Annotated in this window: 118 protein-coding genes and 1 tRNA gene (2 of these 119 only partly in view); 71 read left to right on the forward strand and 48 right to left on the reverse strand. The window is 66.5% G+C overall.

Annotated elements, in window-relative coordinates:
• Positions 1-484, forward strand: partial view of a dienelactone hydrolase family protein gene (locus tag NWF24_RS00730; RefSeq protein ID WP_258352507.1) — the 3' portion only. Its footprint begins 200 nt before the window's first position; the window shows 484 of its 684 coding nt (coding positions 201-684); the start codon falls outside the window, past its left edge; it ends in the stop codon at positions 482-484.
• Positions 485-536: 52 nt separating this feature from the next.
• Here NWF24_RS00730 and NWF24_RS00735 read toward each other — a convergent pair whose 3' ends face one another.
• Complete coding sequence (locus NWF24_RS00735) at positions 537-1,451, reverse strand: LysR family transcriptional regulator (RefSeq protein WP_258352508.1); 915 nt, start codon at positions 1,449-1,451, stop codon at positions 537-539.
• A 133-nt stretch (positions 1,452-1,584) separates the two neighbouring features.
• On the opposite strand from NWF24_RS00735, the gene NWF24_RS00740 reads away from it, so the two are divergent.
• Complete coding sequence (locus NWF24_RS00740; RefSeq protein ID WP_258352509.1) at positions 1,585-1,911, forward strand: alpha/beta hydrolase; 327 nt, start codon at positions 1,585-1,587, stop codon at positions 1,909-1,911.
• Between the two features lie 219 nt (positions 1,912-2,130).
• Positions 2,131-2,499: a DUF4148 domain-containing protein gene (locus tag NWF24_RS00745; protein WP_093058720.1), complete on the forward strand. Its 369-nt coding sequence runs from the start codon at positions 2,131-2,133 to the stop codon at positions 2,497-2,499.
• Positions 2,500-2,582: 83 nt separating this feature from the next.
• Here the strand turns inward: NWF24_RS00745 and NWF24_RS00750 are convergent, their stop codons facing one another.
• A complete protein-coding gene (locus tag NWF24_RS00750; RefSeq protein ID WP_258352510.1) occupies positions 2,583-3,734 on the reverse strand; it encodes a magnesium transporter CorA family protein in 1,152 nt (383 codons plus the stop codon).
• 17 nt (positions 3,735-3,751) lie between these two features.
• Positions 3,752-4,765, reverse strand: coding sequence for a porphobilinogen synthase (gene hemB / locus NWF24_RS00755; RefSeq protein WP_258352511.1), 1,014 nt, complete (start codon positions 4,763-4,765; stop codon positions 3,752-3,754).
• Positions 4,766-5,105: 340 nt separating this feature from the next.
• Between hemB and NWF24_RS00760 the strand changes: the two genes are divergently transcribed.
• From NWF24_RS00760 to NWF24_RS00870, 23 genes are all read left to right on the forward strand, one after another.
• Positions 5,106-5,534: a CopD family protein gene (locus tag NWF24_RS00760; RefSeq protein ID WP_056522085.1), complete on the forward strand. Its 429-nt coding sequence runs from the start codon at positions 5,106-5,108 to the stop codon at positions 5,532-5,534.
• A 14-nt stretch (positions 5,535-5,548) separates the two neighbouring features.
• Entirely contained in the window at positions 5,549-6,730 is a 1,182-nt protein-coding gene (locus NWF24_RS00765; RefSeq protein ID WP_258352512.1) for a VanZ family protein, read from the forward strand.
• On the forward strand, positions 6,730-7,083 hold the full coding sequence (locus tag NWF24_RS00770) for a (2Fe-2S) ferredoxin domain-containing protein (RefSeq protein ID WP_258352513.1): 354 nt from the start codon (positions 6,730-6,732) through the stop codon (positions 7,081-7,083). Before NWF24_RS00765 ends, NWF24_RS00770 begins: the two co-directional genes overlap by 1 nt.
• Before the next feature lie 36 nt (positions 7,084-7,119).
• Complete coding sequence (locus NWF24_RS00775) at positions 7,120-7,752, forward strand: alpha/beta hydrolase (protein ID WP_258352515.1); 633 nt, start codon at positions 7,120-7,122, stop codon at positions 7,750-7,752.
• A gap of 40 nt (positions 7,753-7,792) precedes the next feature.
• The gene (locus NWF24_RS00780) at positions 7,793-8,962 is read left to right on the forward strand and encodes a D-alanyl-D-alanine carboxypeptidase family protein (RefSeq protein WP_258352516.1); all 1,170 of its coding nucleotides are present in this window, start codon (positions 7,793-7,795) and stop codon (positions 8,960-8,962) included.
• Positions 8,963-9,166: 204 nt separating this feature from the next.
• On the forward strand, positions 9,167-9,544 hold the full coding sequence (rpsL, locus tag NWF24_RS00785; protein WP_013543948.1) for a 30S ribosomal protein S12: 378 nt from the start codon (positions 9,167-9,169) through the stop codon (positions 9,542-9,544).
• A 150-nt stretch (positions 9,545-9,694) separates the two neighbouring features.
• Positions 9,695-10,168 carry a 30S ribosomal protein S7 gene (gene rpsG, locus NWF24_RS00790; RefSeq protein ID WP_013543947.1) on the forward strand — a complete coding sequence of 158 codons (474 nt, stop codon included), beginning with the start codon at positions 9,695-9,697 and terminating at the stop codon, positions 10,166-10,168.
• Positions 10,169-10,264: 96 nt separating this feature from the next.
• The gene (gene fusA, locus NWF24_RS00795; protein WP_258352518.1) at positions 10,265-12,364 is read left to right on the forward strand and encodes an elongation factor G; all 2,100 of its coding nucleotides are present in this window, start codon (positions 10,265-10,267) and stop codon (positions 12,362-12,364) included.
• 119 nt (positions 12,365-12,483) lie between these two features.
• Positions 12,484-13,677: an elongation factor Tu gene (gene tuf / locus NWF24_RS00800; RefSeq protein ID WP_093060175.1), complete on the forward strand. Its 1,194-nt coding sequence runs from the start codon at positions 12,484-12,486 to the stop codon at positions 13,675-13,677.
• A 21-nt stretch (positions 13,678-13,698) separates the two neighbouring features.
• The gene (gene rpsJ, locus NWF24_RS00805; RefSeq protein WP_007838118.1) at positions 13,699-14,013 is read left to right on the forward strand and encodes a 30S ribosomal protein S10; all 315 of its coding nucleotides are present in this window, start codon (positions 13,699-13,701) and stop codon (positions 14,011-14,013) included.
• A gap of 393 nt (positions 14,014-14,406) precedes the next feature.
• Positions 14,407-15,789 carry a hypothetical protein gene (locus NWF24_RS00810; protein ID WP_258352519.1) on the forward strand — a complete coding sequence of 461 codons (1,383 nt, stop codon included), beginning with the start codon at positions 14,407-14,409 and terminating at the stop codon, positions 15,787-15,789.
• A 17-nt stretch (positions 15,790-15,806) separates the two neighbouring features.
• Positions 15,807-16,355, forward strand: coding sequence for a hypothetical protein (locus NWF24_RS00815; protein WP_258352520.1), 549 nt, complete (start codon positions 15,807-15,809; stop codon positions 16,353-16,355).
• Between the two features lie 237 nt (positions 16,356-16,592).
• A complete protein-coding gene (gene rplC / locus NWF24_RS00820) occupies positions 16,593-17,273 on the forward strand; it encodes a 50S ribosomal protein L3 (RefSeq protein WP_093057774.1) in 681 nt (226 codons plus the stop codon).
• Positions 17,273-17,893: a 50S ribosomal protein L4 gene (gene rplD, locus NWF24_RS00825; protein ID WP_019657681.1), complete on the forward strand. Its 621-nt coding sequence runs from the start codon at positions 17,273-17,275 to the stop codon at positions 17,891-17,893. Before rplC ends, rplD begins: the two co-directional genes overlap by 1 nt.
• On the forward strand, positions 17,890-18,225 hold the full coding sequence (gene rplW / locus NWF24_RS00830; protein ID WP_093057773.1) for a 50S ribosomal protein L23: 336 nt from the start codon (positions 17,890-17,892) through the stop codon (positions 18,223-18,225). Before rplD ends, rplW begins: the two co-directional genes overlap by 4 nt.
• Before the next feature lie 2 nt (positions 18,226-18,227).
• Positions 18,228-19,052 carry a 50S ribosomal protein L2 gene (gene rplB / locus NWF24_RS00835; protein ID WP_093057772.1) on the forward strand — a complete coding sequence of 275 codons (825 nt, stop codon included), beginning with the start codon at positions 18,228-18,230 and terminating at the stop codon, positions 19,050-19,052.
• A 10-nt stretch (positions 19,053-19,062) separates the two neighbouring features.
• The gene (gene rpsS, locus NWF24_RS00840) at positions 19,063-19,341 is read left to right on the forward strand and encodes a 30S ribosomal protein S19 (RefSeq protein WP_007838132.1); all 279 of its coding nucleotides are present in this window, start codon (positions 19,063-19,065) and stop codon (positions 19,339-19,341) included.
• A 9-nt stretch (positions 19,342-19,350) separates the two neighbouring features.
• Positions 19,351-19,683, forward strand: a complete 333-nt coding sequence (gene rplV / locus NWF24_RS00845; protein ID WP_007838134.1) for a 50S ribosomal protein L22 — start codon at positions 19,351-19,353, stop codon at positions 19,681-19,683.
• Between the two features lie 17 nt (positions 19,684-19,700).
• A complete protein-coding gene (rpsC, locus tag NWF24_RS00850) occupies positions 19,701-20,615 on the forward strand; it encodes a 30S ribosomal protein S3 (protein WP_093057771.1) in 915 nt (304 codons plus the stop codon).
• A gap of 52 nt (positions 20,616-20,667) precedes the next feature.
• Positions 20,668-21,084 (forward strand): 50S ribosomal protein L16, encoded by a 417-nt coding sequence (gene rplP, locus NWF24_RS00855; protein ID WP_007838137.1) that lies wholly within the window; start codon positions 20,668-20,670, stop codon positions 21,082-21,084.
• A gap of 55 nt (positions 21,085-21,139) precedes the next feature.
• A complete protein-coding gene (gene rpmC, locus NWF24_RS00860; protein ID WP_258355404.1) occupies positions 21,140-21,349 on the forward strand; it encodes a 50S ribosomal protein L29 in 210 nt (69 codons plus the stop codon).
• Between the two features lie 9 nt (positions 21,350-21,358).
• On the forward strand, positions 21,359-21,628 hold the full coding sequence (gene rpsQ, locus NWF24_RS00865) for a 30S ribosomal protein S17 (RefSeq protein ID WP_015867662.1): 270 nt from the start codon (positions 21,359-21,361) through the stop codon (positions 21,626-21,628).
• Between the two features lie 76 nt (positions 21,629-21,704).
• Positions 21,705-22,211, forward strand: a complete 507-nt coding sequence (locus tag NWF24_RS00870; RefSeq protein ID WP_093079077.1) for a peroxiredoxin — start codon at positions 21,705-21,707, stop codon at positions 22,209-22,211.
• Between the two features lie 16 nt (positions 22,212-22,227).
• Here the strand turns inward: NWF24_RS00870 and NWF24_RS00875 are convergent, their stop codons facing one another.
• Positions 22,228-22,815, reverse strand: a complete 588-nt coding sequence (locus NWF24_RS00875) for a GNAT family N-acetyltransferase (RefSeq protein ID WP_258352521.1) — start codon at positions 22,813-22,815, stop codon at positions 22,228-22,230.
• Positions 22,812-23,522, reverse strand: coding sequence for a cytochrome b/b6 domain-containing protein (locus NWF24_RS00880; RefSeq protein ID WP_258352522.1), 711 nt, complete (start codon positions 23,520-23,522; stop codon positions 22,812-22,814). Before NWF24_RS00880 ends, NWF24_RS00875 begins: the two co-directional genes overlap by 4 nt.
• A gap of 162 nt (positions 23,523-23,684) precedes the next feature.
• Between NWF24_RS00880 and NWF24_RS00885 the strand changes: the two genes are divergently transcribed.
• The gene (locus tag NWF24_RS00885) at positions 23,685-24,131 is read left to right on the forward strand and encodes a c-type cytochrome (protein ID WP_258352523.1); all 447 of its coding nucleotides are present in this window, start codon (positions 23,685-23,687) and stop codon (positions 24,129-24,131) included.
• Between the two features lie 72 nt (positions 24,132-24,203).
• Here NWF24_RS00885 and NWF24_RS00890 read toward each other — a convergent pair whose 3' ends face one another.
• A complete protein-coding gene (locus tag NWF24_RS00890; protein WP_093057766.1) occupies positions 24,204-24,701 on the reverse strand; it encodes a TlpA disulfide reductase family protein in 498 nt (165 codons plus the stop codon).
• Between the two features lie 100 nt (positions 24,702-24,801).
• Between NWF24_RS00890 and NWF24_RS00895 the strand changes: the two genes are divergently transcribed.
• The 11 genes from NWF24_RS00895 to NWF24_RS00945 all read left to right on the forward strand — a co-directional run bounded on the left by NWF24_RS00895 (position 24,802) and on the right by NWF24_RS00945 (position 33,268).
• The gene (locus NWF24_RS00895; protein ID WP_258352524.1) at positions 24,802-25,344 is read left to right on the forward strand and encodes a hypothetical protein; all 543 of its coding nucleotides are present in this window, start codon (positions 24,802-24,804) and stop codon (positions 25,342-25,344) included.
• 134 nt (positions 25,345-25,478) lie between these two features.
• Positions 25,479-25,934, forward strand: coding sequence for a PTS sugar transporter subunit IIA (locus NWF24_RS00900; RefSeq protein ID WP_093057764.1), 456 nt, complete (start codon positions 25,479-25,481; stop codon positions 25,932-25,934).
• The gene (locus NWF24_RS00905; RefSeq protein WP_258352525.1) at positions 25,903-26,172 is read left to right on the forward strand and encodes an HPr family phosphocarrier protein; all 270 of its coding nucleotides are present in this window, start codon (positions 25,903-25,905) and stop codon (positions 26,170-26,172) included. Before NWF24_RS00900 ends, NWF24_RS00905 begins: the two co-directional genes overlap by 32 nt.
• A gap of 10 nt (positions 26,173-26,182) precedes the next feature.
• Positions 26,183-27,985, forward strand: a complete 1,803-nt coding sequence (gene ptsP / locus NWF24_RS00910; RefSeq protein WP_258352527.1) for a phosphoenolpyruvate--protein phosphotransferase — start codon at positions 26,183-26,185, stop codon at positions 27,983-27,985.
• Positions 27,986-28,118: 133 nt separating this feature from the next.
• Positions 28,119-28,493, forward strand: coding sequence for a DUF4148 domain-containing protein (locus tag NWF24_RS00915; RefSeq protein WP_258352528.1), 375 nt, complete (start codon positions 28,119-28,121; stop codon positions 28,491-28,493).
• A 132-nt stretch (positions 28,494-28,625) separates the two neighbouring features.
• A complete protein-coding gene (locus NWF24_RS00920) occupies positions 28,626-29,093 on the forward strand; it encodes a Spy/CpxP family protein refolding chaperone (RefSeq protein ID WP_258352537.1) in 468 nt (155 codons plus the stop codon).
• Positions 29,086-29,583 carry a DUF4260 domain-containing protein gene (locus tag NWF24_RS00925; RefSeq protein WP_258352540.1) on the forward strand — a complete coding sequence of 166 codons (498 nt, stop codon included), beginning with the start codon at positions 29,086-29,088 and terminating at the stop codon, positions 29,581-29,583. Before NWF24_RS00920 ends, NWF24_RS00925 begins: the two co-directional genes overlap by 8 nt.
• Positions 29,577-29,966, forward strand: a complete 390-nt coding sequence (locus NWF24_RS00930; protein WP_258352541.1) for a hypothetical protein — start codon at positions 29,577-29,579, stop codon at positions 29,964-29,966. Before NWF24_RS00925 ends, NWF24_RS00930 begins: the two co-directional genes overlap by 7 nt.
• Before the next feature lie 50 nt (positions 29,967-30,016).
• On the forward strand, positions 30,017-30,712 hold the full coding sequence (locus NWF24_RS00935) for a response regulator transcription factor (protein ID WP_258352543.1): 696 nt from the start codon (positions 30,017-30,019) through the stop codon (positions 30,710-30,712).
• A gap of 26 nt (positions 30,713-30,738) precedes the next feature.
• Positions 30,739-32,121: a HAMP domain-containing sensor histidine kinase gene (locus NWF24_RS00940; protein ID WP_258352544.1), complete on the forward strand. Its 1,383-nt coding sequence runs from the start codon at positions 30,739-30,741 to the stop codon at positions 32,119-32,121.
• Between the two features lie 103 nt (positions 32,122-32,224).
• On the forward strand, positions 32,225-33,268 hold the full coding sequence (locus NWF24_RS00945) for an NADP-dependent oxidoreductase (RefSeq protein WP_258352545.1): 1,044 nt from the start codon (positions 32,225-32,227) through the stop codon (positions 33,266-33,268).
• Between the two features lie 22 nt (positions 33,269-33,290).
• Here NWF24_RS00945 and NWF24_RS00950 read toward each other — a convergent pair whose 3' ends face one another.
• The 10 genes from NWF24_RS00950 to NWF24_RS00995 form a co-directional block, all read right to left on the reverse strand.
• The gene (locus NWF24_RS00950; protein ID WP_258352550.1) at positions 33,291-33,608 is read right to left on the reverse strand and encodes a hypothetical protein; all 318 of its coding nucleotides are present in this window, start codon (positions 33,606-33,608) and stop codon (positions 33,291-33,293) included.
• 86 nt (positions 33,609-33,694) lie between these two features.
• Positions 33,695-34,543, reverse strand: a complete 849-nt coding sequence (locus NWF24_RS00955; RefSeq protein WP_258352555.1) for a DMT family transporter — start codon at positions 34,541-34,543, stop codon at positions 33,695-33,697.
• A gap of 84 nt (positions 34,544-34,627) precedes the next feature.
• Entirely contained in the window at positions 34,628-35,335 is a 708-nt protein-coding gene (locus tag NWF24_RS00960; protein ID WP_258352566.1) for a helix-turn-helix transcriptional regulator, read from the reverse strand.
• 50 nt (positions 35,336-35,385) lie between these two features.
• Complete coding sequence (locus NWF24_RS00965) at positions 35,386-35,937, reverse strand: hypothetical protein (RefSeq protein WP_258352568.1); 552 nt, start codon at positions 35,935-35,937, stop codon at positions 35,386-35,388.
• 42 nt (positions 35,938-35,979) lie between these two features.
• Positions 35,980-37,137 carry an SLC13 family permease gene (locus NWF24_RS00970; RefSeq protein ID WP_258352570.1) on the reverse strand — a complete coding sequence of 386 codons (1,158 nt, stop codon included), beginning with the start codon at positions 37,135-37,137 and terminating at the stop codon, positions 35,980-35,982.
• Entirely contained in the window at positions 37,134-38,399 is a 1,266-nt protein-coding gene (locus tag NWF24_RS00975; RefSeq protein ID WP_258352572.1) for an MFS transporter, read from the reverse strand. Before NWF24_RS00975 ends, NWF24_RS00970 begins: the two co-directional genes overlap by 4 nt.
• 19 nt (positions 38,400-38,418) lie before the next feature.
• Positions 38,419-39,216: a hypothetical protein gene (locus NWF24_RS00980; RefSeq protein WP_258352574.1), complete on the reverse strand. Its 798-nt coding sequence runs from the start codon at positions 39,214-39,216 to the stop codon at positions 38,419-38,421.
• Between the two features lie 151 nt (positions 39,217-39,367).
• Entirely contained in the window at positions 39,368-40,738 is a 1,371-nt protein-coding gene (locus tag NWF24_RS00985) for a sigma-54-dependent transcriptional regulator (protein WP_258352576.1), read from the reverse strand.
• Complete coding sequence (locus NWF24_RS00990; protein WP_258352577.1) at positions 40,723-42,183, reverse strand: sensor histidine kinase; 1,461 nt, start codon at positions 42,181-42,183, stop codon at positions 40,723-40,725. Before NWF24_RS00990 ends, NWF24_RS00985 begins: the two co-directional genes overlap by 16 nt.
• A gap of 37 nt (positions 42,184-42,220) precedes the next feature.
• Complete coding sequence (locus tag NWF24_RS00995) at positions 42,221-43,753, reverse strand: class I adenylate-forming enzyme family protein (RefSeq protein ID WP_258352578.1); 1,533 nt, start codon at positions 43,751-43,753, stop codon at positions 42,221-42,223.
• A 179-nt stretch (positions 43,754-43,932) separates the two neighbouring features.
• On the opposite strand from NWF24_RS00995, the gene NWF24_RS01000 reads away from it, so the two are divergent.
• On the forward strand, positions 43,933-44,430 hold the full coding sequence (locus NWF24_RS01000; RefSeq protein ID WP_258352582.1) for a hypothetical protein: 498 nt from the start codon (positions 43,933-43,935) through the stop codon (positions 44,428-44,430).
• 15 nt (positions 44,431-44,445) lie between these two features.
• Here the strand turns inward: NWF24_RS01000 and NWF24_RS01005 are convergent, their stop codons facing one another.
• The 3 genes from NWF24_RS01005 to NWF24_RS01015 are packed head-to-tail and all read right to left on the reverse strand — an operon-like array spanning position 44,446 to position 50,235.
• Positions 44,446-45,888, reverse strand: a complete 1,443-nt coding sequence (locus NWF24_RS01005) for an efflux transporter outer membrane subunit (RefSeq protein ID WP_258352584.1) — start codon at positions 45,886-45,888, stop codon at positions 44,446-44,448.
• A 5-nt stretch (positions 45,889-45,893) separates the two neighbouring features.
• The gene (locus tag NWF24_RS01010) at positions 45,894-49,031 is read right to left on the reverse strand and encodes an efflux RND transporter permease subunit (RefSeq protein WP_258352586.1); all 3,138 of its coding nucleotides are present in this window, start codon (positions 49,029-49,031) and stop codon (positions 45,894-45,896) included.
• Between the two features lie 13 nt (positions 49,032-49,044).
• The gene (locus tag NWF24_RS01015) at positions 49,045-50,235 is read right to left on the reverse strand and encodes an efflux RND transporter periplasmic adaptor subunit (protein ID WP_258352587.1); all 1,191 of its coding nucleotides are present in this window, start codon (positions 50,233-50,235) and stop codon (positions 49,045-49,047) included.
• Positions 50,236-50,370: 135 nt separating this feature from the next.
• Between NWF24_RS01015 and baeS the strand changes: the two genes are divergently transcribed.
• The gene (baeS, locus tag NWF24_RS01020) at positions 50,371-51,756 is read left to right on the forward strand and encodes a sensor histidine kinase efflux regulator BaeS (RefSeq protein ID WP_258352589.1); all 1,386 of its coding nucleotides are present in this window, start codon (positions 50,371-50,373) and stop codon (positions 51,754-51,756) included.
• A gap of 11 nt (positions 51,757-51,767) precedes the next feature.
• Positions 51,768-52,454, forward strand: coding sequence for a response regulator (locus NWF24_RS01025; protein WP_258352590.1), 687 nt, complete (start codon positions 51,768-51,770; stop codon positions 52,452-52,454).
• Between the two features lie 18 nt (positions 52,455-52,472).
• Here the strand turns inward: NWF24_RS01025 and NWF24_RS01030 are convergent, their stop codons facing one another.
• From NWF24_RS01030 to NWF24_RS01065, 8 genes are read right to left on the reverse strand one after another with little or no spacing between them, the layout of a single operon-like run.
• Complete coding sequence (locus NWF24_RS01030; protein WP_258352592.1) at positions 52,473-53,609, reverse strand: DegT/DnrJ/EryC1/StrS family aminotransferase; 1,137 nt, start codon at positions 53,607-53,609, stop codon at positions 52,473-52,475.
• Entirely contained in the window at positions 53,606-54,574 is a 969-nt protein-coding gene (locus tag NWF24_RS01035; RefSeq protein ID WP_258352595.1) for a Gfo/Idh/MocA family protein, read from the reverse strand. Before NWF24_RS01035 ends, NWF24_RS01030 begins: the two co-directional genes overlap by 4 nt.
• A gap of 19 nt (positions 54,575-54,593) precedes the next feature.
• Positions 54,594-55,370 carry a hypothetical protein gene (locus NWF24_RS01040; RefSeq protein ID WP_258352597.1) on the reverse strand — a complete coding sequence of 259 codons (777 nt, stop codon included), beginning with the start codon at positions 55,368-55,370 and terminating at the stop codon, positions 54,594-54,596.
• Positions 55,367-56,779, reverse strand: a complete 1,413-nt coding sequence (locus NWF24_RS01045; protein WP_258352602.1) for a glycosyltransferase family 4 protein — start codon at positions 56,777-56,779, stop codon at positions 55,367-55,369. Before NWF24_RS01045 ends, NWF24_RS01040 begins: the two co-directional genes overlap by 4 nt.
• Positions 56,776-57,777: a lipoyl synthase gene (lipA, locus tag NWF24_RS01050; RefSeq protein ID WP_258352603.1), complete on the reverse strand. Its 1,002-nt coding sequence runs from the start codon at positions 57,775-57,777 to the stop codon at positions 56,776-56,778. Before lipA ends, NWF24_RS01045 begins: the two co-directional genes overlap by 4 nt.
• Before the next feature lie 7 nt (positions 57,778-57,784).
• Positions 57,785-58,480 carry a lipoyl(octanoyl) transferase LipB gene (gene lipB / locus NWF24_RS01055; protein WP_258352604.1) on the reverse strand — a complete coding sequence of 232 codons (696 nt, stop codon included), beginning with the start codon at positions 58,478-58,480 and terminating at the stop codon, positions 57,785-57,787.
• Positions 58,481-58,511: 31 nt separating this feature from the next.
• Positions 58,512-58,820 carry a YbeD family protein gene (locus NWF24_RS01060; protein WP_258352607.1) on the reverse strand — a complete coding sequence of 103 codons (309 nt, stop codon included), beginning with the start codon at positions 58,818-58,820 and terminating at the stop codon, positions 58,512-58,514.
• Entirely contained in the window at positions 58,817-59,710 is an 894-nt protein-coding gene (locus tag NWF24_RS01065; protein WP_258352608.1) for a D-amino acid aminotransferase, read from the reverse strand. Before NWF24_RS01065 ends, NWF24_RS01060 begins: the two co-directional genes overlap by 4 nt.
• 158 nt (positions 59,711-59,868) lie before the next feature.
• Between NWF24_RS01065 and NWF24_RS01070 the strand changes: the two genes are divergently transcribed.
• The 20 genes from NWF24_RS01070 to NWF24_RS01165 all read left to right on the forward strand — a co-directional run bounded on the left by NWF24_RS01070 (position 59,869) and on the right by NWF24_RS01165 (position 80,536).
• Entirely contained in the window at positions 59,869-60,354 is a 486-nt protein-coding gene (locus tag NWF24_RS01070) for an ATP synthase subunit I (RefSeq protein WP_093057738.1), read from the forward strand.
• Between the two features lie 4 nt (positions 60,355-60,358).
• On the forward strand, positions 60,359-61,228 hold the full coding sequence (gene atpB, locus NWF24_RS01075; protein ID WP_258352609.1) for a F0F1 ATP synthase subunit A: 870 nt from the start codon (positions 60,359-60,361) through the stop codon (positions 61,226-61,228).
• A gap of 60 nt (positions 61,229-61,288) precedes the next feature.
• On the forward strand, positions 61,289-61,552 hold the full coding sequence (atpE, locus tag NWF24_RS01080) for a F0F1 ATP synthase subunit C (RefSeq protein ID WP_093443444.1): 264 nt from the start codon (positions 61,289-61,291) through the stop codon (positions 61,550-61,552).
• An 88-nt stretch (positions 61,553-61,640) separates the two neighbouring features.
• Positions 61,641-62,111, forward strand: coding sequence for a F0F1 ATP synthase subunit B (locus NWF24_RS01085; protein ID WP_093057736.1), 471 nt, complete (start codon positions 61,641-61,643; stop codon positions 62,109-62,111).
• Between the two features lie 8 nt (positions 62,112-62,119).
• Positions 62,120-62,650 carry a F0F1 ATP synthase subunit delta gene (locus NWF24_RS01090; RefSeq protein ID WP_258352615.1) on the forward strand — a complete coding sequence of 177 codons (531 nt, stop codon included), beginning with the start codon at positions 62,120-62,122 and terminating at the stop codon, positions 62,648-62,650.
• Between the two features lie 48 nt (positions 62,651-62,698).
• Positions 62,699-64,252 carry a F0F1 ATP synthase subunit alpha gene (gene atpA / locus NWF24_RS01095; RefSeq protein ID WP_093057734.1) on the forward strand — a complete coding sequence of 518 codons (1,554 nt, stop codon included), beginning with the start codon at positions 62,699-62,701 and terminating at the stop codon, positions 64,250-64,252.
• 33 nt (positions 64,253-64,285) lie between these two features.
• On the forward strand, positions 64,286-65,161 hold the full coding sequence (atpG, locus tag NWF24_RS01100) for a F0F1 ATP synthase subunit gamma (protein WP_093057733.1): 876 nt from the start codon (positions 64,286-64,288) through the stop codon (positions 65,159-65,161).
• Positions 65,162-65,251: 90 nt separating this feature from the next.
• Positions 65,252-65,638 (forward strand): hypothetical protein, encoded by a 387-nt coding sequence (locus tag NWF24_RS01105; protein WP_093057732.1) that lies wholly within the window; start codon positions 65,252-65,254, stop codon positions 65,636-65,638.
• A 137-nt stretch (positions 65,639-65,775) separates the two neighbouring features.
• A complete protein-coding gene (gene atpD / locus NWF24_RS01110) occupies positions 65,776-67,176 on the forward strand; it encodes a F0F1 ATP synthase subunit beta (RefSeq protein WP_258352619.1) in 1,401 nt (466 codons plus the stop codon).
• A gap of 18 nt (positions 67,177-67,194) precedes the next feature.
• Positions 67,195-67,614, forward strand: a complete 420-nt coding sequence (locus NWF24_RS01115; RefSeq protein ID WP_093057730.1) for a F0F1 ATP synthase subunit epsilon — start codon at positions 67,195-67,197, stop codon at positions 67,612-67,614.
• A 230-nt stretch (positions 67,615-67,844) separates the two neighbouring features.
• Positions 67,845-69,014, forward strand: a complete 1,170-nt coding sequence (locus NWF24_RS01120) for an ROK family protein (protein WP_258355405.1) — start codon at positions 67,845-67,847, stop codon at positions 69,012-69,014.
• On the forward strand, positions 69,011-70,549 hold the full coding sequence (locus NWF24_RS01125) for a sugar ABC transporter ATP-binding protein (RefSeq protein ID WP_258352623.1): 1,539 nt from the start codon (positions 69,011-69,013) through the stop codon (positions 70,547-70,549). The genes NWF24_RS01120 and NWF24_RS01125 overlap by 4 nt, the downstream gene beginning before the upstream one ends.
• Positions 70,512-71,543: an ABC transporter permease gene (locus NWF24_RS01130; RefSeq protein WP_258352628.1), complete on the forward strand. Its 1,032-nt coding sequence runs from the start codon at positions 70,512-70,514 to the stop codon at positions 71,541-71,543. The genes NWF24_RS01125 and NWF24_RS01130 overlap by 38 nt, the downstream gene beginning before the upstream one ends.
• A gap of 43 nt (positions 71,544-71,586) precedes the next feature.
• Positions 71,587-72,549 (forward strand): substrate-binding domain-containing protein, encoded by a 963-nt coding sequence (locus NWF24_RS01135; RefSeq protein ID WP_258352630.1) that lies wholly within the window; start codon positions 71,587-71,589, stop codon positions 72,547-72,549.
• 156 nt (positions 72,550-72,705) lie between these two features.
• A complete protein-coding gene (locus tag NWF24_RS01140; RefSeq protein ID WP_258352633.1) occupies positions 72,706-73,869 on the forward strand; it encodes a Gfo/Idh/MocA family protein in 1,164 nt (387 codons plus the stop codon).
• A gap of 25 nt (positions 73,870-73,894) precedes the next feature.
• On the forward strand, positions 73,895-74,602 hold the full coding sequence (locus NWF24_RS01145; RefSeq protein ID WP_258352634.1) for a phosphatase PAP2 family protein: 708 nt from the start codon (positions 73,895-73,897) through the stop codon (positions 74,600-74,602).
• A gap of 77 nt (positions 74,603-74,679) precedes the next feature.
• Entirely contained in the window at positions 74,680-75,207 is a 528-nt protein-coding gene (locus tag NWF24_RS01150; RefSeq protein WP_258352637.1) for a DUF3617 domain-containing protein, read from the forward strand.
• Positions 75,208-75,246: 39 nt separating this feature from the next.
• A complete protein-coding gene (locus NWF24_RS01155; RefSeq protein ID WP_258352638.1) occupies positions 75,247-76,275 on the forward strand; it encodes a ligase-associated DNA damage response exonuclease in 1,029 nt (342 codons plus the stop codon).
• The gene (locus tag NWF24_RS01160; protein WP_258352639.1) at positions 76,272-77,927 is read left to right on the forward strand and encodes an ATP-dependent DNA ligase; all 1,656 of its coding nucleotides are present in this window, start codon (positions 76,272-76,274) and stop codon (positions 77,925-77,927) included. The genes NWF24_RS01155 and NWF24_RS01160 overlap by 4 nt, the downstream gene beginning before the upstream one ends.
• A complete protein-coding gene (locus NWF24_RS01165; RefSeq protein WP_258352640.1) occupies positions 77,924-80,536 on the forward strand; it encodes a ligase-associated DNA damage response DEXH box helicase in 2,613 nt (870 codons plus the stop codon). The genes NWF24_RS01160 and NWF24_RS01165 overlap by 4 nt, the downstream gene beginning before the upstream one ends.
• Positions 80,537-80,541: 5 nt before the next feature.
• Here the strand turns inward: NWF24_RS01165 and trxC are convergent, their stop codons facing one another.
• Entirely contained in the window at positions 80,542-80,991 is a 450-nt protein-coding gene (gene trxC, locus NWF24_RS01170) for a thioredoxin TrxC (RefSeq protein ID WP_258352641.1), read from the reverse strand.
• A gap of 77 nt (positions 80,992-81,068) precedes the next feature.
• Here trxC and pdeM point away from each other — a divergent pair, with 77 nt between their 5' ends.
• Positions 81,069-81,749 carry a ligase-associated DNA damage response endonuclease PdeM gene (gene pdeM, locus NWF24_RS01175; RefSeq protein WP_258352642.1) on the forward strand — a complete coding sequence of 227 codons (681 nt, stop codon included), beginning with the start codon at positions 81,069-81,071 and terminating at the stop codon, positions 81,747-81,749.
• Here pdeM and NWF24_RS01180 read toward each other — a convergent pair.
• From NWF24_RS01180 to NWF24_RS01190, 3 genes are read right to left on the reverse strand one after another with little or no spacing between them, the layout of a single operon-like run.
• A complete protein-coding gene (locus NWF24_RS01180; protein WP_258352643.1) occupies positions 81,746-82,285 on the reverse strand; it encodes a TPM domain-containing protein in 540 nt (179 codons plus the stop codon). The genes pdeM and NWF24_RS01180 overlap by 4 nt on opposite strands.
• Positions 82,286-82,290: 5 nt before the next feature.
• Complete coding sequence (locus tag NWF24_RS01185) at positions 82,291-83,193, reverse strand: TPM domain-containing protein (protein ID WP_258352644.1); 903 nt, start codon at positions 83,191-83,193, stop codon at positions 82,291-82,293.
• 10 nt (positions 83,194-83,203) lie between these two features.
• Positions 83,204-83,803, reverse strand: a complete 600-nt coding sequence (locus tag NWF24_RS01190) for a LemA family protein (RefSeq protein ID WP_198788361.1) — start codon at positions 83,801-83,803, stop codon at positions 83,204-83,206.
• Between the two features lie 46 nt (positions 83,804-83,849).
• Between NWF24_RS01190 and NWF24_RS01195 the strand changes: the two genes are divergently transcribed.
• A complete protein-coding gene (locus tag NWF24_RS01195; protein WP_093057717.1) occupies positions 83,850-84,608 on the forward strand; it encodes a hypothetical protein in 759 nt (252 codons plus the stop codon).
• 1 nt (position 84,609) lies between these two features.
• On the opposite strand, the gene NWF24_RS01200 is transcribed toward NWF24_RS01195, so the two are convergent.
• The 7 genes from NWF24_RS01200 to NWF24_RS01230 form a co-directional block, all read right to left on the reverse strand.
• On the reverse strand, positions 84,610-85,284 hold the full coding sequence (locus NWF24_RS01200; RefSeq protein WP_258352645.1) for a cysteine hydrolase family protein: 675 nt from the start codon (positions 85,282-85,284) through the stop codon (positions 84,610-84,612).
• On the reverse strand, positions 85,281-86,213 hold the full coding sequence (locus NWF24_RS01205) for an ABC transporter permease (protein WP_258352646.1): 933 nt from the start codon (positions 86,211-86,213) through the stop codon (positions 85,281-85,283). Before NWF24_RS01205 ends, NWF24_RS01200 begins: the two co-directional genes overlap by 4 nt.
• Positions 86,210-87,331, reverse strand: a complete 1,122-nt coding sequence (locus NWF24_RS01210; protein ID WP_375338496.1) for an ABC transporter permease — start codon at positions 87,329-87,331, stop codon at positions 86,210-86,212. Before NWF24_RS01210 ends, NWF24_RS01205 begins: the two co-directional genes overlap by 4 nt.
• A gap of 19 nt (positions 87,332-87,350) precedes the next feature.
• On the reverse strand, positions 87,351-88,880 hold the full coding sequence (locus NWF24_RS01215) for an ABC transporter ATP-binding protein (protein WP_258352648.1): 1,530 nt from the start codon (positions 88,878-88,880) through the stop codon (positions 87,351-87,353).
• Positions 88,881-88,884: 4 nt separating this feature from the next.
• Positions 88,885-89,961 (reverse strand): BMP family ABC transporter substrate-binding protein, encoded by a 1,077-nt coding sequence (locus NWF24_RS01220; protein WP_258352649.1) that lies wholly within the window; start codon positions 89,959-89,961, stop codon positions 88,885-88,887.
• Between the two features lie 66 nt (positions 89,962-90,027).
• Positions 90,028-90,414, reverse strand: a complete 387-nt coding sequence (locus tag NWF24_RS01225) for a VOC family protein (RefSeq protein WP_258352650.1) — start codon at positions 90,412-90,414, stop codon at positions 90,028-90,030.
• Between the two features lie 308 nt (positions 90,415-90,722).
• A complete protein-coding gene (locus NWF24_RS01230) occupies positions 90,723-91,724 on the reverse strand; it encodes an isopenicillin N synthase family dioxygenase (protein WP_258352651.1) in 1,002 nt (333 codons plus the stop codon).
• 206 nt (positions 91,725-91,930) lie between these two features.
• Between NWF24_RS01230 and rutR the strand changes: the two genes are divergently transcribed.
• Positions 91,931-92,638 carry an HTH-type transcriptional regulator RutR gene (rutR, locus tag NWF24_RS01235; RefSeq protein WP_093057710.1) on the forward strand — a complete coding sequence of 236 codons (708 nt, stop codon included), beginning with the start codon at positions 91,931-91,933 and terminating at the stop codon, positions 92,636-92,638.
• A gap of 130 nt (positions 92,639-92,768) precedes the next feature.
• On the opposite strand, the gene rutF is transcribed toward rutR, so the two are convergent.
• Genes rutF through rutA form a run of 6 tightly spaced genes read right to left on the reverse strand, consistent with a single transcriptional unit; the run spans position 92,769 to position 97,079 of the window.
• The gene (rutF, locus tag NWF24_RS01240; RefSeq protein WP_258352652.1) at positions 92,769-93,326 is read right to left on the reverse strand and encodes an NADH-dependent FMN reductase RutF; all 558 of its coding nucleotides are present in this window, start codon (positions 93,324-93,326) and stop codon (positions 92,769-92,771) included.
• Between the two features lie 12 nt (positions 93,327-93,338).
• Complete coding sequence (locus NWF24_RS01245; protein ID WP_258352653.1) at positions 93,339-93,938, reverse strand: malonic semialdehyde reductase; 600 nt, start codon at positions 93,936-93,938, stop codon at positions 93,339-93,341.
• Positions 93,935-94,741 (reverse strand): pyrimidine utilization protein D, encoded by an 807-nt coding sequence (gene rutD / locus NWF24_RS01250; protein ID WP_258352654.1) that lies wholly within the window; start codon positions 94,739-94,741, stop codon positions 93,935-93,937. Before rutD ends, NWF24_RS01245 begins: the two co-directional genes overlap by 4 nt.
• Before the next feature lie 5 nt (positions 94,742-94,746).
• Positions 94,747-95,139, reverse strand: a complete 393-nt coding sequence (gene rutC / locus NWF24_RS01255) for a pyrimidine utilization protein C (protein ID WP_258352655.1) — start codon at positions 95,137-95,139, stop codon at positions 94,747-94,749.
• A gap of 22 nt (positions 95,140-95,161) precedes the next feature.
• The gene (gene rutB / locus NWF24_RS01260; RefSeq protein WP_258352656.1) at positions 95,162-95,953 is read right to left on the reverse strand and encodes a pyrimidine utilization protein B; all 792 of its coding nucleotides are present in this window, start codon (positions 95,951-95,953) and stop codon (positions 95,162-95,164) included.
• A gap of 13 nt (positions 95,954-95,966) precedes the next feature.
• Positions 95,967-97,079, reverse strand: coding sequence for a pyrimidine utilization protein A (rutA, locus tag NWF24_RS01265; protein ID WP_258352657.1), 1,113 nt, complete (start codon positions 97,077-97,079; stop codon positions 95,967-95,969).
• 217 nt (positions 97,080-97,296) lie between these two features.
• Between rutA and NWF24_RS01270 the strand changes: the two genes are divergently transcribed.
• Genes NWF24_RS01270 through NWF24_RS01280 form a run of 3 tightly spaced genes read left to right on the forward strand, consistent with a single transcriptional unit; the run spans position 97,297 to position 99,390 of the window.
• Entirely contained in the window at positions 97,297-97,749 is a 453-nt protein-coding gene (locus NWF24_RS01270) for a YybH family protein (RefSeq protein ID WP_093057704.1), read from the forward strand.
• A 50-nt stretch (positions 97,750-97,799) separates the two neighbouring features.
• Positions 97,800-98,822, forward strand: a complete 1,023-nt coding sequence (locus tag NWF24_RS01275) for a YheT family hydrolase (protein ID WP_258355406.1) — start codon at positions 97,800-97,802, stop codon at positions 98,820-98,822.
• Positions 98,823-98,826: 4 nt separating this feature from the next.
• On the forward strand, positions 98,827-99,390 hold the full coding sequence (locus NWF24_RS01280) for a DUF2946 family protein (protein WP_258352658.1): 564 nt from the start codon (positions 98,827-98,829) through the stop codon (positions 99,388-99,390).
• A 47-nt stretch (positions 99,391-99,437) separates the two neighbouring features.
• On the opposite strand, the gene NWF24_RS01285 is transcribed toward NWF24_RS01280, so the two are convergent.
• From NWF24_RS01285 to NWF24_RS01300, 4 genes are all read right to left on the reverse strand, one after another.
• Positions 99,438-100,049, reverse strand: coding sequence for a c-type cytochrome (locus NWF24_RS01285; protein WP_258352659.1), 612 nt, complete (start codon positions 100,047-100,049; stop codon positions 99,438-99,440).
• Between the two features lie 116 nt (positions 100,050-100,165).
• The gene (locus NWF24_RS01290) at positions 100,166-101,587 is read right to left on the reverse strand and encodes an efflux transporter outer membrane subunit (RefSeq protein ID WP_258352660.1); all 1,422 of its coding nucleotides are present in this window, start codon (positions 101,585-101,587) and stop codon (positions 100,166-100,168) included.
• Complete coding sequence (locus NWF24_RS01295; protein ID WP_093079004.1) at positions 101,580-104,741, reverse strand: efflux RND transporter permease subunit; 3,162 nt, start codon at positions 104,739-104,741, stop codon at positions 101,580-101,582. The genes NWF24_RS01290 and NWF24_RS01295 overlap by 8 nt, the downstream gene beginning before the upstream one ends.
• Before the next feature lie 18 nt (positions 104,742-104,759).
• Positions 104,760-106,043, reverse strand: a complete 1,284-nt coding sequence (locus NWF24_RS01300; protein ID WP_258352661.1) for an efflux RND transporter periplasmic adaptor subunit — start codon at positions 106,041-106,043, stop codon at positions 104,760-104,762.
• Between the two features lie 177 nt (positions 106,044-106,220).
• Here NWF24_RS01300 and NWF24_RS01305 point away from each other — a divergent pair, with 177 nt between their 5' ends.
• The 4 genes from NWF24_RS01305 to NWF24_RS01320 form a co-directional block, all read left to right on the forward strand.
• The gene (locus NWF24_RS01305) at positions 106,221-106,892 is read left to right on the forward strand and encodes a TetR family transcriptional regulator (protein WP_258352662.1); all 672 of its coding nucleotides are present in this window, start codon (positions 106,221-106,223) and stop codon (positions 106,890-106,892) included.
• Positions 106,893-106,935: 43 nt separating this feature from the next.
• Positions 106,936-107,010 (forward strand) — tRNA-Arg (locus NWF24_RS01310).
• 67 nt (positions 107,011-107,077) lie between these two features.
• A complete protein-coding gene (locus NWF24_RS01315; RefSeq protein ID WP_258352663.1) occupies positions 107,078-107,938 on the forward strand; it encodes an inositol monophosphatase family protein in 861 nt (286 codons plus the stop codon).
• Positions 107,939-108,177: 239 nt separating this feature from the next.
• On the forward strand, positions 108,178-110,248 hold the 5' portion of the coding sequence (locus NWF24_RS01320) for a type VI secretion system Vgr family protein (protein WP_258352664.1). Its footprint extends 707 nt past the window's final position; the window shows 2,071 of its 2,778 coding nt (coding positions 1-2,071); it begins with the start codon at positions 108,178-108,180; its stop codon lies beyond the right edge, outside the window.

The following is a 110,248-nucleotide window of genomic DNA, read 5'->3' on the forward strand; positions in this document are numbered from 1 at the left end:
ACCGGACGTGGAGATGGGCTACTCGGAAGACGACATGAAGAACGGCTTCGGCCTGAAGACCGCTGTCGAGGCGCTGCCGGCGCCGGGCGTGCTGCAGGACATCGAGGCGTCGATCGCCTACGCGTCGAAGGCCGGCAAGGTCGGCATCGTCGGCTACTGCTGGGGCGGCTTGCTGGTGTGGCGCTCGGCGGCGCTGCTGCCGGGCCTGGCTGCTGCCGCGCCTTACTACGGCGGTGGCATGACCTCGCCGGAAGAAACGGCGCGTCAGCCCAAGGTGCCGGTGCTCGCGCACTTCGGCAACCAGGATCACTGGATTCCGCTGGACACCATCGAGTCGTTCAAGAAGGCGCATCCGGAGGTGGAAGTGCATGTGTATCCGGTTGGCCACGGTTTCAACTGCGACCAGCGCGGCTCGTACAACGCCGACGCGGCCAAGCTGGCGCGCGAACGCACGCTGGCGTTCTTCGCCAAGCATCTCGCCTGAGCCTGCGTTCGTCCTCCAATGAAAAAACCCGGCAGCACCGGGTTTTTTCATTTCATGAATGGCTCGGCTTGCGTGCCGTGGCGCCCGGGCCGACTCGGGTCTGAAGGAAGTCGAGCAGCGCGCGCAATGCAGCGCTGTTGTGGCGCCGTTGCAGGTAGGCGGCCGAAAACCACACGTCCTTGCGCGCGTAATCCTGCAGCACGGGCACCAGCTCGCCGTGGTCGAGGTGCGATTGCACGAGGATCGACGGCAGGTAGATCACGCCAAAGCCATGCATGGCCACGCGGATCAGCGGTGCGCCTTCGGTACAGTCCATGCGGCTTTTCACCGGTACGTCGATCGGCGTGCCGTTGTCGTCGAAGCGCCACGCCGGCTGCTGGCCCTGCGCCGAGAACGTGAGCGCGTCGTGGCCCGACAGGTCGCGCGGATGCTCGGGCTTGCCGTGCTTCTTCCAGTAGACCGGCGAGGCGCAGACCACCATGTTCATGAGCCGCAGCTTGCGCACGATCAGGTTCGCGTCCTCGATGGGGCCGCTGCGCAGTTCGACGTCGATGCCTTCCTCGGCGAGGTCGACGGCGCGGTTGGTCAGCTGCAGGCTGATGGTCACGTCGGGGTAGTAGCGCATGAAGTCGGCCAGCAGGTTCGGAAACTCGCCGCTGCCCATGCCGTGCGGGGCAGAGATGCGCAGCCGCCCGCCGGGTTGGCTGGCGCGGTCCTGCAGCTCGGACTGGGTGAGCTCGACCATCTCGAGCATCGGCGTGCTGCGCTCCAGCAGGAGCTGGCCGGCGTCGGTGAGGCTCACGGAACGGGTGGAGCGGTTGAGAAGACGCACGCCGAAGCGGGTTTCCAGCTCGGCCACATACTTGCTGACGGTGGCCTTCGACATGTCGAGCCTCTTGGCTGCCTGGGAAAAGCTGCCGTGCGAGGCGACTTCCCGGAAGGTTCTGATCAGATCGAGACTGTCCATGTGAATGAGTCCATTGTTTCCGTTTTGGGAACGCGATGGTTCGATTCTCCCGGGTTTTTCCTAGCTGGCTTGGGCGACACTTCGGTTACACGCCGACGTCGCCAGCCTGGCTGGGCCGTTGGAAGGAACTGAAATGAAGATCCCGAACATCATTGCCGCTGCCGTCCTGTTGTTGCTCGCCGCCTCCGGCGTGCAGGCACAGGGCTTCGAGCCGGTGCAGCCGCTCAAGACCGTCACCAGCCGCAGCGATGTGGTGGCCGGTGCCGATGCTGCGGCGCGCGGTGGCAATGTCTATGGCGACGTGGTAGCGGCGCCCCTGATCTCGCGGCCGAGTTCGCTGGATCGGGCGTCGGTCCGCGCCGAGGCCGTGGCTGCCGCTCACGCGCCGAACCAGAACCTGGACCGCCGTGCCTTCGTCAACAGCGAAGTGCCGCCGCAGTTCCAAGCCTCGCGGCGATAAGCCGGAAGCCTCCTCCTGCAAGGCCGGGCCGGTGCGAACCGGGCCCGGCTTTTTTCTGCTGGCATGCCTTGATGTCGGCATTGTTTCAATAGAGGAAACACGGTGTCTCTGAACAGAGTGTTTTGGCATGGCAGTTCGCCCGGAAACTCGCCGCACAGGCAAGCGAACCAGCAAGCCTGGTGGACGAACCATCCAACGAACATCCTAGGAGAACTGAATATGAAGACCTCGCAAATCCTCGCCGCTGCCGCCCTGACCCTGCTGGCCGCCGTTGGCGCTCAAGCTGAAACGTACCAAGGCGTGAACACCGCCGTCTCGACCAAGAGCCGTGATGAAGTCAACGCCGAAGCCGTGCGCGCCGCATCGGCTCCGAACCAGAACGTGACCCGCGGTTCGCGCGGCCCGGAAACGGTCGCCGTGTCGAAGGACCGCGCAATCGTCCAAGCCGAAGCCGTTCGCACCTCCTACGCTCCCGACCAGAACGTGACTGGCGGCTCGCGCGTCAACAGCCGCGTCATCTCGACCATGCAAAACCCGATGGACGCTCGCGTTCAGGCCGAGCAAGGTTCGGGCGCTGTCGCCAAGTAATTGAAGCGGTCCCTTGGGGCCGTCGAAATGCAAAAGGGCCACGCGAAAGCGTGGCCCTTTTTCTTTGGTTGGCGATTCCGGAATCAGCGCGTACGCGCGAGATAGCGCTTGCGCCAGAAGATCAGCACCAGCGCCACCGCGATGACCAGCATCGACGTCATCGCGATCCAGAAGCCGTCGGCCTTGTGCACCAGCGGTATGAATTCGAAGTTCATGCCGAAGATGCCCGCGATGAGGTTCAGCGGCAGGAACACGGCGGTGAGCACCGTCAGCACCCGCATGATGTCGTTGGCGCGGTGGCCCTGGACGCTGAAGTGCATCTGCACGGCAGTCTCGGCGTTCTGCTCCAGCCGGTGCACGTGGTGCACCACGCGCTCGATGTGCTCGAGCACGTCGCGGCTGCGGATCATGATGAGTTCGCGCTCACGCAGCTCCGTCTCGCCCTTGGGCACGGGGAGCGTCTCGAGCGAGTCGATCCAGTCCTGCATGGCGGCGCGCTGGTCTTCGCAGATCTCGTCCAGGTGGTGCAGCGACTGGCGCGCCTCCATCAGCGCGCCCCAGTTCGTAAAGCGGCTGCGCGGGTCGATCAGTTCGGTCTGCCAGTGGTCGAGCTGCTTGGTGAGTTCGCGCCGCAGGTCGAGGTAACCGTCGACGATCTGGTTGATCACGCGCAGCATCAGGTCCGAAGGGCTGGTCGGCAGGCGGGCCGAGGTGGCGCGCACGTCGAGCGCAGGGGCGCCGCGGTCGTCGGGCGAGGCGGCCGCCAGCAGGCGCGTGGCGAAGGCGTCGCGCACCGCGCCGTCTTCCGGGTGCACCGATAGCAGCACGCGGTCGAACACCGCGAAGCCCACCGGGCGGGTGTCGACGCGGCGCAGCACGGGCGGGCCGCTGCGGGGCAAGGGCGGGGCCTCACTGCCATTGCCCTTGCCGTTGCCCAGCGCCGCCTGGCCTTGTCCGTTGGCCAGCCGCCGGAACACCAGCACGTCGTACTGCGAGGTGTAGTCGTAGTGGGAGGGCAACTGGTCGTTGAGCAGGTCGGCCACGTGCAGGTCGACCAGTTGCGTGAGGCACAGCGTCTGCAGGATCTGCTGCACCTCGGCCAGCGAGGCCCGGAATTCCTCCCGCGTGAGGGAGATCCAGAGGTAGCCGCCGGTGCCGCACGCGCCCGGTACGGTCAGCGGTGCCAGCGCGGCGTGCTCGCTGACCTGCGAGCGGGTGATTTCGAAGATGCGCATGCCGTGCTGGGGCGCCGTTACTTCTGCAGCAGGCGCGCGGCGTCGAGCGCGAAATAGGTCAGCACGCCATCGGCGCCGGCGCGCTTGAAGGCCAGCAGGCTTTCGAGCACCACGGCGTCGTGGTCGAGCCAGCCGTTCTGGGCGGCCGCCTTGAGCATCGCGTACTCGCCGCTCACCTGGTAGGCGAAGGTCGGCACATGGAACTGGTCTTTCACGCGGCGAACGATGTCGAGGTAGGGCATGCCGGGCTTCACCATGACCATGTCGGCGCCTTCGGCGATGTCGATGGCGACTTCGCGCAGGGCCTCGTCGCTGTTGCCGGGATCCATCTGGTAGACCTTCTTGTTGCTCTTGCCGAGCGTGGCAGCCGAGCCCACGGCGTCCCGGAAGGGGCCGTAGAAGGCGCTGGCGTACTTGGCGCTGTAGGCCATGATGCGTGTGTGAATGTCGCCGCGGGCTTCGAGCGCGGTGCGGATGGCGCCGATGCGGCCGTCCATCATGTCGCTTGGCGCCACAATGTCCACGCCGGCCTGCGATTGTGTGAGCGCCTGCTTCACCAGTACTTCGACGGTCGCGTCGTTGAGGATGTAGCCGGTGTCGTCGAGCAGGCCGTCCTGGCCGTGGCTGGTGTAGGGGTCGAGGGCAACGTCGGTCATCACGCCCAGTTCGGGGAAGCGCGCCTTGAGGGCGGCCACCACGCGGGGAATCAGCCCGTCGGGGTTGAAGGCTTCGCGGCCATCGGGCGTCTTGAGGCTGGCGTCGATCACCGGGAACAGCGCCATCACCGGGATGCCGGCCGCCACGCACTGCTCGGCCACGGGCAGCAGCTGGTCGAGGCTCAGGCGGTCCACGCCAGGCATCGAGGGGACGGCATCGCGACGTTTCTCGCCTTCCTGCACGAACACCGGATAGATCAGGTCGTTGACCGTCAGCGCGTGTTCTCGAACCAGATTACGGGTGAAAGCGTCGCGGCGCAGGCGCCGCGGCCGCCCGGCGGGGAACATGGCCAGGGGGGAAGAAGATGACGTCATATATACAAAATTGTGCCTGAAGCGATCTTTCACAGACTTTCTCTCCGAGTGTCCAGTTGTCTGACAACTACGGAAATTCGTAGAACCAAGGTACTCAAATTTTTGCTTCAAATGTCAAAGAAAGTGCCTCAGTCGCTTGAAACCTTGTTTCGTCTTTGTTAAATTCTGAAGCGGGCGGCTTGCCGCTCCCCGCTTTTCCTCCCTGAGCGGGTGCCTTGATGTGTGACAGCAAAAGGGCTTCCCAGCCCGACGTGAAGACGTCGGGCTTTTTTTTGCCCGTCGTACGGGGGCATCGCCGCAAAAGAGAGGTCTGCAAGAGGGGCGCCCCTAAACTGCCGCCATGCTCTGGGTCAAATCTCTTCACATCGTCTTCATTGCAAGCTGGTTCGCGGGGTTGTTCTACCTGCCCCGGATCTTCGTCAATCTGGCGATGGTGCCGCCCGAGTCGGTGGCCGAGCGGGAGCGGCTGCTGTTGATGGCGCGCAAGCTCATGCGATTCACGACTTTCCTGGCGGTTCCCGCGCTCGGCTTCGGCCTGTGGCTCTGGCTGGGCTACGGCATCGGGCGCGGCCCGGGTAATGGGTGGATGCACGCCAAGCTGGCGCTGGTGCTGGTGGCCATCGGCTACCACCACGGCTGCGGCGTGCTGCTGCGCCGCTTCGTGGCGGGCGAGAACCGGCGCAACGACCGCTGGTTCCGCTGGTTCAACGAGCTGCCGGTGCTGCTGCTGCTGGGCATCGTGATCCTGGTGGTCGTCAAGCCGTTCTGAGCCCGGTGCACACGGTGGAGAGGCCGCACAAGTCCGCCGCGCTCCCCCTGGCGCTCGCATACGCGGCGCTGATCGTCTACGCCAGTCTGTATCCGTTCGCCGACTGGCGCGACCAGGGGATCGCGCCGTGGGCCTATCTGTGGGCGCCCTGGCCCAAGTACTGGACGGGCTTCGACTTCGCCGTCAACGTGGTGGGCTACGTGCCCTTCGGCTTCCTGTGCGCCCTGGCGGTGTTGCGCACGCGCCGGGCCACCAGCGTCTGGCACGCAGTACTGCGCGCCACCGTGGCGGGGGCGGCGATCTCGTTCGCCATGGAGACGCTGCAGAGCTACCTGCCCGCGCGCATTCCTTCCAACGTAGACCTGGGGTTCAACACGACAGGCGCCGTCCTCGGCGCTGTGCTGGCGGCCGGACTGGAACGGCTGGGAGCGGTTGCGCACTGGAGCCGCGCGCGTTCGCAGTGGTTTACCGAGGACTCGCGCGGCGCGCTGGTGCTGCTCGCGCTGTGGCCTTTTGCGCTGCTGTTCCCGGCGGCCGTCACCTTCGGGCTGGGGCAGGTGTTCGAGCGGCTCGAAGTGGCGATCTCCGAGTGGCTGCTCGACACACCCTTCATCGATTGGCTGCCGCTGCGGCAGTTCGAGCTCGAGCCGCTGGTGCCGGCGGTGGAACTGCTGTGCGTGATGCTCGGCGCGCTGGTGCCGTGCCTGCTGGGCTATCTGGTGGCGCGCTCCGTGGTCCAGCGCGCGGTGCTGCTGCCGCTGACGCTGCTGGCCGGCATCGCGGCCTCGGCGCTGTCGGCGGCATTGAGCTATGGGCCCGAGCACGCATGGGCGTGGCTGGGCCTGCCTGTGCAGGTCGGCATGGCCGCGGCGTTCTTTGCTGGCGTGCTGTTGCTGTTCGCGCCGCGCCGCTTGTGTGCGGCGCTGCTGCTGGTGGGGCTCGTGCTGCAGCTGAGCCTGCTGAACCAGGCGCCCGAGAGCGCGTACTTCGCGCAGACGCTGGCCACCTGGGAGCAGGGGCGCTTCATCCGCTTCCACGGGCTGGCGCAGTGGCTGGGCTGGACCTGGCCCTTCGCGGTACTGGCATACGTGGTGGTCACCCTGTCGCGCCGGGGGGGCGGCCCAACGCCGTCGCGACGGTCTGAACGTTTGAAGGTATCGACACGAGGCCAAGGGGCGGTCACTAAAATCTGCTGATGCCCAGCTCCTCCCCCGCCGCGCCGTCCGGCTATTACGGCCGCCACATCTTCTTTTGCCTCAACGAGCGCAAGAACGGCGAAGACTCCTGCTCCAAGCACAACGCACAGGAGGGCTTCGACCGCTGCAAGGCGAAGGTCAAGGAAGAAGGGCTATCCGGGCCCGGCAAGGTGCGCGTCAACAAGGCCGGCTGCCTCGACCGCTGCGCGGGTGGGCCGGTGGCTGTGGTGTACCCCGAGGCCGTCTGGTACACCTTCGTTGACGGCGATGACATCGACGAGATCGTCGAGTCGCACCTGAAGAACGGCCAGGTCGTCGAGCGGCTGCTGCTGCCTCCCGATGTCGGACGCTGAACTTTTCCGCCGACCCTCCGCTCGTACCTTGCGCCAATGAATTCCCAGACCGAAAAGATCAGCCTCCAGGGCGCCGCCGGCGCAATCGAGGTTCAACGCGACCAGCCTGCCGGCACCCCGCGCGGCATCGCGGTAATCGCCCATCCGCATCCGCTGTTCGGCGGCACGATGGACAACAAGGTGGTGCAGACGCTGGCGCGCGCATTCGTCGCCAGCGGGTGGACCACGGTGCGCTTCAACTTCCGCGGCGTGGGCGCCAGTGAAGGCGTTCACGACGAAGGGCGCGGCGAGCTGGAAGACATGCTCAATGTCGTCGGCCAGCTCGCGCCCGAGGGGCCGCTGGCGATTGCCGGATTTTCATTCGGCGCGTTCGTTGCGACCGGTGCCGCCGCAAAGCTCTGGACCGAACGCGACATCCGCCAGATCGTGCTGGTGGGCACGGCCGCCGCGCGCAACACCGTGGCCACGCTGCCGGCCGAGGCGCACGAGCGCATGCTGGTGGTTCATGGCGAAGCCGACGACACCGTGGCGCTGTCCGCCGTGATGGACTGGGCGCGGCCGCAGTCACTTCCTGTCACAGTCGTCCCCGGGGGCGGCCACTTCTTTCACGGACAATTGCCGCTGCTCAAAAGTCTCGTGGTCCGCCATCTGCGCGCGGACGTCGCATGAAAGCCTCGCAGGCTTGTTTTCGTCTCTTTCCAAACTCCCCATGAATCGTTTTCTTGGCGCGCTCCGCGCGCTGGTCTTTACCGCCGTCGCATCCGTCAGCCTGATTGCCGCCGCCCAGGTGCCGGCACCGCCTGAAATTGCCGCGCGCAGCTACCTGCTGCTCGACGTGACCGCGAACCAGATCCTGGCCCAGAAGGACATCGACAGCCCGGTCGAGCCGGCTTCGCTCACCAAGCTGATGTCCGCTTACCTGGTGTTCGATGCGCTGCGCGCCAAGAAGATCACGCTGACCCAGACGCTGCCGGTCAGCCCGCGCGCCTGGAAAATGCCCGGTTCGCGCATGTTCATCGACCCCAAGATGCAGGTGCCGGTGGAAGACCTGATCAAGGGCCTGATCGTGCAGTCGGGCAACGACGCCACGGTGGCGCTGGCCGAGGGTGTTGGCGGCACGGTGGAGCACTTCGTCGAGATGATGAATGCCCAGGCCAAGGCGCTGGGCATGAAGAACACGAGCTACAAGAACCCCGAAGGCCTGACGGCGCCCGGCCACACCACCACGGCCCGCGACCTGAGCATCCTGGCGACCCGCCTGGTGCGCGACTTCCCCGAGGAAGCCAAGTACTACGCAATCAAGAAGTACCGCTACCCGGGCACCCCGTCGACCAACGACACCAACCGCAATCTGCTGCTGTTCCGCGACCCGACCGTCGACGGCCTGAAGACCGGGCATACCGAGGCGGCCGGCTACTGCATGATCGCCACCGCCAAGCGCGATTTCCCCAACCTGACCGGCGGCCGCCGCCTGCTGTCGATCGTGCTGGGAACCACGGGCGAGACCGTGCGAGCCAACGAGTCGCAGAAGCTGCTGAACTGGGGTTACACGGCCTACGACGCCGTTCGCCTGTTCGACGCCGGCCAGCCAGCCGCTACCCCGGCCGTCTGGAAGGGCAAGGCGAACACGCTGAAACTGGGCCGTCCGGAGGCGATCGTGGTCGCGGTGCCGGCCGGCACCGCCAGCAAGATCAAGACCCAGGTGTCGCGCCCCGATCCGCTGGTGGCGCCGTTCACCAAGTACCAGGCCGTCGGCTCGCTCAAGGTCACCCTGGACGACCAGCCGGTCGCCGACGTGCCCCTGGTCGCCCTGGAAGCCGTCGAGCAGGCAGGGATATTCGGCCGCGCCTGGGATGCCGTGCGGCTCTGGATCAAGTAAGTCGGAGGAGTGACAAGGTCGCCAGCGGTCTTCCGCTGCCGCTGACCTTGCCGTTTCAGACTCGTTTGCTATACTCGTGGGCTTTTCGGAAATTTCCGAAGGGTTTCACGTTTTCGTTATTCCCGGCTTCCTTGCCTTGCGTCACGTCAAGGACCAAGGGCGGTTTTGCAACCAGGGCCGGGTTGTTTTGGGACTAATTCATTCATGCCAACCATCAATCAACTGGTGCGTCAGGGTCGAACGGTCGAAAAGATCAATTCGAAGAGCCCTGCCATGCAGAACTCGCCGCAACGTCGCGGTGTCTGCACCCGCGTCTACACCACGACGCCCAAGAAGCCCAACTCGGCGCTTCGTAAAGTTGCCAAGGTCCGTCTGACCAATGGCTTCGAAGTCATCTCCTACATCGGCGGCGAAGGCCACAACCTGCAGGAACACAGCGTCGTGCTGGTTCGCGGCGGTCGTGTCAAGGACTTGCCCGGTGTGCGTTACCACATCGTGCGCGGTTCGCTCGACTTGCAAGGCGTGAAAGACCGCAAGCAGTCGCGTTCCAAGTACGGCGCGAAGCGTCCCAAGAAGGCTTAAGCCTTCCTGTCGTCAAAAAACAAACGGTGTTCGGTTGCCTTGGCGGGCACATCGAACGAAGTGACCCACTGTCGGGTCGAGTAAGTGAGAGTCCTGACTGGCTCTCGCGGTGCCGGAAGCGGTGCCAACTGAAGCAAAGAGGTTAGAAAAATGCCACGTCGTCGCGAAGTCCCCAAACGTGAAATCCTGCCGGATCCCAAGTACGGCAATGTCGAGCTGTCCAAATTCATGAACGTGATCATGGAAGGCGGCAAGAAGGCGATCGCCGAGCGCATCATTTACGGTGCTCTCGACTTCATCGAAAAGAAGAACCCGGACAAGGATCCTCTCGAAGCATTCACCGTTGCCATCAACAACGTGAAGCCGATGGTCGAAGTGAAGTCGCGCCGCGTTGGCGGTGCGAACTATCAAGTGCCGGTCGAAGTCCGTCCTGTCCGTCGCCTCGCCCTGTCGATGCGCTGGATCAAGGAAGCTGCCCGCAAGCGCGGTGAAAAGTCGATGGCCCTGCGTCTGGCCAACGAACTGATGGAAGCCACGGAAGGCCGTGGCGGCGCCATGAAGAAGCGCGACGAAGTGCACCGCATGGCAGAAGCCAACCGGGCGTTCAGCCACTTCCGCTTCTAAAAATCAAACTTCGCTTGGGCGTTGGGTGCTGAGTGTCGGGCGTTGTGCCCGTGCTCGGGGCCCAGCGCTCAACGCATTTCAACCCGAAAGTAAATCATGTCCCGCAAGACCCCCATCGAGCGCTACCGCAACATCGGCATCTCCGCGCACATCGACGCTGGCAAGACCACGACGACCGAACGTATCCTGTTCTACACCGGTGTGAACCACAAGATCGGTGAAGTGCACGACGGCGCCGCCACGATGGACTGGATGGAGCAAGAGCAAGAGCGTGGCATCACGATCACGTCCGCTGCCACCACCTGCTTCTGGAAGGGCATGGCCGGCAAGTTCGACGAACACCGCATCAACATCATCGACACCCCTGGCCACGTGGACTTCACCATTGAAGTCGAGCGCTCGATGCGCGTGCTGGACGGCGCTGTCATGGTGTACGACGCCGTCGGCGGCGTGCAGCCCCAGTCGGAAACCGTCTGGCGCCAGGCCAACAAGTACAAGGTGCCCCGTCTCGCGTTCGTCAACAAGATGGACCGCACCGGCGCCGACTTCCTGCGCGTGCGCCAGATGATGGTGGACCGCCTGAAGGCCAACCCCGTCGTGATCCAGATCCCGATCGGTGCCGAAGAGCACTTCCAGGGCATCGTCGACCTCGTGAAGATGAAGGCGATCATCTGGGACGAAGACAAGGGCGTGACGTTCCAGTACGGCGAGATTCCCGCCAACCTGACCGACGTCTGCAACGAATACCGCGAAAAGCTCGTCGAAGCGGCTGCCGAAGCCAGCGAAGAGCTGATGAACAAGTACCTCGAAGGCGGCGAGCTGAGCGAGGAAGAAATCAAGAAGGCCATTCGCCAGCGCACCATCGCCGGCGAAATCCAGCCGATGCTGTGCGGCTCGGCCTTCAAGAACAAGGGCGTGCAAGCCATGCTCGACGCCGTCGTCGAATACATGCCCGCGCCGACCGACATTCCCCCGGTCAACGGCCTGGACGAAGACGAGGCGCCTGTCATCCGCAAGGCTGACGACAACGAGAAGTTCTCGGCCCTGGCATTCAAGCTGATGACCGACCCGTTCGTGGGCCAGTTGACCTTCGTGCGCGTCTACTCCGGCGTGCTGACCAAGGGCGACAGCGTCTACAACCCGGTTCGCGGCAAGAAGGAACGTATCGGCCGTATCGTGCAGATGCACGCCAACAACCGCGAAGAAGTCAACGAAATCCGCGCCGGCGACATCGCTGCCTGCGTGGGCCTGAAGGAAGTCACCACGGGCGAAACCCTGTGCGACCCGACGGCGATCGTGACGCTCGAGCGCATGGTGTTCCCGGAATCGGTGATCTCGCAGGCCGTCGAGCCGAAGACCAAGGCCGACCAGGAAAAGATGGGCATCGCCCTGCAACGCCTGGCTCAGGAAGACCCCTCGTTCCGCGTCAAGACCGACGAAGAATCGGGCCAGACCATCATCGCCGGCATGGGCGAGCTCCACCTTGAAATCATCGTGGACCGCATGAAGCGCGAATTCGGCGTGGAAGCCAACGTGGGCAAGCCGCAAGTGGCTTACCGCGAAACGATCCGCAAGACCGTCGAAGACGCCGAAGGCAAGTTCGTTCGCCAGTCGGGCGGCAAGGGCCAGTACGGTCACGTCATCCTGAAGCTCGAGCCGCAAGAGGCTGGCAAGGGCTTCGAATTCGTCGACGCCATCAAGGGCGGTGTGGTTCCTCGCGAATACATTCCCGCGGTGGAAAAGGGCGTTGTGGAAGCGCTGACGCAAGGCGTGCTGGCGGGCTACCCCGTCGTGGACGTCAAGGTCACGCTGCACTTCGGCTCGTACCACGACGTGGACTCGAACGAAATGGCGTTCAAGATGGCCGCAATCTTCGGCTTCAAGGAAGGCGCCCGCAAGGCCAGCCCCGTGATCCTCGAGCCGATGATGGCCGTGGAAGTCGAAACGCCTGAAGACTACGCCGGCAACGTGATGGGCGACCTGTCGTCCCGCCGCGGCATGGTGCAGGGCATGGACGACATGGTCGGTGGCGGCAAGGCCATCAAGGCTGAAGTGCCGCTGTCGGAAATGTTCGGCTACTCGACCACGCTGCGCTCGATGTCGCAAGGCCGCGCGACGTACACGATGGAGTTCAAGCACTACGCTGAAGCCCCCCGTAACGTCGCCGAAGCCATCGTGGCCGCTCGCGCCAAGTAAGTATTCAATTTCGAATCTGTCTGCGACCGTGTGCCCCTCGCTGCCCGTGGCGAGGGAACCAGCAATGCGGTGCAGACATAAAACCCAATCACGGGCACTGCTCTTTCAAGGATTGAAAAATGGCAAAAGGTAAATTCACCCGCACCAAGCCGCACGTGAACGTGGGCACGATCGGTCACGTTGACCACGGCAAGACGACGCTGACGGCTGCGATCGCAACGGTTCTGTCGGCCAAGTTCGGCGGCGAAGCCAAGGCCTACGACCAGATCGACGCTGCGCCTGAAGAAAAGGCCCGCGGCATCACGATCAACACCGCGCACGTCGAGTACGAAACGGCCAATCGCCACTACGCACACGTCGACTGCCCCGGCCACGCCGACTACGTGAAGAACATGATCACCGGCGCCGCTCAAATGGACGGCGCCATTTTGGTGTGCTCGGCCGCTGACGGCCCGATGCCCCAGACCCGTGAACACATCCTGCTGGCTCGCCAGGTGGGCGTGGGCTACATCATCGTGTTCCTGAACAAGTGCGACATGGTCGACGACAAGGAACTGCTTGAACTGGTCGAAATGGAAGTTCGCGAACTCCTCGACAAGTACGAGTTCCCCGGCGACGACACCCCGATCATCCACGGCTCGGCCAAGCTCGCCCTGGAAGGCGACAAGGGCGAACTGGGTGAAGGCGCCATCATGAAGCTGGCCGAAGCCCTGGACACGTACATCCCGACGCCCGAGCGCGCCGTGGACGGCACGTTCCTGATGCCCGTGGAAGACGTGTTCTCGATCTCGGGTCGCGGCACCGTGGTGACCGGCGCTGTCGAGCGCGGCGTGATCAAGGTTGGTGAAGAAATCGAAATCGTGGGCATCCGCCCGACGGTCAAGACCACCTGCACCGGCGTGGAAATGTTCCGCAAGCTGCTGGACCAGGGTCAGGCTGGCGACAACGTCGGCGTGCTGCTGCGCGGCACGAAGCGCGAAGAAGTCGAGCGCGGCCAAGTGCTGTGCAAGCCCGGCTCGATCAAGCCGCACACGCACTTCACCGCCGAGGTGTACGTTCTGTCGAAGGACGAAGGCGGCCGTCACACGCCGTTCTTCAACAACTACCGTCCGCAGTTCTACTTCCGCACGACGGACGTGACCGGCGCGATCGAGCTGCCCAAGGACAAGGAAATGGTCATGCCTGGCGACAACGTCAGCATCACCGTCAAGCTGATCAACCCGATCGCGATGGAAGAAGGCCTGCGCTTCGCCATCCGTGAAGGCGGCCGTACCGTGGGTTCGGGCGTCGTGGCCAAGATCCTCGATATCTAAGCCGGACGCAAAGGAATCACCATGGCTACCAAGCAAAAAATCCGCATCCGCCTGAAGGCATTCGACTACAAGCTGATCGACCAGTCGGCAGCCGAAATCGTCGACACCGCCAAGCGCACCGGCGCGATCGTCAAGGGCCCCGTGCCCCTGCCGACCCGCATGAAGCGTTTCGACATCCTGCGTTCGCCGCACGTCAACAAGACGTCGCGCGACCAGCTGGAAATCCGCACGCACCAGCGCCTGATGGACATCGTCGACCCGACCGACAAGACCGTGGACGCGCTGATGAAGCTCGACCTGCCGGCCGGCGTGGACGTCGAGATCAAGCTGCAGTAATCCGTTCGACCTCGCGTCGCGGTTATTTGTGAAGCCCGCCTGCAGAAATGCAGGCGGGCTTTGTGCTTTATGTCACGCAGATGTGGCATCCTCGCCGGACGACAGCCTCCCTCCATCGAGGCGTCGGACAGCTGAAACGAGGGCAGCACAGCTATGAGACAAAGTATCTCTTTTGCGTCGGGTTTGATGGCTTGCATTGCGGCGGTGTTGTTGACCGCATGTGGCGGCGGTGGGGGAGGTGGCGGTGGTGGCATTCCCCTGTTGCCTGTGGCCTCGTCGACAACGGGAAATGGCGATGGTGGTTCTTCTCTGCCGGTATTCCCGGCGGGGACGGTGGCTGTACTGAGCGGGACTGCCAGTTATGAGTCGGTGCCAAATCCCAGCGGCCGCTTGGTGTATGCCGACACCGCTATCAAGCCAGTGCGCAGGGCTTATGTCGAAGTGCTCGATGCCACCAGTGGCACCCAGTTGGCCATCACCTCCACTGACGACAACGGCGCTTATTCGGCGAGTGTTCCGATGAACACGAGTGTCATCGTCCGGGTGCGTGCCCAGCTCCTCCGCACCGGTGTGCTTCCGAGTTGGGACGTCACCGTGCGCGACAACACCCAGTCGAGCGCGATCTACTCCATGCAGTCGTCGGTGTTCTCCACCGGCGTCGCGGCGCTCACGCGTGACCTGCGCGCTGGCAGCGGGTGGGGCGGGTCGAGCTACACCAGCCAGCGCGTGTCCGGGCCATTCGCTGTGATGGACACGATCTACACCGCGATGCAGAAGGTGCTGTCGGTGGCTCCGGCGACGGCGTTTCCGTCGCTGAAGGTGTTCTGGAGTGTCAACAACACGAACTCCGGCGGCAGCATCGCGCTGGGCCAGATCGGCACTACGTTCTTCATCGGCAGGAGTTCGGGTGCCGAGATCTACGTGCTTGGCAAGGAAGATGTGGACACCGACGAATTCGACGCGCCGGTGATCGCGCACGAATGGGGCCACTATTACCAGGCCTCCTTCAGCCGCGACGATTCGCCGGGCGGCGCGCATTCCACGAGCGAACTCATCGACCGCCGGCTCGCCTTCTCCGAAGGATGGGGTAACGGCTGGTCGGGCATCGCGCTGGGTCGTAGCAACTATGTCGATTCGGGTGGACCCGGCCAGGCCCAGGGCGGCAGCCTCGATCTCACGCAGGGGCCGGCGACCAACCGAGGGTGGTTCCGTGAATCCTCGATCCAGTCGATCTTCTGGAACCTGAACCAGCAGGTCGGTTTCAAGCCGATCCACGACACGATGACGGGGGCGCCGTTCAGGAGCGGCGCGCCGGTCACCTCAATCCATCCGTTCGCCGTGGCATTCAACGCGACAGCGCAGGGCAGTGCATCCACGCTGGCCTCGCTGCTCGCAGGGCAGAGCATCACGGTCAATGATGCCTACGGCGCGGGGGAGGGCAATGATGGCGGCGTGTCGATCGCGCTGCCGATGTACAAGCAGGCGGTGGTCGGTACGGCCACTTCGGCCTGTGTGACGAACGCTGCGGATCCTCAGCGTGACGGAAACAAGCTCGGAAGCTTCGCGTACCTGCGTTTCACGGCGCCCGCCAACCGTGGCTACCAGTTCACGATCTCCCCACCGGGGGGCGCTAATCCCAACTACGCAATCTATCGAGGTGGCGTGGTGAGCCGAAATACCAGTTCGGTCAACCTGTCGGCTGGCGACTATGTGCTGGTTGTCAACGATCTCAACAACTCCGCCGCCAGCACCTGCTTCGGCGTGATCATTCAGTAGCAGCGAGGAAGGCCGCCATGAACCTCCGTTCCAACTCGACGATTGCCGCCATGGCATGCCTGGCGCTAGCTGCCGCGTCGGCGCCAGTCTTCGCAGATGGCGTGCCGGCGCCCCGCACCGCAAAGCACTCCGCTTCGTCCCGCAATGCTGCGCCCATGACGGTCGCGGCGCGCAAGCCCAACGATTCAGGCGTCGTGATCCAGTTCAGGGTGGAGGGTACGGCCCAGGTCGGCCGGCCGGTTTCTGTCGTTCTGCAGTTCGACGGCGTGAGCGATCCGGCAGGTGCCACCGCACGCCTGACGACCGATGCCGGCCTGACCCTGACCACAAGCAGCAGCCTGGCCCTTCCCGCCGGCCAGCGTACGACCGCCACCGCCACGGTGACGAGCGACCGCGAAGGTCTCGCCTATCTGAACGTCTTTGTTACGCAGAACGGCGCCATGAGCATCGTCGCCATCCCCGTGCAGACCGGCTCGGCCGCCCCGGCCATGAAGGCTGCAGGCGAGATGAAGTCGTCCGCGGAAGGCGAAAAAATCATCTCGCTGCCGGCCAAAGAGCCGAAATAAGCCGCGAAAGACCCCGGAAACGGGGCTTCGGCGCCCTCAAAACGGCCACAACTGCAGTGCTTGCGCGGAGCCCGCATCGCGGGCTATAATCGCTGGCTCTGCCCTTGCTGCGTCCGCATGGGTGTCGTTCTGGCAGAGATTTATCAACCTTCTTGCGCTGTTCGGGGAAGCCCGGCAAACGCTGTCGCCAATTGAAGTGGCAGCGGCGTAGGGAGTTTCCATTTTTGGAGAAAACAAATGAGTCTGAGCAACTCCCTCGGGTTGCTGGGCCGCAAGGTGGGGATGATGCGTCTCTTCACCGATGACGGGGACGCAGTTCCTGTCACGGTGGTGGATGTGTCCAACAACCGTGTGACCCAGATCAAGTCCCAAGAGACCGATGGCTACGTCGCCCTGCAGGTGACGTTCGGTTCGCGCAAAGCATCGCGCGTGACCAAGCCCGAAGCCGGCCACCTCGCCAAGGCGGGTGTCGAAGCAGGCGAAATCATCCAGGAATTCCGCGTTACCGCCGATACCGCTGGTCAGCACAAGGCTGGCGGCGTGATCGCAGTGACGAGCGTCTTCTCCGTGGGCCAGAAGGTGGACGTGCAAGGCACTTCCATCGGCAAGGGCTACGCTGGCACGATCAAGCGTCACAACATGAGCTCGCAACGCGCGTCGCACGGTAACAGCCGTTCGCACAACGTTCCCGGCTCGATCGGTATGGCACAAGACCCCGGTCGCGTGTTCCCCGGCAAGCGCATGACGGGCCACCTCGGCGACGTCACCCGCACGACGCAAAACCTCGACGTGTTCCGCATCGACGAAGCACGTCAACTGCTGCTCATCAAGGGCGCGATTCCGGGTTCGAAGGGTGGCTTCGTCACCGTGCGTCCCGCCGTCAAGGCCAAGCCGCAAGCGGCCCAAGGAGCGAAGTAATGGAACTCGAACTCCTGAACGAACAAGGCCAGGCCGCGTCGAAGTACGACGCCCCCGAGACCGTGTTCGGCCGTGACTACAACGAAGACCTGGTTCACCAGATCGTCGTTGCATTCCAGGCCAACGCACGCCAAGGCACGCGCGCCCAGAAGGACCGCGAACAGGTCAAGCACTCGACCAAGAAGCCTTTCAAGCAAAAGGGAACGGGCCGCGCCCGTGCCGGTATGACGTCCTCGCCGCTGTGGCGCGGGGGTGGCCGGATTTTCCCGAACATGCCTGACGAAAACTTCTCGCAGAAGATCAACAAGAAGATGTATCGCGCCGGCATGGCGTCCATCTTCTCGCAGCTGGCTCGCGAAGGCCGTCTGGCCGTGGTCGATTCGATCAAGGTCGACTCGCCCAAGACCAAGCCGCTGGCAGCCCGTTTCAAGGCGATGAATCTCGAGTCCGTGCTCGTGATCGCCGAAGAAGTCGACGAAAACCTGTACCTTGCCTCGCGCAATCTGGTCAACGTTCTCGTGGTCGAACCCCGCTACGCCGATCCGGTGTCGCTGGTTCACTACAAGAAGGTGCTGGTCACCAAGGGTGCCGTCGACAAGCTCAAGGAGATGTTCGCATGAGCCGCGTGAACCCTACCGCCGCTGAACGTACGTTCGAAGAAGGCCGCCTGATGGCGGTGCTGGTCGCCCCGATCGTGTCCGAAAAGGCCACGATGGTCGGCGAGAAGTCGAACGCTGTCACTTTCAAGGTGCTGCAAGACGCCACCAAGCCCGAGATCAAGGCCGCTGTCGAACTGATGTTCAAGGTCGAAGTCCAGGGCGTGTCGGTGCTCAACACCAAGGGCAAGACCAAGCGCTTTGGCAAGTCCATCGGCCGCCGCGACAACGTTCGCAAGGCCTATGTGACGCTGAAGGCCGGTCAAGAGCTCAACCTCGTCGGGGAAGGCGCTTAATCATGGCCGTCATCAAGATGAAACCCACTTCGCCGGGCCAACGCGGCGCGGTGAAGATCTCGCGTGACCACCTGTTCAAGGGTGCTCCTCACGCGGCCCTGCTGGAACCCCAGTTCCAGAAGGCCGGCCGTAACAACAACGGTCACATCACGATCCGTCACCGTGGCGGTGGTTCCAAGCACCACTACCGTGTTGTCGACTTCGTGCGCAACAAGGACGGCATCCCGGCCAAGGTCGAACGCATCGAGTACGACCCGAACCGCACCGCCCACATCGCTCTGGTCTGCTACGCCGACGGCGAGCGCCGCTACATCATCGCTCCGCGCGGTCTTGAAGCTGGTGCAACGCTGCTGTCGGGCGCCGAAGCCCCGATCCGCGCCGGCAACACCCTGCCGATCCGCAACATCCCGGTCGGCTCGACGATCCACTGCATCGAACTGCAACCCGGCAAGGGCGCGCAGATCGCACGTTCGGCCGGTACGTCGGCTACGCTGCTGGCCCGTGAAGGCGTTTACGCTCAGGTCCGCATGCGTTCGGGCGAAGTCCGCCGCATTCACATCGAATGCCGCGCGACCATCGGCGAAGTGGCCAACGAAGAGCACAGCCTGCGCCAACTCGGCAAGGCAGGCGCCAAGCGCTGGAAGGGCATTCGCCCGACCGTTCGCGGCGTCGTGATGAACCCGGTCGACCACCCGCACGGTGGCGGCGAAGGCAAGACTGGCGAAGGCCGCCATCCTGTCGACCCATGGGGCAATCTGACCAAGGGCTATCGCACCCGTAACAACAAGCGCACGCAGGTCTTCATCGTGTCGCGTCGCAAGAAGTAAGGGATAGCCAATGACTCGCTCTCTCAAAAAGGGTCCTTTCGTCGACCACCACCTCGTGGCCAAGGCCGACAAGGCCGTGACGACCAAGGACAAGAAGCCGATCAAGACCTGGTCGCGCCGCTCGATGGTCCTGCCCGAATTCATCGGTCTGACCATCGCTGTGCACAACGGCAAGCAACACGTGCCCGTGTACATCACCGACCAGATGGTCGGCCACAAGCTCGGCGAATTTGCGCTCACGCGCACGTTCAAGGGGCACCCCGCGGACAAAAAAGTCCAGAAGAAGTAAGGAACGACCATGTCTGAAACACGTGCAGTCCTCCGCGGTGTCCGCCTGTCGGTCGACAAGGGCCGTCTGGTCGCGGATCTCATCCGCGGCAAGAAGGTCGATCAAGCGCTCAACGTTCTGCAGTTCACGCAGAAAAAGGCCGCTGTGATCATCAAGAAGGTGCTGGAGTCGGCTATCGCCAACGCCGAGCACAACGACGGTGCCGACATCGACGAGCTGAAGGTCAAGACCATCTACGTCGAGCAAGGTGCAACGCTCAAGCGCTTCACGGCGCGGGCCAAGGGTCGCGGCAATCGCATCAGCAAGCCCACGTGCCATGTGTACGTGACGGTTGGCAACTAAGAAGGCCTGGAAGAAATATGGGACAGAAAATCCACCCAACCGGGTTCCGCCTTGCGGTCACCCGTAACTGGTCCAGCCGTTGGTACGCAAGCGACCGCGATTTCGCGGGCATGCTGGCCGAAGACATCAAGGTTCGCGAATACCTGAAGAAGAAGCTGAAGAACGCTTCGGTGTCGCGCGTCATGATCGAGCGTCCCGCCAAGAACGCACGCATCACGATCTACTCGGCACGTCCGGGCGTCGTGATCGGCAAGAAGGGCGAAGACATCGAGAACCTCAAGCGCGAACTGGGCAAGCAGCTCGGCGTGCCGGTTGCGGTCAACATCGAAGAAGTGCGCAAGCCCGAAATCGATGCGCAGCTGATCGCCGACAGCATCACGCAGCAGCTCGAAAAGCGGATCATGTTCCGCCGCGCCATGAAGCGCGCCATGCAAAACGCCATGCGTCTGGGTGCCCTGGGCATCAAGATCATGTCGGCTGGCCGCCTGAACGGCATCGAAATCGCACGTACCGAGTGGTACCGCGAAGGCCGCGTGCCGCTTCACACCCTGCGCGCCGACATCGACTACGGCACCTCGGAAGCCAAGACCACCTACGGCGTCATCGGCGTCAAGGTCTGGGTCTACAAGGGCGACACGCTGGGTCGTAACGACCTGCCGGCCGTCGAAACGCCGCGTCCTGAAGAAGAACGTCGTCCGCGCGGTCCGCGCCGTGATGGCCGCCCTGGTGGCGACCGTCCGGGTAGCGACCGTCGTGGTCCCGGCCCGCGTGCCGGTGCCCGTGGCCCGATCGGTGGCAACACCGCCCCGGCCGATGGCAGCGACAAGCCCGCAGAAGCAACCGGCGGTGCCGGTGCAGACTCGAAACCCGCCGTTAAGCGCGTCCGCAAAGCCGCGCCCGCTGCAGCAGCGGACGGTGCCAAGACCGAGTAATCGGTCGCTCCCGGGCACGCAAGTGCCTGGGGCCCTCACGGAGTAACAAAACATGCTGCAACCTGCACGCAGAAAGTTCCGCAAGGAACAAAAGGGCCGCAACACCGGCATCGCAACCACGGGTAACTCGGTTGCGTTCGGTGATTTCGGTCTCAAATGCACCGACCGCGGCCGCCTCACGGCGCGCCAGATCGAAGCCGCTCGTCGCGCGATTTCGCGTCACGTGAAGCGCGGTGGCCGTATCTGGATCCGCGTGTTCCCGGACAAGCCAATCTCTACCAAGCCCGCTGAAGTGCGGATGGGTAACGGTAAGGGCAACCCCGAGTACTACGTCGCTGAAATCCAGCCTGGCAAGATCGTGTTCGAGATCGTCGGCGTGCCCGAAGAGCTCGCCCGCGAAGCGTTCCGCCTGGCCGCCGCCAAGCTTCCGCTGCGTACGACGTTCGTCGCTCGCCAGCTCGGCGCCTGAGAGGAGAACATCCATGGCAACACGTAAGAAAAAAGAAACCGCGGCTCCGGCCAAGGTGACGAAGGCTGCAACCCTGCGCACGAAGGACGTCGTGGGCCTGCAAGCCGAAATCAAGGATCTGCAGAAGGCCCATTTCGGCCTGCGCATGCAGAAAGCCACGCAACAGCTGTCGAACACCTCGACGCTGCGCGTGACGCGTCGCGACATCGCACGCGCCAAGACCATTCTTGCTCAGAAGCAGCAAGAAACCCCCGCCGCCAAGTAAGGAGTGAACATGACGGAAGCTAAAAAATCCCTCAAGCGCACCTTGATCGGCAAGGTGGTCAGCGACAAGCGTGCAAAGACCGTGACCGTGCTGGTCGAGCGCCGTGTGAAGCACGAGCTCTACGGCAAGATCGTGGCCAAGACGAGCAAGTACCACGCCCATGACGAAAAGGGCGAGTACAAGCTGGGCGACACCATCGAGATCACGGAAAGCCGTCCGATCTCGAAGACCAAGAACTGGGTCGTGACCCGTCTGGTCGAGAAGGCCGTTCTGGTCTGATCATCCCCGGCTCGATACAGCCCATCTGGAAACGGCCCACAATGTGGGCCGTTTTTCTTTTTCAGGAGCACATTCAATGATCAAAGTCGGCGACACCCTTCCTTCGGCCACCCTGCAGGAATATTCCGAGGTCGAAGGCGAAGGCTGCAGCATCGGCCCGAACGCTGTGGACGTGAGCAAGGCTTCGGCGGGCAAGACCATCGCGCTGTTCGCGCTGCCCGGTGCCTTCACGCCCACCTGCTCGGCCAAGCATGTGCCGGGCTACGTGCAGCATTTCGACGACTTCAAGGCCGCCGGCGTGGACGAGATCTGGTGCGTGAGCGTGAACGACGCCTTCGTGATGGGCGCTTGGGCGCGCGACCAGAAGACCGGCGCCAAGGTGCGCATGCTGGCCGACGGCAGCGCCGACTTTGCCAAGGCCACCGGCCTCACGCTCGATTTGACCGGCCGTGGCATGGGCCTGCGCAGTAACCGCTATTCGATGCTCGTGAAGGACGGCAAGGTCGCGACGCTGAACGTCGAGGCGCCGGGCAAGTTCGAAGTCAGCGACGCCGATACGCTGCTGGCCCAGGCCCGCGGCTGATCGGCTACCCCGGTCATCAGAGATCCACTTTGAGGTAGTGGGCCCCGGCGACGGGGTTGTGATAGTAGGGCGGCACCTCCGCGAAGCCCAGGTCTTCGTAGAGAGCCCGCGCCGACTCCATGTCGTCGAGCGTGTCGAGCAGCACGCAACCGTATCCCGCGCTGCGTGCGGCATCGATGATCGCCTCGGCCAGCTGACGGCCCAGGCCAAGGCCGCGAAAGCCGGGGCGTACGTACAGGCGCTTCATTTCCGCAGCGTTCACGTAGTCCGCGCTGTCGAGCGGGCGCAGCGCGCAGCACCCCGCCACATGCGCCAGCGTGCCGTCGGCGCGCTGCAGCGTCGGCGCCTGGCGCCCGGCGTCTTCCGAGACATTGACCGGATCGACCAGCGCGAGCAACAGCGTGCCGCGTGGCTCGGCGTACTCGCCCGGCAGCTGGGCCAGCTCGCTGTCGAAATCCTGAAAGTCCAGATCGATGCCCAGCGAACCCGCGTAGTCGCTGAAGATCGCGCGCGCGGCCTCGATCTCGTGCGCTTCTTCGGGAGTGAGCAGCACGACGGCCGGCATCGCCGACAGCGGCAGGGGGCGTGACACGGAAAAGCTCATACGCGCAACGAAGAAACCCAGTAAGCCACGCCCGCGCACAGCGCGAACAACACCAGCGCAAGCCAGCGCGAGGCCGCATCGTCGCGGCTCGGCGCCACTTGGCCGCTCTCGGCGGAAACCAGCTTGTCGCCAGTCACCATCGGCCGCACCAGGCGATGCCGCTTGACGAGCACGTAGAACAGCACCGCCAGCACATGCAGGCTCACGAGCGCGATCACGGCCCACTTGCCCTGCGCCTTGTGCCAACTCGTGGCCAGGCTTACGACCTCGCCCGAGACAAAACGAGTGAGCGGCCCGGACGCCGAGATCTCGTCATCTGCCATTAGCCCGGTAGCGACCTGCAACGCCAGGATCGCCAGCACCGCGAACACCGACAGCGCACCCAACGGCGTGTGCCCGATCAAGTGGTCCGGATGCGCCCGTCCGCGCAGGTAGGCCACGACCGACCCCGGCCCGTAGACGAAGGCCGCAAAGCGCGACCAGCGACCGCCCACAAAACCCCAGAGCAACCGGAACAGCAGCAGCGAAAGCACCGTGTACCCAAGGCGGAAGTGCCATTCCATGACACCGCCCAAGCCGGTGCCGATCATGCCGATGACGGCGATGGCCAGCGCCCAGTGAAAAAGGCGCGTCGGCAGGTCCCAGACCCGTGTGCGGGCACCGGAGCCGGAGGCCACGCGAAAGGCGGCCACGGAGGAGTCGGTCATCGGAGAAGGCGCCAAGGGGGCGCAATGCTGCGGAAGGCGCAGATTAGCAAAGTCCGGGCCCCAGTCTGCTTCGGGTTGTTGCTATGCGCCGGATACGGCCCGCCCCTACACTCGCCGGCAGTGCCGCATTCGACGGCGCTTTCCCCACAACGAGGACCCACGATGACCAGACTAGCTTCGTTCGCCCTTGCAGCCGCCTGCGCTGCCATGTCCCTCCCCGCAGCGGCCCAGTTTGCCAAGCCCGAGGACTCCATCAAGTACCGCCAGAGCGCGCTGTTCGTGATGAGCCAGCATTTCGCTCGCCTCGGCGCCATGGCCAACGGCCGTGCGCCCTACGATGCAAGCGCCGCCGCGGCCAATGCCGAAGTGGTCGCCGACATGGCGAAACTGCCCTGGGCGGGCTTCGGCGCCGGCACCGAGGGCGGCAAGGCCAAGCCTGACGTCTGGAAGGAAGACGCCAAGTTCAAGGAGCGCCAGCAGAAGCTGATGGAAGAGACCGGCAAGCTGGTGACCGCCGCCAAGGCTGGCAACCTCGACGCGCTCAAGGCCCAGTTCGGCCCGACCGCCGCGAGCTGCAAGGCCTGCCACGACAGCTTCCGTAACCAGTAACCGGCTAACCGGCATCTCGCAAAAACAAAAGGCGCTCTTTCGGGAGCGCCTTTTCGTTGGGATGACCGGAGATCAGGCTTCGGCCAGCAGCTTTTCGATCAATTTGTGCAGTTCGGCGAAGTCCGGTTCGCCCACATAGCGCTTCACGATCTCGCCGCGCTTGTTGACCAGGTAGGTGGTCGGCGTGAGCTTCACGTCGCCCCAGGCCTGCGCCACGCTGCCGGTGTTGTCGATCGCCACCTTGAAAGGCAGCTTGCGCGTCTGGGCGAAATTGACGACGTAGCTCGGCGGGTCGTAGCTCATGGCCACGGCCAGGGTGTCGTAGCCCTGTGCCTTGTATTTGTCGTAGGTGGCGATGACCTTGGGCATCTCGCCGACGCAGGTCACGCAGCTCGTGGCCCAGAAGTTGACCAGGGTGACCTTGCCCTTCAGGTCCGCCGTGCTCTTTTGCGTGCCGTCGAGCAGCACGAAGGTCGAGGCCGGCGCGGCGGTGGCGCCTGAGCCGAGGTACACGCCCACGCCGGTGGCCAATGCGATGACGACGGCGGCAGCGGCGATGTATTTTTTCATGGCTTCAAGCAAGAGAAGGGCGGCGCGATTTTAGTTCCGCGTGCCGGATCGTGCTGGCGGCGTTCCGGCGGCCCTCGCGCGGTTCGATAATCGCTGCCCCATGCCGTCGTCGCCCGCTTTCTCTTCTTCCTGGCTTGCGCTGACCGCGGCAGCCCTGCTCGCAGCCTGCAGCCCCACTTTCAACTGGCGCGAAGTACAGGTCGCCGAATCGGGCCTGATCGCGCTGCTGCCCTGCAAGCCCGACCGCGCAAACCGCGCCCTGCCATTGGGCGCCGAATCGGTGCAGGTCGACATGGCGGGCTGCGAAGCCGGCGGCGCGACCTTCGCCATCGCGCACGCCTCCGCCAAAGGCCCCGAACAGGCCGAGGCCTGGCTCAACGCATGGCACGCTGCCACGCGCGGCCAGCTGGGAGAAGCGCAGATGACGGAAGGCCCCGCCAGCGTGCAGCGCGCGACCGCCACGCCCGCCCCGCTGCGGCTCGACGCCCAGCCAAAGCAGCAGGGCGCCGCGCCGGTACAGGTGCTCTGGTTCGCCCAGTCGCAAAAAGACGGCAGCGTTGCGCTCTACCAGGCCACCGTACTGGGCAGGCCTTCCTCGGCCGAAGCGCCAAAGACGTTCTTCGAGGGCCTGCGGCTCCCATGAGCGACGGTCGCGTTTGCTATCGTTTTGATAGTGCCTCCCGCGGCGCTGTCTGTTTTTCGGGGCTGCTGCGTTATGTCATATATCTACTTCCCTTGGGCGCCCCCGCATAATCGACGAGTCGTCCTCCGTCCCGCATGAACAGCATCCTCATCATCGCCCACTCACCGTTCGCACATGCGCTGCGGCAGTGCGCGCTGCATGTGTTTCCCGATTGCGAGCAGGCCATCGTCGCGCTCGACGTGCTGCCCAACGTGTCGCCCGAAGAAACGCTGGCGGCCGCGCGCATCACGCTTGCGCAGCAGCTGCACACGCCGCGCTCGCAGGTGCTGGTGCTGGCAGACGTGTTCGGCGCCACGCCCTGCAATGTGGCGCAGAAGCTGGTGGACGGCGTCCGGTCGCGGCTGGTGGCGGGGGTCAATCTTCCGATGCTGCTGCGCGCCGTCACCTACCGGCATGAGCCTCTGGAGACGCTGGTGCAGCGCGCCCTTGCGGGCGGCACCGCGGGCGTCATGCAGGTGGCGGTGGCGGCTCCCCAGAATCAGGCGAAAAGAAAGCACAGTGATCAAGAAATCCGTGACCATCAGCAATAAGCTGGGCCTGCACGCACGCGCATCGGCCAAGCTGACCAAGCTCGCAGGCAGCTTTCCCTGCGAGGTGTGGCTCTCCCGCGGCGACCGCCGCATCAATGCCAAGAGCATCATGGGCGTGATGATGCTGGCCGCCGGCATCGGCTCGACCGTCGAGCTCGAAACCAATGGCCAGCAGGAAGAAGAAGCGATGAACGCCATCGTCCAGCTCATGGACGACAAGTTCGGCGAAGGCGAGTAAGGACCGTCCCATGACCTTCGCAGTCCACGGCCTCCCTGTCGCCCGTGGCATTGCCATCGGGCGCGCTGTGATGGTGGTGTCGAGCCGCATCGACGTGGCCCACTACTTCATCAAGCCGGAAGAAATCGAGACCGAGATCGACCGCGTGCGCACCGCGCGCAATGCAGTGGCCGAAGAGCTCGCAAAGCTGCAGGCCAACGTCGCGCTGATGGGCCCCAACGACGCGCCGCACGAACTCGCGGCGCTGCTCGAGGTGCACCAGATGCTGCTGCAGGACGAGGCCTTGAGCGGCGGCGTCAAGCACTGGATCAGCGAGCGGCTCTACAACGCCGAATGGGCGCTGACCACGCAACTTGAAATCATCGCGCGCCAGTTCGACGAGATGGAGGACGAGTACCTGCGCGAGCGTAAGGCCGACCTCGAACAGGTGGTCGAGCGCCTGCTGCATCGCATGAAGGGCACGGCCGCCGTGCTGGCGCCGAGCCCGCCGCGTCGCAAGCGCGCCGCCGCCACGGACGACGACAACGACGACCCCACCGCGGGCGACGGCATCGACGTGCCGCTGGTGCTCATCGCGCACGACCTCTCGCCGGCCGACATGCTGCAGTTCAAGAAGAGCGTGTTCGCCGGCTTCGTCACCGACGTGGGCGGGCGCACTTCGCACACTGCCATCGTCGCGCGCAGCATGGACATTCCGGCCGTGGTCGGCGCGCGCACCGCGAGCCAGCTGGTGCGCCAGGACGACTGGGTCATCATCGACGGCGACGCCGGCGTGGTGATCGTCGACCCGTCGCCGATCATCCTGGCCGAGTACGGCTTCAAACAGCGCCAGGGCGATCTCGAACGCGGCCGGCTCGCGCGGCTGCGCCACAAGCCGGCCATCACTCTCGACGGCCAGCGCATCGAGCTGCTCGCCAACATCGAGATGCCCGAAGACACCGTGGGCGCCGTCAAGGCCGGTGCGGTGGGCGTGGGCCTGTTCCGCAGCGAATTCCTCTTCATGGGCCGCGAGTCGACCACGCGCCAGACCCGCCTGCCCGACGAAGAAGAGCAGTACCAGGCGTACAAGCGCGCGGTCGAGGGCATGCAGGGCATGCCCGTCACCATCCGCACCATCGACGTGGGGGCAGACAAGCCGCTCGACAGCAAGTCGGCCAACAAGCAGGAGCACCTGAACCCCGCGCTCGGCCTGCGCGCCATCCGCTGGAGCCTGGCCGATCCGGCGATGTTCCTCACACAGCTGCGCGCCATCCTGCGCGCGGCGGCGCACGGCGAGATTCATCTGCTGATCCCCATGCTCGCGCACGCGAGCGAGATTCGCCAGACGCTGTCGCTGATCGATTTCGCGCGCACCGAGCTCGACAACCGCGGCGCGGTGCACGGCCCGGTGAAGCTCGGCGCCATGATCGAGATTCCCGCGGCTGCGCTCACGCTGCGCATCTTCCTGAAGCATTTCGACTTTCTGTCGATCGGCACCAACGACCTGATTCAGTACACGCTGGCCATCGACCGCGCCGACGAGTCGGTGGCGCATCTCTACGACCCCGCGCACCCGGCGGTGCTGCGTCTCGTGGCCGACACCATTGCCGAGTGCCGCCGCCAGGGCAAGGGCGTGGCCGTGTGCGGCGAGATGGCGGGCGACGTGGCCTTCACGCGCCTGCTGCTGGGCCTGGGCCTGCGCAGCTTCTCGATGCACCCCTCGCGCATTCTTGCCGTCAAGCAGGAAGTGCTGCGCGCCGACACCAGCAAGCTCGAGGCATGGGCCAAGAGCGTGCTCGAGTCCGACGACCCCGCTGCCATGATGGCGGGTTGAGCGTACTTTTCACCCACCCTCGCGGGTGGGTGAAAAGAAACGATACACGCCGAAACTGCGGCGAAAGGACTTGCGGGAACCCCGCAAGCACGATCAGGCCTTCTCTTCCAACCCCGAAAGAAAGGCCTGCATCATGAAATCTCTCCCCCTGACCCAGATCATTGCCGTCGGCTCCTTCGCCATGCTCGCCGCAGCCGGCGCCAAGGCTGAAAGCTACGAGGGCGTGCAGCCCGCCGTGTCGGCCAAGAGCCGCGCCGACGTCAGCGCCGAAGCCGTGAACACCGCATCGGCACCCAACCAGAACGTGGTGCGCGGTTCGCGCGGCGCCGAGACCATGGCCGTGTCGACCGAGCGCGGCCGCATCGTCGCCGAAGCCGTGCGCGCCACCGCTGCGCCCGACCAGAACGTGTCGGCCAGCTCGCGCGTGAACAGCCAGGTCATCTCGACGATGCAGAACCCCGTCGACGCGCGCGCCTCGGCTGCCAACGCCAAGAGCAGCCGCCTGTAAGCAAACAGCCCCCGGCTTGCCGCCTCGCGCGTCGCAATAAAACGAAACACGCCGCAACCGCAGCGAGAGGACTTGGCCCGGTGCAAATCGCACCATGGAGCTTCCTCCTCACAGACAACACAAGGAATCACCATGAAATACTGGATCAAACGAACTCTCTTCGGTTTTGCGGGCGCCGCAATGGTTGCCGGCAGCATCGCCGGCTGTGCTGGTCAACGGCACGGCTGGGGCGGCGGCGACAGCGCCGAGTTCCGCGCGAAGATGATCGAGCGCGTGGGCAGCAAGCTCGAGCTCGACGCCACCCAGAAGCAGAAGCTCACCGTACTGGCCGAGAAGCTGCAGGCGCAGCGCGAAGCCATGCGCGGCGCCGGCGGCTCGGGCGATCCGCGCTCGCAGTTCAAGGCGCTGTTCGCGGGCAACAAGCTCGACCAGGCCGGCGCCACGCGCCTGGTCGAAGAGAAGACCGCCGCCGTGCGCAATGGCAGCCCCGAGATCATTGCCGCCGCTGCCGACTTCTACGACAACCTGAATGCCGCGCAGCAGCAGAAGGTGCGCGACTTCATGGACCGAGGTGGCCGCCGCTGGAGCCATCGTGGATAGGCTCCACTCACCCCCAGGCTTCGCGCACTTCGTGTCGCTTCGCCTTCCCCCTCTCCGGGGGCGACAGCTGTGGACCGGCGAAGCCGGCTCCACCGTATCTCCCGAACAGGCAGCGGTAGCCGGCGGGGTGCGCGCGCTGCTGCGGGTCGAAGGCGCCGTGGTGCTCGGCGTGGCACTCGCTGCTTACGCCCAGTTCGGCTTGGGCTGGGGCGTGTTCGCGCTCTGGCTGCTCGCGCCCGATCTCTCGCTGCTGGGCTACCTCGCGGGGCCGCGAGTGGGCGCGGCGCTCTACAACGCGGCGCACTCGTACATCGGACCGGTGCTGCTGCTGGCGCTCGGCGTGCTTGCGGCCATGCCGTGGGCGGTGGCCGGCAGCCTGATCTGGCTGGTCCACATCGGCTTCGACCGCGCACTCGGCTACGGGCTCAAGTACGCGGCGGGCTTTGCCGCCACGCACCTGGGCCGCATCGGGAAGGCCGATCCATGGTGAGCGCACGCGGCATGGTCCCCGTCATGCGCCCGCAGGCCGCGCGCGCATGGATGCTGGCCGAGGCGCTCGCGCTCGGCCTCGCATCGATGGTGCACGCCGGCCGCATCGTGCCGGGCTATGCGCATGGGCACGCCCGCATCGCTGAAGCGGTGATCGCCACCGTGCTGGTGCTCGCCACGGTCGAAACCTGGCTGCGCCCAGAGGATGCGCGCCGCGCCGCCATCTTCGGCCAGGGCTTCGCGCTGCTGGGCACGCTGGTCGGGCTCGGCACCATCGTGGCGGGCATCGGTCCGCGCACCGTGCCCGACGTGGTCTACCACGCGCTTTTGCTCTCACTCCTCGTGACGGGCCTGACCTGGGCGGTGCGATGCCGGCAGGTTTGATGGTCAGCGAGGTCATCCGCCATTTCCTTGCCAGGAGGCACAATCCCGCCATGCCGCGCATCCTGCTGATCGACGACGACGAACACCTCGCCGCGCCGCTGACCACCTACTTCGCACGCTTCGGCTGCACGCTCGAGAGCGCAGTGCGCCCGAGCGAAGGCCTCGCCAAGCTGCGCGCCGGCACCTACGACGCGGCCATCCTCGACGTCATGCTGCCCGAGATGGACGGCTTCGCGCTGTGCCGCGAGATCCGCAAGGAAAGCGACATTCCCATCGTCATGCTCACCGCCCGCGGCGAGGTTATGGACCGCGTGGTCGGCCTTGAACTCGGCGCCGACGACTACGTGCCCAAGCCCTTCGAGCCGCGCGAGCTGGTGGCGCGCGTGCAGACCATCCTGCGCCGCCAGCGCAGCGTGCCGCAGGCGGTGGCCAACGGCACGCAGCACCGCGTGTTCGATGGCCTGTCGATCGACCTCGACCGGCGCCAGGTGCTGCGCCACGGCGAGCGCGTGGAGCTCACGGGCACCGAGTTCGAACTGCTGGCGCTGCTGGCCGCCGAACCCGGCAAGGTGTTCAGCCGCGACGACATCCTCAACCGCCTGCGCGGTCACGAGGCCGAGCTCTACACCCGCGCGGTCGACATCGTGGTGAGTCGCCTGCGCAAGAAGCTCGAGCCGCTGGACTGCATCAAGACGCTGCGCAACGCCGGCTACGCATTGGCCGTCGCACGCAGCGAGCCTGCATGAGTTTCGGCCGTCGGGAATCCCGCAGGATGAGGTGGCGCGGCGAGGAGTGCCGCGACGAGCAATCGCGCGAAGACTGGCACGCGAAGTGGCATGCGCGCTGGAACGAAAAAGTGCAAGGCAAGCGCCGCTGGCGCCGCTCCCTGCGCGTGCGGCTGGTGCTGATGTTCGTGGTGCTGGCCATGGTGATGGCGGCGGTGTTCATGGGCGGCATGAAGAAGGCTTTCTCCACCGGCTGGGCCGAAGCCGCCAAGCCGATGCTGACGGACTACGCCGACCGCCTGGTCTCGGAGATCGGCACGCCGCCCGACGTGGCGCGCGCACAGGCGCTGGTGGCACGGCTGCCCATCACCATCCGCATCGTCGGCCCCAAGGTCAACTGGGATTCCAACCCCGGTGGAGCGAACAGCCCCGGCGGTTGGATGCACGACCGCGAAGACGTGTTCGGGGGTGACAAGTGGTTCATCCGCCCCACCGCAGACGGCCACCGCGTGATCTTCGGCTGGGCGCCCAAGCTCTGGCAGCTGGCGCCGCGTGCCACCGGTTGGGCCACGCTCGGCGTGCTGCTGTCGTGCGTGCTGCTGGGCTATGCCTACGTGAGCCGGTTGCTGCGGCCGCTGATCGACATTCGCGAAGGCGCGCAGCGCTTCGGCCGTGGCGAGTTCACGCAGCCCATTCCGGTGCGCCGCAACGACGACCTCGGCGATCTCGCCGAACGCATCAACACCATGGCCGACGACATCCAGGCCATGCTCGACGCCAAGCGCGGGCTGCTGCTGGCCTTGAGCCATGAACTGCGCTCGCCGCTCACGCGCGCCCGGCTCAATGCCGAGCTGCTGCCGATCACGCCCGAAGGCCAGGCCGAGCGCGAGGCGCTGCTGCGCGACCTCAACGAGATGCGCGACCTCATCAGCGACCTGCTCGAAAGCGAACGCCTGGCCAGTCCGCACGTGGCGCTGCAGCGCGAGCCGGTCGACCTGGCGGCGCTGATCCGCGAGATCGTGGCCGAGATGCCCGATGCGCAGCACGTGCATCTCGACCTGGCCGAAGGCCTGCCGCCGCATGCCGTCGACCGCATGCGCATCCGCCTGCTGGTGCGCAACCTGCTGGACAACGCGCTGCGCTACAGCGCCGACGCACCGCGGCCGCCCTGCGTGTCGCTGCGTGCGGTGCTCGACGGCAGGAAGCAGGGCATCGAGATCGAGGTGCGCGACCATGGCCCCGGCGTGGACGACGAGCAGCTCGAGCGGCTGACTGAGCCCTTCTACCGCACCGACGGCGCACGGGCGCGCGCCACCGGCGGTGTCGGCCTCGGCATGTACCTGTGCCGGCTGATCGCCGAGGCGCACGGCGGCGAGCTGACGGTGCGCAACGCCGGGCCGGGGCTGCAGATCATCGTCAGACTGGCCTAGAACGTCCGGCGGGCGCTGTCACCTGCGCTACCAGCCCGCCTGCAGGCCACGGCTACGATGCGCCTCCGTGCCAGCGTCCGGCATTCAAGGTCAAGGAGACACCATGAGCAGCTCACTCACCAACCACCAGGTTCGCCTCGCCAAACGCCCCGAGGGCACGGCCACCCGCGAGAACTGGAAATTCACCACCGAACCCGTCGGCGAGCCGGCCGAGGGCGGCGTGCTGGTCAAGACGCTGTCGCTGTCGCTCGACCCCGCCATGCGCGGCTGGCTCAACGACGCCAAGAGCTACATCCCGCCCGTGGGCATCGACGAAGTGATGCGCGCCGGCGGTGTCGGCCGCGTCATCGCCTCGAAGAACCCGCAGTTCGCGGTGGGCGACACCGTCTACGGCACGCTGGGCGTGCAGGAATACATCCTGATCCCCGAAGACCAGATCAAGCGCAACGGCCTGGTCAAGATCGACCTGCGCGTGGGCACCATTACCCAGTGGCTCAACGTGCTGGGCATGCCCGGCATGACCGGCTACTTCGGCCTGATGGACGTGGGCATGCCCAAGGCGGGCGAAACGGTGGTGGTTTCCGGCGCGGCCGGCGCCGTGGGCCAGACCGTGGGTCAGCTGGCCAAGATCAAGGGCTGCCGCGTGGTCGGCATTGCCGGCGGCGCCGCCAAATGCGACTGGGTGGTGAAGGAGCTGGGTTTCGACGCCTGCATCGACTACAAGGCCGGCGCCGGCGCGGTGCGCGAAGGCCTCAAGACCCACTGCCCGAAGGGCGTGGACATCTACTTCGACAACGTCGGCGGCGAGATCCTCGACATGGTGCTGGCGCGGCTCGCGCGCAAGGCCCGCATCATCATCTGCGGCGCCATCAGCCAGTACAACAACGCCAACAGCATGCCCGCGGCCGGCCCCAAGAACTACCTGAGCCTGCTGGTGAACCGCGCGCGCATGGAAGGCATCGTGGTGTTCGACTACGCCGACCGCTATCACATCGCCATCGCCGAGATGGCCGGCTACCTGAAAGACGGGCGCATGAAGAGCAAGGAAGACATCGTGCAGGGCCTGGACACCTTCCCCGAGTCGCTCAACAAGCTCTTTGCCGGAGAAAACTTCGGCAAGCTGGTGCTGCAGGTGGCGGAAGCCTGAAAAAGAAGAAAAAGGCGCTTCTTCAGCTTTCGTCGGGCCGCATGGGAATGTCGCCCATCGCGTCGTCCTCGCGCAGGCCCCGCGCGGCCTTCAGCAGCTCGATCGACAGGCCGTCGCCATGGCCCGCGAAGCCCCTGGCGATGCCTTCGAGCACCGTCGACAGGCCGGTGTCGCCGTCGCCGCGGGCGTCCATGCTGATGTTCAGCACCCGGGCCGCCATCTGGCGGTAGGTGACGGCGCCCGCGCCCTCCAGCGCGGCCACCAGATCGAGGTACAGCGCCAGGTTCAGGTCGAACACCAGCTTGGGCGTGATCTCGAAATCCCTGTTCTTGTCGTCCATGTGGGTTGGCTCCTTTTTTCCTGAGCCTCCACTCTAGCCAGAAAAGAAGACGCCGAGCCGTCGGATACAGCCTGATTCAGCGCGAATCAACGGGCGCGTGTGCCCATGACTGCCGCCGAGACGATGAGCCAGGCCGCGATGGCGATGGTCCAGGTCAGCGGCCGGCCGGTGACGAGCAGCAGCAGCGCGGTCGAGCCCAGCGGCGTGAGGTAGCTCAGGATGCCGATCTGCCGCGCGTCGCCGCGCTTGAGTGCGATGTCCCACACGAAGAAAGCCGCGCCCAGCGGGCCGAGGCCGCAGAGCACGAGCAGCAGCCAGTCCCGGCCCGACAGCGCCACCGAAGGTTCGAGCACGGCATGGCAGGCCAGCGAGAGCACACCAGAGACCAGCCCGAACAGGCCGATGGCCGAGGTCGGGAAGGCCGCCACGCGCTTCGTCCAGAGCGAGTAGCTCGCCCAGACGAAGGCCGAGCCCAACGCCGGTATGAAGCCCCAGTACTCCTGCGCCCCCGTTGCCGCCGCGCCGCCGCCGCGCGCGCCGAGGATCGCGATCGCCGCGCCCGCGAACCCCAGCAGGGCAGCCACCACGTGCAGCGGCCGCAGCGACATGCCCGGCAGCAGCACCGGCGCCAGCACCACCATCAGCAGCGGCCACAGGTAGTTGACGAGGTTGGCCTCGACCGGCGGCGCGTGCCGCAGCGCGATGAACAGCAGGAAATGAAAGCCGAACAGCCCGTAGATGCCCAGCGCCAGCGTGCGCGGCGGCACCCGCCAGGCCGAGCGGTCGCGCAGCACCAGCGGCCAGCTCGGCACGCTGCCGACGATCAGTGCGAGGCCGGTCAAGAGAAATGGCGGCAGGTGCGATAGCGCGGTGCCGAGCGAGGCGAGCGTGGCCCAGAGCGCGATGGCCAGCAGGGCGTAGACGGTGGACGACATGGGCGGCAAGGCTAAGCGACGCGGTCGTCGCGCAATGACGGTCCGTCGTCGCGCAACGACGGTTTTGCGCCGGGGAAGGCGCAGTCAGCGGCGCAGCGCGGCGGTGAGTGCGGAGTGCGATCGGTAGCCCGTGCGCCGCGCCGTCTCAGCGACGCTCATGCCGCCCAGCCGCAGCTCACGCGCATGCGCCAGCCGCAGCGAGCGCAGCCAGTGCATCGCGCTCACGCCCTGTTCGTCGCGGCAGCGCTGCGCGAACTGGCTCGGGCTCAGGCAGGCGACATCGGCCAGGTCGGCCACGCTCAAAGGTTCATGCCAGCGGGCTCGGGCCCAGTCGGCGAGCAGGGTCCAGTCGATGCGTCGGCGGCGCGAATCGGCAGATGCCGGTGCGGGGCTCCAGGCCTCCAGCAGCAGCGCGGGGCCGTGCTGCAAGGCCAGGGCCGAGGCCTGCGGTTGCTTCATGCATTGCGCCAGGTAGCGCGCCAGCGTGTGCAGTTGCGGTGCGTCGGGCGGTGCGCGCTCGGCGCAGCGGGCCCATGCCGGCTGCGTGGTGTCGAGCACCAGGCACAGGCTGCCGTGCTTGCGCGCGCTGAAGTCGTGCCGGTCGCCCGGGGCGACCACCTGCGCCTCGCCCACACCGATGCCGGCGCCCCGGCCTTCGACCTCGATTTCCAGCACGCCGTCGAGGCCGATCAGCACCTGGAAGTGGTCGTGCGCGTGGCTGCCGTGCGAGTGGCCGTAGTCGCGCAGGGCGAGTTCATGGTGGGGCAGCGGGGAGGAACCGAGGACAGGCATGGGCTGTCATGGATTGTCCACGCAGCGCCTCGGCAATGCCACAAGCAGCATCAGCCTCCGTCGGCGTCCTGCAGCGCCTGCCCGTTGACCCGCACCGCTTCGACCAAGCGCCCCTGGCCCGTCGCCAGCGGCTGTGAGCGGCCCTCGGCCCGCACCTTGTCGCCGACCTTCAGGGCCAGCCGCGCGAGGCCGTCGGGCTTTGTGTGGACGAAGTCGCCAGTGTCCAGCACCACGCCGTTGGCCTGTCCGTGGCGCGCGTAGTTGAAGCGAACTACCGTGCCGTCGATGCGTTCACCGGCGTCCACCTGCCGCGGCGCCTTGCCGTCGACCGAGGCCAGCCGCTCGAAGCGGTAGACCGTGTGTTCGGTTTCGCCTTTGGGCGAGGGGTCTTGTTCGATGCCCTCGATCACCAGCGCCTGGCCGGCCTGCAGGCCGGCAAACGCGGGCGCGGCGCATTCGTCGTGGCGATCGAACACGAACTGCGTGGGCACGCCGTCGGTGTCGATTAGCACGCCTTCGATGCGGCCCTTGGGGCTGTAGACCAGGTGCTGGAAACGGCCTTCGACCGACCAGACGTCGAGGGTGTCATGAGGATGTGGCATGGGATGTCCTTTGTCAGTATGTTTGTGAAGCAGAAAGCGCAATCAACCGAGCCGCAGCAGCACTGCGGATGCCGCGCACACGATCAGGAAGGGAATGCCGATGCGATGGAACTCGCGCAACCCGTGCGGCACCTTGGCCAGCCGCAGCGCGATGAGGTTGGCCAGCGAGCCCAGCACGCAGCCGAAGCCGCCCACGCTCACCCCTGCCGCCAGCGCGGGCAGGTCGTGCACGTAGCGGTCCAGCAGGATGGTGGCCGGCACGTTGCTGATGAACTGAGAGGTGACGATGGCCGCGAGGTACGCGCGCCAGCCCTCGGCAATCGGCCACTGGCCCACCAGCGTAGCCACGGCCGGCAGTTCGGCCAGCTGGCGCAGGTCGACGAACATCAGCGCGATGATCGCCAGCAGTGCCCAGTCGACACCCAGCAGCACGCGGCGCTGGAACAGCAGATAGGCGACGAACACCACCACCAGGCCAGCCAGCAGCCAGTGCCGATCGAGCGCGACGACGAAACCCACGAACAGCACGCCCGACAGCGCCAGCAGCCTCGGCTGCACCGGTGCAGCCTCGGCGGCCGGCTTGAGCGCGATGGCCGTGCGCGGCACCAGCAGCCACACGGCCACGAACAGCCAGAACAGCATGACGAGCACGGTGGGCGCCATCATGAGCATGAAGCCACCGAAGCTCTCCCCGGTGCGGTGCCACAGGTACAGGTTCTGTGGATTGCCGATGGGCGTGAGCGCGGAGCCCGCGTTCACCGCCAGTGCCTGGAGCACCACCAGCCGCGCCAGCGGCAGGTGCGCCTGCGTGGCCAGCACGCGCGTGAGAGGTACCAGCAGGAACAGGCTCACGTCGTTGGTGACCAGTGCCGACAGCACGGCGGCCGTGGCGGTGAGCAGCAGCGCCAGTTGGCGCAGATTGGTGGTGCGCGCCAGCAGCCGCTGGGCGGCCGACTGCAGCATGCCGCTCTTTTCCACGCCCTGCGTGATGGCGAGCAGCCCGGCCAGGGCCCCCACAGTCTGCCAGTCGATCAGCTTGAGCCAGTCCATCGGCGCGCGCGGGCGCACAAAGGCGAACAGCACCGCCACCGCCACCAGCACCCAGAGCAGGCCGTTTCCGCCGCCTTCGTGGGTTGCGGGAGCGTCGGCCCCGGAAGCGGCGGACGAAGAGGACAGGGTGGACACGGTGTCTTTGGTCATGGAGCGGCGGTGGTCAGTGCGGAGGCGGCCGGCGCGTTCGCCATCGAACGGCGCCGGTCGCGAGTTTCCGGCATTGCGAGCGCAAAGAGCGTCAGCGCAGCGGCCGCGATGCCCGCCAGCATCACGAAGGCCGTGCCATAGCCGGCCAGGTGCGCGACCGTGCCCGCCACCAGATTGCTGAGCGCTGCGCCCAGCCCCACGCAGGCTGCGCCGATGCCCAGCGCGAAGTTGAAGTGCCCGCTGCCGCGCGTGATGTCGCCGATCATCAAGGTCAGCATCACGCCGAAGATGCCCGCGCCGATGCCGTCCAGCACCTGCAGCGACAGCAGTGCGGCCGGGCTGTCGGCCAGCAGGTACAGCAGCCCCCGCACCGGCAGCACCGCGAAGCCGGCCAGGAAGATGGGCTTGCGCGCCAGTCGCGGCGCCCAGCGCCCGACCGCCAGGGCAATCGGAATGGTGACCAGCTGCGTGACGATCACGCCGCCCGACAGCCACAGCGTGGCCGAGGTGCCGGCCCGCGTGCCGACCTTCTGCGCCACCAGCGTGAGCATGGCGGCGTTGGCCAGGTGGAACAGAAAGGCGCAGACCAGCAGCACGATGAAACGGCGGTCGTACCAGCGTGCGGTGGAACGCGGCGCGTCGGCTTCGTGATCGGCATCGGCATCGGCGCCGCGCGCCAGTCGTGGATCGACGTCGCGCTTGCGGATCAGCATGGCCGCCGCGATGGTCGGCAGCGCCATCGCCACCGCGTAGAAGAACATGGCATGCGGCCCGAACGCGTGGCCCACCCAGCCGGTGCCCAGCGCCCACAGCACCGTGCCCGCCGCAGTGATCGCGGCGTTGCGGCCGACGCGCGCATCCAGCCCGGCGCGGCCCACCATGCCCAGGCTGACGGCCGCGATGGCCGGCGCCACCAGCGTGCCCGCAGCGCCGATGAGCGACTGGCCCGCCAGGATCACACCGTAGCCCGGCCAGTTCGCCATGACCACGAGGCACGCAGCAATAAGTGCGATGGCCCCGGCGATCCAGCGCGGCTTGTGCCGCGCGCTGTCGATCAGCGCGCCGGCCGGCGCCTGCACCAGCAGCCCCACCAGCGCCGAGACGAACATCACGGTGCCGATGCGCTGCGGGTCCCAGGCCAGCGTGCCGGCCATGAAGACGATCAGGAACGGACCGACACCGCCCTGGATGTCGGGCGCGAAGAAGGCCAGTGCGTCGAGTGCGCGCAGGCTGCGGCGCGAAGGTGCGGCGGAGGAGGTCATGGCAGGCTGGGCTGGAAGATCAGGACGCCGGCATCGGGGTCGGTGGCGCCATCAGCGGTGCGTATGGCGCGGGGCCGGCGCCCCTCGGGCCGCGGGGACCGCCGGGGCCTCGGTGTGCAGGCTCCAGCCCCGGGCCCCCGAACACCTCGCGCACCGTGTCCGCGGTCGGACCCATGCTGGTGGCCTCCAGCGCCGTGCCCTGTGCGCCGCGCGTGCCCCAGCCGCGCGCATGGAACTGGGCGCCGGGCTGCAGCTGCGCGCCGTACATCGCGCCGATGTGCGGCGGAAAGCGCACGGTGGTCTTGTCCGCGAGAAGCACGCCGTGCACGTCGCCACGGTCGGTGTACAGCAGGCGATCGATGCGCCCGCCCGCCGACAGGGCAACGAGCGCGCCCGGCTCGCGCGGCGGCGGGGCCATGCCGGGCACCGGCGGCTCGTCGGTCACGCTGCGGCCGTTGGCGGCGAGCGACTGCATGCGCACCACCGGTACGCCAGGCGCGCGCCAGCCGCTGACCTGCACCGTATCGCCGGGCCTGAGTATCTGCATCACTGCAGCCGAGAGGTGCGGCGGAAATGCGACCTGCGTGCCGTCGGCCAGCAGCAGCCCGTCGGCCTCGCCGTTCGGGTTGAGCAGCCATTGCTGCACGCGGCCGCTGGCGACCGTGCCCGCTGTCGGCACGGCGTGTGGCAGTGGCGCGGTGGCGCCGGGCCGCTGCGGGGGGAGCGGTCCGCCCGATGGTGGGGGCGGCATCTGGGCGAAGGCGGCGCTGCCGGCCAGCAGGCAGGCGGCGGCGATGAAGGTGATACGGGGTGTCATGGTCAGCTCCTTGTGTGGATGGATGCCCAAGGACATCTCACACAACGTGCCAGCGCATGAATCCTTTTAAATCAACAACTTGCGTGTGTTTGGCAGCTTGCCATCGCATGATCCGGAGACACCGGGTGTCCGGTTTGCGGACACCTGCGGCTCATTCGAGCCCGTACTGCGCCAGCTTTCGATACAGCAGCTGCCGGTGAATGCCCAGCCGGCGCGCCGTTTCGGCGCGGTTGCCCTGCGTCTGCGCGAGCGCGTTGGCTATCAGCAGGCGCTCGAGCCTTTCGACGGCGGCGGGCAGCTCGCCCTCGAGCCAGTCGGCAGGCAGCGTGTCGGGGGCTGCGCCGCGCGGCGAGGCACCGAGCGCGATGGCCAGGTCCGCGCCGCCGATCACGCGGTGCCGCACCAGCGCGTGGCAGCGCTCCATCACGTTGCGCAGTTCGCGCACGTTGCCCGGCCACGGGTGGCTCAGCAGTCGCTGCGCCGCCTCGGCCGACAGCGCCTTGGGCGCGTCCGGCGAATGGGACGCATCGGACATCGCCGCGCGGCTCAGGAAGTGCTCCGCCAGCGGAATGATGTCCGCCAGACGCTCGCGCAGCGGCGGCATGCGGATCGACAGTACGTCGAGCCGGTACAGCAGGTCTTCCCGGAAGCGCCCCTCGCGCACGGCGGCGGCCAGGTCGCGGTGGGTCGCGGCGACCACGCGCACGTCGACCTTCACCGTCTTGTGGCTGCCCAGCGGCGTGACTTCGCCCTCCTGCAGCGCGCGCAATATCTTGGCCTGCACGTCCAGCGCCATGTCGCCGATCTCGTCGAGCAGCAGCACGCCGCCGTCGGCCGCGCGAAAGCAGCCGGGCCGCTCGCCGGTGGCACCGGTGAAGGCGCCGCGCACGTGGCCGAAGAGCTCGCTTTCGAGCAACTCCTTCGGAATGGCCGAGCAGTTGACGGCCACGAAGGGGCGTTCGGCGCGGGCCGAGTAGCGGTGCAAGGCGCGCGCCACCATTTCCTTGCCGGTGCCCGTCTCGCCGAGCACCAGCACCGGCATCGCGTTGGCCGCGGCCAGGCCGATGCGCTTGTGCACCTCGCGCATCGCCTGGCTCGGACCGATCAGGTCGCCGTCGTCGTCGTCCCCGGTGTTGCTGGCGGACGGCGAGGCCGCCGTCTGCCGCTGCAGCGCGCGTTCCAGCACCTCGCGCACCGCCTCGCGGCTGATCGGCTTGGCCAGGTGGTCGAAGGCGCCCAGCCGCATCGCCTCGATGGTGTTGCCCGCGCTCGAGAACGCGGTGAGCACGATCACCGGCGGCAGCCGCGCCATGCGCGCCTGCAGGGCCGCAAGCGTTTGCAGGCCGTCCATGCCGGGCATGCGGTGGTCGAGGAACACGGCATCGAAGCGCTCGCGCGACAGCGTCTCGATGGCCTCGTTGCCGCTGGCGACGGCGACCGTCTCGTGGCCCAGGCCCTGCAGCGTCTCGGCCAGCGTGTCGCGAAAGGCGTTGTCGTCGTCGACGATCAGGAGGTGCGCCATGGAAGTTCCAGTTCGAAGCGGGTGCCCGGTGTCAGCGGCACGTGATGCAAGTCACCGCCATGCGCCAGCGCCACTTCGCGTGCCAGCGCCAGTCCCAGCCCGGTGCCGTCGGCGCGGCCGGTGGCGAAGGGCTCGAACAGGCTGGCCTGCAGCGATTCGGGCACGCCGGGGCCGTCGTCGTCCACGCGGATGGCCAGCGTGCGCGCATCGGGCTGAAGGGCCGAGAGCACGACGTGGCCGCCGCGCGGCGCGTGGCGCACCGCGTTGTCGAGCAGGTTGTCGACCGCGCGCGCCAGATGCACCGGGTCGAACACGGCCTGCGCAGGTCCGTCATGCCGCAACGCTACCTGCACGCTTGCCGCACCGGACTTGTTGGCGACGGCCGCGACGCGCTCTTCGAGCCAGCGATGCAAGTCGACCTGCAGCGGTGCCAGCGTCACCGGCTGCACGAGCGCAAGAAGGCTCTGCACCAGCCCATCGAGCCGGTCGATCTGCCCGACGATCACGCGCAGTGCCTCGCCCTGCTTCTCGGGTGTGGCGGCCAGTGCGTTCTCGGCCTTCAGCCGCATGGTGGCGATGGGGTTGCGGATCTCGTGCGCGATGCCGCCCGTCATGCGGCCCAGCGCGGCCAGGCGCTGGTCGCGGCTGCGCTGCTGGGCGGCCACGCGCAGGTGGGCGCGGGCCTCCTCGAAGCGCAGGCGGTAGTGGTTGAAGCCGTCGACGATGCGGTCGAGCTCGCGCACGCCGGTGCGCGGCAGCTCCGGCATGGCGCCGCCGACGGCATCGGCCTGCGCCAGCCGGTTTTCCAGGCGCTGCACGTGGCGCAGCCCGCGCAGCAGGATGAAGCCCAGCCACAGGCCCGAAGCCAGCACCAGCAGCAGCAACACGCCCAGCCCGGTGCGCAGGCTGTCCTGCGCAGCCAGCGCACCGCCGTTGGTACGGGTCATGGTCCAGGCCGCCAGGTCGTTGCCCGGCGCCGCCAGCGGGCAGGCCGCGACGATCAGCGCCTCGCGGCTGCCGCGCACCACGTCGGTCTGCGGCTGTTGCGTGCGGGCCGCGAGCTGCGCCATTTCGGCGATCAGCGGCTGCTCGGCGGCAGGCACGTCGCGCTTCACGCCGCTGCCTTCGTAGGTTGGGTAGGCGTAGGCCAGCTGGCCGCCGCCGGCCTGCCACACGCCGCCTTCGACGTGCGGCGCCTCGACCAGCACCAGCTGCAGCAGCACCTGCAGCAGGTCGACCTGGGGTTGTGCGGGGGCGGGCGCGGTGGCCGACCTGGCATAGCGCGCGGCGATGGCCCGGCACGACTGCTCGGTGGCCGTGCGCCCCGCCGCCACCTGCGCGCCCGCACTGCTGCGGTACAGCGTGAGCATCACCACCGCCAGCGCGGCGCACATGCCGAACAACAGCACCCAGAAGAACAGCAACTGACCGCGCAGGGATTTCATCTGCCGCGATCCTGCTCCGCCTTCGGGCCGCGGCGCATCAGCCGTGGTCACGTTCGCGCAGTTCGCGCTTGAGCACCTTGCCGATGGCGCTGCGCGGCAGCTCGTCGATGAAGCTCAGCCGCGCCAGGCGCTGCGTCTTGCCGAGCTGCGCGTTGGTCCATTGCAGCAGCGCGTCTTCGCTCGTGGCGTCGCCCTCGCGGCGCACCACGAAGGCCACAGGCGTCTCGCCCCATTGCTCCGACGGCACGCCGACCACCGCCACGTCGGCCACCGCCGCATGGCCGCGCAGCACGGTCTCGAGGTCGCTCGGGTAGATGTTGAAGCCGCCGCTGATGATCATGTCCTTCTTGCGGTCGAACAGCGTGAGGAAGCCGTCGGCGTCGAAGCGGCCCACGTCGCCGGTGCGGATGAAGCGCTTGCCGGTGGCGTCGAACCACTCGGCCTCGCGCGTCTTCTCGGGCTGGCGGTGGTAGCCGGTCATCATGCCGCCCGAGTGGCCCACCACCTCGCCGGCCACCTCGGTGTTGCCGCGCGGCAGCTCGTTGCCTTCCTCGTCGATCAGGCGGATGTCGCTGCCCTCGGCGGGCTGGCCCACCGTGTGCAGCTTGGTCGGGTGCAGGTGAGCTTCCAGGATGCAGGTGCCGCCGCCCTCGGTCATCCCGTAGAACTCGATCAGCCCGCCGGGCCAGCGCTTGAGCACGTCGCCCTTGAGCGCGGCGTTGAAGGGCGCGCTGGTGCTGAACTTGAACTTGTAGGAAGACAGGTCGTGCTCGTCGAATCGCGGGTGCGCCATCAGCCGCTGGTACTGCACCGGCACGAGCATGGTGTGCGTCACGCGGCGCTGCTCGGCCAGCTGCAGGTAGCCGAGCGCGTCGAACTTGGGCATCAGCACCACGCAGCCGCCGAAGGCCAGGGTGGGGAAGAACACCACCAGCGTGGTGTTGGAGTAGAGCGGCGTCGACAGCAGCGTGACGGTGTCGGTGCTGTATTCGTACCTGGCGCCGCGCTGCACATGGGACCAGCGCATGCCGTGGCCCTGCACGATGCCCTTGGGCTCGCCCGTGGTGCCAGACGAATAGATGATGTTGAAGGCCCACGCCGGCTGCACCTCGACGGCCTCGGGCTGCGAACCGGCCGGTGCCAGCCAGCCTTCGATGTCGCGGCCGACCTGCGAGCCGTCGAGCGCGACGCGTGCAATGCCACCGTCCTTCGCGGGGCCGATCACCTCGGCGGCCGAGGCGTCGCTGAACAGGATGCGCGCGTCGGCGTCCTCGATCATGCGGGCCAGGCTGGCGGGCGTGGAGCCAGGCGCCAACGGGGCCACCGCGACGCCCGCGCGCAGCGCGCCCAGGAACACGGCCGCGTAGTTCACCGACGACGAGGCGCAGATGGCGATGGCGTCGCCCGCCTTGAGCCCGTCGCGCTGCAGGCTTGCCGCGACGCGGTCCATCAGCGCGTCGAGCGCGCGGTAGTCCAGCGTGCGGCCGGCATCCGCCAGCGCGGCGTGGTCGGGTGTGTGTTGTGCGTGGAGGCGAACCAGGTCGGCAATGGCGCCGAAACTGCGTTCCATAGAGGCTTGAACAGCGGGGTGCATGGGAGAGTCAGTCCTTCATCTTGGCCAGCCGGCAGGATAGCGGACCCGTCGCGCATGGCCAGCGCCTGGGCGACGCCTGCCGGTGCAGGACACAGCGCCGTCAGTTGCCGATCAGGAAGGCGGGGCCACGATGCCCGACCATCAAGGAGCTCACCATGGGATTACTCGACATCCTCCAGCAGGCCATCGGCAACAACAGCAACAACGCCGAGGCCCACATCGACCAGGTCGCGCAGCACGCCTCTCCCGGCGAGCTTGGCGCGGGGCTCGCCGCGGCCATGCGCTCGGACCAGACGCCGCCTTTCGGCGACATGGTCGGCAAGCTGTTCGGCCAGTCGTCGCCCGCGCAGCAGGCCGGTGTGCTCAACCAGATCCTGGCCACGCTGGGCCCGGCGGCAGCCTCGGCACTGGCCGGCGGCGTGCTCGGGCGCGTGCTGCAGCCGGGGCAGACGCAGGTCACGCCCGACCAGGCCTCGCAGTTGTCGCCCGCGCAGGTGACCGAGATCGCCACGCATGCCGAGCAGCAGCATGCGGGCGTCATCGACGAGGTGAGCCAGTTCTACGCGCAGCACTCGGGGCTGATCAAGACACTGGGCGGCGCGGCCATTGCCATCGCGCTGGCGAAGATGAAAGAGAACGCCACGCGCGGCTGACGGACTCCGGGGCGGTCAGCGTGCCGACGCTGTGGTCTCGGCCCGCACCGTGTCCCCACCGCCTATCACCTTGTAGAGCGTGATGCGGTTGCTCTGCTCCGACAGGCGCAGCGTGATCAGCGTCTGCTGCGCTGTGTACAGCGAGCGCTGCGCGTCCAGCACTTCGAGAAAGCTGTAGCTGCCGCTGCGGTAGAGCGCGTTCGACAGCGTGTAGCTCTTCTGCGTGGCATCGACCAGCGACTGCTGCGCCGCGATCTGCTCGCCGATCGAGCCGCGCGTGGCCAGCGCGTCGGCCACTTCCTTGAACGCGGTCTGCACGGTCTTCTCGTAGGTGGCGAGGTCGATCTCGCGCTGCGCCTTTGCCGAGTCGAGGCTGGCGCGGTTGCTGCCGGCGTTGAAGATCGGCAGGCTGACCGACGGCGCGAAGCTCCAGGTGCTGTTGCCGCCCTTGAACAAGCCCGACAGCGCCGTGCTCGACGAGCCTGAGCTCGCGGTCAGCGAGATGCTCGGAAAGAAGGCCGCGCGCGCCGCGCCGATGTCGGCGTTCGAGCCCTGCAGCGTGTGCTCGGCGGCCAGCACATCGGGCCGCTGCTGTAGCAGCGTCGAAGGCAGCCCCGCGGGCACGTCGACCAGTGCGCTGGCCGTAGCCATGCCAGCGGCCGGCAGCAGGTCGTCGGGCACGGTGGTGCCGGCCAGCAGGTCCAGCGCGTTGCGGTCGAGCGCCACCTGCGCGGTGTAGCTGGCCACGTCCACACGCGCGGAATCCACCGTCGTCTGCGCCTGGGCCAGCGACAGCGCCGAGCTGGCGCCCAGTTCATGCATGCGGCCGGTCAGCGCATAGGTGCGCTGCTGGCTGGCCAGCGTGTCCTGCGCGAGCTTCAGCCGTTCGTTGTCTGCGGCCAGCGTGAGCCAGGCCGAGGCGACTTCCGCCACCAGGCTGATCTGCGTGCTGCGGGTCGTGGCCTCGGTCGACAGGTAGCTCTGCAGCGCCGCCTCGTTGAGGTTGCGCACGCGGCCGAACAGGTCGAGCTCGTAGCTGCTGAAGCCCAGCGACGCGCTGTAGGTCGAGCCGATGGACGATTCGCCGCTGCTGCTCGTTGCCGCCGAGGTGCGCGCGCGCGTGGCACCTGCCGTGGCCGAGACGCTGGGGAACAGCTCGGCGCGCTGCACGCCGTACTGCGCGCGCGCCTTCTCGATGTTCTGCACCGCCACGCGCAGGTCGCGGTTGTTGGCCAGCGCGAGCGCAATGGTGCGGCGCAGCCGGTCGTCGGTGATGAAGCTCTGCCAGCCGGTGGTGGCGGAGACGGTCGCGTCCTTGGCCTCCTTCGCACCCGTGGAGGCCGGCCAGGTGGCGGGCACCGGCGCTTCTGGCCGCGAGTACACGGGCGCGAGGTTGACGCAGCCGGCCAGCAGCGCGGCTGCAACGAGTGCGGAGAGTCTGAAATGAATTCGGGTCATGGCGTTCATGCCTCAGGCAGCGCGGTCAGCGTGGATGCCGCCGCGGGTTTTTTCTTTTGCGCGAAGAAGCGCCGGATCACGACGAAGAACAGCGGCACGAAGAAGATGCCCAGCGCGGTGGCGGTCGCGATGCCGCCCAGCACGCCCACGCCGATGGCGCGGCGGCTGCCCGAGCCCGCGCCGGTGCTCAGCGCCAGCGGCAGCACGCCGAACATGAAGGCCAGCGAGGTCATGAGAATGGGCCGCAGCCGCAGGCGCACCGCCTGCAGCGTGGCCTCGACCAGCGCAACGCCTTCGTCCTGAAGCTGTTTGGCGAATTCCACGATCAGGATCGCGTTCTTCGCCGACAGGCCCACCGTAGCAAGCAGCCCCACCTGGAAGTACACGTCGTTCGACAGCCCCGCCAGCTTCGTCGCCAGCACCGCGCCCAGAACGCCCAGCGGCACCACCAGCATCACCGAGAACGGCACCGACCAGCTTTCGTACAGCGCGGCCAGGCACAGGAACACGAACAGGATCGACACCGCGTAGAGCAGCGGCGCCTGCGAGCCCGACAGGCGTTCCTGATACGAGCTGCCGGCCCATTCATAGCCGATGCCCTGCGGCAGCTGCTTCATGATGTTTTCCACCGCATCCATCGCCGCGCCCGAGCTCACGCCCGCGGCTGGGTCGCCGATCAGCTCGAACGACGACATGCCGTTGTAGCGCGACAGCTGCGGCGAGCCGTACGTCCAGCGGCTGCTGGCGAAGGCCGAGAACGGCACCATCTCGCTGCTGGCGTTGCGCACGTACCAGCTGTTCACGCTGTCGGGCTGCATGCGGAAGGGTGCGTCGGCCTGCACGTAGACCTTCTTCACGCGGCCGTTGTTGATGAAGTCGTTCACGTAGCTGCCGCCCATGGCGCTGGACAGCGTGTCGTTGATGTCCGAGGTCGACAGGCCCAGCGCAGAAGCCTTGCGGTCGTCGATGTCGATGGCGAACTGCGGCGTGTCGTCCAGGTTGTTGCTGCGCACCTGGCTCAGCGCCGGGTCTTTCTTGGCCAGGGCCAGGAATTGCTCGCGCGCCTGCGCCAGCGCCTCGTGGCCGATGCCGCCCAGGTCCTGCAGCTGCACGTCGAAGCCCGCGTTCGAGCCCAGGCCGCGCACGGCCGGCGGCAGCATGACGAACACGTTGGCGTTGCTGGTGCGCGCGGCCATCTCCATCGTGAAGCGGCGCGACAGCGATGCGGCGTCCTGCGCCTTGCCGCCGCGCTCGCTCCAGTCCTTCAGCGTGATGAAGGCATTGCCGGTGGCCTGGTCGCCGCTCAGGCCGGTCAGCGTGATGAAGTGGGCAACCTCTTTCTGCGAGGACAGGTATTGCTCGAAGCTCTTCATGGTCTGCTGCAGCTGTTCGTCGGTGGCGCTGGCGGGCAGCTTCACCTGGGCCATCAGCGTGCCCTGGTCTTCGTCGGGCAGGAACGAGGTGGGCAGGCGCATGAAGGTCACGGCCAGCACGCCCACCAGCAGCGCGTACACCAGCAGGCTGCGCTTGCCGCGCCGCAGCAGGCCGCCGACGCCCGAGCGGTAGCGGTCTGCATTGCGCTCGAAGTTGCGGTTGAACCAGCCGAAGAAGCCGCGTTTCTCGTGATGCTGGCCGGCCTCCACGGGCTTGAGCAGCGTGGCGCACAGCGCCGGCGACAGCGTGAGCGCCACCAGCACCGACAGCAGCATGGCCGCGACGATGGTCACCGAGAACTGGCGATAGATCACGCCCGTCGAGCCGCCGAAGAAAGCCATGGGAATGAACACCGCCGACAGCACCAGCGCGATGCCCACCAGCGCGCCGGTGATCTCGCGCATCGACTTGCGCGTGGCTTCCTTCGGCGAGAGCCCTTCCTCGGTCATGAGCCGCTCGACGTTCTCCACCACCACGATGGCGTCGTCCACCAGCAGGCCGATGGCCAGCACCATGCCGAACATGGTCAGCGTGTTGATCGAGTAGCCCAGCAGCGCCAGCACGCCGAAGGTGCCCAGCAGCACCACCGGTACCGCAATGGCGGGCACCAGCGTGGCGCGCAGGTTCTGCAAAAAGAGATACATGATCAGCACGACCAGCACCATCGCCTCGCCCAGCGTCTTGGCCACTTCCTCGATGGAGATGCGAACGAAGGGCGTGGTGTCGTAGCCGACCACGGCCTTCATCTGGTTGGGGAAGAAGGGCGACAGTTCCGCGAGCTTGGCCTTCACCGCGTTCGACACCGTGAGCGCATTGGCGCCGGTGGCCAGCTTCACGCCCATGCCGCCCGACGGCTTGCCGTCGAAGCGCGAGCTGACGGTGTAGCTCTCGCTGCCGAGCTCGATGCGCGCGACGTCGCCCAGCCGCACGATCGCGCCGCTGCTGCTGTCCGACTTGACGATCACCTCGCGGAACTGGTCGACGGTGCGCAGCTTGCTGCGCGCGGTGATGGTCGCGGTAAGCCGCTGACCCGCGGCCGCCGGCAGCGCGCCGAGCTGGCCGGCCGAGACCTCGGTGTTCTGGCTGGTGAGCGCGCTGGTCACGTCCGAGGGCATCAGCGAATACTTCTGCAGCTTGGCGGGGTCGAGCCAGATGCGCATGGCATAGCCCGAGCCCAGCGTCTGCACGTCGCCCACGCCGTCGATGCGGCTGAGCACGTCGAGCAGGCTGCTGGAGATGTAGTCGCCGATGTCGGTGGCCGAGGCGCTGCCGTCCTGCGAGACCAGCGAGACGATCATCAGGAAGTCGGTGCCCGACTTGGTGACCGTCACGCCCTGGCTCTGCACCGACTGCGGCAGTTGCGACTCGGCCTGCTGCAGCTTGTTCTGCACCTGCATCTGCGCCACGTCGGCGTTGGTGCCGGCTTCGAAGGTGAGCTCGATGCGCGCGGTGCCCGACGAGGTGCTGCTCGACGACATCGAGACGAGCCGGTCGAGGCCCTTCATCTTCTGCTCGATCACCTGCGTGACCGAGTCCTCGATGGTCTTGGCCGATGCGCCCGGGTAGGTCGCGTTGATGGAGACCTTGGTGGGTGCGATGTTGGGGTACTGCTCCAGCGAAAGCGTGGCGATGGACAGCCCGCCGGCAAGCATGATGACGATGGCGATGACCCACGCGAAGATGGGCCGGTCGATGAAGAAGCGTGCCATGTGCGTTGCTTCCTCAGCGGCTGGTGCCGACGCTTGCCGCGCTGGCCACCGTTGCGGTGGTATCGGCGGTCACGGGTTTCACTGTGTCGCCCACTTTGACTTTGAGCGAGCCCTCGACGATCACGCGCTCGCCCGCCTTCAGCCCGTCGGTCACTTGCCAGCGATTGCCGACCGCGCGCGACACCTTCAGCGCGCGCTTCTCGACCTTGTTGTCGGCAGTGACCACCAGCGCCGATGCATCGCCGCTGGCCGTGCGCGTCACGCCCTGCTGCGGCACCAGCAGCGCCCGTTCGGCCACGCCCTCTTCGAGCACGGCGCGCACGTACATGCCGGGCAGCAGCGTGCGCTCGGGGTTCGGCACCAGGATGCGCAGCGTGACCGCGCCCGTGCCTTCGCTGACGGTGACGCTCGCGAACTGCAGGCGCCCGGTATGGGCGTAGACCGTGCCGTCTTCCAGCAGCAGCTTCACCGAGGCTTCGCTCTTGTCGCCGCTGCTCTTGAGCGTGCCGGCCGCCAGTTCGCGCTGCAGCCGCAGCAGCTCGGTGGTCGATTGCGTCACGTCGACATGGATCGGGTCGAGCTGCTGCACCGTGGTGAGTGCGGTGGTCTGGCTGGCCGTGACCAGCGCGCCCGGCGTGACCGTCGAGGCTTCGATGCGCCCTGCGATCGGCGCGGTGATGCGCGTGAAGCCGAGGTTGATGCGCGCCGTGTCGAGCGAGGCGCGGGCCACGCCGAGCTCGGCTTCAGCTTGCTGCAGCGTGGCCTGGCTGTCTTCGCTGGTCTGCCTGCTCACGGCTTCGATCTTCGCGAGCTCGGCATTGCGGCGCGCGGTGACCTTCGCGGAGTTGACCGTGGCCTCGGCCTTGGCGACGCTTGCCTGCGCGCTGGCGTAGGACGCCTTGTAGCTGGCAGGATCGAGCTGGTAGAGCACCTGCCCGGCCTTGACCAGCGCGCCCTCTTCGAACAGGCGCTGCTGCACGATGCCGCCGACCTGCGGGCGGATCTCGGCGCTCAGGCGGGCGCGGGTGCGGCCCGACAGCTCGGTGGTGATCGGCTGGTTCTCGGGCTGGATGGTGACCACGCCGACTTGCGCGGCGGGGAGCTGGGGCGGTGCGGAAGAAGAGCCGGAGCATCCCGCGATCGCGCCCAGCAGGCCGATGGCCAGGGCGCACGCGAGGCCGGTGCGGATGAAGCGGGAAGACATGTTCAGGATTCCAATCAGGTTGGAATCCATGGTCTTCAGTGAATGTGGAGCGAATGTGGAGGTCCCTGCGGCATGCACGGCCATGGGTACGGAGTACACCGCGCGGGCCTCATCTGGCTTATCTTGTGGCCCTTCATGAAGATCAGCATCACCACCAAGCTCTTTCTTGCCGTGCTGGCCACCGCCGTGCTGGCCGTGGTCGCGATGGGCGCCGCCTCGCGCTGGAACTTCGAGCGCGGCTTTGTCGGCTACCTCAACGAGCAGGGCGTAGAGCGGCTCGACGCCGTGCTACCGAATGCCGTTGCGGCCTACCGGCAGAACGGCAGCTGGGACTTCCTGCGAGACGACCCGCGCCCGTGGTTCGAGATCATGCGGCCCGCGCCTTCCGCCACGGGCGAGCGCTTCGAGCCGGGGCGCACCCCGGCGCTGGTGTCCGACCTGACGGGCGCCGTGCTGCGCATCGCGCTGCTCGATACGGACAGGCGGGTGATCGTGGGCTTCAGGGAGATTCGCAAGGGTGCCATCGAACGCGCCGTGGTGGTCGACGGCAAGACCGTGGGCTGGGTCGCCATGATGCCGTTCCAGAGCGTGAGCGAGGCCGGCGACCAGCGCTTCCAGAAAAACCAGCTGCGCGCGAGCTGGATCATCGGCAGCCTGTGCGTGCTGCTGGCCGCGGGCATCGCGTGGTGGATCGCGCGGGTGCTGCTCGCGCCCGTCAAGCGCGTGGCGGCGGCCACGCATCGGCTGACATCGGGCGACTACGCGAGCCGCGTGGCAGTGGCATCGCACGATGAGGTGGGACAACTGGCGCGCGACTTCAATTCGCTGGCCTTCACCTTGCAGCGCAACGAGCGGATGCGCCGCGAGTTCATGGCCGACGTGTCGCACGAGCTGCGCACGCCGCTGGGCGTGCTGCACGGCGAGCTGGAGGCGATGGAAGACGGCGTGCGCCGCCTCGACGCGCAGGCCGTGCGCTCGCTGCAGCACGAGGTGGGCATGCTCAACAAGCTGGTGACCGACCTGTACGACCTGTCGATGGCCGACGTGGGTGCGCTCGCGTACCGCAAGGCCGACATCAACCTGCGCGAGCTGCTGGAGCTGAGCGTGGATTCGTTCCGCGAAAGGCTGGCTTCGGCTGGCCTGCGGCTGGAGCTGGTGCTGCCCGCGCAGCCGCTGATGATGTTTGCCGACGAACGGCGCATGCAGCAGCTGTTCAGCAACCTCGTGCTGAATAGCTGCCGCTACACCGACGCGGGCGGCGTGCTGCGTATCGAGGCGCGCGAGGACGGCAACGAGATCGCGATCGATCTCATGGATTCGGCGCCTGGCGTCGACGCGACGCTGCTGCCGCGCCTGTTCGAGCGCTTTTTCCGCGGCGAGGCTTCACGCAATCGCGCCAGCGGCGGCGCGGGGCTTGGCCTGGCCATCTGCCGCAGCATCGTGGAAGCGCATGGCGGCACCATCGAGGCCAAGGCTTCGCCGCTGGGCGGGCTGTGGATTGCGGTGCGGCTACCGCAATGAACGACACGACCATGGCAACTGCTTCTTCACCCGCACACATCCTGATCGTCGAGGACGAGCCGCGCATGGCGGCGCTGCTCGCCGACTACCTCCAGGCCTCGGGCTACACCTCGCAATGGATCGCCAACGGGCTGGAGGTTGTGCCCTCCGTGAAGACCCGCCGGCCCGACCTTGTGCTGCTCGACCTGATGCTGCCCGGCCAGGACGGCATGAGCGTGTGCCGCGAACTGCGGTTGTTCAGCGAGGTGCCCGTCATCATGCTCACGGCGCGCGTCGAGGAGGCCGACCGCCTGATGGGCCTCGAGATCGGCGCTGACGACTACATCTGCAAGACGCCCTTCAGCCCGCGCGAGGTGGTGGCGCGCGTGAAGGCGCTGCTGCGCCGCAGCGGCTATGCGTCGCGCGAGGCATCGCCCCTGCAGATCGACGAGCAGACGTACAAGGCGACGCTGCACGGCACCCCGCTGGGGCTGACGCCCATCGAGTTTCGCCTGCTGAAGGCGCTGGCCGATGCACGCGGCCGCGTGCTGTCGCGCGACAAGCTGCTCGACCATGTGCATGCAGACCAGCGCGCAGTGACCGATCGGGCGGTCGACAGCCATGTGAAGAACCTGCGCCGCAAGCTCGACGCGGCGAGCCAGGGGCAGGAGTTGATACGGTCGATCTACGGGGTGGGGTACCGGCTCGACCTGCCTTGATCGCCGCGCTCGCCCGTATCAAGCGCCAGTCGCAGCAGCTTGCCGCACGGCACCGATGATGTACTCGATTTCCTCGTCGTCGAGCATCGGGTAGAGCGGCAACGCGAGCGAACAGCCGGCCAGCGTCTCGCTGTGCGGCAGGGCGCCGTTGCCGTGCCAGGGCTGGAGTGCCTCGTGCCGGTGCAGCGGCTGCTCGTAGTAGATGCGGGTGGCGATGCCGGATGTGGCCAGTCGGGCCGCAAAGGTTTCGCGTTCGCGCGGGCCGGGCAGCCGGATGACGAAGTAGTTCCACGCGTGGCCGGGCGAGTCTGGCGGCAAGCGAATCGGCAAGTCCGCCCAGGCCGACAGGTAGCGTGCGGCGATGGCGCGCCGTCGCGCGATGTGGGCCGGGAAATCGTCCAGGGCGGCATTGAGCAGGCAGGCTTGCAGTTCGTCCATGCGGCTGTTGTGCCCGAGGCAGTGGTGCTGGCCGTCGTGGTAGCCATGGTTGCGCAACAGCCGGGCCTTGCCGGCGTGGAGCGGGTCCCTGAAGGCCAGCGCACCGGCGTCGCCGGCAGCACCGAGGGTCTTGGTCGGATAGAAGCTCATCGCCGCGGCGTCGCCCCATGTGCCGGCGTTGCCCGCCGCGGTGCCGTCACTGGCCCGGGCGCCGAGGCACTGGGCCACGTCCTCGACCAGCAGCAGTTTTTCGTCGCGGCAATATGCGGCCAGCTCGGGCAGGCCGCTCGGGTCGCCAAAGAGGCCGACCGCGAGGATCGCGCGGGTCCGGGGCGTGCGGGCGTTGCGGAAATGCGCGAGCGTTGGCAGGAAGTCGTCTGGCGCGCTGTCGACGAAGACCGGCCGCGCGCCGGCGCCGAGCACTGCTTCCGCGCACGCGACGAAGGTGTAGGTCGGCATCAGGACCTCGTCGAGCGCATCTCCTCCACCCGCGCTTCCGATGCCGAGGCTCTTGAAGGCCAGCAGCAGTGCTTCGGAGCCCGACCCCACGGCCACGGTCTCGCGGCCGTGCAGCAGGGTCGACAGCCGAGCCTCCAGAGCCTGGACCTGCGGGCCGAGGATGTACGTGCCGCTGCGCAGCACGGCGGCGAGGGCCTGGGCCAGGCGCGTCGCCATCGGTTCGGCGGAAGCCGCCGGCCGGAACAGCGGGATCTTCATGCGTGCAGTATCTGGCAGGCCCGGGTGACGGCCACAAGGCCGTCGGCACCCGACGCGACGCGGCTGGCCTGGCCCAGGATGGCGCGCCGGAAGCCCTGGTACTGCCGTGCCAGGGCATCGTCGCCGGTCGCCGTCGCTGTCGAACCGCGCAGATCCAGCAGCTGCTCACGGTGGCCGTCGCACACGTGCAACCGGGCGCTGGCCGGCATGCTGCCGTAGCCGCTCTCGAATTCGGCGACCAGTTCGCCCAGCCGCACGCGGGCGCGGACGCCTTGTTCGCCGATGTGCCGCGCGAGCACTTCCAGTGGTGCTTCCACGGGAATCGCGCACAGCCAGGCGAACAGGTCGATGTCGTGCACCATCAGGTCGAGCACGCTGTCCCTGGCCGTGGCCGTGCGGGTCGAATAGCGGCGAAACCGCATGAAGGGACGCCGGCCCTGCTGGCCCTGGCCGTGGCTCGCCGCCGCGTTCCGAAGCCGGTCGAGCATGGCTTCGTCGAACACCGGGTTGAAGCGCTCGATGTGCCCGGTGCTCAGGGTGACGCCGCATTGCCGCGCGGTGTGGATCATCAGGGCGCCTTCGTGCCGGTCGATGCAAAGCGGCTTCTCGACCAGCACGTGGCAGCCGCGCCGCATCAATGCCATCGCGACTTCGGCGTGCGCGTCGTCGCTGGTGGCGACTGTGACCGACGCAATGCCCGGCGGCAGATCGTCCAGGCTTGGCAAAAGCGGCAGCGCCGCGAGTTCGCTGGCAGCGCGGGCCGACGACGAGCAATCCACCAGGGCACGCAGATGGAAGCCGCTCAGGGCGAGGAGCTTTCGGGCGTGGACGCAGCCGAAGCGGCCGAGGCCCACGACTGCATGGGCCAGCGGAGCGTCGAACGGGGGCGGAGCCGTGGAGGTGGCTATGGGGTCGGCGACGATGGCCGTGCTGTCGTCGTCGATGGCAGGCGTCGTGAAGGACATCGCGGCGTCGATGACTGTGTCAGCGCATGGCGTCGCGCAGCCGGTCGGCCACGGCTTGCAGATGGGCGCCACGGATCACGTGCTTGTACACGCCGGCCGCGACGCGCTCTTCGCCGATGATTTCGAAAGAGGGCTTGGTTGCGGGCGCTTCCGCCAGTTCGTAGCGCGTGGGCTGTGCGGCGAAGAGGCATTCGCGCCCATAGGCCTGGGCGCCGAACTCAGCGATGAAGCCCGCCAGCTCCCGCTCCAGCTGGCCGCCGAAGCTGCGCGCATAGCCGTGCATGTCGTCAAGCTTGGCTTGCAGCTCGTGCTCGTCGAGCTGCACCATGACATGGTGCTCGGAAGCCAGCCGCGCCAGCGGGCTGGGATGGCCCACGGTGGGATAGCCGAGCGAGACGACCTCGCGGCCGCGCGCTGCGGCGTGCGCGGCGACCTGGTTGGCCAGCAGGCGACACAGGTCGTGCGAAGGGTTGTAGTCCTCCGCTTCGTCGGCGACGATGCAGTCGATGCCTTGTTCGACGACATGCGTGGTCAAGGCACTGACCCACTGTGTGAACAGGCGCGTGTCGCCTTCGAGCAGTGCCCGGTAGATGTCGGCATCGGCGACCGGTTGCACAACCGTTGGAATCCAGTTGGCACCAGCTTGCGCCAGGTTGTCGATCGTCGGCTCGAGCCGAGGCACACCGGTCGATCCAGCGCCGTTGGTCAGCACCACGAAGTCCGGCCGCTCGTTGCGCAGCCATTTCCAGAGCAGCAGTTCGTGCCCCGAATGAGCGGCGATCACCAGCGGCTTCATGCGCTTGGGCCGCCCGGTCGGACGAGGGTCGAAATACGGCGCAGCGGACCGGTCACGCGCCATGAGTGACTGGCATAGACCTCGCGCAGTTGGGCCTGGAGCAGGGCGAGTTCGGCGCGCGCCTGGCGAGCCTGCTGCTCGGCTTCGGCCAGCCGTGCATTCCAGTCGGCGTTCGATTGCGTGGCCTGCGCGGCCTGCGCGGCGGCATGGTCCGCCTGCCGCTGTGTCTCGGCTTGCAGCGCGTCGATCCGGGCTTGATATATGCGCTGATGGTCGTTGAAGGATTGCTGCAGCCCCGCGATGTGCTGATGCAAGGACGCAATATTCAGATGCGCCGCCGAAGGGCTGCCGCGCCGGATCCAGTCCTGCATGTAGCGGGACATCTCGTCCGCCCGCCGGCTCGCGGGCACCTCGACCACCGGATGCTGCAGGACCATGCGCTGCACGCAACTCTCGAGCGCACCGAGCGTGGCGTCGAGGCTGCCATGCGCGCGCATCCATTCGCCGGCCTTGCCTGCATCGTCGGCGTCATAGCGGTCGAGTTCGGCGCCCACGCTCTCCCGAGTGATCGGCCGGATCAGCAATGCCCGGCCGAAATTCCAGCGTCGTGCGTGGGCCACGGTCTGCGCCGTCACCATCTCGCCCATGCCCCAGACCGGATCGAGCACCACCACCGAGTTGCCAGTGCACAGCGCCTCGGTGGCGCAGCGGCCCTTGCCGAAGACGATGTCGTAGCGGCCAAGTGCCTCGGCCGGGTCGGGCAGGTGGTTGCCCGTGCCGCTGCCGATCACGTCCAGCGACAGTCCGCGCTGCACGCAGGCGGCGCGGATCTCCTCGAGTTGCGCGTCGTGCGAGGCGTAGTTGCTGAAGACCAGCGCGGTGCGGGGCCGCGCCGGCAGCTCGCCGCGCCGGGGAAAGCGCGAAAGGTCGATACCGTTCTGGATCAGCTCGATGCGTTCGCGCGCGATGCCGAACTCGTGCACCAGGCGCTGCGCGCAGTTCTCGTCGACGGCCACATGGCATACGACCTGTGCGAACTGCGCCGGGCGCCCGTGATCGTCGCTGCGGTCATGGCATATCGTGAGGACCGGCACGTCGTGGAAATGCAGCAGCGCGCGAACCGTCTCGTGGTGCGTGTTGCCGACGATCACGTCCGGTCGCGCAGCCATGTCGGCCAGGTCGGTAACGCAGGCGATGGAGGCGAAGCGCAATTCGTTCGCCATGTCGCCGAAGGCCGTCGCGAAGATGGTGACGGCATGCCCGCGGCGGCGCAGCCACATTGCCAGGTCGCGCGTGAACATTTCGGCGCCTGTGCGATGCAGCAGGTAGCACATCGCCAGCAGGATGTGCAGGGGCCTGCCGGACGGCGGCGCGTCCACAGCAGGGGCCGTCGCCGTGTCGTTGTTCAATCGAGCGACGGCGCGCCGGCCAGAACGTGTCCTGCCTGCTGGTCTGCGTGATAGCTGGACCGCACCATCGCACCCACCGCCGCATGGCTGAAGCCCATCTTGTAGGCCTCTTCCTCGAACATCTTGAAAGTGTCGGGGTGCACGTAGCGGCGCACCGGCAGGTGCGAGCCCGACGGCGACAGGTACTGGCCGATGGTCAGCATGTCGATGTCGTGGGCGCGCATGTCACGCATGACCTGCAGGATTTCTTCGTCGGTCTCGCCCAGGCCGACCATGATGCCGCTCTTGGTCGGCACATTGGGGTGCAGCGCCTTGAACTTCTTCAGCAGGTTCAGGCTGAACTGGTAGTCGCTGCCGGGGCGCGCTTCCTTGTAGAGGCGCGGCGCGGTTTCGAGGTTGTGGTTCATCACGTCCGGCGGGGCGGCCTTGAGGATTTCAAGGGCGCGGTCGTCGCGGCCGCGGAAGTCGGGCACCAGGATCTCGATCTGCGTCATCGGCGAGAGCTCGCGGATGTTCCTGATGCAGTCGACGAAGTGCTGGCTGCCGCCGTCGCGCAGGTCGTCGCGGTCGACGCTGGTGATCACCACGTACTTCAGGCGCAGCTTGGCGATGGTCTTGGCGAGGTTGAGCGGCTCGTCCTTGTCCAGCGGGTCGGGGCGGCCGTGGCCCACGTCGCAGAACGGGCAGCGGCGCGTGCACTTGTCGCCCATGATCATGAAGGTGGCCGTGCCGTTGCCGAAGCATTCGCCGATGTTCGGGCACGAAGCCTCTTCGCAGACGGTGTGCAGGTTGCTCTCGCGCAGGATCTGCTTGATTTCGTAGAAGCGCGTGGTGGGGCTGCCGGCCTTGACGCGGATCCACTCGGGCTTCTTGAGCACTTCGCCGGTCTGCACCACCTTGACGGGAATGCGCGAGAGCTTGGCCGCCGCTTTCTGCTTGGCCAGGGGGTTGTAGGTTTCGGCGCTCTGGGCGTCGCGGACGACTTCTGTGGTGCTCATTGGTATGTCAAGGCGCCAGGTAGGCGGTGAGCTTCTGGCTCAGCACCGTGGCGGCTTCTTCCCATGTGGTTTGGATGCCGATTGTAGAAAGGTCGACCGTTTGCAGCCCTGCATAGCCGCAAGGGTTGATGCGGGAGAAGGGTTCGAGGTCCATCTGCACGTTGAGCGCCACACCGTGATAAGTGGCATGGCGGCTCACCTTGATGCCCAGCGCGGCGATCTTGCCGAGGCCGCGGAACGGGTCGGCGGCGGGCATTGGGCCGGTCAGCGCGGCGTGCGAGAACGGGTCGTCCTGGCGCACGTAGATGCCCGGCGCGCCGGGCACGCGGTGGCCGGTCACGCCGAAGTGGGCGAGCGTGCGCAGCACCGATTCCTCGATGCGGTAGACGTATTCCTTGACGAAGTAGCCCGCCCGGCGCAGATCGATCAGCGGGTATGCCACCACTTGGCCGGGGCCATGGAAGGTGACCTGGCCGCCGCGGTCGGTCTGCACGACCGGGATGGCGCCGGGGTTCAGGATGTGGTCCTGCTTGCCCGCGATGCCTTGCGTGAACACCGGGGCGTGCTCGCAAATCCATAGCGCATCGGGCGTGTCGGGCGTGCGTTCCATCGTGAACTGTTTCATCGCCGCGAAGGTATCGGCGTAGTCGACGCGGCCCAGCGGGTGCAGCTCGATGGCGGGAACGGTGGCGGTGTCTGTCATGGCGTGGTCCGCCGCGCGGGCCGCTTATGGGTCAAAGCACGACCTTGACCATCGGGTGCGCGGACAGCGCGCGATACAGGTCGTCGAGTTGCTCGCGGCTGGTGGCCGTGACGGTGATGGTCACGCCGAGGTAGTTGCCGGCCTTGCTGTCGCGCAGCTCGATGGTGGTGGCGTCGAAGGTCGGGTCGAATTGCTCGGCGATCTGCGTGACGGCATGCACGAAGCCGTCGACCTTGGCGCCCATCACCTTGATCGGAAACTGCGAGGGGTACTCGATCAGCGATTCCTTGCGCGGGTCGGGGATTGCGTTGGTGTCGGTGGTGGTCGTGTTGTCGGTCATGCCAGGGCTCCGTGCTTCTGTGCGTTGTGTTGCTTGGCCTGCTGGTAGGCCGCATACAAGCTCTTGTAAATGGGGCCGGGGAGGCCGTTGCCAATAGCCTGCCCGTCGAGCGTGACGACGGGTAGCAGCTCCTTGCTGGCCGAGGAGATCAGCAACTCGTCGGCGGCGAACACCTCGTCGCGCGAGATGGGGCGCAGCGCAAAGGGAATGCCGAGCGCCTTGCACAGGCGCTCGAACAAGCTGTAGCGGATGCCGGTCAGCACGAGGTTGTTCTTGGGCGGGCCCATCAGCTTGCCGTCCTTCACGATCCACACGTTGCTCGACGAGGCCTCGCTGAGCCATTCGTCGCGGAACATGATGGTCTCGGCCGCGCCGGCCTCCACGCTGATCTGCCGCGCGAGCACGGCGCCCAGCAGGCTGGTGCTCTTGATGTGGGCCTTCTGCCAGCGGAAGTCGGCCGCGGTGACGCAGGCCACGCCCTTGGCGCGGATGGCGTCGGAGATGGGGGGCAGCGGGTTCACCATCACGAACACCGTCGGGCGCAGGCCGCGCACCATTGCGTGGTCGCGCGGAGCCACGCCGCGCGTCACCTGAAAGTACACTGACTGGGGTTCGTCGCCGCCGGGCTCGACCAGGCGCATCACGATCTCGCGCCATTGCTCGAGCGAAAGCGGGTTTTCTATCTGCAACTCGGCGAGCGAGCGGTCGAGGCGGGCCATGTGCTCCTCGAAGCAGAAGGGCTGGCCGAAGTAGACGGGGACGTATTCGTAGATGCCGTCGCCGAAAATGAAGCCACGGTCGAGGACGCTGATCTTCGCGTCGCGCAGGGCGGTGTACTCGCCGTCGAGGTAACAAAGCGTGGCGGGCAGGGCGTCGGTGATAGGGTGCATGAAGGAATTATGGTTGTGTGCGCCGCGTCGGGTTCGCGTCAGGGAATGCAGCGTCGATTTGCATGCGCGACAGCGCGGGGTGGCGGGACCGGCTGGGTTTTTACTTATAATCAATGGCTTTGTAGAAATTCTGGGTCGTCATCCGGGCTTCATTCGAAATGAAAACAATCGCCCGTCAAGACTCGGAGGTCGCTGAAGACCTCGATGCAGAATTCAAGCCGTTGACCGCCGATGAGGCGCGTGAACTGCGAGCAAAGAACCCTTCGGTCTCCCCATGGCGGGTGATCGCGGGTCAGTTGGTTGTCGGTCTGGTGGTGGCTCTGGCCGCCTGGGGACTGACGGGGAGGCAAAATCTGGGTTGGTCCGCCGCTTACGGTGCGATCGCGGTGGTTGTTCCATCAGCGGTTTTCGCGCGCGGGCTGACCGGTCGGTTTTCTTCCTTGAATCCGGGCACTGCGGTGTTCGGATTCTTCCTGTGGGAAATGGTCAAGATGGCCTTGTCCGTGGCGATGCTGATCGCCGCGCCAAGGCTGATAACGGCGCTGAGCTGGCCAGCAATGCTGATCGGCCTGGTGGTGACAATGAAGGCGGCCTGGTTGGCGGTGATGTTCTCGCCCCGGCGCCGGCAACAGAGAGACGAGTAACGGAATGGCTGCTGAAAACGCTGCGGAACATGGTCAGACCGCGGGTGAATACATCGTTCACCACTTGACGCACCTGCAAAGCTCCAAGCCCGGAGGTGTTGCTGACTTCTCGGTTTTCAATTTCGACTCGCTCTTTTTCTCGATCACGCTCGGCATCCTGGGTTGCTGGCTGCTCTGGCTGGCTGCCCGCAAGGCCACTTCGGGTGTTCCCGGCCGTTTTCAAGCGGCTGTCGAACTGCTCGTCGAAATGGTCGACCAGCAGGCCAAGGGCATCGTCCACAACGCCACGAGCCGCAAGTTCGTCGCGCCGCTGGCCCTCACGATCTTCGTGTGGATCTTCCTGCTGAACGCAATGGACCTGTTCCCGGTCGATTTGTTCCCGGCAATTTGGGCCAAGATCTTCCACATCGCCGGCGAAGACCCGCACCACGCCTACCTGCGTGTCGTGCCCACCGCCGACCTCTCGGTGACCATGGGCATGTCGGTGGCCGTGCTGCTGATCTGTATCTACTACAACATCAAGATCAAGGGCGCCGGCGGCTGGATCCACGAGCTGTTCACCGCACCCTTCGGCAACCACTGGGCGCTGTACCCCTTCAACTTCGCCATGCAGATGATCGAGTTCGTCGCCAAGACGGTCTCGCACGGCATGCGGTTGTTCGGCAACATGTACGCCGGTGAACTGATCTTCCTGCTGATCGCCCTGATGGGTGGTGCCTGGTCCATGTCGGCCACCGGCATCGGCCTGGCCATCGGCCACATCATCGCGGGCACGGCCTGGGCCATCTTCCACATCCTGATCATCACGCTGCAAGCCTTCGTGTTCATGATGCTGACGCTGGTCTACATCGGCCAGGCTCACGAGCACCACTGATCATCCGTTTTCGTTTTTGTTTTTTGTTTTCTCTTCAACCAAAGTCCTCTAGGAGTCATCATGGAAGTTATTAGCTTTGTTGCACTGGCCGCCGGCCTGATCATCGGTCTGGGCGCTGTGGGCGCATGTATCGGCATCGGCATCATGGGCAGCAAGTACCTCGAGTCGGCCGCACGTCAGCCTGAACTCATGGGTGAACTTCAAACCAAGATGTTCCTGCTGGCTGGTCTGATCGACGCCGCTTTCATTATCGGCACCGGTATCGCTCTGTGGTTCGCAACGGCCAACCCGTTCCTGGCCCAGATCGCTCTCCTGCCGAAGTAAGTCTTTCTCGTCGGACCTGCGTCGTCGTTCCCTAGTCCTCTGGCGTCTAGCGAATGGCTTCGATTCAATCCCAAAGAGAGGGTGAAAAGTGAGCATTACCGGTACCCTGATCGTTCAGATGATCGTGTTCCTGATCCTGGTCGGGTTCACGATGAAGTACGTGTGGCCGCCGATCGCGAAAGCGCTGGACGACCGCGCTGCGAAGATCGCCGAAGGCCTCGCTGCCGCCGACAAGGCCAAGTCCGAGCTGTCCGCCGCCAACAAGCGCGTGGAAGCCGAACTGGGTCAGGCACGCAACGAGTCCGCACAACGTCTTGCCGACGCCGAACGTCGCGCCCAGGCCATCGTTGAAGAGGCCAAGGCCCGCGCGACCGAGGAAGGCAACAAGATCGTTGCAGCCGCACGCGTCGAAGCCGACCAGCAGGCACTGAAGGCCCGTGAAGCACTGCGCGAGCAGGTTGCCGCACTGGCCGTCAAGGGCGCAGAGCAGATTCTGCGCAAGGAAGTGAATGCAGGCGTTCACGCCGATTTGCTCGCCCGTCTGCAGACCGAACTCTGATAGAAGCCATGGCAGAACTCGCCACCATTGCACGCCCCTACGCCGAGGCGCTCTTCAAGGCGTCGTCGTCCGACGTCGCCGGTACCAGCGCCTGGCTCGAAAAGATTGCCGCCATCGCGGCCAATCCGGAGCTCCAGCAGTTCGCCGACAACCCGAAGGCCACGGCCGAACAGGTGATCGGCGTGGTCGCCGGTGCATTCGGTGCACCGTTGGCCGCTCCTGCCCAGAACTTCCTGGGTGCGCTCCTCGAGAACGGGCGCTTTTCGGTGCTGCCGGAAATTGCGAAGCAGTTCCGGGCACTGGCCAACGCGAAGAGCGGTTCGTCCGACGCCGTGGTCTACAGCGCCTTCCCGATCGACGGCCCGGCGCTGGCCAATGTGTCGGCCGCGCTCGAAAAGCGTTTCGGTCGCAAGCTCCAGGTCACGGTCCAGCAAGAGCCGGAACTGATCGGCGGCATTCGTGTGGTGGTCGGCGACGAGGTGCTCGACACCTCCGTCAAAGCGCGCCTTGAACAAATGAAAGTTGCGCTGGCAGCCTGACGGTTTCCAGCCCTCTACTTGTAGCCTCAAAGAAAGAAGGAAAGAGTCATGCAACTCAATCCCGCAGAAATTTCCGAACTGATCAAGAGCCGCATCGAGGGCCTCGGGGTCAGCGCCAACATCCGTAACGAAGGCACCGTGGTGTCGGTGACGGACGGCATCGTGCGCGTGCACGGCCTGTCCGACGCGATGCAGGGCGAAATGCTCGAATTCCCGCCCACGGCAGACGGCACGCCGTCGTTCGGCCTGGCGCTGAACCTCGAACGCGACTCGGTCGGCGCCGTGATTCTGGGCGAGTACGAGCACATCTCCGAAGGCGACACCGTCAAGTGCACGGGCCGCATTCTGGAAGTGCCCGTGGGCCCCGAGCTCATCGGCCGCGTGGTGAACGCACTGGGCCAGCCGATCGACGGCAAGGGTCCGATCAACGCCAAGATGACCGACGTGATCGAAAAGGTCGCACCGGGCGTGATCGCCCGCAAGTCGGTCGACCAGCCGATGCAGACCGGCCTGAAGTCCATCGACTCGATGGTGCCCGTCGGCCGTGGCCAGCGCGAGCTGATCATCGGCGACCGCCAGACCGGCAAGACGGCAGTGGCCATCGACGCGATCATCAACCAGAAGGGTCAGAACATGACCTGCGTCTACGTTGCGATCGGCCAGAAGGCTTCGTCGATCAAGAACGTGGTGCGCGCACTGGAACAAGCCGGTGCCATGGACTACACCATCGTGGTTGCGGCTTCCGCTTCGGAATCGGCTGCCATGCAATACGTGTCGGCCTACTCGGGTTGCACGATGGGCGAGTACTTCCGCGACCGCGGCGAAGACGCCCTGATCGTCTATGACGACCTGTCCAAGCAGGCCGTTGCCTACCGCCAGGTCTCGCTGCTGCTGCGCCGCCCGCCGGGCCGCGAAGCCTACCCCGGCGACGTGTTCTATCTCCACAGCCGTCTGCTCGAGCGCGCAGCCCGCGTGAACGCCGACTACGTCGAAGCCTTCACCAAGGGTGAGGTCAAGGGCAAGACCGGTTCGCTGACCGCACTGCCGATCATCGAAACGCAAGCCGGCGACGTGTCCGCTTTCGTGCCGACCAACGTGATCTCGATCACCGACGGCCAGATCTTCCTGGAAACCAACCTGTTCAACGCAGGTATCCGCCCCGCCATCAACGCCGGTATCTCGGTGTCGCGCGTGGGTTCGTCGGCTCAGACGAAGATCATCAAGGGCCTGTCCGGCGGTATCCGTACCGACCTGGCGCAGTACCGAGAGCTGGCTGCGTTCGCGCAGTTCGCTTCCGACCTGGACGAAGCCACCCGCAAGCAGCTCGACCGCGGTGCCCGCGTGACCGAACTGCTGAAGCAGGCACAGTACAGCCCGCTGCCGATCTCGCTGATGGGCGCGTCGCTGTTCGCCGTGAACAAGGGCTTCATGGACGACCTCGAAATCAAGAAGGTGCTGCCGTTCGAACATGGCCTGCACCAGTTCCTGAAGTCCAGCCACGCCCCGTTGCTCGACAAGATCGAGAAGGCCAAGGCGCTTGACAAGGAAGCGGAAGCCGAATTGCTGGCAGCCGTCACCGCGTTCAAGAAGTCGTTCGCCTGATCGACCCCTTGATCGACGCAAGAAGGAGCTCTCATGGCAGCTGGTAAGGAAATCCGCGGCAAGATCAAATCGGTGGAAAACACCAAGAAGATCACCAAGGCCATGGAAATGGTCTCGGTTTCCAAGATGCGCAAGGCGCAGGAACGCATGCGCGCCGCTCGCCCCTACAGCGAAAAGATCCGCAACATCGCAGCCAACCTCGGCAAGGCGAACCCGGAGTACACCCACGCGTTCATGAAGACGACCGATGCCAAGGGCGTCGGCTTCATCATCGTGACCAGCGACAAGGGCCTGTGCGGCGGCTTGAACACCAACTTGCTGCGCGCCGTCACCGGCAAGCTGCGCGAAGCGCAGGCAGCGGGCAACGTGGTCGAGTCGGTCGCCATCGGCAACAAGGGCCTGGGTTTCCTGAATCGCATCGGCGCCCGCGTGGTGGCCCATGTGACGCAGCTGGGCGACACGCCGCATCTGGACAAGCTCATCGGGCCGGTCAAGACGCTGCTGGACGCCTATGCCGAAGGCAAGCTGTCGGCGGTGTACCTGTGCTACACGAAGTTCATCAACACCATCAAGCAAGAGCCGATGGTGGAGCAACTGCTGCCGCTGAAGGCCGAGACGCTGCAAACCGAGTCGGGTCATCATTCGTGGGACTACATCTACGAACCCGACGCGCAAAGCGTGATCGACGAGCTGCTGGTGCGCTACGTGGAATCGCTGGTGTACCAGGCCGTGGCCGAAAACATGGCGTCCGAACACTCGGCGCGCATGGTGGCCATGAAGGCTGCGACCGACAACGCGGGCAACGTGATCAGCGAACTGAAGCTGGTCTACAACAAGACCCGTCAGGCAGGCATCACCAAAGAGCTGTCCGAAATCGTGTCCGGCGCGGCCGCGGCCGCAGGCGTTTGATTGAGGCAATGCAACAGGCCGCGTTGCTGATCGGATGCGCTCTGCGCGCCCGGTAACCCAAGGCCTTTATTTAAGGGGACTCTGCGCAAAATGAAGAAGATTCTTGCTCTGGTGGCGATTGCTGCCGCTCTGACTGCCTGCTCCAAGAAGGAAGAGGCGCCCGCGCCTGCACCGGCTCCCGCTGCTGCACCCGCCGCGCCCGCTCCGGCTCCTGCGCCCGCAGCAGCACCGGCAGCTCCCGCTGCAGCCCCGACGGCATCGGCCGCCGACCTGCCGCAGGAGTGCAACGACTACCTGGCCAAGGTGCAGACCTGCGTTGGTTCGCAAAGCGGCGCCGCTGCTGACGCGATGAAGGCCAGCCTCGACCAGACGAAGGCCACCTGGGCTTCAATGGGTGCCGACAAGGCTGCGTTGGGTCAGGCCTGCAAGGCTGCTTCGGACGCCTTCGCTGCGCAAGCGACGGCCATGAAGTGCTGATGAACTGACGAGAAGAAGTAGAGATTCAAGGGTGCCGGCCCGTCCGGCATTCTTGCAAAAGCGGCCCGTTTTGGCACCAGGACGCTTCTGCAAGAACCTGTCGCAAATTTATTGAGATCCATCCAGAAGGAAACGCCATGGCTGAAGGAAAAATTGTCCAATGTATCGGCGCCGTGGTCGACGTGGAGTTCCCGCGTGACCAGATGCCCAAGGTGTACGACGCCTTGAAATTCGAAGGCGGCGGGCTGACCCTCGAAGTTCAGCAGTTGCTCGGCGACGGCGTGGTGCGCACCATTGCGCTGGGCTCGTCCGACGGCCTGCGCCGCGGCCTGATCGTGACCAACACCGGCGCGCCCATCACCGTGCCGGTCGGCAAGGCCACGCTCGGCCGCATCATGGACGTGCTCGGCCGTCCGATCGACGAGCGCGGCGACGTGGGCCAGGAGCTCACCGCTTCCATCCACCGCAAGGCTCCCGCGTACGACGAACTGTCGCCTTCGCAAGACCTGCTGGAAACCGGCATCAAGGTGATCGACCTGGTGTGCCCGTTCGCCAAGGGCGGCAAGGTGGGCCTGTTCGGCGGCGCCGGCGTGGGCAAGACCGTGAACATGATGGAACTCATCAACAACATCGCCAAGGCTCACTCGGGTCTGTCGGTGTTCGCCGGTGTGGGTGAACGTACCCGCGAAGGCAACGACTTCTATCACGAGATGGCCGACTCCGGCGTCGTGAACCTCGAGAAGCTCGAGGACTCGAAGGTGGCCATGGTCTACGGCCAGATGAACGAACCTCCGGGCAACCGTCTGCGCGTGGCGCTGACCGGCCTGACCATCGCCGAGTCGTTCCGCGACGAAGGCCGTGACGTTCTGTTCTTCGTGGACAACATCTACCGCTACACGCTGGCCGGTACCGAAGTGTCGGCTCTGCTGGGCCGCATGCCTTCCGCCGTGGGCTACCAGCCGACGCTGGCAGAAGAAATGGGCCGCCTGCAAGAGCGGATCACGTCGACCAAGGTCGGCTCGATCACCTCGATCCAGGCTGTGTACGTCCCTGCCGACGACTTGACCGACCCGTCGCCCGCTACCACCTTCGCCCACTTGGACTCGACCGTGGTGCTGTCGCGTGACATCGCCTCGCTCGGTATCTACCCCGCCGTTGACCCGCTGGATTCGACCTCGCGCCAGCTCGACCCGAACGTGGTCGGCGAAGAGCACTACAACGTGGCCCGCGCCGTGCAAGGCACGCTGCAGCGCTACAAGGAACTGCGCGACATCATCGCCATTCTGGGCATGGACGAACTGGCTCCCGACGACAAGCTGGCCGTGGCCCGCGCCCGGAAGATCCAGCGTTTCCTGTCGCAGCCGTTCCACGTGGCCGAAGTGTTCACGGGCTCGCCCGGCAAGTACGTGCCGCTGGCTGAAACCATCCGTGGTTTCAAGATGATCGTGAACGGCGAAGCCGACCACCTGCCGGAACAAGCGTTCTACATGGTGGGCAGCATCGACGAAGCGTTCGAAAAAGCCAAGAAGGTCGCGTAAGGCGGCATAGGAACTCAGATGGCAAACACCATTCACGTCGACGTGGTCAGCGCGGAAGAGTCGATCTTCTCGGGCGAAGCCAGGTTCGTCGCGCTGCCCGGTGAAGCCGGTGAGCTCGGCATCTATCCGCGCCACACTCCGCTGATCACGCGCATCCGCCCTGGTGCAGTGCGCATCGAAACGGCCGACGGCAAGGAAGAGTTCGTCTTCGTGGCCGGCGGCATTCTCGAAGTGCAGCCCAACGCCGTTACCGTGCTGTCCGACACCGCGATCCGCGGCAAGGACCTCGATGACGAGAAGGCCAACCAGGCCAAGGCCGCCGCCGAGGAAGCGCTGAAGAACGCGAAGAGCGACATCGACATCGCGATGGCGCAATCGGAGCTGGCTGTTATGGCCGCCCAGATCGCAGCACTGCGCAAGTACCGCCAGAAGAAGTAATCGGCCTTTCCGATTGCTCCGACAAGAAGCCGCCTTCGGGCGGCTTTTTTGCGTCTGTACGCTTTCATTCGATCATCTTCGGCTGAAACATGGTCGAAGTTCGGCCTTGTCTGGCTGAAGAGCGCCGCCTAGTATTCGCCTTCGTCCAGCAGCCGGGGCTGCGGGCGCAAAGCAAAAGAACACCGGAGACAAAGCGCGTGGCACCCTGGAGTGGCATCACTGCGGACGAAATGCGGCTGCTGGAAACGACCTTCTGGTCGGCCGGCGGTTCGCGCCATGCCATGGCCGAGCAACTTGGCTTCTCCAAGAGCAAGGCCAACGGGCTGATCGCCGGCCTCGTCGACCAGGGCCTGCTCGCCGAAGCTGGCCTGCAACGCTCATCGGGCGGCCGTCGCGCCGAAAACCTCCAGCTGCATGCCGGACTCGGCGTGCTCATCGGCATCGACATCGGCGCCACCAGCCTCGACGTGGCCGTGCTTCGGCCCGACCTCACCGTGCTCGCTCAGCACGACGAACCCGCCGACGTGCGCGAAGGCCCGGCCGTGGTGCTGGCTCGGGTGCGCACGCTCATGCGCGAGCTGCTGGCCCGCTGCAACGCGAGCGCCAAGGACGTGCTCGGCATCGGCATCGGCGTGCCCGGCCCCGTCAACTTCGAGATCGGCCAGCTCGTGAATCCGCCGCTGATGCCCGCATGGGACAGCTTCTCGATCCGCGACTACCTGCGCGAGGACTACGCGGCGCCCGTCTTCGTCGACAACGACGTGAACCTCATGGCGCTCGGCGAACTGTGGCGCCTCAAGCGTTCGCTGACCAACTTCCTCGTCATCAAGATCGGCACCGGCATTGGCTGCGGCATCGTCTGCCACGGCGAGGTGTACCGTGGCGCGGCAGGCTCGGCCGGCGACGTGGGCCACATCTGCGTCGACCAGGAAGGCCCGCGCTGCCATTGCGGCAACCTCGGCTGCGTCGAGGCCATGGCCGCCGGCCCTGCGATCACGCGCATGGCGATGCAGGCCGCCGAGGCCGGTGAAAGCGCGACGCTGGCCGAATGCCTGCGCGTGCACGGGCGCATCGACGCCATCGATGTGGGCCAGGCCAGCCGCGGCGGCGACACGGCCGCCAACGCCATCATCCAGCGCGCGGGAAGCCTGATCGGGCAGATGCTCGCGTCGGTCGTCAACTTCTTCAATCCGTCGCATGTGTTCATCGGCGGCGGCATCACGCGCATCGGCCCGCTGTTTCTCGCGGCCGTGCGGCAGAGCGTGTACCAGCGCTCGCTGGCGCTCTCCACGCGACATCTCGAAATTCAGTACACCCCGCTGGGCATGCAGGGCGGCCTGATCGGTGCCGGCGTGCTTGCGATGCAAGAGACCCTGAAGGCCCGCGGAGTGGCGCCATGAACGCGGCTGAGAACATCAAGGGCAGCGTCGCTGTCGAGTTCGATGGCGTGGTGAAGGCCTTCGGCCCCGTGCAGGTGCTGCACGGCGTGAGCTTTGCGCTCGCGCCAGGCCACGTCTACGGACTGCTCGGCGAGAACGGCGCGGGCAAGTCAACACTGATGAAGATCCTGGCTGGCTACGAGCCGCTGAGCGGTGGCACGCTGAGCGTCAACGCGCAGCCGCAGCAGTTCGCGAGTTCGCGTGATGCCGAAGCGCTGGGCATCGTGCTGATCCACCAGGAGTTCAATCTCGCCGAAGACCTGAGCGTGGCGCAGAACATCTTCCTCGGCCACGAGAAGAAGAAAGGCTGGCTGCTCGATGACGCATCGATGGAGCGCGACGCCGCCACCGCACTTGCAGCAGTGGGCCTGAACATCGACCCCCGCACCAAGGTGCGAAAGCTCATCGTCGCCGAGAAGCAGCTCGTCGAGATCGCAAAAGCCATCGCCCGCCGAGCGCGCCTGCTCATCATGGACGAGCCCACCGCCACGTTGACGCCGGGCGAGACCGAGCGCCTGTTCAAGCTCATTGCCCAGCTGCGCGCCGATGGCGTGACCATCGTCTACATCTCGCACAAGCTCGACGAAGTGGAGCAGGTGACGGACGAAGTGATCGTCATGCGCGACGGCCGCTTCGTCGCGCGCGCACCTACGTCCGAGGTCACACGCCAGCAGATGGCCAACCTCATGGTGGGCCGCGAACTGGCCGACCTGTACCCGCCGCGCGACGTGGTCGTCGCGGCCGACGCACCCGCCATGCGCGTGCGCAACTTCAGCGTGCCCAGCTGGGCGCAGGACGCGAGCTTCGAAGTGCGCCCCGGCGAGATCCTCGGCTTCGCGGGCCTCGTCGGCGCGGGCCGCACCGAGCTCTTCGAAGGCCTGCTCGGCCTGCGCCCCGCGAGCGGCAGCGTCGAGATGCTCGGCAAGCCCGTGCCCCACAACAAGGGCTGGCGCAACCCGCGCGATGCCGCGAAGCACGGCCTCACCTACCTCAGTGAAGACCGCAAGGGCAAGGGCCTGCACGTCAACTTCGGCCTGCGCCAGAACCTCACGCTGATGGCGCTCGAACGCTATGCCCAGCCCTGGCTCAAGCCCGATGCCGAGCGCGGCGCGCTGGCCGAGGCAGTGAAGGACTACGGCATCCGCACCGGTTCGCTCGACGTCAAGGCATCGTCGCTGTCGGGCGGCAACCAGCAGAAGCTCGCGCTTGCAAAAGTGCTTCAGCCGCAGCCCAAGGTGGTGGTGCTCGACGAGCCTACGCGTGGCGTCGATGTGGGCGCCAAGCGCGACATCTATTTCCTGATCCAGCGACTCGCCCGCGAAGGGCTCGCGGTGATCGTCGTCTCGTCGGAGTTGATGGAGCTGATCGGCCTGTGCCACCGCGTCGCGGTGATGCGCGCGGGCCGCCTCGTTGCCACGCTCGACGCGGACCATCTGACTGAAGAGGAGCTCATCGCTCATGCCACCGGAACAGCCAACACCACCGCAGACGCTTGAAGCCGCGCAGCAGCAGCACCGCAGCGAGGCCAAGCCGGGCTGGGTGCAGCGCCTGCACGGGCTCGGCCCGGTCATCGGCCTCGTGCTGCTGTGCATCGCCGGCACGCTGCTGAACGGCGACTTCGCGACCCTCGACAACGCAATGAACGTGCTCACGCGCACAGCCTTCATCGGCATCATCGCGGTGGGCATGTGCTTCGTGATCATCTCGGGCGGCATCGACCTGTCGGTGGGCTCGATGGCCGCGCTCATCGCGGGCAGCGTGATCATGTTCATCAACTGGGCCGGGCCGGCCTCGGGCTCGCCGCTGCTCGCGGTGGTGATGGGGGCGGTGCTGGCGGTGGTGCTCGGTGCGGTGTTCGGCCTTGCGCATGGCCTGCTCATCACCAAGGGCCGCATCGAGCCCTTCATCGTGACGCTGGGCACGCTCGGCATCTTCCGCGCGTACCTCACGTACTTTGCCGACGGCGGCGCGCTCACGCTCGACAACGACCTGTCGGACCTCTATGCACCGGTGTACTACGCGAGCCTTGCGGGCATCCCGGTGCCGGTTTGGGTGTTCGTGATCGTCGCGGTCATCGGCGGCGTGATCCTCAACCGCACGGCCTACGGGCGCTACGTGCAGGCCATCGGCTCGAACGAACAGGTTGCGCGCTATGCGGCCGTGGACGTCGACCGCGTGAAGATCCTCACCTACGTGCTGCTCGGTGTGTGCGTGGGCATTGCCACGCTGCTGTACGTGCCGCGCCTGGGCTCGGCCTCTCCGACCACCGGCCTGCTGTGGGAGCTCGAAGCTATCGCCGCGGTGATCGTCGGCGGCACCGCGCTCAAGGGCGGCGCGGGCAGCATCACGGGCACCGTGGTGGGCGCGATCCTGCTCTCGGTCATCAGCAACATCCTGAACCTCACCAGCATCATCAGCGTGTACCTGAATGCTGCCGTGCAGGGCTTCGTGATCATCATCGTCGCGTTCCTTCAGCGAGGACGCCGCTAATCCCTTTCCCGTTCGTTCCATCAACCACAAGGAGACACCCAGCATGACGACTTTCACCCGACGCCTCGCACTCACGGCAGTTGCCGCCGCAGCGTTCGCCAGCCTGCCTGCGCTTGCCGCGGAAAAGGTCAACCTCGGCGTTTCGATTCCCGCGGCCACGCACAGCTTCATGGGCGGCATCAACTACTGGGCCAACCAGGCGAAGAAAGACCTGGAGAAGGAACACAAGGACCTGAAGATCACGATCAAGACAGCTGCCAACGCGCCAGAGCAGGCCAACCAGCTGCAAGACCTGTCGACCGTCACCAAGATCAACGCGCTGGTCGTGTTCCCCTTCGAATCGGCTGCGCTGACCAAGCCTGTCGCGCAGGTCAAGGCCAAGGGCGCCTACGTCACTGTGGTCGACCGCGGCCTCACCGACACCAGTGCACAAGATGCCTACGTGGCCGGCGACAACACGGCGTTCGGCAAGATCCCGGCCGAGTACATCGTGAAGCAGCTGAACGGCAAGGGCAACGTGGTGGCGCTGCGCGGCATCGCGACCACGCTCGACAACGAGCGCATGGACGCCTTCAACGCCGTGCTCAAGGGAAGCCCCGACATCAAGCTGCTCGATGCCAAGTACGCCAACTGGAACCGCGACGACGCCTTCAAGGTCACGCAGGACTACCTGACGCGCTTCAAGAGCATCGACGCCATCTGGGCCGCCGACGACGACATGGCCGTGGGCGTGCTCAAGGCCATCGAGCAGGCCAAGCGCGACGATATCAAGATCATCTTCGGCGGCGCGGGCGCCAAGGGCATGGTCAAGACCATCATGGACGGCAAGGACAAGCGCATCACGGCCGACGTGAGCTACTCGCCGAAGTTCATCTACGACGCGATCAAGCTGACGGCCGAGGCACGCCTGAAGGGCGAGAAGCTGCCGGCGACGACGATCATTCCTTCGGTGCTGATCACGAAGGACAACGCCAAGGACTTCTACCACCCGAACTCGCCGTTCTGACGGTCGCCTTGCCTTGCTCCCTCTCCCCTCGGGGAGAGGGTTGGGGTGAGGGCCGACGGCGATGGCAAAGGCTGTGCGCGCGCAAGCGCCGATGCCCTCACCCTAGCCCTCTCCCAGAGGGAGAGGGAACAGTTTCAGGAAATACCGAGACGATTGATGACCGACACACCTCTGCGCAAGCTCCGCTACGCTATGGTCGGCGGTGGCCGCGACGCCTTCATCGGCGGCGTGCACCGCAAGGCCATGGCGCTCGACGGCCAGATCGAGCTCGTGGCCGGCGCGCTGTCGTCGAGCCCGGACAAGGCGCGCGCCTCGGGCCGCGACCTCGGCCTGGCCGACGACCGCAACTACGGCGACTGGCAGGCGCTGCTGTCCGACGAGCTGAAGCGCCCGGCGGGCGAGCGCATCGACTTCGTGTCGATCGTCACGCCCAACCATGTGCACTTTCCGGTGGCACAGGCCTTTGCCGAAGCGGGCTTCCACGTGGTGTGCGACAAGCCGCTGGTGCACACCCGCGAGCAGGCCGATGCGCTGGTCGCGACCGTGGCGAAGCAGGGCACGGTGTTCGGCGTTACCTACAACTACACCGGCTATCCGATGGTGCGGCAGGCGCGCGAGATGGTGCGCTCGGGCCAGATCGGCGAGGTGCGCAAGGTCGTCGTCGAATACAACCAGGGCTGGCTTGCGAGCCATGTCGAAGGTGGCACCAACAAGCAGGCCGACTGGCGCACCGACCCCGCACGCAGCGGCGCGGCCGGTGCCGTCGGCGACATCGGCTCGCACGCCGAGAACCTCGTGGCCACCGTCACCGGACTGCAGATCGAAAGCCTGTGCGCCGACCTCGGCGCGCTGGTGCCGGGACGCATGCTCGACGACGACGGCAGCCTGCTGCTGCGCTTCGAGGGCGGTGCGCGCGGCGTGCTCATCGCTTCGCAGATCAACACCGGGCTGGAGAACGACCTGCGCCTGCGCGTGTCGGGCACGCTGGGCACGCTCGAATGGCGCCAGGAGCAGCCGAGCCGGCTGGTGCATCTGCCGCATGACGGGCCCCTGCGCGTGCTGACGCGCGGCGCGTCGTGGCTGTGCGAATCGGCGCAGCGTGCGAGCCGGCTGCCGGCGGGGCATCCTGAAGGCTTCATCGAGGCTTTTGCGAATGTTTATATGGGCGTGGCGGCGGACATCCGCGCCCGGCTCGCGGGCCAGCCGGCCGATCCGCTGGATGCCGACTACCCGCGCGTGGAAGACGGCGCGCGTGGGGTGCGCTTCATCGAACGCACGGTGGCTTCGTCGAAAAGCGAATTAAAGTGGACGCCCTGGTAGCGCGCAGCGCGCTGCACAGGCCTCCATGACACCTTCCGCATCCGACGCTTCTTCTTCATCACCGGCAACGCAGCCCTGGCTCGCCGCCCTCTGGCGCCGCTGCATCACGCTGTTCCCCCTGAAGCTGGTCGGCAACACCGTCGCCACCCTCGGCTTCTTCCCGCTGTACTTCTGGATCATGAAGAACGCCGGTCAGGCCTGGGTGCTGCCGCTCACGCCCGTCGACCGGCTGATTGCCTTCTGGCCGATGCTGCTGCCGGTGTACCTCTCGCTCTGGGGCTATATCGCGCTGCCGGTGCTGCTGGCCAAAGACAGGCGCGAGCTGCTGGGCTTTTCCTTCGGCTGCGCGGCCATGACGGCGCTGGCGCTGCTCGTGTTCTGGTTCATGCCCACGGCGATTCCCAACTTCGCGGTCGAGGCCGCGCCGGGCACCTCGCTGCAGTTCCTCAAGATGGTCGATTCGGCTGGCAATGCCTTTCCCTCGCTGCATGTCTCGTTCTCGGTGTTCGCCTGCGTCATGCTGGCGCGGCAGTTGCGCGATGTGGGGGCGCCGGTGTGGCTTCGCGTCGTTAACGTGGCCTGGGCCGTGGGTATCGTCTATTCGACGATGGCGGTGCGCCAGCACGTTCTGATCGATGTGCTGGGTGGCCTTGCGCTGGGCGTGGCCCTCGGTGTCGCCACGCGGCAGCGCGGCCCGGTGCTCGCGCCGGCGCAGCAGGCGCGTCCGGCTTAGGCCGATTGCGCTATTCCGCCGCCGCGGTGCGCGCGGTACAACCCGGGGATCGTCGTCCACCGATGCGGGAGCCCGTCATGAAGATCCGTTTGTCCGCCGTCGCTGCCTGCATGGCGGCCAGTGCCACCGCGTGTCCCGCGTTCGCGCTCGATTTTCCATCGCGCAAGCCCGGCCTGTGGGAAATCCAGACCGGCGACCCCACGGGCAAGGGCGCCGGCGCTGGTCACACCATGCAGCAGTGCATCGACGCGGCCAGCGACAAGGCCTTGCGCGACATGGGCCAGGGCATGGGCAAGGACATGTGCTCCAAGCAGGAGCTGCGTGCCGACGGCGGCAAGCTGGTGATGGACTCGGTCTGCAAGATCGGCAACACCGTCGCCACCTCGCATGCGGTGATGAGCGGCGACTTCAGCACCGCCTACCGCATGGAAAGCAAGTCGACCTACAACCCGCCGCTGATGGGCCGCGCCGAAGGCGCGAGCGTCATGGAAGCCAAGTGGATCGGCCCCTGCAAGGCCGACCAGAAGCCGGGCGACATGGTCATGTCCAACGGCATGAAGATGAACGTGCTCGACATGATGAAGAACCGGCCGCAAAAACCATAGCCTGTCGCGCAAGCCCGGCTGCGCCTACCATGGCGTGCCATGCCCGCAAAGCAGGAAGAAGATCTCCTCGTTGTCGCCCGGCCCGAGGGCCTGTACTGCCCGCCCGGCGATTTCTACATCGACCCGTGGCGGCCGGTGGCGCGCGCCGTCATCACGCACGCGCACTCTGACCACGCGCGCCCCGGGCATGCGCACTACCTGGCCCACACCGACAGCGCCGGCACGCTGCGCGCGCGGCTCGGCCCTGACATCGACCTGCAGACGCTGCCCTACGGCGAAGCCATCGAGCACCACGGCGTGCGCGTCTCGCTGCATCCTGCCGGCCATGTATTGGGCTCGGCGCAGGTGCGGCTCGAGCACGGTGGGCGCGTGTGGGTGGCCTCGGGCGACTACAAGACCGAGCCCGACGGCACCTGCACGCCCTTCGAGCCCGTGCCTTGCGACACCTTCATCACCGAGTCGACCTTCGGCCTGCCGATCTACCGCTGGCCAACGCAGGCCGTGCTGTTCGCGGAGATCGATGCATGGTGGCGCGCCAATGCGGAAGCAGGGCGCGCGTCGGTGCTGTTCTGCTACGCCTTCGGCAAGGCGCAGCGCATCCTGCATGGGGTGGACGCGAGCATCGGGCCGATCGTCGTGCACGGGGCGGTGGAGCCGCTCAACGCCGTGTACCGGGCGGCGGGCGTGGCATTGCCGCCTACCTTGCGCGTGAGCGATGAAGGCGTCGATGCCGCATTGCTGAAGCGCGCGCTGGTGCTCGCGCCGCCATCTGCACAGGGCTCGCCGTGGATGAAGCGCTTCGGCAACTACGCAGACGCTTTCGCGAGCGGATGGATGCAACTGCGCGGCACCCGGCGGCGGCGCGGCGTGGACCGCGGCTTCGTGATGTCCGACCATGCCGACTGGCCTGGACTGCAGCAGGCAATTGCAGGCACCGGCGCGGAGCGCGTGTTCGTCACGCACGGCAGCGTGCAGGTGATGGTGCGATGGCTCACCGAGAACGGACTCGACGCGCAGGGCTTCAAGACCGAGTACGGCGACGAGGACGATCAGGAGGCAGAGGCATGAAAGCCTTCGCCGCCCTCTACCGCGACCTCGACGCCAGCACGTCGAGCCTCGCCAAGCAGGCGGCACTGCAGCGCTACCTGCGTGAGGCCGATGCAGCCGATGCCGCATGGGCCGTCTACTTCCTCGCCGGCGGCAAGCCGCGCCAGCTCGTGCCCACCAAGCTGCTGCGACTGCTTGCACAGGAAGCGGCGGGCCTGCCCGAATGGCTGTTCGACGAAAGCTACGACGCCGTGGGCGATCTCGCCGAAACCATTGCGCTGCTGTTGCCGCCACCGAGCGAGGCGCATGAGCTCGGCCTCGCGGGCTGGGTCGAGCAGCATCTGCTGCCGCTGCGCGAAGCCGCAAAGACCTCGCCCGAGCAGCTTGCAGACCGCCTGCGCGCACAGTGGCGGCAGCTCGCTGCCGAAGAGCGACTGGTGTACTTCAAGCTCATCACCGGTGCGTTCCGCGTCGGCGTGTCGAAGCTGCAGGTCACGCAGGCGCTCGCCGCGGTCGGTGGCATCGATGCCAAGCGCGTCGCGCAGCGGCTCATGGGCTACACGCACATCGGCGCGCGGCCAAGGGCCGACGACTACCGCACGCTCATCGCCCCCGAGTCGGGCGCCGAGCAGGTGCAGAAGACCAGCGGCCAGCCGTACCCCTTCTTCCTCGCGCATCCGTTCAACCTGTCGCTCGAACAGTTCGATGCCGCGCTGGGCCCACCTTCCGACTGGATCGTGGAGTGGAAGTGGGACGGCATCCGTGCGCAGCTCATCAAGCGCGCGGGCGTCGTGTGGCTGTGGTCGCGTGGCGAAGAACTGGTGACAGAGCGCTTCCCCGAGCTCGCCGTCCTCGGCGAGGCTCTGCCCGATGGCACCGTGCTCGACGGCGAGATTGCCGTTTGGCGCGACGACCGCGTGCAGCCCTTCGCCGAGCTGCAGAAGCGCATCGGCCGCAAGACGCTGGGCGCGAAGCTGCTGCGCGACATTCCCGTGGTGCTGCTGGCCTACGACATCCTCGAATGGGAAGGGCGCGACCTGCGCACGCTGCCGCAGTCGCAGCGCCGCACGCTGCTCGACGATCTGGTCACGCGCATGCAGCATCCCTCAATGCTGCCGAGCCCGATGCTCACGGGCATTGACTGGAGTGACCTCGCACGCCAGCGCGAAGCGGCACGCACCATGGGCGTCGAAGGCATGATGCTCAAGCGCCGCGACGCGCAGTACGGCGTGGGCCGCACCAAGGACGTCGGCGTGTGGTGGAAGTGGAAGATCGACCCGCTCAGCGTCGATGCGGTGCTGATCTACGCGCAGCGCGGCCACGGCCGGCGCGCGAGCCTCTTCAGCGACTACACCTTCGCCGTGTGGGACGGCCCGCCCGGGCAGGAAGACCGCAAGCTCGTGCCTTTCGCCAAGGCCTACTCGGGCCTCACCGATGCCGAAATGGCGCGCGTGGACGCAATCATCCGCAAGACCACGGTGGAAAGCTTCGGACCTGTGAAGAGCGTGAAGCCGACGCTGGTGTTCGAGCTGGGCTTCGAAGGTATCGCGCGCAGCATGCGGCACAAGAGCGGCATCGCCGTGCGTTTCCCGCGGATGCTGCGGTGGCGCGAAGACAAGCCGGTGGAAGAGGCGGACACCCTGCAGACGCTGGCGGCGTTGTTGCCCGTATGAAAAAGGCCGTCAAGCAGGCGCTCGATGCGTGGTTCGCCGCGCGCGGCTGGAAGCCCTTCAAATTCCAGCGCGAGGTCTGGAAGGCCATCGGCGAAGGCAGGTCCGGCCTGCTGCATGCCACTACCGGCGCGGGCAAGACCTACGCGGTGTGGCTCGGCGCGCTACAAGCCTTATCGCAGGCTCGCAAGGCAAGCGCGCGGCCTGCGGCCCCGCCGCTCACCGTGCTGTGGCTCACACCCATGCGCGCGCTTGCGGCCGACACGCTGCGCGCCCTGCAGCAACCACTCGAAGCCCTTGGCGCCGAAGTGCATCCGTGGAGCGCGGGCGCGCGCAGTGGCGACACCACGTCTGCCGAACGCAGCGCGCAGAACCAGCGCCTGCCCACGGTGCTCGTCACCACGCCCGAAAGCCTTTCGCTGCTGCTCGCGCGTGCCGATGCCCGCGAGGTGCTCGGCCACGTGCAGATGGCGGTGGTCGACGAATGGCACGAGCTGCTCGGCAACAAGCGCGGCGTGCAGGTGCAGCTCGCGCTCGCGCGGCTGAAGCGCTGGAACCCGGGTCTTGCGATCTGGGGCATGTCGGCCACGCTGGGCAATCTGCATGAGGCGATGCATGCGTTGCTGGGCCGTGAAGACGGTGTGCTGGTGCAAGGCCAGGTGCCGAAGAAACTCGTCATCGATTCGCTGCTGCCCGGCACCGCCGAGCGCTTTCCGTGGGGCGGGCACCTCGGCCTTACGATGCTGCCGCAGGTGATCGCAGAGATAGCTGCGAGCAAGACTGCGCTGGTCTTCACCAACACCCGCTCGCAGGCCGAGATCTGGTATCAGGCCGTGCTGGAGGCCAAGCCCGAGTGGGCCGGCCTCATCGCGCTGCACCACGGCTCGCTCGACCGCGAAGTGCGCGAGTGGGTCGAGCTGGGCCTGAAGAGTGGTGAGCTGAAGGCCGTGGTCTGCACGTCGAGCCTGGACCTGGGCGTGGACTTTTTGCCGGTCGAACGCGTGCTGCAGATCGGCTCGCCCAAGGGCGTGGCACGGCTGCTGCAGCGCGCGGGCCGTTCGGGCCATGCGCCGGGGCGGCCGTCGCGCATCACGCTCGTGCCCACGCACAGCGTGGAAATGGTGGAGGGCTCGGCTGCGCGCACGGCCATTGCGGCGGGCCACATCGAGGCGCGGCAATCACCCGACCAGCCGCTCGACGTGCTGGTGCAGCACTTGGTGACTGTGGCGCTCGGCGGTGGCTTCGTGCCCGACGAGCTGTATGACGAGGTACGCGGCACGGCTGCGTACGAAGGCCTTTCGCGCGAGAGCTGGCAGTGGTGCCTCGACTTCGTCTCGCAAGGCGGCCCCTCGCTCGCGGCCTACCCGGACTACAGGCGCGCCGTGCCCGATGCGGAAGGTGTCTGGCGCGTGCCCGATGCGCGGCTCGCGCGGCGGCATCGCATGAACATCGGCACCATCGTGAGCGATGCGAGCATGTCGGTGCAGTACCTCGGTGGCTCGAAGATCGGCAACGTCGAAGAGAGCTTCGTCGCGCGCATGAAGGCCGGCGACTGTTTCCTGTTCGGCGGCCGGCTGCTCGAACTCGTGCGTATCCATGACATGACGGCCTGGGTGCGGCGCGCGAGTGGCAAGCGCCCTGCGGTGCCGCGTTGGAGCGGCGGGCGCATGCCGCTGTCGAACACGCTGGCCGATGCGGTGGTGCAGCAGCTGGCGCTGGCCGGCGAGGGGCACTACGACTCGCCCGAGCTGCAATGCGTGCGCCCGCTGCTCGAAATACAGCAGCAGTGGTCGGCACTGCCGACACCGCAGACGCTGCTGGCCGAGACGCTGAGCACGCGCGAGGGCTCGCACCTGTTCCTCTATCCGTTCGCGGGCCGGCATGTGCACCTCGGGCTTGCGAGCCTGCTGGCCTGGCGCGTTGCGCAGCACGAGGCGCGCACTTTCTCGATCGCGGTCAACGACTACGGTTTCGAGTTGCTGAGTGCGACAGAGGTCGATTGGGCCGCGCTGCTGCCGCAGGTGCTGAAGCTGCCGGAAGGCAACGACGCGCATGCGGCGTTGCTGCACGAAGTGCTGGCGTCGCTCAACGCGAGCGAACTCGCGCAGCGGCGCTTTCGCGAGATCGCGCGCGTGTCGGGGCTCATCTACCAGGGCTACCCGGGCGAGAAGCGCAGCAGCAAGCAGCTGCAGGCCTCGTCCTCGCTGTTCTGGGAGGTGTTCCGCAAGTACGACCCCGGCAACAGGCTGCTGCAGCAGGCCGAGCAGGAGCTGCTCTCTCAGGAACTCGAAATCGGCCGCCTGCGCGCCAGCCTGGAGCGCATGGCGACGCAGCAGCTCGTGCTGAAGCCGCTTGCGCGGCCGACGCCGTTCTCGTTTCCGTTGATGGTCGAGCTGTTCCGCGAGAAGCTGTCGAATGAGAGCGTGGCCGACCGCATCGCACGCATGGTCGAGCAGCTGGAGAAGGCTGCGGGCGGAGCGGTCACGGCCGGCGGCGTGGAGCGCGTGAAGGGCACGCTGGCCTTTGGGCAGGAGGGGTTGGGCAAGCCGGCGAGGCCTTCAAGCGCCCGACGCGAGCGCAGGCGGCCTTCGCGTCCGTTGCCGCCCCTGTGAGCAGATCAGCCGGCGCCGTGCGCCTTCACCCATCGCACGATGTCCGCCGCACTCATCGCGCCTGCTTGTCGCGCCACTTCGCGGCCACCGCGGAACAGGGCCAGCGTCGGGATGCTGCGGATGTTGAAGCGCGCGCCCAGGGCAGGCACGGCCTCGGTGTCGACCTTGGCCAGCCGCACCCGTGGTTCGAGCTGGGCCGCGGCCTGCTCGTAGCCTGGCGCCATCTGGCGGCAGGGGCCGCACCAGGGCGCCCAGAAATCGACCAGCACCGGGATTTCGTTGCGCGAGATGTGGCGATCGAAGGTAGCTTCGTCCGGCAGCGCGGTCGAATGGGCAGTGAAAAGCGGCTGGTGGCAGCTGCCGCAGTCGGGCGCGCTGCCCAGCTGCGCCGCGCGCACGCGGTTGGTCGTGTGGCAGTGCGGGCAGACGATGTGCAGCGGGGGCGATTCGGTCATCTGCAGAAACTGGGGGCTGCTGGAGCCCATTGCAAGACGGTCGCCTGCCGGAGCGTCTTTTGCGACACTTCCAGTCCGTGACCTCCCCAGACTCCTCCGCATCGCCGCTCCCTGTCCATTGGGCGGGCGAACTGCTGCACCTGCTGCCCGAGCGGGCACTGTGGTGGCCCGATGCGCGCGTGCTGTTCGTGGCCGACCTGCATCTGGGCAAGGCTGCGACCTACCGCGCGCTCGGCCAGCCGGTGCCGGGCGGCACCACGCAGGAAAACCTGGCGCGGCTCGATGTGCTGATCGAACGGCATGCTCCGCAGCGCATCGTGTTCCTTGGCGATTTCCTGCACGCGGCGCAGGCACGCACGGTGCTCGCCACGGTGGAGGCCTGGCGCGTGGGCCATACAGCCGTCGCAATGACGCTGGTGCGCGGCAATCACGACAGCCGCGCGGGCGATCCGCCGGACACGCTCGGCATCGAGGTGGTCGACGAGCCTTTTCTGCTCGGGCCGTTCGCCTGCTGCCACCATCCGCAGACCCATGCCACGCACTTCGTGCTGGCGGGGCACCTGCATCCCGTTTGCAGGCTTCATGGCCCGGGCCGTGACAGCGTGCGGCTGCCTTGCTTCGTGAGCGATGCGCAGCAGGCTGTGCTGCCGGCATTCGGCGAGTTCACAGGTGGTTGGCTGATGGAATCGGCGCCGGGGCGGCGCTTTCATGCGGTGGGTGGCGATGCCGTGTGGGCCTTGCCGCCGCAGGAAGGCTAGAGCACGACCGGCTCGTCCGGCAACTCGTTCACGTCCACATCGTTCTCGCCCAGCGGAAAGTGCTCCACCAGCAGGGCCGAGATCTCTTCCAGCGCCTGCGTGAGCCCATCCTCGAAGCGCCCTTCACCAAAAGCTGCGCCCATGCGCTGCGCCATCGCGGCCCATTCGGCATCGTTCACGCGCGCATTGATGCCGCGGTCAGCCACGATCTCGATGGCGTGCTCGGCCAGCAGCAGGTAGATGAGCACGCCGTTGTTGTGCGCGGTGTCCCACACGCGCAACTTGCCGAACAGCGTGACGGCACGCTCGCGCGGCGGCGCATGGCGCCACAGGTACGACATCGGCAGGCCGGCCTCGACGCAGATGCGGATCTCGCCGCTGTGGCGCCGCTCGCTCGCGGCCACGCGGCCTGCAAGGCGCTCCAATGTGGCCGGTGGCAGTGCACGGCGAACCTCGGACTCGTCGATCCAGCGATGGCGCCAGATGCGGCCGAGCTTCGAGAAGAAGCTGGCGTCGGTTGGATTGGTCGTCGTCATCGTGTTCACCAGTCCCCCGACGCGCCGCCGCCGCCGAAATTGCCGCCGCCGCCGGAGCTGAAACCACCGCCTCCGCCGCCGCCCCCACCGCCGCTGCTCCAGCCACCGCTTCCACCGGAGCTCCAGCCGCCACCACCGCCGCCGCCCGGACGCCCGGCGCCCGCGACCAGCGAGACGATAAGCGCGACAAGCGCCGCGATCACCGCGATGGCGATGCTGGTGGTGATGAAGAAAACGACCACGCCCACACCGCCGCCCACGACCACCGTGCCCAGCTTCTTGCCGAGGACGGCGCGCGCGACCGGCGCACCGATGAAGACGCCTACGAACAGGAAGATCGCGAGGTTCTCCCAGTCGAAGCCACCACCACCGCCGCCGCTGCCCGTGTCGCGCGAAGGCTCCGGCAGCGGCTCGCCGTCGACCAGGCCGATGAGCCGGTCCACCGCCGCGTTCAGCCCGCCCGCGAAGTCGTTGTTGCGAAAGCGCGGCTTCATCTCCTCGTCGATGATGCGCACGGCCGCAAGGTCGGGCACCGCGCCTTCGAGCGCCTTGGCGGTGGCGATGCGCATCTTGCGGTCGTCCTTGGCCACGACCACCAGCAGGCCGTCGCCGACGTCCTTGCGGCCGATCTTCCAGGCGTCGCCCACGCGCTGCGTGTAGCTGGCGATGTCCTCGGGCGCGGTGGTCGGCACCATCAGCACCACGATCTGCGAACCCTTGCGCTGCTCGAAGGCCGCGAGCTTGGTGTCCAGGCCGTTGCGCTGTGCGCTGTCCAGCGTGCCGGTCTGGTCGATCACCCGCGCCGTGAGCGCGGGCACCGGCAGCAGGCCCTGGGCCAGCGCGACCCCGGCCAGGGTCGCGAGAACGAGCGCGGCCAGTGCGCGACGGAGCAGTGCGGCAATGGCCATTGGTGCTGGCTTACTTCTTCGGAGCGCTGAAGTCGACAGTAGGCGGCGTGGAAATCTGCGCCTCGTTCTGCACCGAGAAGTTGGGCTTCGGCGCGTAGCTGAAGATCTTGGCCGTGATGTTGGTCGGGAAGCTGCGAGCGAGCACGTTGTACTCCTGCACGCTTTCGATGTAGCGGTTGCGCGCCACGGTGATGCGGTTCTCGGTGCCTTCCAGCGTCACCCGCAGGTCGCGGAAGGCCTGGTTGGCCTTGAGCTCGGGGTAGCGCTCCGACACCACCATCAGCCGCGACAGCGCCGAAGAAAGTTCGCCCTGCGCCTGCTGGAACTTGTTGAAGGCCTCGGGGTTGTTCAGCGTCTCGGGCGTCACCTGGATCGAGGTGGCCTTGGCGCGCGCCTCGATCACCTTGGTGAGCGTGTCCTGCTCGAAGCTGGCTTCGCCCTTCACGGTGGCCACGATGTTGGGCACGAGGTCGGCGCGCCGCTGGTACTGGTTGAGCACCTCGCTCCAGGCCGATTTGCTGGCCTCGTCGAGGGACTGGAACTGGTTGTAGCCGCATCCGCTCAGGGACAAGACCGCCGCGAGAATCAAGAACCAGCGCTTCATCATCATTTGCATTACCTCCGCAGAATTGCCGGAAGGTAGCATAGATGGCTCCATGTCCCTCGACCCTCTACAAGCCCTGCAGGCCGCCAACCGTGCGGTACTGCCCGTTGCTTCCGACGCTTTCGGCACGCTGCTGATCGCGGGCGCGACCGGTGCGCTGGGAGCGGAGCTGCTGCGGCGACTGGCCGGCAGCCACCGGCACGCCCATACCCGCGTGCTGGCGCGCGAGCCGATTCGCGACGGGTTGCGCGGCGTGGAAACCTACCTGAGCCCGGCCCCGCCGATCGCGCAATGGCCGCTGACTTCGGCCCACACGGCCATCGTCGCCTTCGACCCGCCGCGGCTGTACCACGACCGCGAACGCGCGCTGTGGGTGCCCGAGCCTTCAGATTTGCCCGAACTGGCCCGATGGCTGCGCGCCTGCGGCGTGCAGACGCTGGCCATCGTGCAGCCGCACGACCAGGGCCGGCTGCCCGAGGCGCTCAAGCGGGGGCTCGCGAGCCTCGACGAGCAGGCGGTGGTGGCCTGCGGCTTCGAGCGCGTGATCCTGGTGCGCTCGGCGCGCAAGCCGGTGAATGCGAAGTTCGCCAACCCGCTCGAGCGGCTGGCCGCGTGGATGCTGTCCGTCGTGCGCTTCATGGTGCCGAGCAGCGAGCAGCCAGTGCGCGCATCGAAGGTGGCCGAGCTGGTCGACGTGGCGCTGCGCATCGCGCCGCCGGGCGTGCATGTGGCCGCACCCGAAATGGTGTGGCAGGCCGCCCAGGGCGACATGCCCGGCGTGGCCGCACGCTGGCTTGGCGTATCGGGTTAATTCATCCGCGCCACTGGCGCAGCAGTTCCGCTGAATCGACCACCAGCCCGAGGTGCAGTGACACCATCGCCAGCGCCGCGCCCTCCAGGTGCGGGTCGGTGCCACGCACCAGGTCGCGCAGCACGATCACGCGGTAGTTGTGGTTGTTGGCGTCGAAGGCCGTGTTGAGCACGCAGCAGTCGGTAAAGCCGCCGTTGAGCACGACCGTCTCGATGCGCTGGTTGCGCAGCAGAAAGTCGAGGTCGGTCGGGTAGAAGGCAGAGAGGCGGCGCTTGCTGTCCACGCGCATGTCGCCGGGCTCGACACGCGTGACCCACTCGGTCCACTTCGAGCCTTCGATGGCGTGCGCGTCGGCATTCGGAATTTCGCCGACGTGCAGTGGAAAGGTGCGCCGCCATGCGGACGGAATGCCGCGGATGTCGTCCACGCCGTCGGGCCGCAGCACCGACTTGATGTGCACGATGCGCACGCCCAGCGCGCGCACTTCGTCATGAAAGCTGTCGATGGGCGCCACCACGTCGCGTGCGCGTGGTGCAGGGCAGGGGCAGTCGGGGCTGTCGTCGAGATGGCCGCGATGCATGTCGATGGAGACGACCGCGGTGGTGGCGGGGTTCAGGTAGTCGGCGAACCTTGCCGCGTCGAGCTCGCGCTCTTCGTTGTAGACCCAGGCCTTCATCGGCGTTCTTCTCTCACATAGGGTTGGCCCAGCGCGCCGGGCTCTTCATCGGCGCCGCGCCGCGAGAGCGCGACCCACACCATCACGCCGAGCGTCACCGCATACGGCGTCATCATCACGAAGTACTGCGGCAGCTGCACGCCGGCAGCGGCAAGCTGCGGAATCAGCGCCTCGATGCAGCCGAACAGCAGCGCGCCGATCAGCGCCTTCCACGGCGACCAGCGCGCGAAGATCACCAGGCCCACCGCGATCCAGCCGCGTCCGCCGGTCATGCCCGCGATCCACAGCTTGGTGCTGACCACCGAGATGTAAGCGCCCGCCAGCCCCACCAGCGCCGAGCCCGCGAGCACCGCCGCGAAGCGCCATGCCGTCACGCGGATGCCGGCCGCATCGGCCGCCTGCGGGTTCTCGCCCACCGCGCGCAGCCGCAGGCCGGTGGATGTGCGTGCGAAGAACCACGCCACCGCGCCGAAGATAGGCAGCGTGAGCCACACCATCGCGTTCTGCTCGAAGAGCCTGCCCACGCCCGGCAGCAGCGACAGCGGCCACAGCGCCATCGCGCCGATGCCTTCGGTGGCATGGTTGGTCCAGTCGGCCATTGAGCCGACCAGCGCCGTGAGCCCCTGGCAGAAGAACACCAGTGCGAGACCGGCAATCACCTGGTTCACGCGCAGCCAGATCACCATCACCGCGAACAGCACCGACACCACGCTGGCCGCGAGCATGGCCAGCACCAGCGACACGGCCGGCTGCCCGATGGCGATCTGCGCGCCGATGCCGGCCAGTGCGCCGACCAGCATCAGCCCTTCGGCGCCGAGCGCGAGCACGCCCGCGCGCTCGCAGATGATGAGACCGAGTGCCGCGAGCGCATAAGGCACCGCGAAGTCAGGCGTGCTCGCGAGCCAGTTGAGCATGATGCTGCCGCTCATTGCGCAGCCTCCCCGCCCACGCGGCGCAGCCGGTGGCGAATGAAGAAGTCGCTCGACGCCACGCACACCACGATCACCGCCTGGATGAGCTGCACCATCGAGAACGGCACCTGGTAGAACACCTGCAGGCTGCGTCCGGTGACGAACAGCGCCGCCACCAGCAGCGCCACCACGGTGGCCGCGAGCGGGTTGTTGCGCGCGAGAAAGGCAATGAGGATGCCCGAGAAGCCATAGCCCTGATAGAAGGCCTGCGTGAGCCGGCCCTCCTGCCCAGCGACCACCGCGAAGCCCGCGAGCCCGGCCATCGCGCCCGACAGCAGCACCGCGCCGTAGATCGTGCGCCGCACCGGCACGCCGTTGGCATGCGCGACGCGCGGGTTCGCATCGACGAAGCGCAGGTAGAGCCCCACGCGGCTCACGCTCACCAACCACCACGCCAGCAGCGCGACCACGCCCGCGAGCACGATCGAGCTGCCGATGCCCGCGCCCAGCTCGGGCAGTCGTTCGAATACGCGGAACTGCGGCGAGTACGGGAAGTTGTCCTTCGGGTCCTTCCAGCTGCCGTAGACCAGGTGCAGCAGAAAGTTGGCCGCCATGTAGTTGAGCATCAGCGTCGAGATGATCTCGTTCACGCCGAGCTTCAGCTTGAGCCACGCGGGACCCAGCACCCACAGCAGGCCGCAGCCGATGGCGGCCGCGAACATCAGCGGCAGGCGCAGGTTCTCGGGGCCGATCTGCCACATCGAGATGGTGGTCGCGCCGATGGCGCCCCAGATCATCTGACCCTCGAGGCCGAGGTTCCAGAAGCGCGCGCGGAATGCGATGGAGCCCGCGAGGCCGACGAGGATCATCGGCGCGGCCTGGAACAGCACGGCACGAAAGTTCTGGCCGTCGAAGAAGGTCTGCATCACGAACTCGTTGGCGAGTTCGTCGGCGGGCACACCCGCGGCCACGAGGATCGCGGCAGAGATGGCGAAGCCCACGAGCAACGCGGCCGCGAGGATCAGCGCCTGCCAGCGCCAGGCCATGTGCTGGCGGATTTCGAGCGCGTAGCGGCGGCGCGCGAGCGGTTGTGTGTGCTGCTGCGAGTTCACCTGGGGCCTGGGCGCTTGTGCCATGTCGACTGAGAGCGAGGCATCAGCCATGGTCCACCATCGCCTGTCCGATGGCTTGCCGGTCGGCAGGCTGCGCGAACTCGCCGGCGATGCGCCCGCGCGTCATCACGCCCACGCGGTCGGCCAGCTGCAGCACTTCGTCGAGGTCTTCGCTGATCAGCAGTACCGCCGCGCCGCTGTCGCGCGCGGCGCGCAGCCGCGCATGCACCTCGGCGCTGGCGCGCACGTCGAGCCCGCGGCTCGGGCTGTGCGCAAGCACCAGCGCGGGCGACTTGCCGAACTCGCGCGCGAGCACCAGCTTCTGCGCATTGCCGCCCGAGAGCAGCGCGGCCTTCTGCGCGACCGAGCGCACGCCCTGCACGTCGAAGGCGCGCACGGCTTCCTGCGTATCGCTCTGGATGCGGCCACGGCGCAGGCGCCACACGGGGCCGTAGCGGCCGGTGTGCACGCGGCCGATTGCGTAGTTCTCGGCCACCGACAGGCCGCCCGCTAGCGCGAGCCCGTATCGGTCGGCCGGAATGGCTGCAATGCCGATGCCGCGGCGTGCCGACGCGGCCATGGTCTTCAGGTCGCCGTGGCCTTCGAGCCGGATCTCGCCTTCGGTGGCTTCACCCGGCAGGCCCATGATCGCGCCCGCCAGCTCGCCCTGGCCGTTGCCGCCGACCCCAGCAAGGCCGTAGATTTCGCCCGCGTGCAGTTCGAGATCCACGCCGTCGAGCACGCGACGGCCTTCGGGCGAGGCGGGCGTGCGCAGCCCGCGCACCGAAAGGCGCACGGGGCCGCGCGATACGGTCGAAGCCTGGAATCCTTGCGTGGCAATCGATTCACCCACCGTGAGCTTCACCAGCTCGGCGACCGATGCTTCGCCCGGCCGCAGCGTGGCCACCGTGCGCCCGCCGCGCATCACCGTCACGCGGTCGGCATAGGTCTTCACATCGGCCATCTTGTGCGTGACCAGCACCACGGCAGACCCCGCACGCGCCAGCCCCTGCACCGTCTGCAGCAGGCGCGCGGCTTCCTGGTCGGTCAGCACGGCCGTGGGTTCGTCGAGGATCAGGATGCGCGCGCCCGCGAGCAGCACCTTGAGGATCTCGACGCGTTGCTGTTCGGCAATCGACAGCGCATCGATGCGCTTCGACGGATCGATGTCAAAGCCCAGCTCCGAGGCCTTGTTGCGAATGTCGCGCTCGATCTCGCGCAGCCGCTCGCCATGGCTCTGGAATTCGGCCGGCGGCGGCGCGGTGAGCAAAATGTTCTGCGCCACCGTGAAAGGCCGCACCAGCTTGAAATGCTGGTGGACCATGCCGATGCGGTGCTTCGCCGCGTCACGCGGACCGGCGAAACGCACCGCGTTGTCGTCCACCAGCAGTTGTCCGGCCTCGGGCGCATAGAGCCCGGCCGCGATGTTCATCAGCGAAGACTTGCCCGCGCCGTTCTCGCCCAGCAGCGCATGCACCTCGCCCCAGCGCGCGGCAAAGTGAGCGTCGGTCAGCGCCGCGAAGCCGTCGAAGGACTTGCGGATACCGGTGAGTTCTAGCGCGTTGTTGGGCATGAAATTACTTCTGCGTGACCACGCCCTTGACGAACCAGTCCATCTTCCACAGGTCGGCATCGGACAGTACCGCGCCCTTGGCAACGCGCTCCTTGCCGTCGCGGTCGGCGAGCGGGCCTGCGTAGACCTGCTTGCCCTTCATGATCGCGTCGCGCTCGGCGGTGATGGCCGCGGCCTTGTCTTTAGGCACGGCTGGGCCGAAGCCTGCGATGTCGGTGCCGCCGTCCTTCATCTCGATGAAGGCGCCGTACTGCGCGGGCTTCCAGTTGCCGGCCATCACCTTCTTCAGCTCGGGCGTCAGGAAGCGGTCCCACACCCACACTGACGAGCACAGCGTGGCCTTGGGCGCGAACTGTCGCAGGTCGCGGTGGTGGCCGGTGCCGTACACGCCGCGCTCTTGCGCGACGATCTGCGGCGTGGGGCTGTCGACGTGCTGGCCGATCACGTCGGCGCCCTGGTCGATGAGCGCGGCGGCAGCGGCGCGTTCTTTCACCGGGTCGTTCCAGGCGCCGGTGTAGATCACGTTCACCGTGGCGTTCGGGTTCATCTTCTGCGCACCGAGCGCGAAGGCGTTGGCCGCGACGAAGCCGAGCTTGCCCGTCTTCGATGCAGCGCCGGCGGCCATGCCGCAGAGGTATTGGCTTTCGTAGGTGCGGCCGTAGAACGATTCGAGGTTGCTGCCGTTGGTGGTGCCCGAGCCGTTGAGGAAGGCAACATCGGGGTACTTGGCGGCCAGGTCCTTGAAGCTGTCGGAATAACCAAAGGCGGTGCCAATCACGATGTTGGCGCCGCGCTGGATGAACTTCTCCGCAGCGGGCTTGATGGCCGATGCGTCTTCGGGAACGTTCTCGACGAACTGGATCTTCTGGCCGATTTCCTTTTCGATCTTCACGCGGGCCTCGTCAAAGGCCTGCGTCCAGCCGCCATCATTTTTCGGGCCGAAGTAGAGCATCGCGATCTTCGGCTTGTCCTTCAGCGTGAAGCCGTCGGCGGCCGCAGCGGGCAGCGTGGTGAAGAAGGCGCCGCTGGCCGCGACGGTCATCGCGAGGCCCAGGCCGGGAGTGAGGGTGCGCAACTGCATGGGACTACCTTTGGTGAGAGGCTTTGAAGAAAGGGAGGACGAAAAAAAGAACGAGCGCAGCGCGCGTCACATCATGAAGTTGATGCGGAACACATTGCCCTCGGGATCGAGCAGCACCGACTGGTACCAGTTGTAGTAGGTGACGTACGGCGGCTTGATGAGCGTGGCGCCGGCTTCGAGCGCGACGGGCACCATGCGGTCGACATCGGCCTGGCTGTCGACGTCGATGTTCAGCAGGAACTTGACGCCGCGCGTGTCTGAAAACTCGCTCAGGTGCAGCAGCTCGTAGGCATCGAGTGCGTTGAAGCCCAGGCTCGACTTGCCGGTATCCAGGCCTCGGAAGATCGGCGAGCGGATTGCTTCGATCTCGGGGAAGCCGAATACGCGCTGGTAGAAGCCGCTGAGTGCGACCACGTCTTTTGCGAAGACGTTGACGTAGGAGAGATGGGCCATGTTCAGTTGCTCATTGCGCGGTTGTTGGTGTTCTTGTTCGGGGTGCGTGCGAATGACACCGGGTACTCCCCTCCGCGAATGTCCCCCGGCCTTCGGCCTCCTCCTTTATTTCGCTGCGGGGAGCACCCGATGCCATTCGCACATGGACGCAGCGCTCATGCGGGCCGATCAACAAGTGCTCTGAACGATCACGTCGATGGGGTGCCTTGCGCAGCGAAATAAAGGAGGAGGCCGAAGGCCGGGGGACATTCGCGGAGCAAGGTACCCCGTCGGCGTGATCGCGCCCCGAAGAACAGCAAGCCGTCATCTCAAGCCATCGCCTTCGTGCCACCAAAGGTCGTCTGCTTGACGAACTTTGAAGTCAGATGGTCACCCGAGGAAATCGGTGCGTACTTCGCCGTCTCGCCCGGGGCAAGGCAGCTAGCCAAGCACTCGACCATCGCGTCGTAGTTCGGCTGATGAAAGAACACCAGCGATTGCCGACGATTGGTGCTCGCAATCTCGAAGGGCGGGTTGATCACACGGTGCAGCGTGGACACCCACTGGTCGTTGGTCCACTGCATCATGAGGTCGGCGATGTTGACCACCAGGCCACCCTCGACCTGCGGTACATCGACCCACTGGCCGGCCTTGTTGAACACCTGCAGACCCTTGTCATCGGGCAGCACAATGGTGAGGCTGCCGTAGTCGCTGTGCGCGCCCGCACGCAACTGGCCGGGCAACGGCTGCTCGCGCTGCGGCGGATAGCTCAGCACGCGGAACATGCTGATGTGCTTGTCGATCTTGTCGTCGAAGAAGGTCTCGGGCAACGACAGGCCGAGCGCGAAGACACGCATCAGCGAGCGCGAGAGATCGCTCATCGCCTCGAAGTAGCCCTCGTAGGCTTCGCGGAAGCCCTCGATGGGCGGCCAGCTGTTGGGCTCGAAATGCGGGCCGGCGGCGGGGCCGCGGTGGTAGTCGTCTTGCGGCACGTTCGACGGGCCGATGGAGAACGATTCCTTCAGGTCGCCGGGGGCCGCTTCTTCGAGGCTGTACGAGAGCCCTTCCTCGCCTACCGCGCTGTAGCCGCGCACCGCATCTTCGCGTGGACGATCGACTTTGCGCTTTTCGCCCAGCGGCATGTCGAAGAACTTTCGCGAGAGCGACGACACGCGCGAGATCAGCCCGGGCGCAATGCCGTGGTTCGTGATGACGAGAAAGCCGATGCTGCGGCAGGCCTCGTCGACCTTCTTCGCGACCTCGGCCTTGCCTTCGGCGGTGCCCGCGAAGTAGGGCGCTAGATCGATGATGGGTACGGACAGCAGGGTCATGGCAGGTTCCTCATGCTTGGCATGCCTTTCGCCATGCAACGTCTGTGCCAGTTGGACCAAATGGACAAAACGCATCCGTCGCGTCAGCATGGTGCGCAACGACGCGCTGCGAAGGCGGCTGCGGCGCAAGGCGATGCATCACGGCCTTACAGTGGTGCGCTGTGCTGTCTGCCGATTCACTAACGAACGAACAAGAGCGAGGGAAGATGCCGAAGACCAAAGCGCTGGCCGCCAGTGCCAGCAAAGAGAAGAGCCCGGCGCGCAAGCGCGCGAAACCCGCGGTGCGCAGTGCGTCCGCGGTGAGCCGCCGGCTGCGTCAGATCGAGGACAAGCGCAGCGCGATCCTCGGTGCGGCGCTGGGGCTGTTCTCCCGCTTCGGCCTGCACGGCACATCGATCGACCAAGTGGCGGCACGCGCCGATGTATCGAAGAGCAACCTGCTCTACTACTTCGCGAACAAGGAAGAGCTCTACGTCAACGTGCTGCGCGATCTGCTCGCGCTGTGGCTCGAACCGCTGCGCGGCTTCAGCGCCGAGCAGGACCCGGGCGAGGCCATCGGCGACTACATCCGCCGCAAGCTGGTGGTTTCGCGTGACAGGCCCGATGCGTCACGGCTCTTCTGCCTGGAAATGATCCAGGGCGCGCCGCTGCTGCGCGACGAGCTCGATCGTGAACTGCGCACGCTGGTGGAGAAAAAATCGGAGGTGATTCGCGCGTGGGTCGAAGCGGGCAAGCTGGCGCCTGTCGATCCGCATCACCTGATCTTCGCGCTATGGGCGGTGACGCAGCACTACGCGGATTTCGGGGTGCAGGTGCAGGCGCTGTCGGGGCACACGCTGGACGATGAGGCGTTCTTCGAGAAGACCGTCGAGAACGTGCAGCGCATCTTTCTTCAAGGCATCACGCCGCGCTGAGTCTTGCTCCCTCTCCCCTCGGGGAGAGGGCTGGGGTGAGGGCTGCGGCATCGAAGCCAATGTTGCCTTTGCAAGCGCCGCTGCCCCCTCACCCTGACCCTCTCCCCGAGGGGAGAGGGGATAGGACGGGTCAGTGCTGCGGCGGCGCCGCGATCTCGTGATAGCGCCGGTCGAAGTAGATCAAGCCCTGCGTCGCGCCACCGATGGCAATGGCCACCGCTTCGCAGAACAGCACGTCGTGCGTGCCCGCGCTCGTGGCATGCACCACGCGGCAGTCGAAGGAAACGGCTGCGTCGTCGAGCATCGGCGAGCCGGTCGTCTTGCGGCTCCACTGGCCGGCGGCGAAGCGTTCGTCCATCGGCGTCTTGCCGCCGAACAATGCGGACAGCGACTGGTGCCCCGCTGCCAGCACGTTCACGCACAGCACGCCGTTGGTCTTGAATGCCGGGTACACCGAGGCCGAACGGTTCAGGCACACCAGCAGCGTCGGCGGCTCGTCGGTCACGCTGCACACGGCCGATGCCGTGAAGCCGGCGCGGCCTGCGGGGCCGTCAGTGGTGATGATGTTCACCGCCGCGCCCAGCCGCGCCATCGCGTTGCGGTAGTCGGCCTTCTCCAGGCTCGGCAGCAGGCCGGCGGGGTTCGATGACGATGAAGCAGCGTGGGAGGCCATGGCATTCAGCAGCATGTGGTGAGTCCTTCAGGCCAGCACGCAGGCCTCGTCGAAGGGCAGCCGCGGCAGCCGGCCGAACACCTTCGACGCATCGCCATGGCCCAGGTTGATGAGGAAGTTGACGGTCCAGTCGGTGCCTTCGAAGAAGGCCGCGTCGACCTTCGCCTTGTCGAAGCCCGACATCGGGCCTGCATCGAGGCCGACCGCGCGTGCTGCGAGCAGCAGATAGCCCGCCTGCAGGCTGGCATTGCGAAAGGCGGTCTCGTGCGCGGCCTCGGGGCTGCCGGTGAACCAGCTGCGCGCATCGGCATGCGGGAACAGCGTGGGCAGCTTGTCGTAGAACTTGCGGTCCCACGCCGCGATGACCGTGACCGGCGCGGCCATGGTCTTGTCGAGGTTGCCCTTGGAGAGCGAGGGTGCGAGGCGCTGCTTGCCTTCGGGCGTGCGCACGAACACGAAGCGCGCGGGCGAGCAGTTGGCCGATGTGGGGCCGAGGCTCGCCAGCGCATAGATCTGCTGCAGCTGTGCGTCGGTGACGGGTTCGTCGGTCCAGCCGTTGTGGGTGCGCGCGCCGGTGAAGAGAAGCGACAGCGCGGCGTCGTCGAGTGTGGATGCAAGAGTGGTCATGCTGGAACGGCGGATGCGCTGACCCGCGAAAGAAAGTCGAGCAGGCTGCGGTTGAAGGCTTCGGCTTCGGTCACGCTGTGGGCATGGCCGCCGTGCGGCATGAAGTCGAGCGTGACGTCGCTCAGGCCATCGGCCAGGCGCTGCGAGCAGGTCCAGGGCACGAGCGTGTCGTCTTTCGCCGCGGCGATGAGTGTGGGCGCAGTGATGTCGGCGAGGCGGGCGTCGATGTCGAAGGCGCGCAAGGCGGCGATGCGTGCGCGCATGTTGGCCTCGCCCGGGAAGTGCGCGAAGGCGTGATCGACTTCGTCGGCCACGCGTTGTGCGTGTTCGGCGGCCCAGGCTGCGGGGTACAGGAAGATCGGTTGCGCTTCCACGTACGCGCGCGGACCGCAGGCGCCGAGCAGCGCGAGCCGCGCATCGAAGCAGCGCGCCGAATGCGGGTTGGGCTTCGACCATGCGTTGATGAGCACGAGACTCGCGATGCGCGAGGGCGCGTCGAGCGCGAGCTGCAAACCCACGAGGCCGCCGAGCGCATGGCCCGCGAAGTGGCATTGCGAAGTGTTCGTGGCGTCGAGGATTTCGAGCACGTCCTTCGCCATGTCTTCGATGGCATACGTCTCTGGCAATGCTGCAGGGCTGCGGCCGGTGCCGCGCTGGTCGTACGCAATGACGCGGTGCCCGGCGGCAACCAGCGCGCCGAGCTGCGGCTGCCAGAACCCGGCCGAGCCACCGAGGCCCGACGACAGCAGCACGGTGGCTGCTGCATCGGACGGTCCGTGCACCTCATAGTGCAGGGCGCTCATGAAGCTCAGCCCTTCTTGCCGACGTGCGCGATCGAGGCAATCTCGATCAGCGCATCGGGCTTCACAAGGCCGCACTGGATGCAGTAGCGCGCGGGCTTGGTGCCGGGAAAGAACTCGGCATACACCGCGTTGATCTTCCCGTAGTCGGCCCAGTCCTTGAGCATGATCTGGTTGAAGGTCACGTCGTCCATGGTGCCGCCCGCGGCCTCGACCACGCCCTTGATGATGGTGAGCACGTGCCTTGCCTGCGCGCTTGCGTCGCCGACATGCACCACGTTGTTGTCCTTGTCGAAGGGCAGCGTGCCCGACACGTAGAGCACGCCGTCGGCGAGCGTGCCGGGAACATAGGGGGCAAGTGGCACGCCGGTGCCGGGCGGGATGATGGCTTGCTTGGGCATGAAGAGAGCTCCTTGAAAAGAATCAGACAGTGGCCGCTTCGGCCGGTGCGGGTTGGGTGATGGATGCGGGTGCGAAGGCGCTGCAGAAGTGATCCACCGTGGAGACCCATCCGAAGAAGGTCTCGACGTTGTAGACCGCTGCCTTCTGGATCGCGGGTCCACCGAGTTCGTGCGTGGCGTCTTCGAGCATCACGGCGAAGTATTCGAGGTGGAATGCGTCGCGCAGCGTCGATTCGACGCACACGTTGGTGGCGATGCCGGTGAACACCAGGTGGCGGATGCCGCGCGCGCGCAGCGTGCTGTCGAGCGTGCTGTTGAAGAAGCCGCTGTAGCGCGTCTTCGGCACGACGATGTCGCTGGGCTGCGGCTTCATCTCTTCGATGAGCTCGTAGTCCCAGCCGCCCTTGGCGAGGAACTTGCCCTGCAGCTCGGGCTTGGCGCGCATGGTCTTGAGTGCGTTCGACTTGTGCCAGTTCGGCGAGCCAGGGCCGCCGGCCTCGACGTATGCCGCGTCCCAGCCGTTCTGCAGAAACACGACCAGCATGCCGGCCGCACGCGCCGCCGCTATGGTGCGCGCGATGTTGGCGATGGTGCCTTGCGCACCCGAGATGTCGAAGCCGGCCGAGTCGACGTACCCGCCGATGGATGCATAGGCGTTCTGCATGTCGACGACGATCAGCGCCGAATCGGTCGCGTGCAGTGCCAGCGGTTCGGGGCGCGCGGGCAGCACCAGCGGTGCCGGGGCGCCCGGCAGGCGCGGTGCGCCGACGGGGGTGTTCGATGTGAGGGTGGTGTTGTGTGCCGGAGTGCTCACGTGACGCTCCTGTTCAGGCCGCGAGGCGTTCGGGTTCGACCCGCGACGGCACGGGGCTCTGCACGTGCGCGCGGCTCTTCATCAGCGGCTGGATGCGTTCGCCGAAGGCCTCGACGCCCTGCAGGAAATCGTCGAAGGTCAGCAGCACGCCTTCGGTGCCGGGCACCTCGGCCATTTCGTCGAGCATGCGCGCGACGTTTTCATACGAGCCGACGAGCGTGCCCATGTTGATGTTCACGGCCGAGGTCGGGTCGGCCATCTGGCGCACGTTGGTGTCGGCGCCCGACTTGGTGTCGGCCGCGCCCTGCTGGCCCAGCCATGCAATGGCTTCGTGGTCGGCGCCGGCCTTGTAGTGTTCCCACTTGGCGCGTGCGGCCTCGTCGGTCTCATCGGCGATCACCATCATCAGCACGTAGGTGGTGACGTGGCGGCCGGTCTTCGTGGCGGCTTCGATCAGCTTCTCGGCCGCGGGCGCGAAGGCCTTGGGCGTGTTCACGCCCTTGCCGAAGCAGAAGTTGTAGTCGGCGTACTTCGCGGAGAACTCCATGCCCGCGTCGCTCTGGCCGGCGCAGATCACCTTCATGTCAGCCTGCGGCTGCGGGCTCAGGCGGCAGTCGTCCATCTTGAAATGGTCACCCTTGAAGTCGGACTGGCCGGTGCCCCAGAGGTCGCGCAGCACCTGGATGTATTCGCTCAGGTACTGGTAGCGCGTGCCGAAGAACTGGTCGCCGGGCCACATGCCCATCTGCGAATACTCGGGCCGCTGCCAGCCGGTGACGAGGTTCAGGCCGAAGCGGCCGTTGGAGATCGAATCGATGGTCGACGACATGCGCGCCACGATGGCCGGCGGCATCACCAGCGAGGCGGCGGTGGCAAAGAGCTTGATCTTGCTGGTGACCGCCGCGAGGCCGGCCATGAGCGTGAACGACTCCAGGTTGTGGTCCCAGAACTCCGTCTTGCCGCCGAAGCCGCGCAGCTTGATCATGGACAGCGCGAAGTCGACGCCGTAGCGCTCGGCCTTCAGCGTGATCTGCTTGTTGAGTTCGAAGCTGGGCTTGTACTGCGGTGCGTTTTCCGAAAGCAGCCAGCCGTTGTTGCCGATGGGAATGAAGATGCCGACGTTCATGGAAGGGCTCCTGTTGCGAGGTCGCGAAGCTCCTTGCATGCGCCGTGCCAGCTGGATAAGTCGTTTCAAATCAATGGCTTATGGAAAAGTGGCCTCTACGTTTTGACCATTTGGTCCAAAGTGGAGCAGGCGTTCCAGCCGGATTGCGGCAGCACGGTGCAGGCCGGACCAAAGCGGTGCAGTGCCGCCGTCACGGACAGCGCGGCAAAATCGCGCAATGCCCAAGACCCCACTCCGCGCCGCTGCGGCCATCGGCGGCACTGCCGACGACGTCGAAGCGGCCTTCTATGAAGCGCTGCAACGCGGCGACATCGATGCGCTGATGGCCTGCTGGGCCGACGAGGACGAAGTGTTCTGCGTGCACCCCGGCGGCCCACGGCTGGTGGGGACCGTGGCGATCCGCGCGGCCTTCGAGCAGATGTTCGGCAACGGCGCGATCCACGCCATGCCGGCGCGGGTGCGCAAGATCGAGTCGCTCGGCAGCGCCGTGCACAACGTGCTCGAGCGCATCGAGGTGCTCACGGCCGAAGGCCCGCGCCATGCCTTCGTGCTGGCCACCAACGTCTATCACAAGACCGCCCAGGGCTGGCGCATGGTGGCGCACCATGCGAGCCCGGGCAGTGCGCGCGAGCCGGACGACGCGAACGATCCGCCCCAGACCCTGCATTGATGCCTTCCTTCGTTACTCCTTCCGCTTCTTCTCCTGCCGCTCTCCAGTCGATGGACTACGCGGCGCCGCGCTGGCTGCCCGGCGGCAACCTGCAGACCATCTGGGCCGCGCTCTATGCCCGTCGCTTCGACGGGCCGGCCCCGGTCTACCGGCGCGAACGCTGGCCCACACCGGACGGAGACTTCATCGACGTCGACTTCGTGGATGCGCCAACGCCGGGCTCGAGGCCGCTGCTGGTGCTGTTCCACGGGCTCGAAGGCTCGTCGCGCAGTCATTACGCCGAAGCCTTCGCTGCCTTTGCAGCGTCTCGCGGCATGGCCTTCGCGGTGCCGCATTTCCGCGGCTGCAGCGGCGAACTGAACCTGGCGCCGCGCGCCTACCACTCGGGCGACTTCGAGGAGATTGGCTGGATCCTGACGCGCATGCGCGACCAGCATGTGCAAAAGGGCGGCGGGCCGGTGCTGGCGGCGGGCGTGTCGCTGGGAGGCAATGCGCTGATGCGATGGGCCTCGGAGGCGGGCGAGACCGCTTCGGGCGTGGTGGGCGCCGTGGCCTCGGTCTGCGCGCCGCTCGACCTTGCGGCAGGCGGCGAAGCCATTGGCCAGGGCTTCAACAAGCTGGTCTACACGCGCATGTTCCTCGCGACCATGAAGCCCAAGGCGCTGGCCAAGCTGGCGCAGTTTCCGGGCCTGTTCGACCGGGAGCGGCTGATGTCGTCGCGCAACCTCTACGACTTCGACAACGTCTTCACCGCCCCGCTGCACGGCTTTCGCGATGTCGACGACTACTGGTCGCGGGGTTCGGCCAAGCCGCACCTGGCCTCGATCCGCGTGCCTGCGCTGGTGGTGAATGCGCGCAACGATCCCTTCATTCCGGCTCGCAGCCTGCCGAAGCCCGGCGAGGTGGGGGCGCACGTCACGCTGTGGCAGCCCGCGCACGGCGGGCATGTGGGCTTTCCGATGGGGCCGCCGCCGGGGCACGTGCGCGGCATGCCGGAACTGGTGGGCGGCTGGCTGCAGCTGCATGGCGGCGCTTCCACTGACGGTGGGGGCTTGCCACCAGGACGAGAATGACGCCATGGACGACATCGTCAAACAAGCGCTCGCGAAATGGCCCAACGTGCCGCACTGCTACGGCTGGCTCGGCCTCGATGCGCGCGGCAACTGGTACATGCGTGACGACCGTACCCAGGCGCAGGGCCCGTTTCGTAAAGCCAAGGGCTCGATGCTCAGGCACGACAAGCTGATCGACTTCATCCATCGCAACTACGAGCACGACGACGAAGGGCAGTGGTTCTTCCAGAACGGGCCGCAGCGTGTGTATGTGGAACTTGCGGCTTCGCCGCTGGTATGGCGGGTCGCCGAAGACGAGGGTGGTGGTTTCACCGTCACAGCTCACACAGGCAAGGCGACCGAGGTGTCGGGCTGCCTGCTCGACGAGGAAGGCCGGCTCTATCTGATTTCGCCTCTTGGGCTAGGGCTGGTGCACACGCAGGACGTGGGCATCGCTGCGGAGGCCGTCGAACGCGGCCTGTGGATACCGGAGGCGGTGCAGGCCAGCGAACTGCCCGGTCGCTTCGGACACGTGCTGAGCCCGGCCGAGCGCCACGCTGCCACACCAGCCCCTGCCGCACACCCATGAAAAAAGCCGGCGCTGGGCCGGCTTTCTTTCGTGACTAGGGAAAACGCTTACTTGGCAGCAGCGCTGGCCGCAGGGGCCGCACCCGAGGCACCTTCAGCAGGTGCAGCAGCGGCCGGACGGTCCGGCACCGGGAACTTGGCGCCGCCGGCATTGGCCATGTAGACCACTGCACGACCCACTTCGAGGTCTTCGAAGTCGCCGCCGCCCTGCGGGGGCATGGCGCCCTTGCCCTTCAGGGCATGCTCGAGGAGGGTTGCGTAGCCTTGGCCGATGCGGGGGCCCCAAGCGGCTGCGTCCTGGAAGTGCGGGGCGCCGGGAATGCCGGGTGCTCCGTGGCAGGCGACGCACTGGGCCTTGAACACGACCTCGCCTGCAGCGAGCGGGCGGTTGGCGTCGCGGATCTCGATGGCGCCGACCTTCTTGAGGCGTTCGGCCACTTCGCGGTCGCGCGCTTCCTTGGTCACACCGTAGAGCGACATGCTGTCGCCCTCCGCGATGCCGGCGGGCTTGGTGCCCGAGACCACGTAGGAGACAAGACCCACGATGATCAGGATCGGGGCTATGAAGGAGAAAAATACCGCGAGCAGCAGTTGCTTCGGGTTCTTGATCGGCCCGGTGTGGGCTTCTTCTGTGGCCTGGTAATGCGGGTCTGCGCTCATTGGCGTCCTCAATTATCGGGGGCTCGTCGGGGGGCTTGTCCTAACCAACCGGCGATTATAGAGAGGCCCCTTGCCCGAACGGACAAGGGACCACCCTTATCGGACGCCTTGGCGTCTCAGCCCTTGTCGCGTGTGGCCCAGCCGCCACCCAGCGTCCGGTACAGCGTGACCTGGTTCTGCAGCTGCAGCAGGCGCGTGGTCACTGCAGATTGCTGCGCCGTGAACAGCGAGCGCTGTGCGTCGAGCAGGTCGAGCGCGCTGGCGATGCCGTTGCGATAGCGCAGGTCGGAGAGCTTGAAGCGCACCGCCTCCGCATCGGCCTGCGCACGCTGTGCGCGCACCTGCTCGCCCAGCGTGGCGCGGCCCGCGAGTGCATCGGCCACTTCGCGGAACGCGGTCTGGATCGACTTCTCGTACTGCGCCACCGCGATCTCGCGCCCGGCCTTGGCCGAGTCGAGCGTGGCGATGTTGCTGCCCGCGTCGAAGATCGGTAGCGTCACTGTCGGTGCGAAGGACCAGGCCTTCGAGCCGCGATCGAACAGGCCCGAGAACTCGCTGCTCGCGGTGCCGATGGAACTCGTCAGAGACACACGCGGGAAGAAGTTCGCGCGGGCCGCGCCGATGTTGGCGTTGGCCGCAATCAGCTGCTGCTCGGCCGAGCGGATGTCGGGCCGTTCGGCCAGCAGGTCGGAAGGCAGGCCGGCCGGCACGTCGGGCATCGGCTTGATGCCGTCCAGGCCCTTGATGCCGCCCGCCGTGGCGTCGGCCGGCACCGGCGCGCCCAGCAGCAGGGCGAGGGCGTTTTCGTCCTGCGCGCGCGTGCGCTGCTGCTGTGCATAGGAGGCGCGCGCCGTTTCCAGCAGCGAGTTGGCGGCCTGGAAGTCGAGCTCCGACGACACGCCGTTGTCGAAGCGCATCTTCGTGAGGCGCACCGACTCTTCGCGCGTGACCATCGTCTGGCGCGTGATCTCGAGCAGCTCGTCGTCGGCCAGCAGCGTGAGCCAGCCGTTGGCGACCGACGCGATCAGGCTGATCTGCACTGCCTTGCGCGTTTCGTCGGTGGCGAGGTACTGCGCCAGCGCCTGGTCCTTCAGCGCGCGGATGCGGCCGAAGAAGTCCAGCTCCCAGGCGTTGAAGCCCAGGTTGACGCTGTACGACGACGACACGCTGCCCACGCTGGAGTCGAAGGCCTGGTAGGGGTTTGGGCTCGAGCGCGAGCCCGAACCAGTGAGGCCCACAGCCGGGAACAGCGCCGAGCGCTGGATCTGGAACTGCGCGCGTGCCTGCTCGATGTTGAGCACCGATACCCGCAGGTCGCGGTTGTTCACGAGCGCGGTCTGGATCAGGCCCGCGAGCCGCGCGTCGGTGAAGAAGTCCTGCCAGGGCAGGTTGGCTGCGGCCTGGCCGGGCGGCTGCGTCGGGTCGCCCGGGTAGGTGGTGGGCACCGGCGCGGCGGGGCGCTCGTAGGTCGGAATCAGCGAGCAGCCGGCCAGCAGCATCGCGGCGGCCATGGCTGTGGGAATCAGTTTCTTAGTCATGTTTTTCCTCCGCGATGCCGGCGGCTTCGGCGTGTCGCTTGTCGGCTTCATGCTGGCGCGCACTGCCCTTGAACAGCGTACGCACCACCACGAAGAACACCGGCACGAAGATCACGGCCAGTGCAGTGCCCGTCACCATGCCGCCGAGCACGCCGGTGCCGATGGCGCGCTGGCTGGCGGAGCCGGCGCCCGAGGCGATCGCGAGCGGCACCACCCCGAGGCCGAAGGCCAGCGAGGTCATGATGATCGGGCGGAACCGCAGGTGGGCAGCCGCCAGCGCCGATTCGATGACGCCCTTGCCCTGCGCCTGCAGGTCCTTGGCGAACTCGATGATCAGAATCGCGTTCTTCGCGGACAGGCCGATGATGGTGATCAGCCCCACCTGGAAGTACACGTCGTTCGAATAGGCGCGCAGCATCGTCGCCACCAGCACGCCCAGCACGCCGAGCGGCACCACCAGAATCACCGACAGCGGGATCGACCAGCTTTCGTACAGCGCAGCCAGGCAGAGGAACACCGCCAGGATCGCGAAGCCGTACAGCACGATGGCCTGCGAGCCCGCGAGCTTTTCTTCACGCGACTGGCCGGTCCACTCGAAGCCGAAGCCTTGCGGCAGCTGCGCGGCGAGCTTTTCCATCTCGGCCATCGCGGCGCCCGTGCTGTAGCCGGCGGCGGCGTCGCCGCTGATGCGGATCGCCGGGTAGCCGTTGTAGCGCACCGTCTGCGTGGCACCCGTGACCCACTTGGTGGTCGCGAAGGCCGACAGCGGCACCGGCTGGCCCTGCGTGTTGCTGGCGTTCAGCTTGAGCAGGTCGTCGGGCTGCATCCGCGCCGGGGCGTCGGCTTGCACCACCACGCGCTGCAGGCGGCCGCGGTTCGGGAAGTCGTTGATGTAGCTCGAACCCAGGCCGGTCGACAGCGTCGCGTTGATCGCGTCGAAGCTCACGCCCAGCGCATTCGCCTTGTCGCGGTCGATGTCGATCTGCAACTGCGGCGCGTCTTCCAGGCCGTCGGGGCGAACCTGCGCCAGGACCTTGCTCTGCGAGGCCATGCCCAGCAGCTGGTTGCGCGCGTTGATCAGCGCCTCGTGGCCCGCGCCCGAGCGGTCCTGCAGACGGAAGCTGAAGCCGCTGGCGTTGCCCAGTTCAGGAATGGGCGGCGGGCTCAGCGGGTAGATGAAGGCGTCGCGGATGCCCGACAGCGCACCGAAGGCACGGCCGGCGAGCGCGCTGGCCGAGTGGGCCGGGTCCTTGCGTTCGTCCCAGTCCTTCAGCGTCACGAAGGCGAGGCCCGCGTTCTGGCCCTGGCCCGAGAAGCTGAAGCCCATCACGCCCACCATGCTCTGCACTTCCGGCTGCTTCAGGATGAAACCCTCGACCTGCTGCATGACCGATAGCGCGCGCTCCTGTGTCGCACCAGGCGGCAACTGCACGTTCACGATGATGTTGCCCTGGTCTTCCTGCGGCAGGAACGAGCTCGGCAGGCGGGTGTAGGTGAACACCACCGCGCCGATGATGGCGAGGTAGATCACGAGGTAGCGGGCAGCGCGGCGCAGGATGCGAGCGACCACGCTCTCATAGCCCTTGGCCGTGCGCGCGAAGCCGCGATTGAACCAGCCGAAGAAGCCGGTCTTCTCGTGATGGTGGCCGGCTTCCACCGGCTTGAGCAGCGTGGCGCAAAGTGCCGGCGTGAGCGACAGCGCCATGAATGCCGAGAAGGCGATCGAAGCCACCATCACCGCCGAGAACTGGCGGTAGATGTTGCCGGTCGAACCCGCGAAGAACGCGAGCGGAACGAACACCGAGATCAGCACCACCGTCACGCCGATGATGGCGCCGGAGATCTGCTTCATGGCCTTGCGCGTGGCTTCGAGAGGCGGCAGCCCCTCCTCGCTCATGATGCGCTCGACGTTCTCCACCACCACGATGGCGTCGTCCACCACGATACCGATCACCAGCACCATGCCGAACATGGTCAGCACGTTGATCGAGAAGCCCAGCGCCAGCAGCGAGGCGAACGTGCCCAGCAGCGCGATCGGCACCACGATGGTCGGGATGATCGTGTAGCGCCAGTTCTGCAGGAACAGGAACATCACCACGAACACCAGCGCCACGGCTTCCAGCAGCGTCTTGACCACTTCGGTGATCGAGATCTGCACGAAGCGCGAGCTGTCGTACGGAATGTTCCACTTCACGCCCTGCGGGAAGTAGCGCTCGAGTTCGGCCATCTTCGCGCGAACCGCCTTGGCCGATTGCAGCGCGTTGCCGTTGGGCGTGGGCTGGACGCCGATACCGACCGCGGGCACGCCGTTCAGGCGGGCCGAGGTGGCATACGACTGGCCGCCGAGTTCGACGCGCGCCACGTCCTTCAGCCGCACGGTCGAGCCATCGGTGTTGGCGCGCAGCACGATGTTCTTGAACTGCTCAACGTTGACGAGCTGGCCGTTCACGGTCACCGTGGCCGCGATGGCCTGGCCGGGAATGTTGGGCAGGTCGCCGAGCGTGCCCGAGGACACCTGGGCGTTCTGTGCGCGGATGGCGTTGTTGACGTCGGTCGCCGACAGGTTGAAGCCCTGCAGCTTGGCCGGATCGATCCACACGCGCATCGCGTTCTCGGAGCCGAACAGCTGGGCCTGGCCCACGCCGACCACGCGCTGCAACTCGGGCACGACGTTGCGCGCGGTGTAGTCGCCGAGCGCCACCGGGTCGATGTTCGGATTGTCCGAGGACAGCATCACGAACATCAGGAAGTTGTTGCGCGACTTGTCCACGCGCACGCCCTGCTGCGTCACGGCAGCCGGCAGGCGCGGCGTCGCGCGCGACAGCCGGTTCTGCACGTCCACCTGTGCGAGGTCGTCGTTGGTGCCGGCCTCGAAGCTGATCGTGATGGAGCCAGTGCCGTCGGCCTGGGCCACCGATTCCATGTAGATCAGGCCTGGCGAGCCGTTCATTTCACGCTCGATGACGGACAGCACGCTGTCCTCGAGCGTCTGGGCCGAGGCGCCGGGGTAGGCGACGTTGATGACGATGGCGGGAGGCGCCACCGGCGGGTACTGCGAGATCGGCAGCTGGGTGATTGACACGCCGCCCACCACCAGGATGAACAGTGCGATCACCCAGGCGAAGATCGGTCGGTCGATAAAAAATTTGGCCATTTGCGGGCGCGCTCCTGATTACTTCTTCTCGGCCGCGGCCTTGTCGGCCGGGGCAGGCGCCGCCGGTGCGGACCCCGCTGCGGCCGGCGTGGCCGCGGCGTTCGGATTCGGCTTGGTCCAGGGGACCGCCTTCACCGGCGTGCCGGGCGGCATCATCTGCAGCTTCTGGAAGCCGTCGACCATCACCTGCTCGCCGGCCTTCAGGCCATCGAGCACCACCCACTGGTTGTCCTTGGCGGCGCTGATCTTCACGGTGCGCTTGCTGATCTTGCCGTCCTTGTCGACCACCGACACGGTGTCACCCTGCTGGGTGCGCGTGACGGCCTGCTGCGGCAGCGTGATCGCGTTGGTGGCCTGCGCCTGTTCGAGCTTCACGCGAACGTACAGGCCGGGCAGCAGCTCGCCCTTGGGGTTGGGCACTTCGGCGCGCAGCGTGACCTGGCCGGTGGTGGAGTCGACCGTGAGGTCCGAGAACAGCAGCTTGCCTTCCAGCGGGTAGTCGGTGCCGTCCTCCAGCACCACGCGGATGGTTGCGGCTTCTTCGCCGCTCGCGCGCTTGTACTGCCCGGCGGCCACTGCGCGGCGCAGCTTCATCGCGTCGGAAGCCGACTGCGTGAAGTTCACGTACAGCGGGTTGACCTGTTGCACCACGGCGAGCTCGGTGGCGTCGCCCTGGCCCACCAGTGCGCCTTCGGTGACGAGGGCGCGGCCGATGCGGCCCGCGATGGGCGAGGTCACGTCGGCATAGCCCTGGTTGATCTTGGCGGTTTGCAGCGCCGCACGGCCCGAGGCCACATCGGCTTCGGCCTGCTTGGCGGAGGCCACGGCGGTCGCGTATTCCTGCTTGCTGACCGCATTGGCCTCGACCAGCGGCTTGTAGCGGTCGGCCAGGGCCTTGGCCTGCACTGCGTTGGCTTCGGCTCGGGCCAGCGTGGCCTGGGCGTTCTGCGTGGCGGCCACCAGCGGGGCGGGGTCGATGCGGAACAGCAACTGGCCGGCCTTCACGTCGCTGCCTTCGCGGAATTCGCGCTTCAGCAGGATGCCCGAGGCACGGGCGCGGACCTGGGCGACGCGCGAGGCCTCGAGGCGGCCGGGCAGCTCGGTGACGAGGCCGACATCGGTCGGCGCAGCCACCACCACGCCCACCTCGGGTGCCGGGGGATGGCCACCACCGCCGGCGCCGCCCGGACCGGCGGGCGCATCGCTCTTGCCACAGCCCGCAAGGACCAGCAGGACGACGGCGGCCACGGTCGCGAGACGCGGCGAAAAGGACGAATGACGCGAAACATGCAGGAGAGGCATGCGATTCCTTTGAAGCGAAGACGGGAGATGGCGCGTTCGCGGAACAAACCGGAAACCTGTGTAGCCAGGTGGGCCATCGAGGAAACCGGCGAGTTTACATACATTCATGGATGTATAGTGACAACCGCGAATGGCCCCACGATACATAGAGGGCGTTGTCTTTACAAATCAGGAGACTTGGTGGCACGTCGGACGAAAGAAGAAGCATTGGCCACGCGGCATCGGTTGCTCGATGCCGCGGAGCTGCTGTTTCAGGCGCAGGGCGTATCGCAGACCACGCTGCAGCAGATCGCGCAGCAGGCCGGCGCGACGCGCGGCGCCATCTATTGGCATTTCAAGGACAAGGCCGACCTCTTCAACGCGATGATGGAGCGGGTCATCCTGCCGCTGGAAGCCGCGCCGAAGCCCGCCACCGCAGGCGTCACCGACGACCCCCTGGCCGAGATCGAGGAGGGCATGATCCACGCGCTCACCCTCATGGCCACCGACCCCCAGGTGCGCCGCGTATTCGATGTGGCGACCCACAAGGTCGAATACACCCACGACATGGCCTCGGTGCAGCAGCGCCACCTCGACGCCCGCAACGCCTGCGTGGGCGATTTCGAGAAGGCCCTGCGCCTGGCCGCGCGCCGCGGCCATATCAAGCTGCCGCTGCCGGGCAACGCGGCGGCGCAAGGGTTGCACGCACTCATCAGCGGGCTCATCCAGAACTGGCTGCTCGACCCCGGGGCCTTCGACCTGGTGCAGACTGGAAGGCGCACTTTCCGGGTCTATCTGGCGGGGCTTGGGTTCGCCCGGCCGCTGCCGGGCACCGCTGTTGCGGCTGAAGCCGAAACGGTCGCCGCCTGATAGGCGATAATGCGTGGCTCCGGTGCATGCCGGACCCCAATTCCTCGCTGTATTTCAACGGATAGAATTCGGCCCTCCGAAGGCTGAGATCCAGGTTCGATTCCTGGCGGCGGGACCAGATACAAGGCCGGAAGCTTTCAGAAGCTTCCGGCCTTTTTCATTTTTCCTCGGAGAAATGCCTCTGCATGAAAACATTCACTCGCCATGACGCGGTGATCGTGGGGAAGATCCTGGCCGAAGTCGCGCGCGCCGAGATCATGCCGCGCTTCAATGGCTCGATGGCCAGCAGCACGAGAGAAAAGTCCTCCACCTTCGACGTGGTCACGGATGCAGACGAGGCTGCGGAACGCGAGATTGCGCAGCGGCTGCTTCAGCTCTATCCGGGCGCGCTCGTCATTGGCGAGGAGGCGGCTGGTCGCGACCCCGGCGTGCTGTCGCGGATCGCAACGGCCGAGCTCGCGTTCATCATCGACCCCATCGACGGAACGAAGAACTTCTCTTCCGGCGTTCCTCTCTTTGGCGTCATGCTCGCGGCCACGGTGCGAGGCGAGGTCGTCTTGGGCATCATCCATGACCCTGTCTGCGACGACACGTCATTCGCAGTGCGCGGGGGCGGTGCCTGGCGGCAAGGGGCCGACCTGATCGACAAGGAGATGAAGGTCGCTCTCCCTGTGCCGGTCAACCAGATGCACGTAGTGGCCGGCACGAACTTTCTTCCGGAGCCGATGCGCTCGACGGTGATCCGAAATTTGCCGAAGGTCGCCATGAACTTCTGGATGCGCTGTGCTGCGCATGAATACAGGATGGCGGCCGCGGGCCATTGCCACGCGCTGTTCTACAACAAGCTGATGCCCTGGGACCACGCTGCGGGCTGGCTCATTCATAAAGAGGCAGGCGGCTACAGCGCTCATTTCGACGGGTCGCCGTACAGGCCGGACCATCTCACTGGCGGGTTGATCTGCGCGCCTGATCAGCGCTCTTGGGGTTTGTTGAGAGACGTTCTTTTCTCGGATTCGCCTGAAGGTGATCCGACAGTCAACCAGTAGTAAACATTCGGAACCAATGTTCTTGCCGAGGCACGCAAGCCACTTTTGGCGCGTGTATTCGTTCACGGATTCGCAGGCACTTCTCGCTGCTGCCTGCTGGAAAGCCCCAGGCACTTACATACTCTGACAAAGCTTACCGCCGTTAGAGCGGAGCGATTTCAGGGAGGATCCATGTCCATCTTCGATGGCACGCGCTGGCATGTTCGCCCGGCGTGCGTCTTTGCGTCTTCGGCGGTGCAATGACACGCCGCGTCACTATTCAAACGCCGCTGGGAGCGGCGCTGCAATTCCATCGGCTTGCCGGTCGTGAGGCGCTGAGCCAGCTCTACGATTTCGAAATCGACCTGCTGGGCAGCAGCAACGGCATCGATCCGAAATTGCTGCTCGGAAAGCCCGCCACCGTGGCGGTGCAAACCGAAAGCGGCGGCACGCGCTACCTGGGGGGTATCGCCGCAGCATTCGGGTTCCAGCAGGAAGACGCCCGGCATTCTTTCTACCGGCTTCAGCTGCGGCCTTGGCTGTGGCTCGCGACCAGGCGCAGCGATTTCCGCGTATTCCAGTCAAGGAGCGTTCCCGAAATCGTGATGGAAGTGCTGGAGCGCTACGGCTTTTCCACCGAGCAGAAGCTCAGCCGCAGCTACCGCACGTGGGACTACTGCACTCAATACGACGAGACCGATTTCGCCTTCATCTCGCGCCTGTGCGAGCACGAAGGCATCTACTACTACTTCAGGCACGAGGCCTCGCAACAGGTGCTCGTGTTCGCTGACGACATCGCCACATCGCACGATCCGCTGCCCGGTGGCGAGACCGTGCGCTTCCATCCTCTGGAGAAGGCGGGCATGACTGGCGGAGGCCCGAAGCCGAACGAGCGCATCTATGAATGGAAGACCGGCGAAGAAGTCCGCTCCGGCTTTCACTTCACCAATGAATACGATCCCCTCAAACCCAGGGCGGACCTATCGAGTCAACTGCAAACGCACTCGGGTCATGCGTTCGACGACTTCGAGCTGTACGCATGGCCCGGTGGCTACAAGCAGCACGACGACGGCGAGGCCTACGCGCGCATCCGAACCGAAGAGCAGTTGAGCGCACGCTGCGTTGCGAGTGGGCGCTCCAACCGGCGTGAACTCGCACCGGGCCACACCTTCGAACTCGCCAGCCACCCAAGGGACGACCAGAACCAGAAGTACCTTCTGACCAGCGTCGAATACGAGCTGCAAGAAAACCTCCAGGCCAGCGAAGGTGCCAATGCCGGCGAAGGCTCCGTCCAGCGCTTTGCGTTCGAAGCGCAGCCCGTCAGCTACGCATGGCGGCCGGTGCGCACCACGCCAAAGCCTCGCACGCGTGGTCCGCAGACGGCCATCGTGGTCGGCCCGAAGAATGAGGAAATATGGGCCGACCAGTACGGCCGCGTCAAAGTCCAGTTCTATTGGGATCGCCTCGGCCAGCGCAACGAGGACTCCAGCTGCTGGGTGCGTGTGTCCACCTCTTGGGCCGGCGACACCTTCGGTACAGCGGCCTTGCCACGTATCGGCCATGAAGTCATCGTCGATTTTCTGAGCGGCGATCCGGACTACCCCATCGTCACCGGACGCGTGTTCAACGCCGAGAACATGCCGGCGTGGCGTTTGCCCGAACAGACGAATCTCTCAGGCATTCGCAGCCGCGAACTGAGTGCAAACGATGGTTCGGGCAGTACGGGCGGAGCACGCGGCAATCATCTGGCGCTGGACGACCACCATGGAAAGATCCAGGCGCAACTCAAGAGCGACCACCTCAGCAGCAGCCTGAGCCTTGGCCACATCGGTCGCATCGATGACACGGCAGGCCGCAAGGACGACCGGGGCGAGGGCGCCGAACTGCGTACCGACGGTCATGCCGCGGTGCGTGCCGCCAGGGGCCTGTTGCTTTCCACCGAGACACGACCCAATGCGCAGGCGCACATCACCGACCTGGGGGAGACCGTGGCGCGCCTGACGGCCGCACGCGATCTGCACGAACGCCAGAGCCAAACTGCCCAAGAGGCCAAAGCGCACGAAGCGGGCGACCAGGATGCGGTCACGAAAGTTCTCAAGGAGCAGAACGACGCCATCAAGGGCAAGGGCGGCAAGGATGGTGGCTCGCAGCAAGGCACGTTTCCGGAACTCAGCGAGCCTCACCTCGTGCTCGCCAGCGCGGCCGGCATCCAGAGCACCGCAGCGGGCGCAACCCACATCGCCAGCATTACGCACAACGCGTTGAGCAGCGGGGGACATACCAGCGTCAGCGCGGGCAAGAGCTTTCTGGTCAGCGTGAAGGAGGCCGCGC

The organism is Variovorax paradoxus (genome assembly GCF_024734665.1).
GTDB lineage: Bacteria > Pseudomonadota > Gammaproteobacteria > Burkholderiales > Burkholderiaceae_C > Variovorax.

Coding starts and splice junctions, on each gene's coding strand:
- NWF24_RS00735 (WP_258352508.1), bottom strand. CDS start 1,451: ATGGACAGTCTCGATCTGATCAGAACCTTCCGGGAAGTCGCCTCGCAC.
- NWF24_RS00740 (WP_258352509.1), top strand. CDS start 1,585: ATGAAGATCCCGAACATCATTGCCGCTGCCGTCCTGTTGTTGCTCGCC.
- NWF24_RS00745 (WP_093058720.1), top strand. CDS start 2,131: ATGAAGACCTCGCAAATCCTCGCCGCTGCCGCCCTGACCCTGCTGGCC.
- NWF24_RS00750 (WP_258352510.1), bottom strand. CDS start 3,734: ATGCGCATCTTCGAAATCACCCGCTCGCAGGTCAGCGAGCACGCCGCG.
- hemB (WP_258352511.1), bottom strand. CDS start 4,765: ATGACGTCATCTTCTTCCCCCCTGGCCATGTTCCCCGCCGGGCGGCCG.
- NWF24_RS00760 (WP_056522085.1), top strand. CDS start 5,106: ATGCTCTGGGTCAAATCTCTTCACATCGTCTTCATTGCAAGCTGGTTC.
- NWF24_RS00770 (WP_258352513.1), top strand. CDS start 6,730: ATGCCCAGCTCCTCCCCCGCCGCGCCGTCCGGCTATTACGGCCGCCAC.
- NWF24_RS00775 (WP_258352515.1), top strand. CDS start 7,120: ATGAATTCCCAGACCGAAAAGATCAGCCTCCAGGGCGCCGCCGGCGCA.
- NWF24_RS00780 (WP_258352516.1), top strand. CDS start 7,793: ATGAATCGTTTTCTTGGCGCGCTCCGCGCGCTGGTCTTTACCGCCGTC.
- rpsL (WP_013543948.1), top strand. CDS start 9,167: ATGCCAACCATCAATCAACTGGTGCGTCAGGGTCGAACGGTCGAAAAG.
- rpsG (WP_013543947.1), top strand. CDS start 9,695: ATGCCACGTCGTCGCGAAGTCCCCAAACGTGAAATCCTGCCGGATCCC.
- fusA (WP_258352518.1), top strand. CDS start 10,265: ATGTCCCGCAAGACCCCCATCGAGCGCTACCGCAACATCGGCATCTCC.
- tuf (WP_093060175.1), top strand. CDS start 12,484: ATGGCAAAAGGTAAATTCACCCGCACCAAGCCGCACGTGAACGTGGGC.
- rpsJ (WP_007838118.1), top strand. CDS start 13,699: ATGGCTACCAAGCAAAAAATCCGCATCCGCCTGAAGGCATTCGACTAC.
- NWF24_RS00815 (WP_258352520.1), top strand. CDS start 15,807: ATGAACCTCCGTTCCAACTCGACGATTGCCGCCATGGCATGCCTGGCG.
- rplC (WP_093057774.1), top strand. CDS start 16,593: ATGAGTCTGAGCAACTCCCTCGGGTTGCTGGGCCGCAAGGTGGGGATG.
- rplD (WP_019657681.1), top strand. CDS start 17,273: ATGGAACTCGAACTCCTGAACGAACAAGGCCAGGCCGCGTCGAAGTAC.
- rplW (WP_093057773.1), top strand. CDS start 17,890: ATGAGCCGCGTGAACCCTACCGCCGCTGAACGTACGTTCGAAGAAGGC.
- rplB (WP_093057772.1), top strand. CDS start 18,228: ATGGCCGTCATCAAGATGAAACCCACTTCGCCGGGCCAACGCGGCGCG.
- rpsS (WP_007838132.1), top strand. CDS start 19,063: ATGACTCGCTCTCTCAAAAAGGGTCCTTTCGTCGACCACCACCTCGTG.
- rplV (WP_007838134.1), top strand. CDS start 19,351: ATGTCTGAAACACGTGCAGTCCTCCGCGGTGTCCGCCTGTCGGTCGAC.
- rpsC (WP_093057771.1), top strand. CDS start 19,701: ATGGGACAGAAAATCCACCCAACCGGGTTCCGCCTTGCGGTCACCCGT.
- rplP (WP_007838137.1), top strand. CDS start 20,668: ATGCTGCAACCTGCACGCAGAAAGTTCCGCAAGGAACAAAAGGGCCGC.
- rpsQ (WP_015867662.1), top strand. CDS start 21,359: ATGACGGAAGCTAAAAAATCCCTCAAGCGCACCTTGATCGGCAAGGTG.
- NWF24_RS00870 (WP_093079077.1), top strand. CDS start 21,705: ATGATCAAAGTCGGCGACACCCTTCCTTCGGCCACCCTGCAGGAATAT.
- NWF24_RS00875 (WP_258352521.1), bottom strand. CDS start 22,815: ATGAGCTTTTCCGTGTCACGCCCCCTGCCGCTGTCGGCGATGCCGGCC.
- NWF24_RS00880 (WP_258352522.1), bottom strand. CDS start 23,522: ATGACCGACTCCTCCGTGGCCGCCTTTCGCGTGGCCTCCGGCTCCGGT.
- NWF24_RS00885 (WP_258352523.1), top strand. CDS start 23,685: ATGACCAGACTAGCTTCGTTCGCCCTTGCAGCCGCCTGCGCTGCCATG.
- NWF24_RS00890 (WP_093057766.1), bottom strand. CDS start 24,701: ATGAAAAAATACATCGCCGCTGCCGCCGTCGTCATCGCATTGGCCACC.
- NWF24_RS00895 (WP_258352524.1), top strand. CDS start 24,802: ATGCCGTCGTCGCCCGCTTTCTCTTCTTCCTGGCTTGCGCTGACCGCG.
- NWF24_RS00900 (WP_093057764.1), top strand. CDS start 25,479: ATGAACAGCATCCTCATCATCGCCCACTCACCGTTCGCACATGCGCTG.
- ptsP (WP_258352527.1), top strand. CDS start 26,183: ATGACCTTCGCAGTCCACGGCCTCCCTGTCGCCCGTGGCATTGCCATC.
- NWF24_RS00915 (WP_258352528.1), top strand. CDS start 28,119: ATGAAATCTCTCCCCCTGACCCAGATCATTGCCGTCGGCTCCTTCGCC.
- NWF24_RS00920 (WP_258352537.1), top strand. CDS start 28,626: ATGAAATACTGGATCAAACGAACTCTCTTCGGTTTTGCGGGCGCCGCA.
- NWF24_RS00930 (WP_258352541.1), top strand. CDS start 29,577: ATGGTGAGCGCACGCGGCATGGTCCCCGTCATGCGCCCGCAGGCCGCG.
- NWF24_RS00935 (WP_258352543.1), top strand. CDS start 30,017: ATGCCGCGCATCCTGCTGATCGACGACGACGAACACCTCGCCGCGCCG.
- NWF24_RS00940 (WP_258352544.1), top strand. CDS start 30,739: ATGAGGTGGCGCGGCGAGGAGTGCCGCGACGAGCAATCGCGCGAAGAC.
- NWF24_RS00945 (WP_258352545.1), top strand. CDS start 32,225: ATGAGCAGCTCACTCACCAACCACCAGGTTCGCCTCGCCAAACGCCCC.
- NWF24_RS00950 (WP_258352550.1), bottom strand. CDS start 33,608: ATGGACGACAAGAACAGGGATTTCGAGATCACGCCCAAGCTGGTGTTC.
- NWF24_RS00955 (WP_258352555.1), bottom strand. CDS start 34,543: ATGTCGTCCACCGTCTACGCCCTGCTGGCCATCGCGCTCTGGGCCACG.
- NWF24_RS00960 (WP_258352566.1), bottom strand. CDS start 35,335: ATGCCTGTCCTCGGTTCCTCCCCGCTGCCCCACCATGAACTCGCCCTG.
- NWF24_RS00965 (WP_258352568.1), bottom strand. CDS start 35,937: ATGCCACATCCTCATGACACCCTCGACGTCTGGTCGGTCGAAGGCCGT.
- NWF24_RS00970 (WP_258352570.1), bottom strand. CDS start 37,137: ATGACCAAAGACACCGTGTCCACCCTGTCCTCTTCGTCCGCCGCTTCC.
- NWF24_RS00975 (WP_258352572.1), bottom strand. CDS start 38,399: ATGACCTCCTCCGCCGCACCTTCGCGCCGCAGCCTGCGCGCACTCGAC.
- NWF24_RS00980 (WP_258352574.1), bottom strand. CDS start 39,216: ATGACACCCCGTATCACCTTCATCGCCGCCGCCTGCCTGCTGGCCGGC.
- NWF24_RS00985 (WP_258352576.1), bottom strand. CDS start 40,738: ATGGCGCACCTCCTGATCGTCGACGACGACAACGCCTTTCGCGACACG.
- NWF24_RS00990 (WP_258352577.1), bottom strand. CDS start 42,183: ATGAAATCCCTGCGCGGTCAGTTGCTGTTCTTCTGGGTGCTGTTGTTC.
- NWF24_RS00995 (WP_258352578.1), bottom strand. CDS start 43,753: ATGGAACGCAGTTTCGGCGCCATTGCCGACCTGGTTCGCCTCCACGCA.
- NWF24_RS01000 (WP_258352582.1), top strand. CDS start 43,933: ATGGGATTACTCGACATCCTCCAGCAGGCCATCGGCAACAACAGCAAC.
- NWF24_RS01005 (WP_258352584.1), bottom strand. CDS start 45,888: ATGACCCGAATTCATTTCAGACTCTCCGCACTCGTTGCAGCCGCGCTG.
- NWF24_RS01010 (WP_258352586.1), bottom strand. CDS start 49,031: ATGGCACGCTTCTTCATCGACCGGCCCATCTTCGCGTGGGTCATCGCC.
- NWF24_RS01015 (WP_258352587.1), bottom strand. CDS start 50,235: ATGTCTTCCCGCTTCATCCGCACCGGCCTCGCGTGCGCCCTGGCCATC.
- baeS (WP_258352589.1), top strand. CDS start 50,371: ATGAAGATCAGCATCACCACCAAGCTCTTTCTTGCCGTGCTGGCCACC.
- NWF24_RS01025 (WP_258352590.1), top strand. CDS start 51,768: ATGGCAACTGCTTCTTCACCCGCACACATCCTGATCGTCGAGGACGAG.
- NWF24_RS01030 (WP_258352592.1), bottom strand. CDS start 53,609: ATGAAGATCCCGCTGTTCCGGCCGGCGGCTTCCGCCGAACCGATGGCG.
- NWF24_RS01035 (WP_258352595.1), bottom strand. CDS start 54,574: ATGTCCTTCACGACGCCTGCCATCGACGACGACAGCACGGCCATCGTC.
- NWF24_RS01040 (WP_258352597.1), bottom strand. CDS start 55,370: ATGAAGCCGCTGGTGATCGCCGCTCATTCGGGGCACGAACTGCTGCTC.
- lipA (WP_258352603.1), bottom strand. CDS start 57,777: ATGAGCACCACAGAAGTCGTCCGCGACGCCCAGAGCGCCGAAACCTAC.
- lipB (WP_258352604.1), bottom strand. CDS start 58,480: ATGACAGACACCGCCACCGTTCCCGCCATCGAGCTGCACCCGCTGGGC.
- NWF24_RS01060 (WP_258352607.1), bottom strand. CDS start 58,820: ATGACCGACAACACGACCACCACCGACACCAACGCAATCCCCGACCCG.
- NWF24_RS01065 (WP_258352608.1), bottom strand. CDS start 59,710: ATGCACCCTATCACCGACGCCCTGCCCGCCACGCTTTGTTACCTCGAC.
- NWF24_RS01070 (WP_093057738.1), top strand. CDS start 59,869: ATGAAAACAATCGCCCGTCAAGACTCGGAGGTCGCTGAAGACCTCGAT.
- atpB (WP_258352609.1), top strand. CDS start 60,359: ATGGCTGCTGAAAACGCTGCGGAACATGGTCAGACCGCGGGTGAATAC.
- atpE (WP_093443444.1), top strand. CDS start 61,289: ATGGAAGTTATTAGCTTTGTTGCACTGGCCGCCGGCCTGATCATCGGT.
- NWF24_RS01090 (WP_258352615.1), top strand. CDS start 62,120: ATGGCAGAACTCGCCACCATTGCACGCCCCTACGCCGAGGCGCTCTTC.
- atpA (WP_093057734.1), top strand. CDS start 62,699: ATGCAACTCAATCCCGCAGAAATTTCCGAACTGATCAAGAGCCGCATC.
- atpG (WP_093057733.1), top strand. CDS start 64,286: ATGGCAGCTGGTAAGGAAATCCGCGGCAAGATCAAATCGGTGGAAAAC.
- NWF24_RS01105 (WP_093057732.1), top strand. CDS start 65,252: ATGAAGAAGATTCTTGCTCTGGTGGCGATTGCTGCCGCTCTGACTGCC.
- atpD (WP_258352619.1), top strand. CDS start 65,776: ATGGCTGAAGGAAAAATTGTCCAATGTATCGGCGCCGTGGTCGACGTG.
- NWF24_RS01115 (WP_093057730.1), top strand. CDS start 67,195: ATGGCAAACACCATTCACGTCGACGTGGTCAGCGCGGAAGAGTCGATC.
- NWF24_RS01120 (WP_258355405.1), top strand. CDS start 67,845: ATGCGGCTGCTGGAAACGACCTTCTGGTCGGCCGGCGGTTCGCGCCAT.
- NWF24_RS01125 (WP_258352623.1), top strand. CDS start 69,011: ATGAACGCGGCTGAGAACATCAAGGGCAGCGTCGCTGTCGAGTTCGAT.
- NWF24_RS01130 (WP_258352628.1), top strand. CDS start 70,512: ATGCCACCGGAACAGCCAACACCACCGCAGACGCTTGAAGCCGCGCAG.
- NWF24_RS01135 (WP_258352630.1), top strand. CDS start 71,587: ATGACGACTTTCACCCGACGCCTCGCACTCACGGCAGTTGCCGCCGCA.
- NWF24_RS01140 (WP_258352633.1), top strand. CDS start 72,706: ATGACCGACACACCTCTGCGCAAGCTCCGCTACGCTATGGTCGGCGGT.
- NWF24_RS01145 (WP_258352634.1), top strand. CDS start 73,895: ATGACACCTTCCGCATCCGACGCTTCTTCTTCATCACCGGCAACGCAG.
- NWF24_RS01150 (WP_258352637.1), top strand. CDS start 74,680: ATGAAGATCCGTTTGTCCGCCGTCGCTGCCTGCATGGCGGCCAGTGCC.
- NWF24_RS01155 (WP_258352638.1), top strand. CDS start 75,247: ATGCCCGCAAAGCAGGAAGAAGATCTCCTCGTTGTCGCCCGGCCCGAG.
- NWF24_RS01160 (WP_258352639.1), top strand. CDS start 76,272: ATGAAAGCCTTCGCCGCCCTCTACCGCGACCTCGACGCCAGCACGTCG.
- NWF24_RS01165 (WP_258352640.1), top strand. CDS start 77,924: ATGAAAAAGGCCGTCAAGCAGGCGCTCGATGCGTGGTTCGCCGCGCGC.
- trxC (WP_258352641.1), bottom strand. CDS start 80,991: ATGACCGAATCGCCCCCGCTGCACATCGTCTGCCCGCACTGCCACACG.
- NWF24_RS01180 (WP_258352643.1), bottom strand. CDS start 82,285: ATGACGACGACCAATCCAACCGACGCCAGCTTCTTCTCGAAGCTCGGC.
- NWF24_RS01185 (WP_258352644.1), bottom strand. CDS start 83,193: ATGGCCATTGCCGCACTGCTCCGTCGCGCACTGGCCGCGCTCGTTCTC.
- NWF24_RS01190 (WP_198788361.1), bottom strand. CDS start 83,803: ATGATGATGAAGCGCTGGTTCTTGATTCTCGCGGCGGTCTTGTCCCTG.
- NWF24_RS01195 (WP_093057717.1), top strand. CDS start 83,850: ATGTCCCTCGACCCTCTACAAGCCCTGCAGGCCGCCAACCGTGCGGTA.
- NWF24_RS01200 (WP_258352645.1), bottom strand. CDS start 85,284: ATGAAGGCCTGGGTCTACAACGAAGAGCGCGAGCTCGACGCGGCAAGG.
- NWF24_RS01205 (WP_258352646.1), bottom strand. CDS start 86,213: ATGAGCGGCAGCATCATGCTCAACTGGCTCGCGAGCACGCCTGACTTC.
- NWF24_RS01210 (WP_375338496.1), bottom strand. CDS start 87,331: ATGGCACAAGCGCCCAGGCCCCAGGTGAACTCGCAGCAGCACACACAA.
- NWF24_RS01215 (WP_258352648.1), bottom strand. CDS start 88,880: ATGCCCAACAACGCGCTAGAACTCACCGGTATCCGCAAGTCCTTCGAC.
- NWF24_RS01220 (WP_258352649.1), bottom strand. CDS start 89,961: ATGCAGTTGCGCACCCTCACTCCCGGCCTGGGCCTCGCGATGACCGTC.
- NWF24_RS01225 (WP_258352650.1), bottom strand. CDS start 90,414: ATGGCCCATCTCTCCTACGTCAACGTCTTCGCAAAAGACGTGGTCGCA.
- NWF24_RS01230 (WP_258352651.1), bottom strand. CDS start 91,724: ATGACCCTGCTGTCCGTACCCATCATCGATCTAGCGCCCTACTTCGCG.
- rutR (WP_093057710.1), top strand. CDS start 91,931: ATGCCGAAGACCAAAGCGCTGGCCGCCAGTGCCAGCAAAGAGAAGAGC.
- rutF (WP_258352652.1), bottom strand. CDS start 93,326: ATGCTGCTGAATGCCATGGCCTCCCACGCTGCTTCATCGTCATCGAAC.
- NWF24_RS01245 (WP_258352653.1), bottom strand. CDS start 93,938: ATGACCACTCTTGCATCCACACTCGACGACGCCGCGCTGTCGCTTCTC.
- rutD (WP_258352654.1), bottom strand. CDS start 94,741: ATGAGCGCCCTGCACTATGAGGTGCACGGACCGTCCGATGCAGCAGCC.
- rutC (WP_258352655.1), bottom strand. CDS start 95,139: ATGCCCAAGCAAGCCATCATCCCGCCCGGCACCGGCGTGCCACTTGCC.
- rutA (WP_258352657.1), bottom strand. CDS start 97,079: ATGAACGTCGGCATCTTCATTCCCATCGGCAACAACGGCTGGCTGCTT.
- NWF24_RS01270 (WP_093057704.1), top strand. CDS start 97,297: ATGCCCAAGACCCCACTCCGCGCCGCTGCGGCCATCGGCGGCACTGCC.
- NWF24_RS01275 (WP_258355406.1), top strand. CDS start 97,800: ATGGACTACGCGGCGCCGCGCTGGCTGCCCGGCGGCAACCTGCAGACC.
- NWF24_RS01280 (WP_258352658.1), top strand. CDS start 98,827: ATGGACGACATCGTCAAACAAGCGCTCGCGAAATGGCCCAACGTGCCG.
- NWF24_RS01285 (WP_258352659.1), bottom strand. CDS start 100,049: ATGAGCGCAGACCCGCATTACCAGGCCACAGAAGAAGCCCACACCGGG.
- NWF24_RS01290 (WP_258352660.1), bottom strand. CDS start 101,587: ATGACTAAGAAACTGATTCCCACAGCCATGGCCGCCGCGATGCTGCTG.
- NWF24_RS01295 (WP_093079004.1), bottom strand. CDS start 104,741: ATGGCCAAATTTTTTATCGACCGACCGATCTTCGCCTGGGTGATCGCA.
- NWF24_RS01300 (WP_258352661.1), bottom strand. CDS start 106,043: ATGCCTCTCCTGCATGTTTCGCGTCATTCGTCCTTTTCGCCGCGTCTC.
- NWF24_RS01315 (WP_258352663.1), top strand. CDS start 107,078: ATGAAAACATTCACTCGCCATGACGCGGTGATCGTGGGGAAGATCCTG.